A 115343-nucleotide genomic window follows, 5' to 3' on the forward strand; every position below is an offset into this window, starting at 1 on the left:
TACATTCGCTTAAAGATGTGCCAACAGTTTTACCAAAAGGCATAGTGCAAGCGGCTGTTTTAAAACGTGGTAACGTAAATGACACCCTTGTTTTTAAAGACAATGAAGAGTTTTTAGGCGCTAAAGATGCTGTAATTGCCACAGGTAGTTTACGCCGAAGAGCACAATGGTTAAACCGTTTTCCAACACATACCATTACTGATTTGCGCGGTAATGTAAATTCGCGTTTACAAAAGCTACAAGATAATGATTGGAACGGTGCTATTTTCGCCGCTGCAGGTATTGGTAGAATAGGCATTAGGCCAGAAGAAGCTATTAATCTAGATTGGATGATTCCTGCACCTGCTCAAGGTGCTATTATGATTACTGCTCTTGAGGAAGACGATTTTGTAAAAGAAGCCTGCGCAGCACTAAACCACGAAGAAACTGAAATTTGCACCACTATTGAGCGTGAATTTTTAAATAAACTAGAAGGTGGTTGCACTGCTCCTATTGGTGCTTTAGCATACATTAAAGATGAAGAGATCAACTTTAAAGGTGTTTTATTAAGTCCCGATGGAACCAAAAGAATTGATGTTACTCGAGTTAAAAAACTAGGCGAACATCATGATATGGCACAATTCTGTGCCGATTTTATTATTGAACGCGGCGGGAAACGTTTAATGGATAAGATTAAAAATTCCAGCAAAAAAAGGAATGTATTTTCTACAAAAAGTTTTACGGAAGACCAACGTTTATTATTTCATGAAAAGGTAGTTGCAGAAAGTTCAGATTTTATCAAAATAAGTTTGAATAGAATACATCCACGATTCTTAAAAAATGAAATTCAAAATGTAGTGATTACCAGTAAAAATGCTGTAGAATCATTAACTACAAACTATTCAGCAATAGAATTACAGTTTAAAAACATTTACTGCGTAGGTAGAAGAACTAAACGTTTAGTAGAAAATAAAATAGGCAAAGTAAAACACACCGAAAAGAATGCTAAAAAACTAGCAGAGTATTTGGTAGAATATATTGAAGGGACGGAAGTTACATATTTTTGTAGCGATATTAGATTAGATGCATTACCAACTATTTTAACCGAAAACAATATAAAAGTTAACGAAGTTGAAGCTTACCAAACTAAATATGATGGCTATAAAGTTGATAATTCTGTTGAAAGCGTCATGTTTTACAGTCCATCAACAGTTGAAAGTTTTGTACGTAGCAACAAAAACGAAGTGATTGCTTTTTGTATTGGAGAAACCACTGCAAAAGAAGCCAAAAAGCATTTTAAGGATGTTCGAGTTGCGAAAGTACCAACTGTAGAAAGTGTGATTGAGTTGGTGAATGAGCATTATGTGTAATACTTAACTATGAACTTTCAATTTGTACTTCCTGCGAGGTTTTTAAAACCTTGTAGGTATTAAATATTAAATAAAAAAAGACCTACAAGGTTTTAAAAACCTCGCAGGTCAAAACAAAGATATGAGCATTAAAAACGATTTATTTTTAAGAGCATTAAAAGGAGAAACCGTTAATCGTCCACCAGTATGGATGATGCGTCAAGCAGGACGTTACTTGCCAGAATTCATGGAAATTAAGGCAAAGTATGATTTCTTTACACGTTGCCAAACGCCAGAATTAGCAAGTGAAATTACAGTGCAACCTATCCGAAGATATGGTATGGATGCCGCTATTTTATTTAGTGATATTTTGGTTATTCCACAGGCCATGAATATTGAGGTACAAATGAAACCTAATTTTGGACCCTATTTACCAAACCCTGTGCGCGCTCAAAAAGATGTTGATAATGTTATTGTTCCTGATGTTACTCAAGCATTAGACTACGTTTATCAAGCCATAAAAGCAACCAAAGAAAAGCTAAACGACGAAATTCCGCTAATAGGATTCGCAGGGTCACCATGGACTATTTTATGCTATTGTGTACAAGGACAAGGCAGTAAAAACTTCGATAAAGCCAAAGAGTTTTGCTTTACAAATCCCGTTGCGGCACACCAATTATTACAAAAAATTACAGACACCACTATTGCTTATTTAAAAGAAAAAGTAAAAGCAGGTTGTAACGCAGTTCAGGTTTTCGATTCTTGGGGAGGCATGCTTTCGCCTGTAGATTATCAAGAATTCTCATGGCAATATATCCAACAAATTATTGATGCTTTAAAGGACGATGCGCCCGTTATCGCTTTCGGAAAAGGCTGCTGGTTTGCACTTGGCGAGATGGCAAAATCTGGAGCTTCAGCTTTAGGTGTAGATTGGACCTGTTCTGCTAGAAATGCCCGTTATTTAACAGGCGGCAACATCACGTTACAAGGAAATTTCGATCCCACACGCTTATTTTCTCCACCTGCCGAAATCAAGAAAATGGTACACCAAATGATTAACGAATTTGGTAAAGACAAATACATCGTAAACCTCGGCCACGGTATTTTACCAAACATTGGTTTGGATAATGCCAAGGCGTTTATCGATGCCGTTAAAGAATACGGAAATTAAAATATATGGGCGTTACCCACTTTTTTATGTAACATTAGGTTTTAAAAAACTACTTATCGTTATAAAAAAGTAGGTCGGGCTTTCGGCAGTCGCTTTTTTGTGTTGCATAGGTGCAACAACACAAAAAGAGCTTCAACAAATGCCTCAATCCCTAACGCAAAACTAGCGTCATGATTAAAAACATCATTTCAGGAATTAAAGCATACTTCGGTACTTTCAGTTTAATTTCAAAATTAAAACTCTGGAAGTATTTTGCTATTCCAATGCTAATAAGCCTCATAACAGCCATTGTCGTTTTTGGTTCAGCCTACGGGTTATCAGATAATATAGGTGGCTTTATTTCAAAAATATGGATTTGGGATTGGGGCAAAGACACCTTTTCATCCATAAGCAACTTCATTGGAGGCCTTATTGTTATAATCATCGGACTCATCCTTTTCAAACACATCATAATGGCACTTTCTGCACCTTTTATGAGCCCCGTTTCAGAAAAAATAGAAGCCCATTTTACAGGAAATCCGCCACATTCGCATAGAGACACCACCTTTATGCAACAACTCGTTCGTGGTATAAGAATTAATGGTAGAAATTTAATCATGGAATTGCTGCTTACTATTCCCATTCTACTTTTAAAATTTATTCCCGTAGTCAATATATTTTCAACCATACTACTCTTTATGGTACAAGCCTATTATGCAGGTTTTGGTAATATGGATTACACCTTAGAGCGTCATTATCAATACAAAGAAAGCCTACAATTTGTTCGTAAACATCGTGGATTAGCCATTGGTAACGGTATTGTATTTATTCTGTTTTTATTAATCCCTGTAATTGGTGTAATTTTAGTGCTTCCGTTATCGGTTACAGCAGCTTCAACAAGAACAGTAAAAGCGCTTCAACTTAAAAACAACCCTATTAATGCAGCTTAATTTTGGTTCATATCATATAACACCTATTCAACCAAAAGACGGATGGAATATCTGTAACTTTGCAGTCGCTAATGAAGACCGATTAAAACGTTATTTCCCAAAAACATTAGAGCAAAATTTAACACCAGATTTATCAAATCATTTTGTATCAAAAAAGGTTAAACAATTTGAAGCTAAAGAGGAGTTTTTATTCACCTTAAGAGAAAACGAATCCCGTAAATTAGTTGGTTTGGTGTATATCAAAGAAATTAATTGGATTAAAAAACAAGGGGAATTCGCCTATGCTATAGATTATAATGTGGAAGGCAAAGGATTAGCAACAGATGCTATAAAACATCTATCAGATTATGCTTTTGAAACATTAGGTTTAGAAACTTTGCAAATTATCGTTCATAAAAGTAATCTAGGAAGTTTAAAAGTAGCCGAAAAGAATAATTTCACTTGGATAAAAACACTTAAAAATGAGTTTACACCTCCAGGAGAAGCACCACTAAACATGGAATTATATGAATTGTATAAAGAGATTGAATAAAATTTAATGATGAGGCAACAAGACCTGTTAGGTTTTTAAAACCTGACAGGTCTTTGAAAAAATCTAAAAAAATAACTTAAATGGAAAAAATAGAAAAAGACCATTATTATCATATTTTTAATCGAGGAATTAATAGCGATATTATTTTTCAGAACGACGATAATATGTTCTATTTCTTGAATTTGGTTGAAAAACATTTAAAGAATAAAGTTGATATTATTGCGTATTGTTTGATGAATAATCACTTTCATTTAGTTGTTAAAATCATTTCGGAAGATACAGAAGCAACCCAATCATTTTCAAACCTTTTTAATGCTTACGCTAAAGCGTATAATAAGCAACAAAATAGAACGGGAACGCTTTTTGAAAGACCATATAAAAGAATAAAAATTACTGATGAAGCTTATTTAAAAAACTTAATTCTTTATATCCATAAAAATCCTGAAAACCACAATATTGTTGGTGATTTTGAAGATTATAAGTTTTCATCTTATCATTCCTATTTGGTTGAAGGGAAAAAGTATCTTTCAGTTGAAAAAAATTATATTTTAAATTTGTTTGAAGACATCAATAATTTTAAATATGCGCATAAATCAGACCTGTCAGGTTTTGAAAACCTGACAGGTCTTACAAACCAAGAAAAGCAAAAAACCATCAAAGACAAATTCTACCAATACATACAAAACCTTCAAGACCGCATTACCTCAAAACTGGAAGCCATTGATGGAAAAGCGAAATTTCAAGAAGATATTTGGAAACGACCAGAAGGTGGTGGCGGACGCACCCGAGTGATTAAAAACGGCAATGTTTTTGAAAAAGGAGGCGTCAATATTTCTGGCGTTCATGGCAAATTGCCAAAATCGATGCAGGCATATTTTAAAGTAGGTGATGTTGATTTTTTTGCCTGCGGATTAAGTTTAGTTTTACATCCTAAAAACCCGATGGCGCCAACCGTTCATGCTAATTGGCGTTATTTTGAAATGTATGACAAAGCAGGAGAAATAATTGATAGTTGGTTTGGTGGCGGACAAGATTTAACACCTTATTACCTGTTTGAAGACGATGCAAAACATTTCCATCAAACCTGTAAAACAGCTTGTGATAAACACAACTCAGAATTCTATCCAACCTATAAAAAACGTTGTGATGAATACTTTTATAACACACATAGAAACGAAGGCAGAGGTATAGGTGGTTTATTCTTCGATTATTGTAAGGCATCAGAAACCATGACTATGGAAAATTGGTATAACTTTGTAACCGAAGTTGGAGATAGTTTTCTTGACGCCTATGTACCCATAGTTGAAAAACGAAAGGATTTACCATTCACTAAAGAACAAAGAAACTGGCAAGAAATTCGAAGAGGACGCTATGTAGAATTCAATTTAGTACATGATAAAGGCACGCTTTTCGGACTAAAAACCAACGGACGTATAGAAAGTATTTTAATGAGTTTACCGCCGCATGTGCAATGGGTGTACGACCATCATCCAGAAGCTAGAAGTGATGAAGAAAAATTAATAAACATATTGAAAAACCCTGTGGATTGGGTTTAAAATAACCAAGACCTGTCAGGTTTTAAAAACCTGACAGGTCTGAATAACATAAAGCTATGTTCCCATTAAGAAGAAACCGAAGATTAAGAACCAACGAAGCCATTCGCTCCCTAGTTCGCGAAACCATAATCACACCAAACGACTTTTTAGTACCACTTTTTGTAGTAGAAGGTAAAGGCATAAAAGATGAAATTCCATCGATGCCAAACTATTTTCGTTACAGTTTAGATTTACTAGAAAACGAGGTTAAGGAACTTTGGAAACTAGATTTAAAATCAGTATTACTTTTTGTAAAAGTACCAGATAATCTAAAAGACAATAAGGGTACTGAAGCCTTAAATCCAAATGGGCTCATGCAACGCGCTATTAAAACCGTTAAAAATGCATGTCCAGATATGTTAGTGATGACCGATGTGGCATTAGACCCCTATTCGGCATACGGACACGATGGTATTATTGAAAACGGACAAATAATAAACGATGAAACAGCCGAAGTTTTAGCAGAAATGAGTATATCTCATGCCGAAGCTGGTGCAGATTTTGTCGCACCTAGCGATATGATGGACGGACGCATTTTAACCATTCGTGAAGCTTTAGAAGATGAAGGGTTTATCAATACAGGTATTATGAGTTATTCCGCAAAATATGCCTCAGCATTTTATGGCCCTTTTCGAGATGCTTTAGATTCTGCTCCTGTGGACATACAAGACATACCAAAAGACAAAAAAACATACCAAATGGATTATGGCAACCGTTTTGAGGCTATTCGTGAAACCGAAATGGATATTGATGAAGGCGCCGATATCGTTATGGTAAAACCAGGCATTTCATATCTCGATATTCTTAGAGAAATTAAAAACGAAGTCGATGTCCCTGTGGCTGTATATCAAGTGTCTGGTGAATACGCCATGATTAAAGCAGCTGCCGAAAAAGGCTGGTTAAATCACGACCAAATAATGATGGAAACTACAACAGCTTTTAAGCGCGCAGGTGCCGATATTATAGCATCTTACTTTGCTAAGGATGTTGTTAAATTGATTTCGTAAATTAGTCCAAATTAAAAACTACTAATGGCTTTACTCCTTTTCTACGGTATTATTTCAATATTTTTTTCATTTTTGTGTTCCATTTTAGAAGCTGTTCTTTTAAGTGTTACACCCACTTTTATAAACGTTAAAAAGAAAGAAAACAAAGCGTATGCTGAAGATTTAGAAGCGTTAAAAAAAGATGTTGACAGACCTTTAATAGCCATACTAACCCTTAATACAATAGCCCATACTGTTGGTGCGATTTTAGTGGGTGTACAGGCAAAAGTAGCATATGTAGAATTATACGGTTCGCAAACTACATCTATTTTAGGCGTTGAGTTTACCGAAGAATTAATGGTTGGTGTGGTATCATCAATTATGACGCTTCTTATATTAGTCGCTTCAGAAATTATTCCAAAAACCATAGGAGCTACCTATTGGAAAGGGCTTGCAAATTTCACCACGAAAGCCTTAAAAATTTTAATTTTTCCATTAAAATGGACAGGTATTTTGTGGCTATTACAGCTCACTACCAAACTCATTGGTGGGAAAGGACATCATGGTAGTGTTTTAAGTAGAGAAGATTTTCATGTTATGGCAGATATGGCTCATGAAGAAGGTGTATTTCAAGAAAACGAAAGTAAGATTATTAAAAACCTTCTTACGTTTAAAGAAGTTTTTGCAAAAGATGTAATGACGCCTAGAACAGTCATGAAAACTGAAAATGAAAAAACCACAGTTGAAGACTTTTTTAAACAAAATTTGAACCTTAGATTTTCGAGAATTCCCGTTTATGCAAACGATTCAGATAATATTACAGGACTCGTTTTAAAAGATGAGATTTATAAGCAAATGGCTCTTGATAATAACACAAAAAAATTATCAGAAATTAAGCGAGACATTATTGTTGTTGATAGAAATCTCCCTATCCCTACACTTTTTGAAAAATTAGTTGAAACTAGAAACCATATGGCTTTAGTAGTTGACGAGTATGGTTCTGTTAGTGGTTTAGTAACTATGGAAGATGTTATTGAAACACTTCTTGGTCTAGAAATTATGGATGAAAGCGATAACGTTTCGAATCTGCAACATTTAGCCAGAAAAAGTTGGGAAGCTCGTGCAAAAAAACTGGGTATTATTGAAGAAGATAAACCTTCGGAATAATGGAGGAATGTATTATCCATTCGCCGTTAGGCTTTACCAAAATTATTGGTGATGTAGATGGTATTTCATCAGTTACTGTGCTAAACTCTAAGGAAAAAATAACCGATATTATTCCTGTTGAATTAGAAGATTGTGTGATTCAACTCAGTGAATATTTTGAAGGGACTCGTAAACAATTCAACTTAAAATTAAATCCACAAGGCACCGATTTTCAAAAGAAAGTTTGGAGTTATCTTGAGCAAATCCCATACGGAAAAACAACATCTTACCTAGAGTTATCAAAACAAATTGGAGATGTAAAAGCCATTCGAGCAGTAGCGAATGCTAATGGTAAAAACCCTATTTGGATTATAGTGCCTTGTCATCGTGTTATAGGAAGTGATGGTTCGCTTACAGGATACGCAGGCGGTTTACACAGAAAACAATGGCTTCTAGAACATGAAAGTCCTTATAAGCAGCAATCTCTTTTTTAATTTCAATCATTACTTCGCTTCTTCATTTATTGCTATATTTAACTACTACTAAATATTTAATATGAAATTTTTAAAAAAAATAATTAAATGGTTTATTATTAGTATCTGTACCATTGTTATTTTACTATATATTTTTGATTACAATTATCTTATAAAAGGTTTACGCGTTGTTTACTTTACAGGACATACAACAGCCTTTATTGATGATTATCCTTATTTTGTAAACGATACTATTAAAAAAGGAGCAAGTTCTTCACCCTGGCCAAACCACAAAAATTACAATACAGTTATTGAAACTGATAAACTTACCAAGGCAAATAAAGATTGGGGAACCGTTGCTTTTGTAATAATAAAAAATGATAGTGTTTGGTTTGAGAATTATTATGATGGTGTTAATGAAAACTCCAAAACCAATTCATTTTCTATGGCAAAAAGCATTACTACGTCTCTACTCGGTAAAGCCATTATGGATGGCTACATAAAAAATTTAGACCAACCTATTAGCGATTTTTACCCAGAATATAATGAAGTAAATACAACTGTAGGAGACTTAGCATCTATGGCCTCAGGAATGGATTGGACAGAACATTATAAGAATCCATTTGGAATAACTGCAAGGCTTAATTATGGTAATAATATTGCTAAAACTATATTATCTCAAAAAATAACTAACAAATCTGGTGTAGAATTTAAATACTCAAGTGGTGATATGCAATTACTAGGTATGGTTATTGAAAAAGCCACAGGCGAAACACTATCAGACTACTTATCAAAAAGTTTTTGGCAACCAATGGGAGCTACTCATGATGCTTTGTGGCAGTTAGATGATAAAGAAAATAAATTAGCAAAATCTTATTGTTGCATTTCTAGTAATGCAAAAGACTTTGCGCGATTTGGCAAATTATATAAAGACCATGGCAAATGGAATGGCAAACAACTTTTAGATTCTGTTTTTGTGGAAAAATCTATAAAACCACGTTTTAAAGAAAGCCCGCAATATGGCTACGGATGGTGGCTTCACAAAATAGGAGGCAAAGATTTTTTTATGATGCATGGGCTTCTTGGACAATATGTAATGGTTCAACCAAACGACAATTTAATTATAGTAAGGTTAGGGCATCATAAATCCCCTGATGCCTATAACGGTGTTGGAACTAACACAACTGATCTTGTAACATATATTGAAGAGACCTATAACATGTTGAATTCAAAATACTAATATTTTGTTATTTAACAAATAATTATATTGTAAGAAAATATTTTATTCTTTTTTTGATTGAAATAGCATCAATCTATCATTATGAGAAAATCTTTTATAGCATTAAGCTTCTTTTTACTATTGCTTCAATCTTATGCTCAAAAAAATACTTCATTTGATAAAGATTCTAATATTGAAATTCAAAATATTGGTAAAACACAGATTCTAAATTTAGACTTATTAGGAAGAGTTTGGGGGTTTTTAAAATACTATCATCCAGAAATTGGAAAAGGAAATTATAATTGGGATTATGAACTATTTAAGATTCTACCAAAATATCAAGATATAAAAAATGATATTGAACGTGATAACGTGCTAATCTCATGGATAGATAATTTAGGAGAAGTAAAACCTTGTAAAAAATGTAAAAATGTAAACAAAGATGCTATTTTAAAACCTGATTTAGATTAGATAAAATCATTCAAAACATCTACTGCTCTAAGAGATAAATTACTATATATTCAAAAAAATAGACACCAAGGGAATCATTATTATATTAAAAAAACAACTCTTGGACACCCAGAGTTCAAAAATGAAAATGCCTACTCTAATATGACATATCCAGACGACGGTTTTAGATTATTATCTTTATACAGATACTGGAATATTATCAATTATTTCTTCCCCTATAAACATTTAACAGATAAGGATTGGAATACATGTTTAGCAGAATATATTCCAAAGTTAATTAAAGCAAAAGATGAATTGGAATATGAATTAGCAGTAATTCAAATAATCGGAGATGTTAAAGACACACATGCTAATCTTTGGGGAGGAACTAATAACAAAATGCAAAAACAAAGAGGTTGGAATTTCCCGCCTTTTAATTTGACTTTTATTGATAATAATTTAGTTATTAATGATTTTTTTAATCCCGATCAAAGAAAAGCAACAGGATTAGAATTAGGAGATATTATTACCCATATCAATGGGAAGTCTGTTAATAGTTTAGTAAAAATGATGTATAACTTTTATCCAGCATCCAATCAACCAACACGTTTACGAGATATAAGTTTTGATATATTACGTTCTAATGATAATACAATAGATCTTACTGTTTACAGGGATGGAAAAACTTTTGACAAAACATTAAATTTATATTATCAAAAAGATATTAAAGGCTTTTACAGATGGTACAAAATTGAAAAAAACAAACCTAGTTTCAAAAAATTTGATAATAATATTGGATACATAACGCTTAAAAACATTAAAGAAACTGATGTTAAAAGAATAAAAGAAAAACTTAATGACACTAAAGGTATTGTAGTTGATATTCGTAATTATCCATCTGCATTTATGCCCTTTAATTTAGGTTCATTTTTCACTTCTAAAGAATCACCTTTTGTCAAATTCACTCATGGAAACATAAACTATCCTGGAGAATTTAATTTTAAAAAAACTAAATCTATCCATCCTAAAAGTGAAGTTTATAGAGGAAAAGTTGTAGTTTTAGTAAACGAAATAACTCAAAGTCAAGGCGAATATACAGCCATGGCATTTAGAGCAGGTGATAATGTGACTATTATCGGAAGTACAACAGCAGGTGCTGATGGTAATACCTCAAAATTTTACCTTCCCGGTGGATTAATGACCATGATTTCAGGAATTGGCGTATATTATCCAGATGGAACAGAAACCCAACGCGTGGGTATTGTTCCTGACATTGAAGTTCTACCGACCATAAAAGGCATAAAAGAAGGCAGAGATGAAGTTTTAGAAAAAGCCATTGAAATTATAAATAAAAGTGATAATGATTAGTAAACTCAATCTTGAAAACATTTTATTTTTGGATATTGAAACCGTCCCAGAAGTCCAATATTTCTCTGATTTAGATGAAACTAAACAAGCCCTTTGGGAAGCCAAATCGCAATACCAAAGAAAGGAAGATTATACTGCTGAAGAATTTTACGATCGAGCAGGTATTTGGGCAGAATTTGGAAAAATAGTTTGTATTTCAGTAGGCTATTTTAACATTCAAGGTGATGTTAGAAAATTTAGAGTAACTTCTTTTTATGGTAATGAGGTTACAATTTTAAAGGATTTTAAAAACCTTTTAATTTCACATTTTAGTCAAACAAAACATTTGCTTTGTGCGCATAATGGTAAGGAATTTGACTTTCCCTATATTGCTAGACGGATGATAATAAATGGTATTGAATTACCATATAAATTAAATCTCTTCGGAAAAAAACCATGGGAAGTACCTCATCTAGACACTTTAGATCTCTGGAAATTTGGAGATTATAAAACATACACTTCACTTAAATTGCTTACCAATGTTTTGGGCATTCCCTCTCCAAAAGACGACATAGACGGTAGTGAGGTTTGCAAGGTTTATTATGAAGAAAAAAATATAGATCGTATTATTATTTACTGTGAAAAAGACACCATTGCAGTTGCTCAAATATTTTTGCGTTTACGTGGTGACGCTATTTTAAACGAAGATGAAATAATCCACATCTAAATGACAGAAAGCCCAATTTTAAGTATTGAAAACTTATCCATCTCCTTTGGTAATACTGAAGTAATTCATAACATTTCTTATGCCTTAAATAAAAATGAGATTTTAGGTATTGTTGGTGAATCGGGCTCTGGTAAATCGGTATCATCTTTGGCAATTTTAGGTTTATTACCAAAGAAAATTTCTGAAATTAATTCAGGGAGCATTTTATATAATGACAAAGATTTAACCACTGTTTCAAATAAAACATTTCAAAATATTAGAGGGAACAAAATCGCCATGATTTTTCAAGAACCTATGAGTTCTTTAAATCCTTCAATGTCTTGTGGTAAGCAGGTTTTAGAAATTTTAGCTCAGCATACAGATTTGTCAAAATCGGAAGCAAAAAGTGAAGTTATTTCGTTATTCGAACAAGTTAAACTTCCAAATCCATCTCGCGTATATAGTGCTTACCCACATGAAATCTCTGGTGGACAAAAGCAACGTGTAATGATTGCTATGGCTATAGCTTGCAAGCCAGATATTTTAATTGCAGACGAGCCTACCACGGCACTTGATGTTACTGTGCAAAAAGAGATTATTAGTTTGCTAAAAGAATTACAACAGCAAACAAAGATGAGCATTATTTTTATCACGCATGACTTAGCGTTAATTTCTGAAATAGCAAATCGTGTTCTAGTAATGTATAAAGGCAATATTGTTGAACAAGGCTTGGTTGAAAATATATTTAAGAATTCGCAACATAATTATACCAAAGCGTTAATAAATTCAAGACCTTCTCTCGATACACGACTAAAAGTTTTACCTACTATTCAAGATTATTTAAATGAAAGCTTTTCTGAAGAAGTGGTTACTGAAACACACCGAAAACTAAAGCATGAAAAATTATATAGCAGTACGCCTTTATTAGAAGTTATTAATGTAGAGAAAGAATATATATCAAATTCTAGTTGGCTTAAAAAGCCTAAGTTTTTTAAAGCTGTAAACAATGTTAGTTTCAAATTATTCGAAGGTGAAACTTTAGGGTTGGTTGGTGAATCTGGCTGCGGAAAATCAACTTTAGGAAATGCTATTCTTCAGTTAGATAAAGCTACTGCAGGTAAAATTTCATATAACGGAGTTGATATTACCAAATTAACGAAAACGGAAACTAGAAAACTTAGAAAAGATATTCAAATTATTTTTCAAGACCCATATTCTTCTTTAAACCCCCGTATTCCAGTTGGCGAAGCTATTATGGAGCCAATGCTGGTTCATAATCTTTATAATTCTAATAAAGAGCGAAAAGAAGCTGTTATTGATATCCTTATTAAAGTAGGCCTGTCTGAAGACTATTTTAATCGTTATCCACATGAGTTTTCTGGTGGACAAAGACAACGTATTGGTATTGCAAGAACAATTGCTTTACAACCTAAATTAATTGTTTGTGATGAGTCTGTTTCTGCATTAGATATATCGGTTCAAGCTCAAGTTTTAAATTTGCTGAATAACCTTAAAGAAACGTTTGGCTTTACATATATATTTATATCACACGACTTAGCTGTGGTAAAATATATGTCTGATCAATTATTAGTTATGAATGAAGGCAAAATAGAAGAACTGGATGATGCCGATGTTATTTACAGCAATCCGAAAAAAGACTATACAAAAAAATTAATTCATGCTATTCCAAAAGGATTATAGCATGAATACTTTTTTTGTTAAATACATTAAACTTCTTATAAATCGTAAATTCTCTTGAATAGTTTCTTTGAATTTACTTTCTTCAAAAGTAGTTTGTTCAGGTAGATTTGGTTCCATATTCGTAGGTTAAGTTTATGGTAGATTTTGGGCAAATCTGTTATTTAATTTGGTTTATTTGGGGACTGTAAATATGAAACAAATTTTCAATATATCAGTTTAAAAACAAATAAAATCGATGAAATGCATATAATTTTAACATTTTGTCGATTATTATTACGCTTTATGGTATTTACAGATTCATTTCAGGAATATCTCCATCAATAATTAAATTCCCTTCTGTAGCATTTTTTATTTCTTCAACTGTAACTCCAGGAGCGCGTTCTAAAAGTTTAAATCCGTTTGTTGTTACCTCTAATACCGCCATATTAGTTACAATTTTTTTTACGCACCCTACTCCAGTTAATGGAAGTGAACAATTCTTAAGTAATTTAGATTCGCCACGCTTATTGGTATGCATCATAGCGACTATTATATTTTCAGCACTTGCTACTAAATCCATAGCACCTCCCATACCTTTAACCATCTTTCCTGGAATTTTCCAATTTGCTATATCTCCATTTTCAGCTACTTCCATAGCGCCTAAAATGGTTAAATCTACATGTTGGCCTCGTATCATAGAAAAACTCATGGCTGAATCAAAAAAACTAGCTCCTGGCAATGTGGTAATAGTTTGTTTACCAGCATTTATTACATCGGCATCTTCTTCACCTTCAAATGGAAAAGGTCCCATTCCTAAAACCCCATTTTCACTTTGAAATTCAACCTCTATATCATTTCGTACATAGTTAGCAACTAATGTTGGTATTCCAATTCCTAAGTTTACATAGTAACCATCTTGTACTTCTTTTGCAATTCTTTTTGCAATTCCTGTTTTATCTAACATCTATATTTCCTTTTTGTTATTCCCGCGAAGGCGGAAATCTTTTTGATTGAAACTCTATTACTATTTACTATGGTTTCCTGTTTAACCTGTTGTCATAATTATTTCTAAGTTTAAACCTACGAGGTTTTTAAAACCTCACAGGTTTATAATCATTATTATACTTTTGGTCTTACAGTTCTCTGCTCAATGCGTTTCTCATACGTTTCTCCTTGAAAAATGCGTTTTACAAATATTCCTGGAATATGAATTTGATTAGGATCTAGTGTACCTAAAGGAACTAGCTCTTCTACCTCAGCTACCGTAATTTTTGCTGCTCCACACATATTTGGATTAAAGTTTCGCGCAGTTCCTTTAAAAACTAGATTTCCAGCTTCATCCCCTTTCCATGCTTTTACAAAAGCAAAATCTGCTTTAAAAGCATGTTCTAAAACATACATTTTACCATCAAATTCACGCGTTTCTTTGCCTTCGGCTACTTCTGTCCCATAACCCGCTGGCGTATAAATGGCTGGAAATCCAGCTTGAGCAGCCCGACAACGTTCGGCTAGAGTGCCTTGAGGAATAAGTTCTACGTCTAATTCTCCTGACAGCATTTGGCGTTCAAATTCATCATTTTCGCCTACATAAGACGACACCATTTTTTTTATCTGCTTTTGCTGAAGTAATAGCCCTAATCCAAAATCGTCCACACCTGCATTATTAGATATACAGGTTAGTCCAGACACACCTAGTTTTACCAATTCTGCTATCGCATTTTCAGGAATACCGCTAAGTCCAAAACCCCCAAACATGAAAGTCATATTATTAGAAACACCTTGAAGAGCTTCTTGGACGTTTGCTACTTTTTTACTTATCATTTAATTCGTAATTTTTGTTGTATAAAATTACAAATAATTGAATTATAAGATACGAATATTAAGAAATAAAAAAGAGGCTGTCTAAAAAATAACTATTATACGCCATTACGAGAAATTTTGATTTCGAAGTAATCTCCTAATCAATAACTTGAATTTGAAAAATTCCTTCACTTTGTTAGGAATGACACATTTTTAGACAACCTCCTGTAGATTTAATTGAAGTCTAGATCATCTGGAATTTCTTCATCACCAGAATCATCAATTATTTTTGTTCCTCCTTTTGAACAATCAACATTTATGGAAAGTTCTGTAGGCTCTATAAATTCATCTTTAGAAATTCCTAATTCTTCATCAGCATAACAATTCCTCATGTAAATAGCCCAAATTGGCAATGCCATTGCTGCCCCTTGCCCATAAGTAATACTAGAAAAGTGTGCCGCTCTTTCTTCAGCACCTACCCACACTCCAGTTACTAGGTTTGGAACCATACCCATAAACCATCCATCACTTTGATTCTGTGTTGTTCCTGTTTTTCCAGCAATTGGGTTTGTAAATTCATAAGGATAGCCCGTAATAATTTCGCGATAATCTGCTCTGTAAGCATCTGCTCCTTTTGTTCTTAAACGTGCTCCTGAGCCATACTGGGTAACCCCTTCTAAAAGTTTAACTGTTACATAGGCCGTTTCTTCACTTAAAACGTCTTTAGTTTCAGGTGTAAACTGATATAAAATAGTTCCGTTTTTATCTTGAATACTTGTAACCATTACTGGCTTAGTATAAACACCTTGGTTTGCAAATGTTGAATAAGCTCCAACCATTTCATAAACACTTAATTCTGGCACTCCTAATGCTATAGCTGGCACAGGTAATACCTCAGACTTTATGCCTAATTTTTGTGCTAAATCAACCACAGTTTGTGGACCAACCTTATCAATTAATCTCGCGGTCACTGTGTTTACAGAATTTGCCAACGCATTTTTAAGCGTTCTTGTGCCACCATAATCATGATTTGAATTTTTTGGGCACCATTCTTTAGGATTTCCATATTTACCGGCCTCTATACAAAATGGTGTGTCTGGATATTCGTCGCATGGCGATGCGTGTAATTGATCTATCGCAGCCGCATATACCAATGGTTTAAATGTAGAACCTACTTGACGCTTTCCTTGTTTTACCATGTCGTATTGAAAATGTCTGTAATTCATTCCACCAACCCAAGCTTTAACATGACCTGTTTGTGGGTCCATAGACATCATGCCTGTTCTTAAAAAAGACTTATAATAGCGCATCGAATCGATTGGCTTCATGATGGTATCGATTTCTGATGGTTGGCCATCTTTCCATTCAAAAACAGACATTTTAATTGGCTTATAAAATGATTCTTCTATTTCTTTATTAGGTTTCTTCAAATCATACTTCATGTGACGCCAACGTTCAGACTGTCTCATTGAACGCCACAATAATGTATCAATTGCTCCAGTTGTTAAATCTAAAAATGGTGCTGTTGGGTTTCTTTTAGGTGTGTTTTGGTGAAAAAACTCTGCTTGCAACCTAGGCATGTGTTGTTGTACAGCATCCTCGGCGTACTGTTGCATACGCGAATCTATTGTGGTATACACTTTTAGACCGTCGCTATTAATATTGTACTTAGTGCCATCTGGTTTTGGATTGTCTTTTATCCAATCTTTCATAAAAGCGCGTAAATACTCTCTAAAATAGGTGGCTATCCCTTCTCGATGAGACTCAGGTGTATAACGCAAATCTAGTTCTGTGCCTTGAAGTGAATCTTTTAATTTTTCAGAAATGTACCCGTACTTTTCCATTTGTGCAAGAACCACATTTCGTCTTTCTCTTACCAACTCTGGACGTCTTCTCGGGTTAAAAAGCGAAGAGTTTTTAAACATACCCACCAACATTGCAGATTCTTTTAATTCCAAATCAACTGGTTCTTTACCAAAATAAATTCGGGCGGCACTTCTAATGCCATCGGCATTATTTAAAAAATCGTAAATATTAAAATACTGAGTTATTATTTCTTCTTTGGTGTATTGGCGCTCTAAACGCGTGGCAATAATCCATTCTCTCACTTTTTGAAAACCACGTTCAAACTTACTATTAGAAACTTGTTTTGTAAACAATTGTTTTGCTAATTGCTGTGAAATAGTACTCGCTCCTCCTCCACTACCTAATTTAACCAAAGCTCGTAATGTACCTCTAGCATCAATGCCTGCATGACCATGAAATCTGGCATCTTCAGTAGCAATTAATGCATCTATTAAATGCTGCGGTAATTCATCATAATCAACAGGTGTTCTATTGTCATTGAAATAGAATTTTCCTAAAGTCTGTCCGTCTGAAGAAATAATTTCAGTAGCTAGATTTGTTTTTGGATTTTCTAAAACCGTATGATCTGGCATTTCCCCTAAAAAACCCAAAGATGCCAATAAAAACAGTACCGCAATTAAAATGACTCCTCCCAAAAAGGTAATCCAAAACCAACGGATGTATTTTGAAAAATCCTGAATAATTTTTGTTTTTTTCTTTGTTGCTTTTGCCATGTACTTAATCTATATAATACATCTCGATACTATTTTGCTTACGCTAAATTACTCGATGTGACATTAGTTATTATTTATTCTTTCAATTCTAAACCCAATATCTGTAACTCCTTCAAGCTCTATAACGCCATTTACTTTTCCATTTTCTCTCATAGCGTGCTGAATATTAACAGTATATTCTCCAGACTCTTTAAAGACAACTTGCTCTTTATACCATAGCTTATTTTCTTTTACATCGGTAAAACCAGATCCCAGTAATTTCCCTGTAGGATCTGCCATTCTATACTCTAAAGTATCCTTTATAGTTTTGCCATGAGGAAAAACCATTTCGACAATTAAAAATAAGTTATTGTACTTGTAAGTATTGGTGTTTCTTAAATTAACAAACAGATTGTAGGGGTTAATTGAATCTGGGGGATTAATTTTAAAACTTGTTATAGAGTCTTTATGCCACGAATCTGGCACAGATTTATATTTATCGAAAACGCGATTAGAATCGCATGAAACAGCTAGAACTAAAAATATTAGAAAAAACAGGAATACACTATTTCGAGGCATTTTTACTATTTTGAGGTTTTCTTCGGTTGTTTCTATTTTTATTAGATCTGTTCCTATTATTTTTACGTTTCTTATGACGTTTTGGACTATCAAAACGTGTTAAACTATCTTGACCTACAACGTTTTCAAATTCAGCTTTAGTGTCTTCAACTAAATCTGATGCATACTCTTCAAGGCTAGCTACTTTTTTCTTTCCTCTATTTATTTCAATAATTTCATTGGCTTGCTCTGTAGTAATCTTGTGCCAATTCATCCATTCCCCTTCATAAGCATACCACAAGTGTCCTTTAAAAATATCTGTTTTTTGACATACTGCTGTTCCTTTTTCAGTGTAGAGTTTGGTGTCGTTTTTCGGAAAACTTTTTAAAGCATCCAAATACGTATCTAACTCATAATTTAAACAGCATTTAAGTTTACCGCATTGACCTGCTAATTTTTGTGGGTTTAGCGATAGTTGTTGATAACGTGCTGCCGATGTACTTACCGAACGAAAATCTGTTAACCAAGTAGAGCAGCATAATTCCCGACCGCAAGAACCAATACCTCCTAACCTTGAAGCTTCTTGACGAAAACCAACTTGTTTCATTTCTATACGCGTTCTAAACTCTCGAGCGAATACTTTAATAAGCTCTCGGAAATCTACGCGTTCTTCGGCAGTATAATAAAAAGTTGCTTTGCTAGCATCTCCTTGAAATTCGATATCTGAAATTTTCATTTGCAATTTCAAATCAATTGCAAATTGACGCGCTCTAACTTTCATTGGCTCCTCTTTGTCGCGAGCTGCAGACCAAATATCAATATCTTTTTGACTTGCCTTACGGTATATCTTTAAAATATCTTCCCCTTCTTGAGCAATATTCTTGCGTTTCATTTGTACTCGTACCAATTCCCCAACCAAGGTAACCATACCAATATCATGTCCAGATTTAGCTTGTGTAGCAACTATATCGCCTATGCTAAGTGTTAAATTTTCAAGGTTTTTGTAGTAATGTTTTCTTCCGTTTTTAAAACGAACCTCAACCCAATCAAAAGGTTTTTCTCCATTTGGTAAGGACATATTTGCAAGCCAATCGAAAACAGTTAGTTTATTACAACTATCTGTACCGCAAGTGCCATTGTTTTTGCATCCTTTAGGTTGACCGTCTTTAGTTGAGCAACTAGCGCAAGCCATATATTATATATATTGAATTCGTCAATAATTATAAATTATTACGAATGAAGGTTAATAATTAATTGTTCCTTGCTTAAAATTAGTTACTTATAGCAAATATGCAAGACCCAACTTCTTGAGGTAAAGATAAGATTATTATACAGACTTGAAAACAAAGTTTTTTAAAGAAAATTTACAGCTATTAATTGCCTTATTCCTTCTTTAAAATATCAAAAATATTTCTCAAGTCCTTTTTATATGGCAGGTGGTCGGCACGTCCTTTTTTAAAGATGTCATTACTATTACCTTGTCCTTTACGCAATGCTTTTTGTTCTTCGTAAGGCAATTGGTGTATTTCTTTACAATTAGCTGAACAACAATTATTCATTTCTTCTTTACATGCATCACACTGAATGAATAATAAATGACAAGCATCGTTTGCACAATTTGTATGTATATCAAAAGGGGATCCACATTGATGACATTGGGCTATTACATCATCGCTTATTTTTTCAGCTCTACGCTCATCAAACACAAAATTCTTACCTAAAAATTTGTTCTCTAGATTTTTTTCTTTTATTTGACGCGTATATTCAATAATACCTCCTTCTAGTTGATATACATTTTTAAACCCTTTATGTTTAAAATAAGCACTTGCTTTTTCACAACGAATACCTCCTGTACAATACATAACTAGTTTTTTATCCTCCTTATGTTCCTTTAAATCATCTTCTATAATATCTAAAGATTCTCTAAAGGTATCTACATCTGGTGTTATGGCATTTTTAAAATGACCTATTTCGCTTTCATAGTGGTTACGCATGTCTACCAAAACGGTATTCTCGTCTTCAATAAGTTCATTAAACTTATCTGCTCCAACATGAACACCTTTATTTGTGACATCAAATGTGTTATCGTTTAAACCATCTGCTACTATTTTATTTCGAACTTTTACTTTTAATTTTAGGAAGGACATGTTATCCTGCTCGACAGCAATATTTAATCGAATGTCTTTAAGAAAATCTATAGTATCTAAATGCGATTTGAATTCATTAAATCTATCTGCAGGTAAAGACAATTGGCCATTAATACCTTCGTGAGCCACATAAATACGTCCTAAAACTTCTAAGGCATCCCAAACGATAAATAACTGATCTCTAAATTCTTGAGGATTGCCAATTTTGGCATATTGATAAAAAGAAAGTGTTAATCGTTCCTTACCGGCTTTCTCGATTAATTCTGCTCTTTCTTTTGCGCTTAGTTTATTGTACAGTTGCATGCTATACTAATTTATAAGGTTAAAGAATATTTTAAGTCGCAAAAGTACGATTTTTTTGAAAAGTAATTTTAATCATTATGCCTCAGATTAATTCATAAAAAAAAAGAGGCTGTCTAAAAAGCAAGCTCAATATGACATCGAACTTACTTTTTAGACAGCCTCTTTAATTGACTAATCCTTGGTTAATATATTTTTAAAATTTCTTAAAAACTATACCTAAGATTAGCCACCATCGGCTTTACAATTACTATTTATAAAAACGGTAATTGAAACACCTAATGTTGATATTAAAATTGTTTGTTTGAAAAATTTCATTCTTATTTCATCTTCGTGTTTTAGTAAATTACTATAAGTAAGATGTAATTGGCATAACCAGAAAATTCGGTTAAAAAGAAGCTCTGGTTATGCGCATTTCACAGCAATAATTTTCCTCTTCAATTAGTAGATGCAAATTGTGGAAAAAGGTTGCGTGATAAAATTGTATTGTGATAAAAGTTATAGTATTTTAGCAGGCATAACTTCAGAAAAAAAATATAAATGAGTGAAAAAGAAGCAAAGTTAAAAGCGCTTAAGCTTACTTTGGATAAGCTAGATAAGGCTTACGGAAAAGGTACTGTAATGAAAATGAGTGATGCCGCAATTGAAGATGTTGATGCTATTTCTTCTGGGTCTCTAGGGTTAGATATTGCATTGGGCGTTGGTGGTTATCCAAGAGGCCGTGTTATAGAAATATATGGCCCTGAATCTTCTGGAAAAACAACACTTACATTGCACGCCATTGCTGAAGCTCAAAAAGCTGGAGGTATTGCTGCATTTATTGATGCCGAACATGCTTTCGATAGATTTTATGCTGAAAAATTAGGTGTTGATATTGATAATTTAATTATCTCTCAACCAGACAATGGCGAACAAGCTCTTGAGATTACCGATAATTTAATTCGCTCTGGTGCTATTGATATTGTAGTAATAGATTCTGTCGCAGCATTAACACCTAAAAGTGAAATTGAAGGAGAGATGGGAGATTCTAAAATGGGACTTCATGCACGTTTAATGTCTCAGGCATTAAGAAAACTTACAGGTTCTATTAGTAAAACAAATTGTACAGTCATATTTATTAATCAATTACGTGAAAAAATTGGTGTTATGTTTGGAAATCCAGAAACCACTACTGGGGGTAACGCCTTAAAATTCTACGCATCTGTTAGATTAGATATTAGACGTTCTACACAAATAAAAGATAGTGGCGGATCTGTTTTAGGAAACAAAACTCGAGTTAAGGTAGTTAAAAACAAAGTGGCTCCACCATTTAAAATGGCAGAATTTGACATTATGTATGGAGAAGGCGTAAGCAAAGTTGGTGAGGTATTAGATATTGCTGTTGAACACGAAATAGTTAAAAAAAGTGGCTCCTGGTTTAGTTATCAAGACACTAAACTAGGACAAGGTAGAGATGCTGTAAAATCTATAATAAAAGATAATCCAGAGTTACTCGATGAGCTAGAGGAAAAGATAAAAGCCTCCTTAAAAGGTATTGAAGCTTAAAATAAAATCCCGTTAATTCGGGATTTTTTGTTTTTAATACGCAACCTTTAAACTGTATTAGCATCTATAAAAGCAAACATATATTTAAAAAACATAGTTTAGTTATTATGAAAAGATTATTTGTTCTTGTTTTAGCGTTAGTTTCATTTAATTCTTGTAGCGTTGGTGACGACTCTCTTGATTTCAACTTAGAATTATTACCCATAGAAAGTGTTGATATTCCTAATGAATTTGAATTAGGTGAAGTATATCCTATTACGGTTAATTATTTTAGACCGTCAACCTGCCATTCGTTTCGCGAATTTTATTATTTAAAAGAAAATAATGAAAGAACTGTTGCAGTAGTTAATTATGAGTTTATAAACAATGACTGTGAAGTTCTAGAAAACGAATTAGTAGAAGCTACGTTTAACTTTATTGTTACAAGTAATGGTTCTTATATATTTAAATTTTGGCAAGGAGAAGATGAAAATGAAGAAAACCAATATTTAACAATTGAAGTCCCAGTTATAGATTAATAGATTAAATGGTAATAATAATATGTGTTTAATTTGGGTTTAAAACAACTCATAGAAAATTGTAAAGCCAATGATACTAAAGCACAAGGAGAACTATACAAACTCTTTTCGAGTAAACTTTTCTCCCTATGCTTAAAGTATTCAAAAAACTATGCTCAAGCAGAAGATAATCTGCAAGACGCATTTCTTACAATTTTCGACAAGATTGAACAATACAAAAACAAGGGTTCTTTTGAAGGGTGGTTAAAACGCATCACTATTAATACTGCACTGCAGCGTTACAGAAAAGAAAAAGTTTTTGAAATAGTTAAGGAGAATGAGATAACCGATGTTGAGGTAGAAATTGATGATGATACTGTTTCTCTTGATTTCCTTTTAAAGATTGTTCAAGAATTACCAGACAGGTATCGATTGGTTTTTAATCTTTATGTACTGGATGGTTTTTCACATAAAGATATTGCTAAGTTGTTAGAAATAAGTGTAGGAACCTCAAAATCTAACTTGGCGAGAGCAAGACAATCTTTAAAAAAATCAATAGAAAAATATAAAATTACGCGAAGTATAAAGTCTTTGTAATGAGTGAAAAAAAGCATATAGATAGATTGTTTCAAGAAAAGTTTAAAGACTTTGAAGCTACCCCCAACGATAAAGTTTGGGACAATATTGAAGCAAAATTAAAAGAGAAAAAGAAAAGAAGACGGGTAATTCCTATTTGGTGGCGTTATGCAGGTATTGCTGCTTTATTATTATTACTAATTACCGTTGGAAGTCTGTATTTTAATGAGACAGGTAACTCACCTGTAAATAATAACCCAGAGAATCAGGTTGTAGATGAAAAAACAGATAATACTTTAGAAAAAAATACGAGAAACACCAACTCTAATAATACACCTATTGTCGAAGAAAATGAAATAAATAACGCATCCAAATCAAATATAATTATTGCCGATACAAAAGAAGAACAGAAAGATGTTGATTCTAATAATGGGGCTAATCTTATCAAATCTTCAAATAATAGTAAAACAGCATCAAAAACAGTAATTGCAAAAGTTTCAGAAGCAAACAAAGCGAACGCTTTAATTAAAGAACAAAAGCTAAACGAGGTTATCTCTAAAAATAACAATGGTATTGCAAAGAATTCTGAAATTCATACAAACCCAGAACTAGATCCTGCAAAATCTGAATCAAATAACAATGTATTAATTGATAAAGATCAAACTGATAAACTGCTCAACGACATTAAAAATGATCCAAATACTGCGATTGCTCAAGAAGAAAACTCAGATTCTGAATCTATGGTCGATTCTAAAAAAGAAAACAAAGAAATTACAATAGAAGAGGCTCTAGAAAAAACTAAAAATATTATTGAAGAGGAGAAATTAAATAGGTGGAGTGTTGCTCCAAATGCTGCACCTGTTTTTTTTAATAGCTTAGGCGAAGGTTCTTCAATAGATCCGCAATTTAATACAAACTCCAAAAGTGGCGAACTCAATATGAGCTATGGTATTAAAGGAAGTTATGCTGTTAATAACAGGCTTAGCATTCGCTCTGGTGTTAATAAAGTAACTCTTGGTTATAGTACAAATAATGTTATTGCCTTTCAATCTATTGGTTTTAATTCAGAGGCTAATTCATTACAAAATATTAGCGCAGATAAGAGTATAAGTACTTCTAACAATATTTCACTTATAAGTGGAGCAAATATTAATGCCAAAAGTAGCGGTTCTACTTTATTAAGTTCGGCAACAAATACTTCAATAAATCAAGAATTTGGTTATATAGAGATTCCATTAGAAATTCAATATGCTATTTCAAACAAAAAATTGGGCATAAATGTTATTGGTGGTTTTAGTTCGTTTTTTTTGAATGAGAACAAAATATATTCTGAATCTAGCGGTTCAAAAACATTAATAGGAGAAGCAAATAACATTAACAAAATAAGCTATAGTGCCAATTTTGGATTGGGAATTAATTATGAAGTTTCAAAAAAATTAGATTTGAATTTAGAGCCTATCTTTAAATATCAAATAAACACATTTAGTAATACCTCAGGAGATTTTACACCTTATTTTATTGGAGTTTACACTGGTATTGCTATTAAATTTTAGGTTTTTGGTTAGATCTGGATATTGATTCTAATACACTCAGGAATTAATATCGAATAAAAACTGCTCTCCCCAGAGCAGTTTTTTTATTTAAAATGGTTTTATCTCATTATAAATAAGGAGGTTTTAATTAAAATCTTGTAATTGCTCCAAAATAACAGTTCTTGCCTTCTCATTTAAAGCTTTTGTATCTTCAATGGTTAAGTTATTTGTAGCTATAAATTCATGAATTTTAACACGCATTTTTCCAGGTCCACCACTAAAAAATGTATACGAAAAACGTTTTTTGTTATCAGCAAATGTTATGGGAACAACTGGAATTTTATGATTTATAGCTAACCTAAATGCACCATCTTTAAAATAGTCAAGTATAATGTGTTCTTGGGGTACACCTCCTTCGGGGAAAATACAAATACTCAATCCTTGTTTTAAACGTCTTTGAGCTCTTAAAAAAACAGCTTTTCTGCTCTTTTCCGAACTTCTATCTACCAAAATACAAGTGCGTTTATAGAAAAAACCAAATAAAGGGATTTTGGTCAATTCCTTTTTTCCAACAAAAACAAATGGATTTTTAACCGAAACTAACATAAGCATAATATCTGCCATAGAGGTGTGGTTGGCAATAAACATATAGCTTTTGTTCTTTTCTGGGTGTTCTTCCCTTTCAATTCTGTAAACAAAACCCATCCCTATCAAAATAAATTTAGCCCATATACGAGCAATTTTAAAAAAGAACGGATACCAGGTTTCCTTTAAAATAGAAATGAATAGAATAGGAAGCAAAATAAGTATTGGTAAGGCAACTAATATATAAAACCAGATACGATATAAAGTCCAGAAAAGGTGTTTTACAATTTTCATCAATCCCAAAAATAGTATTATAATTTGATTATCTTTAGGTCATATTAATTTTAAACAATTTAAATTATGGGTTTACTTTATTCACTTTTAATTGGCGCTGTAGCTGGTTGGTTGGCAGGAAAACTTATGAAAGGTGGTGGTTTTGGACTGCTTTTCAACATTATTATTGGTATAATTGGGGGTATAGTTGGTAATTGGCTTTTCTCTCAATTAAGTATTTCGTTAATGGACGGTGTTATTGGCGATATACTAACTGGAGCCATTGGTGCATCTGTGATTCTTTTAATCGCAGGTTTATTTAAGAAATAAATCTTATTTAGCTATTAAACCCTAACTAAAATATTATAAAAAAGTGGCAATAGCCACTTTTTTTTTTGCATAACTTATCTTTACATTTGCGGTTAACAACAAATTTATGGCACGCATACTTACTGGAATACAAAGTACAGGAACTCCACATTTAGGAAATATTTTAGGCGCTATTATACCAGCAATTAAAATGGCTGAAAAACCTGAGAATGATTCTTATTTATTTATAGCCAATTTACATTCGCTTACGCAAATAAAAGACGCAGAAACACTTAAAATGAACACCTATTCTACTGCTGCAACTTGGTTAGCATTTGGGCTAGATATTGAGAATAGTGTATTTTACAGACAAAGTGATGTGCCTCAAGTTACTGAACTAACTTGGTACTTAAGTTGTTTTTTTCCATATCAACGTTTAACATTAGCACATAGTTTTAAGGACAAAGCAGATAGATTAGAAGATGTAAACTCAGGCTTGTTTACTTACCCGATGTTAATGGCTGCAGATATTTTGCTATATGATGCTGAAATTATTCCTGTTGGAAAAGACCAAGAGCAGCATATTGAAATGACGCGTGATGTTGCATCTCGCTTTCATGCCAAAGTAGGAGAAACATTTGTGCTACCAAAAGCAGACATACAAAAAGATACGATGCTAATTCCTGGTACTGATGGTGAGAAAATGAGCAAAAGCAAAGGGAACACAATTAATATATTTTTGGATGATAAAAAATTGCGAAAGCAAATTATGACCATTCAAACAGACAGTACGCCTCTTGACGAGCCTAAAGACTGGGCTAATTGTAACTGCTTTGCAATTTATAGTTTATTAGCCGATGATGTTCAGATTAAAACTATGAAAGCAAATTATGAAAATGGTGGTTATGGCTATGGGCATGCAAAACAGGCTTTGTTTGAATTAATTGTCGAAAAGTTTGCTTCAGAGCGTGAAAAATATAACTATTACATGAATAACCTCAACGAGGTTGACAAGGCGCTTTCTTTAGGTGCTAACAAAGCAAAATTAGTAGCAGACAAGGTTTTACATAGAGTTAGAGAAAAGGTTGGGTATTAATAAACTTTCTTTAAACAATTTCAAATAGCTTGCCTGGTAATGGTCTTACAACACCTTTTAATTCCATTGTTAGCAAAATACTGGCTGCTTTAAAAATTGGCAAACTGCAATTAATTGCAATCACATCCAATTGTTGTTTTTCGTTTTCTTTTAAATAATTATAAATTACTTTTTCGGTCGCATCAAGTTCAACAAATAATTGTTTTTGAACTGGTTTTTTTTCTTGCTCTTCCAACTGCCAATTCAACATATAAGGAATATCCAAAGGCGTAGTAAGCATATGTGCTTTTTGGTATTTTAATAAATTATTACAACCTATACTTTGACTATCTGTTATACGACCTGGTAGAGCGAAAACATCTCGATTGTATGAATTTGCTATATCTGCAGTTACTAAGCTCCCACCTTTTTCGGCAGATTCAATTACAATAGTAGCCTCACTTAAACCCGCTATAATTCTATTTCTTTTTAAAAAATTATTTCTATCAAAGTTATCGCTACTCCAAAAATCGGTTAAAAAGCCACCGTTTTTCTCAACATCAATCATATACTTTTTATGAGTTTTAGGATAAATCTGGTTTAACCCGTGTGCTAAACAACCTATAGTTTGTAAGTTGTTTTTAATAGCTGCTTTATGCGCTGTAATATCTGTTCCGTAAGCAAAACCAGAAACAATTACTGGGTTGTATGGCGCCAAAATTTCTATTAAACGCTCACAGTTTGCTATACCATGAGTTGTTATTTTCCTTGTGCCAACAATACTAATGATATGCCTGCTTTTTAAATCAATATTTCCGGCCTCAAATAATAAAATAGGCGCATCTATGCAGTGCTTTAATTTGTTTGGATAATTAGCGTCTTGAAAATAAGAAACCTTGATATTATTGTTTAAAATGTAATTTATTTCCTTTTCAGCTTCCTTTAAATGATTTGCATTTAGTAAATCTTTTAAAATAACACTACCAATCCCATCAATTTTAACTAAAGCTTGTTTCTTTTCTTTAAAAACGGCTTCTGCCGAACCACAATGCGCAATAAGTCTTTTTGCTAGAATATCTCCAACATTTGGAACATGCTGTAATGCTAAAATGTATAGTAAATTAGTTTCCGTCATTTATCTTTGATTTTCACTTACAAGAAAAGAATTTTTAGACTGTTAATAAATACTTCTATCTAAATTTTATTCGCATGTATATTTTTTTAACTTTGTTTTCATGCAACTAGAGACCTACATTAGCGATTTACTTTTCAGATACGAATGCGTTACTATTCCTAACTTTGGAGCCTTTTTAACAAGACGTGTTTCTGCTACAATTGAAGAATCATCAAATGCGTTTTATCCGCCAAAAAAAATGATTTCATTCAATGAGCAAATTCAAAAAAATGATGGGTTATTAGCTCATTATATTGCTGATATTGAAAAAATTCCTTTTGAGATTGCAAACAAGAAAATAGAAAAGCGTGTTAAAATTTTAAAAGCGTATTTAACACAAGGAGAGACGCTTACATTTAAAAATATTGGAGACATTGTTTTTAATGAAGATGGCAAGATTTTATTCGACCCTTCGCATCATCTTAATTACTTAACCGATTCTTTCGGTTTATCTAAATTTGAGTCTCCAGTTGTTACAAGAGAAGTTTATAAAGAAACGGCTGAAGCAATTGAGAAAGTTATTCCTATAACCGTTACTCCAGAAAAACGAAAGGCAAGACCTTATTTAAAATACGCAGCTGTTGCTTTAATTGCATTAACCCTAGGTGGTTTTGGAGCTTCTAATTACTATGTTAATCAGATTGAAAATCATAATCGATTAGCTCAAGAACAAGCAAATCAGCAACTTGAAACCAAAATACAGGAAGCTACATTTAGTTTAAACCCAATACCTGCCATTACGTTAAATGTTACCAAACAGACTGGAAATTATCATATAGTGGCTGGTGCTTTTAGAGTTGAAGAAAACTGTGATAAAAAAATTAACCAACTAAAAGCAGATGGCTATATGGCAAGAAAAATTGGCATTAATAAATATGGATTACATCAAGTAGTTTATGCCAGTTACGAAAACCGTATTGATGCATTTAAAGCACTTAGGAAAATTAAAAAAACTCATAATCAAGATGCTTGGTTAATGGTACAAGATTTAAATAAAGCTAAACTAAATAATAACCTTAATAAAACGGCAACACATAAAACAGAGGAGTTTTCAAGCAGTAATATAGTTTCCAATCCAGGAAAAGAGAGTTTAATGAATGAAGGAGATTTTGCTAATACATACAACCCAAATATTATTCCAATAATAAAAGATGTAGATAACTTGGAAAGCGGTTTTTATTCAATAGTTGGTACTTTTTCAAATGTTGCTGAAAGAGACATCTTCTTAAACAAGTTAGCTTCAAAAGAGCATTCTAAAATCGATTTTTTCTTTGACAAACACAGCCAAAAATATTTCGTATATAACGAGAAATTTTCAACCTTAGAGCAAGCTAAGGAGGCATTCTCTTTAAAAAGAAATTCAAAAATTACAGATAATATTTCTCTGGTAAAGGTTGAAAAATAATAATTTCTCGTTTTAATTTTTCAATATTATTTTACTTCTTAAATCCTTAAAAGGGTAGTACCTTTGTGCCATCTCTAAAAAAGAAAGCATGCAAGCAAAAACGCCATCTCAATCAAAAACCATAATGACCGATATGGTTTTACCAAGCGAAACCAATCCTATTAACAACTTATTTGGTGGAGAATTACTTGCACGTATGGATCGTGCTGCAAGTATTGCCGCAAGACGCCATAGTAGACGTATTGTTGTTACTGCCTCTGTAAACCACGTAGCATTTAATAGAGCAGTACCACTAGGAAGTGTTGTAACTGTTGAAGCTAAGGTATCTCGTGCTTTTAAAACGTCTATGGAAATATTTATTGATGTATGGATGGAAGATCGAGAATCTGGAGCGAAAACAAAAGCTAATGAAGCCATTTACACTTTTGTTGCTGTAGATGAAACTGGACGTCCTATAGCTGTTCCTGAAGTACTTCCCGAATCTGATTTGGAAAAAGAGCGTTACGATGCTGCTTTAAGAAGAAAACAACTAAGCTTACTTTTAGCTGGAAAAATAAAACCCAACGAAGCCGTTGAATTGAAAGCGTTATTCGACTAATTAAACTTTTTTATAAAATTTGGGTCTTATAGTAAACCCCTAAATTTTATGCTATGAGAACTTGTTTAATTTTATTTTCTGCAATTTTCCTTATTAGTCTTTCGTCTTGTGCTAACTATGTATCGCCAAGCCCAACAAATCTAGCTGTTATAAAAACAGCCCCTAAACACTACAAAATAGTAAAAGTTAAAGGCAAAAAATACTATTTCTGGAATGGTAAACACTACAAAAAAACACGAAGAGGTTATTTTGTGGTAAGAGTTTAACTAAAATTATTAAATAGTCGTCCTGAAACAATTTCAGGACGACATTTTATATTACATTTTATAAATCCAAGACGAAGGATTTTGGGTGATGCTTTCTTTTGACACCAAAAAACTCAATATAGTTTCTCCATTATAGTTATTAGTGTAAACTTCTCCAATAATTTGCTTTGTGGATACTTTATCTCCTTTTTTAACATAGACCTTCGCAAGGTTTTTATACGTAGTTATATAATTTCCATGTCTAATTAAAACCCAAGGTCTAACATTTTTTGCTTTAGCAATTTCCAATACCTCGCCGTTAAATACGGCCCTTACTTTAGCACCTTTTTCAGTTGCAATACGCACGCCATTACTTGTAATTATCAACGATTTATTTATTGGTGAAGGTTGTTTCCCATAACGCACTTTAACATAACCTTTTTCAACTGGCCAAGGCAGCTTTCCTTTATTCGCTATAAAATTAGAGGCTAGTATTTTCTCTTCAGCAGTTAATGCAAAACTTGTAGATGTTGCAGATTTTCCAGCCTTTTTATTAGAACGCACTATAGCTGCTTTAATTATTTTTTCAATCTCTCTGTCAATTTTATTAGCTTCACGTTGTTTTGACCTTATTTGAGCAGTATATTTGTTTATATTAGACTTAATGGATTTCATTAAGTCTTGGTGCTGCTCCCTAGCTGATTCTAGTGATTTTTGAGTTATTCTATTATCGGCAATAAGTTTCTTTTTATCATCCTTCTGCTTTAATAGACTTGTATTTATCTCTTGAAGCTCTAAAGTTTTATTTTTTATTGATTCGCCTTGTTGTTTCTGGTGATTTGTGTATTGTTTTATGTATTGAAGTCTTTTATAAGCTTGTTTAAAATCGTTTGAAGACAACAAAAACATAACACGACTTTGTGTGTTCTTACTTTTATAAGATTTCACAATCATTGCTGCATAATCTGCCTTAAGTTGCTTTAATTCTTCACGAAGTGAACTGATTTTTTTTTGATTGGAATTAATCTCTCTCGTTAAATGATTCGCTTGCTGATTCGTTACTTTTATAAGATTATTAAGAACGCTTATCTTGTAATTAAAGTCTTCAATTAAAGATAGTTGCGATTTCTCTTTCGATTTATTTTCGGCTTGCAATTCATTTATCTTCTGAATTTCTCTGCGTAATTCTTGTCGCCGATTTTCTAATTGTTGTTGCTTATTATTTTGCGAAAACAATAAGGCTGTAAACAGTAAGAAAGTAAATAGAGGAAGTTTAAATATGTGCTTATGTTTCGTCATTAAAGCTTTATTTCATCATATCCAGAAGGTATTTTAAACGGAAATCTTAATTTTTCGTTTAATGATACACTCTTGAATTCTAAGTCTAAAATCATTTCATCGTTCGCCTCAACTGCAATTACTTTTATACGCTCTGGCAACACTTGTTTATCTATTTCTTGATGTGCTAAATAATCTATTTGCAAATGTCTAAATTCATTTGGTTGCGATATTTGTTGCGATTTAATTTTGAAATGAGAAGGGTTTAATAAGTAGAATATTTCAAATAATTCTAATTGGTTTTTTGGTTGAAGCGCATATGCTTCTTCATGGATAGAAACTTTATAAGGTTCTTCTTTTAAATTGAACAAAGCTTCGCCAATTAATAAATTTTGAACTTTTTTAAAATCTAATTCGGTTCCTAACAACTCGCTTAAATAAGCATAATCTCCCTCAAAAAAAGTGTTATCTAGTTTATTATAAAAACTTACTTTTTCTGGAGTAATAAGTGCTTTAACAACTGAAATTGGTGTAGACATTAATAATATTTTCTTGTCTTTCTCTAACCTCATGTTAACGGTATATCCTTTAACTTTTTCTCCTTCGACAATATCAATCTTTACGCGGGATGCTAACGTATTGAATTCTGGGGCTTTCTTTGCATTCTCTCTAATTACTTGTTTTGCCGACAAATCATAATTGGCTTTACCAGAGCCAATTGTTTTAGACGATTTACAGCCAACCAAAAGTAGACTCGATACGATTAATATAAATAAATAGTTTTTCAAAAAAATAATTTTAATTAGATGTCTGCAACTGTTTAGCTTTATCACTAAACGCTTTTGCTTTGTTTGTATTGTTTAATAAGGTATACGTCTTACTTAGTTGGGTGTAAAAATCGGTTTCCATTTTAATGTCATCAATAATATAATCTAGACCTTCTTCAAGAATTTCTGAAGCTTCTTTTGGGCTGTTCAATTCATTTAAAGCAACGCCATTTATTAAATAAAATAATGGTTGTGATGGGTATTTTAAAAGCGCATTGGAACTCTGTACTTTAGCAGATTCAAAATCTTTTAAATCTATTTTTAATAATAGTATACTTCTTAAAACTTGAAAGTTGTCTGGCTCTAAACTATATACTTCTTCAAAATAAGTAAGCGCTTTCGCTTTATTCCCTTTTGCTAAATAATATTGTCCTAATTCCACCAAAGACTTTTTATCGTTTCCATTAGAAACTAATGCTGTTGCTTCTACTAAATCTGGCTCAAACTGAGGATTTTCTTTTACAAATTTTACAAAATCTGATAGTACTTTAAGTTTAGCGTCTGGTTTTATTTTTGTGCTTTTCAAAACTATCTTCATAGACTCTATTGCCTTTTCTGGAACACTATCGTCTAGATAAAATTTATAGAGTGCTAGATGAACCAATTGGGAATTTGGATTTATCTCAAGTAATTCTTTTGCTACTTTAAACGCTTTCTCTTTCTGATTGTTTTCACTATATCTAAAAATAAGAGCTAAATAATTAGATTCTTTATTTGGGTTAGTATCTACCCTTTTTTCTAAATTCTTTATTTGATCTTTTTTACGCCCAGTTGCTTCATAAATTCTATTTCGCATCGCATCGCGTGATAGAGAAACACCTAATTTTGTGTCTAATTCATCTAATAACTCAAGTGCATCATCATACTTTTTAATTCTAATGTAAAGTGATGCTAAATCTTCCTTATAGTCGGAATGATATTGAACTAGCTGCTTAACCGTCTTTATTGCTTTATCATATTCGTTCTGTTCTGCATAAAAGCCATAAAGCTCGTCTAAAAACCATTCGTTATCTGGCTCTTTATTAACTGCTTTTTTTAGAGCATCTTCAGCTGCTCCAAAATTTTTAAGTTTATTATAATTTTTTCCTAACTCGAAGTACAAAACAGCAGGGGAATCGTCTAAATCGATGCATTTTAATAACGCTTCAACCGAACGATCAAAGTTTTCAATTCCCTTTTGTTTCAACGCTTCATAAAAATATTCTTGAAATTTGTCTTCAACAACACCCAAATCATCGTCAGGTATTTTATTGAAATCTACTTGCGCATAATTCACTTTTGGGAATATAACTAGCCCAATAAGAAAAATAAATATGTACAGCTCTTTCTTAATCATGTAATTTATTAACGAGTAAATCTTCAACAACATCAAACTTATTAATTACTTCTATTTTGTCGCATGCCAGTCGCATTAAATCTCTATGTTTATTAGCTTCTTGAGGTAATTCTCCTGCAGAAGCAACTTCGAATGTAGCTTTATTTGGCCATTGCGCATAGGCAATATATTCGAATGATGATTTTTTATGCAGTCTAGAACCTAGACTTCCATGGTGCTTATATATTAAACTTGTTAGCCCTTTCCAAGAATCAATAAATTGTTTTTCATGATGTTTCTTTACAACAAAAAGATACATTACAATATGCATATTGGCCAATAATTTAATTTATATGATACCCCATGATGTTTCTCACAATATGTTTTCAAATATTATTCCAAAATTGAGTAATCACCAATACTTACTGAAGTATAATTACCATCATACTTTACGTGATTACCAATCATAGCTTGGTCTAAATTAGCATTTTTAATAGTAGTATAACTTTGTATTAAGCTATTTTTAACGATTGAACCTTCAATTATTGTATTATTCCCTATGGATACATAAGGTCCAACAGTTGTGTTTTTTAAAGTAACGTTTTCTCCTAGAAAACACGGTTCAATTATGTTAGCATTGTCAAGCTTTACAGAAGATGCTACCAATTGTTCTTCTCCATCGTCCTTTAAAAAACCTAACATTCTTTGATTGGTTTCAATGGTAATTGCTTTATTCCCACAATCCATCCACTCATCAACTGTACCTGTTTTAAACATCTTCCCTTCTGCCATCATACGTTTAATACCATCGTTAATTTGGTATTCGCCTCCATTCATAACGTTTTCATCAAGAATTTCTTGTAGTTTGTCTTTTAATACTGCAACATCTTTAAAGTAATAAATACCTATCACAGCTTGGTCGCTTACAAAGGTTTCTGGTTTTTCCACAAGTTCTACAATTTCACCATTTGTATTTAATTTAACCACACCATAAGCTTCTGGGTTGTCGACTTGTTTTGTCCAAATCACACTATCTGCTACAGGGTCTAAATCGAACTCAGCGCGAATTAACGTATCTGCATAGGCTACTACAGCTGGACCTGATAATGATGGTTTCGCACACATTATTGCATGCCCAGTGCCTAGTGGTTTGTCTTGACGATAAATAGATGCTTTTGCTCCTAAACCTGTAGCTAATTTTTCTAGACTAGAAACAACATCATCACCAAACCATGCTGGATCACCTAATACAAATGCAATTTCTTTAATGGGTTGTTTTAACACTTTGGCTATATCTTTTACAAGTCTATGAACAATAGGTTGACCAGCTACTGGAATCAATGGTTTTGGTACTGTTAAGCTATGTGGACGCAAACGAGAGCCTCGTCCTGCCATTGGCACTATTATTTTCATTTTTATAAACTTTTTTCTCATTCCCTCGATGGAGGAAATCTATTCAATATTTATTTCGACTTATATCCCTTCAAGGTTTTTAAAACCTCTCAGGTGTTTATTTGGTACCTGTACTACCAAAACCACCCGCACCACGATTAGTATTTGATAGTATCTCGACTTCTTCCCATTTTGCACGTTCATGTTTTGCAATTACTAATTGTGCAATACGCTCACCGTTACTAATTGTAAAATCTTCATTTGAAAGATTTACAAGAATAACACCTATCTCTCCTCTATAATCTGCATCAATAGTTCCTGGCGCATTAAGGACTGTGATGCCTTTTTTTGCAGCCAAACCACTTCTAGGTCGTACTTGGGCTTCTATACCAACAGGAAGTTCTATAAAGAGCCCTGTGCCTACAATACTACGCTCTAATGGTTTTAAAACTCTCGATTCTGAGATATTTGCACGTAAATCCATTCCTGCTGAAGCTATGGTTTCATAATGGGGTAAATCATGATTAGATTTGTTTATTATTTTAATCTGCATTTTTTTTAATTAAAAGTTGTTTTATTGCTTTCTGCTCAAGAAAATATACTAGACCCAAAAATACAACTAACAAAAATATCCCGATAATATTTTCTTCCCTAAATCTGTAAAATGATACTACTGAAAATGACACTGATACTAGTAAATAAAGTCCTATTTTTTTTAGATTATAAGGTATTGGGTAATATTTTCTTCCGAAGTAGTATGACAGCCCCATCATAATTGCATAGGCAACTAAGGTCGCTACAGCTGATGCTTTATAACTATACTCGTTAATGAACATAATATTAATTACCAAAGTAACTATTGCTCCTACTATTGAAATATACATGCCGTATTTAGTTCGATCGGTAATTTTATACCACACCGAAAGGTTGTGATAAATACCTAAACAAAAATTAGCAATAAGAATTATAGGAACCACCCACATAGCTTCCCAATAGGCTTCACTTCTTACAATAATTGGTTTTAAAACATCTGCAAAAACGACTACAGCTAATAAAATAACGGAGCCAAAGGCTACAAAAAATTCCAATATCCTAGCATAATTTTTTTGTGGGTTATCACTTTTAGCATGACTAAAAAAATAAGGTTCAATACCTAATCGATATGCCGTTGCGAACAAGGTCATAAATAAAGCTATTTTATAACATGCTGAATACATACCAATATCTGTTTCGGCCACATCTGCTGGTAATAATTCTTTTAAAAGAATTCTATCGAAGGTTTCATTTATTGAAAAAGCAATACCCGCAATTAAAACTGGAAATGCGTAGCGAAACATACTTTTCCATAACATTTTGCTAAATACATACCTAACTTTAGTATAAAACGGAAACATTAATAGCAACGTTACAGCGCTTGCAATTAGATTGGAAATAAATATATAGCTGATTTGAAAGTTAGGTTTGTATATAGAATCGAAAAAAGAATTCCCCATTGCTAAATCTTTTAATGCAAGAAGAAAAAATAAGTTTAACCCTAAATTAATGACAACATTACATATTTTAATTATAGCATAACGCATTGGTTTTTGAGTCGCTCTTAACCATGCAAATGGAATAATAACTAGTGCATCTAAAATTAAAATCCAAATAACTAAATTGATGTATTTAACATCTATATCAATATAATTAGCAATTTGATTTTGAAATATTAAAGCAATTATAAAAAATCCTAATGAAGATATTATTAATGAAATTGTAGATGTCCCGATAACACCATCTTTATTTTCTTCTTTATTGAAGAATCTAAAAAAAGCTGTTTCCATTCCATAAGCTAAGACGACATTAAATAAAACAAAATATGAAAATATGACTGAAACCTCACCATATTCTGCTACAGACGACAAAACCCCTTTAGTAGTATACAGTGGCACTAACAAAAAGCTTAACATTCTAGGAAGTACAGTAGCTAAACCATAAATAAATGTTTGCTTAAAAAGATTTTTGAATGCGCTCAAGTAAGGGTATTTTATCCAGCTAAAAATACGTTATTAGCCAACGTAAACCAAACAACCTAAGGCAGATTTGAATATTCTATAAATTAGTTTCTTGGTGGAGCCTTTGGGTAAAACTGCGCTTCTTTTTTTAGAATGCCTGAAATTTTATAATATTTTATCTTTTTTCCGTCTTTAAAGCTTACAACACATTCATCCTCTCTTAGTTCAAATGGAATCTTTTTAGGAATTTCTGGAATTGGATTATTAACTTCTGCCAGACGATTGCTACTCATTACAATATCATTTTTTTGATTTGTAATTTTTTTAAAACGCCCAACAAAAAGTGATTTATTCTTTTGTTCTAATTTAACCTGTTTCCCTTGAAAATAAACACTGTCTAATACAACATTATTAGAATTAGAAACAATTGGAATAAATAAATTAACTCCTGCGCCACCACCTTGAATACCAGCTACCCAACTTTGATAGTTTACTTGTCCAATTTCTAAAGGAGCTTCATTTTGAAGCTTTTTGGTGCTTGCGCACTGAGAAAAACTCATCATAAATACCGGTATAAATAATAACCCAAACACATTTTTTAACCAGTTCATATTACTTCTTTTAGATTTATAAATATACTTTATCCAAAATTAATGCCATAAAAAAACCTCACTAAAAAGTGAGGCTTGTATTCATTATGAGATTCATCGCTTTAGCCCTGAATGATAAGTATTACTTGTTCAAAGCTTCTACACCATTTTAATAATTTGGCTTCGCTAATTATTAAGTGCCTCTGCACCACCAACGATTTCAAGTATTTCATTGGTAATAGCTGCTTGACGTGCTTTATTATATGTTAATTTAAGCTGATCTCTCAATTCAGTTGCGTTATCTGTTGCTTTATGCATTGCAGTCATACGTGCTCCATGTTCACTAGCAAAAGAATCTCTAACTCCTTTATACAATTGTGTTTTTAAAGACTTAGGAATTAATTGCTCAACTATTTCAACTTTTGATGGCTCAAATATATAATCAGCATTATTATTTGCTTTATCTTCCATAGGAACAATTGGTAAAAATTGCTCTGTCATTACTATTTGAGTTGCCGCATTCTTAAACTTGTTGTAAACTATTTCAATTTTATCAAATTCGCCAGCAACAAATTTTTCCATTAACATTTCAGCAATTTCAGCCACATTTTCAAAAGTTAAATCATCAAAAACTTGACTTTTATTAGCAATTACAATGTTTTGCTTTGAAAATGCATCATTAGATTTCTTGCCTATTGCAACAATAGAAACCTTTTTGTCTGCATACACATTACTAATTAAGTTTTGTGTTTGTTTAATAATGTTTGAATTAAACGCACCACACAAACCTCTATTAGAAGTAATAGGAACAATTAAAACATTCTTTACTTCTCTTTGTGTAGAAAATTTACTTCCTGAATCTGCATCTAAAGTTGCGCTTAAACTTTGTAAAAGCTCTGTTAACTTATCTGCATAGGGACGCATGGCAGTAATAGCATCTTGTGCCTTCTTTAACTTTGCAGCCGATACCATTTTCATGGCACTGGTAATCTGCATGGTAGAAGATACCGATGATATTCTGTTACGTATTTCTTTAAGATTTGCCATAAAACAAGTTATAAGTTATGAGTGTAGAGTTATGAGTTATGAGTTGGCTATAATTCAACAATCATCTAAATTCAAGTTTTTTAATACAGAGTTATGAGTTTTTGATTATTGCTACCAAAATTCTAATTAACTCCTCACATTTATTCTTCATTGCTTTTGGTACTTCCCTTCCAGTTGCTTCAAGAATTTCTAACCAATACTTAGTCTCGTCAGCTTCTTTTAGTGCTATACCAAATTTATTTTTAAAATCCTTAGTGCTAACTCCTCTTTGTGCTTCTCGGGTATTCGCTCCAATACTAGTTCCACTTCTTAATAATTGAGAGGCTAGCTCAAAATCTTTTTGTGATTTTAATTTATCACAATACTTAACTACTTCACAGGCAAATTCGAAACTCTTAATTCTTATAGGACTTTCGTATAAACCCATTTTTAATTATCTATTTTGAGTATACGCTTTGAGCTAGTAACTCTTAACTCAAAACTTATAACTCTTAACTTTTAAGCTCTATATTTTCCTGATAAATCTTTTGCTACAGTCGTTAAAGTGTCTGTAACTTCATCAGTTAATTTTCCTGCTTTCAATGTAGAAAGTACCCCTGCATGTTTCGCTTTCAAGAATTCTAAATAGTCTCTTTCAAATTCTTTTACTTTTTCAACAGGAACATCTCTTAATAAGTTTTTAGATCCAGCATATATAATTGCAACCTGATCTTCTACTGTAAACGGATCGTTTTGAGCTTGTTTTAAAATTTCAACGTTACGTTTTCCTTTTTCAATTACATTTAAAGTAACCGCATCTAAATCAGATCCAAACTTCGCGAAAGCTTCTAACTCACGGAACTGTGCTTGATCTAATTTTAATGTTCCTGCTACCTTTTTCATGGATTTAATTTGTGCATTACCCCCAACACGAGATACCGAAATACCTACGTTAATTGCTGGACGTACACCAGAGTTAAATAAATCTCCATCTAAGAAAATTTGACCATCTGTAATAGAAATTACGTTGGTTGGTATATATGCAGATACGTCTCCCGCTTGTGTTTCAATAATTGGTAATGCTGTTAAAGAACCGCCACCTTTCACTAATGGTTTTAGTGAATCTGGTAAATCGTTCATGTCCTTAGCAATCTCATCATCATTAATAACTTTTGCAGAACGCTCTAATAAACGAGAGTGTAAGTAGAAAACATCACCTGGATACGCTTCACGTCCTGGTGGTCTTCTTAATAATAAAGACACCTCACGATAAGCAACCGCTTGTTTAGATAAATCATCATAAATAATTAATGCTGGACGACCAGTATCTCTAAAATACTCACCAATTGCAGCACCCGCCATTGGCGCGTAAACTTGCATTGGAGCAGGATCGGATGCATTTGCAGCTACAATAGTCGTGTAAGCTAACGCTCCTCTTTCTTCTAGTACTTTAGCAATGTTTGCTACAGTAGATGCTTTTTGACCTACAGCAACATATATACAATATACAGGTTCTCCTGCATCGTAAAATTCTTTTTGATTTAAGATGGTATCTATACAAACTGTAGTTTTACCCGTTTGACGATCACCAATAACCAACTCACGTTGTCCACGACCTACAGGAATCATGGCATCAATAGATTTGATACCTGTTTGTAATGGCTCTGTTACAGGTTCACGGAAAATAACCCCAGGTGCTTTACGCTCTAAAGGCATTTCGTAAGTTTTACCAGAAATTGGCCCTTTACCATCTATTGGATTCCCTAAAGTATCAACCACACGACCAACAATACCTTCACCAACATTAATAGAAGCAATACGTCCTGTTCGTTTTACAGTAGATCCTTCTTTAACACCTACCGAAGCTCCTAGTAATACAATACCAACATTATCTTCTTCAAGGTTAAGTACAATACCTTCCAATCCACCTTCGAATTCTACTAACTCGCCATATTGCGCATTAGCTAATCCGTAAGCACGTACAATACCATCACCTACAGTTAATACAGTTCCTACCTCATCTAATGAAGCACTTGCTTCAAAACCTGAAAGTTGTTTTTTTAAGATTGCTGATATCTCAGCTGGTTTTACTTCTGCCATCTTGTTATTATTTAGATCCTTCGACTACGCTCAGGACAAGTATTAGACGTTAGGCTTTAGATGTTAGACACCTTTCCCTAACTATTTTTAATTTAATGTAAATTCTCTTTTTAGTTTACTTAGTTGATTTACAACACTTGCGTTGTATTGTACATCTCCTATACGTAAAATGAAACCACCTAAAATGCTTTCATCTATAATATTTTCTACTTCAACATTTTTTCCTGTAAGCTCTTTAGCTTTTGCTAAAACTTTCTTCTTTAAATCTGCTGTTAATGCTATTGCAGTTGTAACAGTAGCTATCTCAATTCCTTTTGATTGATCGAATAACTGATTGTATTTTGAAGCAACATTGCCTAAAATATCTATTCTATTATTACTAATCAATATATTAATTAAACTTAAAGTTGTTTTATTTGAACTTTTAAATACATCTAATAAAACCGCTTTTTTAGCTGAAGAAGGTATTACAGGACTTTGAAGCATGTTGCTTAAATCTTGGTTTTCTGCAATTGTTTTAGCAATAGACTTCATATCATTATTTACAACATCTGTTGATTTTTGATCTGATGCCAAACTTAATATTGCTTTTGCGTAACGTATTGCTGCTCTTGCTCCTGCCATTATATAACTAGTTTAATGATTTTTCATCTAACATTGTTTCAACCAATTGTAATTGCTTGTCTTTGTTAGATAATTCGGTACGCACAACTTTTTCGGCAATCTCTAAAGATAAACCAGCTACATGATTTTTAAGTTCTGTCATAGCTGCTTTCTTTTCACTTTCAATAGCTGCTTGTGCTTGTGTAATCATTTTATTTGCTTGTTCTTGAGCTTCGCCTTTTGCATCTTCGATCATTTTATTTTTGATTTCACGTGCTTCTTTTAACATAGTCTCACGTTCTGCTCTTGCTTCCTTAAGTAATTTTTGATTATCGGCCTGAAGGTTTTCCATTTCTAACTTTGCTTTTTCAGCAGAGTCTAATGCATTTTTTATACCTTCTTCTCTATCGTTAACAGAATCCAAAATTGGTTTCCAAGCAAACTTTTTTAATAAAAGAATTAAAGCAATAAAAAGTACTGCCTGCCAAAAAAATAATCCTAATGAAAAGTCTTCAAATAATTTTCCCATAATAATTTATATTTCTAAAAACTTATGTTTAATTTAAAAGAACAGCTATAACCAACCGTTATAGCTGTTTCTTAATCTGTTTTAGTTTACAGCAAATAAAGCTGCGAAACCAATACCTTCAATTAAGGCTGCTGCAATAAGCATAGCCGTTTGAATTTTTCCTGTAGCTTCAGGTTGACGAGCGATTGCCTCCATAGCAGAACCACCGATTCTACCAATACCAATACCTGCTCCAATTACTACTAAACCTGCACCTACGATAGCTGGAATTTCCATAAAATATATATTAATTAATTAAACATTCAATTTAATAACACATTACCTTAATGGTGTTCGTGTTCTTCAACAGCCATACCAAAGTATAATGCTGAAAGTACTGTAAAAATATAGGCTTGTAAAGCCGCTACTAACAACTCTAATATTGCTAACACAAACCCTAAAAACAATGACAATGGAGTTCCTAACCAGTTTTTTGCTAAAAACGCCAAACCAATAATACTCATTAATACCACGTGACCCGCTGTAATATTTGCATACAAACGAATCATTAATGCAAATGGTTTAATGATGGTCCCTAATAATTCAATTGGAGCTAATATTATTTTCATTGGAACAGGAACCCCTGGCATCCAAAAAATGTGCTTCCAATAATTTTTATTTCCTGAAAAAGTTGTAATAACGTAAGTTATAAGAGCTAAACATAATGTAACGGCAATATTATTTGTTACATTCATCCCTATTGGAACTAAACCAAATAAGTTAACAATCCAAACAAAGAAAAACACCGTTAATAAATAACTCATGTAACGCTTGTAGTGCTTCTCACCTATGTTTGGTATAGCAATCTCATCACGCACATAAAGCACAATAGGTTCTAAGAAACGCCCCATACCTTTTGGCATACCGTTGTTCTTTTTGTATGATTTAGCCATTTTGCTAAACATAAAGAACATAATAACAAATACTAGGATAATTAAAAAAACATTCTTAGTTATTGAAAAATCTAAAGGCTTTTCGTTAGTGGCGTGGTGATGGTCGTCTTCAATAATCTCTCCATTTGGTCCATCTACTTTATATATTTTCCCGTGATGATTTTTATAAAAACTTCCGTCTACCTCAGCAACTGTTTCTCCATGATGAAATTTAGAAGACGAAAATACTTTTAATCCATTATCCCAAAGAATTACTGGCAATGGAAAGCCAACATGTTTTTCTTTGCCTTCATCTGTAGTGTACGAAAACAATCCAAAATCGTAAGAATCTTTTAAATGGTGTTGGATGTATTCATTTACAGCTTCCTTTGCAGTTTTTTCGGTTTCTTTTTCACCGTGTCCCTCTTGCTCTTTTCCATAAGAAACAAAGGTTAATAAAAGCAATAATAATGTAATTGGTTTTAAAGATATTTTTCTTCGCATATCACTCTATATAATAGTGGCTTAAAAATCGGTGCAAAGGTATGTTTTTATCTCAAAAACAAAAATTATTTTATCTTTTATTTAATTATGAAATAGTTATTGGTTTTTTCATTGAAAAATACACTATTAAAACGGGTTTTTATTGCGCTATAAATCTTATTGTCAATACAATTATAAAGAATTCATAAATAGAATTATGATAATTTGTTTAACCATTTACTTAGACTCAGTGTTTCTAGAATTAATCCCAAAACGTAGGGCACAAAAAAAGCGGCAAACTCAAGCTTAGTTATTTCACCATCTTGCTTATAAAAAGGGTAAAAAACAATGAAAAAAACTGCAAACTTTAGAAAACTTCCAATTAAGAATAAAAAACCCAATTGGCTTGTGTATTTGTCTTTCAATAAATAAAGCGCTCCAAAAACAACAATAACTAGCGTTAAATTAACAAGATAGGACACTAGTATTCTATTTTCGAATAAAGGAAGATTTAAGAATTTTAAAATGCCTAGGTGAATACCAAATCCGACAACTAAAAGCAACATTACTTTTATACTAAAACTAATAAAGGGGTTACTCATTTAATATTTTATTCGATTGACCTGTTTTAGAACAGCATAAAGCGAAATACCAACGCCAAGAAGCGTCATAATTATAATAAATAGTTTATCGCCTTCATTAAACTTATTATCTAGCCACTTACCCAAAAGAACAAACAGATAAATTGTTACACCCATTTGTATTCCTATACCAGATAAAATAGCGACGTTTTTAAGCTGTTTTTTCTGATTCTGCTTTTTGTTGTCTTTGCTGTGAGCCATTATTCATTTCTTTTACAGCTCCCTTCATCATACATGTTACATTAAAGGTTGCTCCAGGCTCTACTGCTAATTTACCAACAACCACTTCGCCTTCAATGTGTGCTGCCGATTTTAAAGTTAATGTACCTGAAAGTGCCAATTTTCCAGAAAATTTGCCTTCAAAGTAGGCGTCAGTACCTTGTAAAGTTCCTTTTATATAACCATGTTTACCAACTACTACTTTTCCAGAGGTTTTTATATTACCTTCAACAATGCCATCGATTCTAAAATCACCTTCACTATTAAGGTCTCCTACAATCTTAGTGCCTTGAGCAATAAGATTTTGATTAGATGTTCCTTCTACCATGTTTTTGTCTTTTTTATTATCAGAGAACATAATATTGTTTGCTAATTGTTATTTGTGCTTAAATACGAATCTAAATTCTTGTGAATTTGAATAATTTGATAATTTGAAGAAGACATCGCAAAATATGGTTTTGCTATTTTGCGCCAATCTTCTTTAGTTAACAATTGATCAAACGTTTTTGCGATCTGTTCATTTGTTAAGCCATGAACGAGCACAAATGTTGTTTGAGGGTCATAGACATCTATAGATGCCTTTAATTTATAGTATTTAACGTCCTTTAAAAATCCGCTAAGGGTGTCTTTAAAAGTATTAATTTCTGAAACTTCGGTGTTATCGAACTTAAAGACTACTTTATAATTCTGAGCGATACTATCATTAGATTGAACAAATTCTAAATTTGCTAATTGTGGGATAATTTTTGATTCAATCTCTTGCGCCTTCATCCCTTCAGGTGTATTCGCATAAGTTACGGCTAAATAATTAATGGCTTCGCTGTAAGGCTTGTATCCATATAATCGCCCTGTAGCAGTTGCTTTTAAAAGTTCGAACTTTGCCACAATAGATTCGCCATCGAAGGCTGTTATATACTCTTCACACTTAGAAATCACCTCAGCATATTCCTGATTTTCATGCCTCTCATAAAGTTTTTCGTATAAACTTTCTGGACTATTATCATCTGTTAATGATGCCAATTCTGGATTATTTAATAAGGTGGCATATCTTGAATCTGGATAATTAGATACAATATCATTTTTTGCAATGGAGACCTCATCACTTTTTCCTAATAATTCATAGATTTTGTACAGATTATACTTTGATGGTAAAATTAATCGTTCTTCAGGGTTGCTCTTTAACAAATTTTGAAATTTGCTTTTCGCTAGGTCATATTCCTTAAACTTCTCTTTATAGATTAATCCCAGTTGGTAGTAGGCAAAGTTTCTTTCTTTAGAAATACTGTCAATCTCTTCTTCTTCGGAAGGAATTTTAGCTATATAAAACTGTGGATTGTATAATTCTTCTTCTGTTGCCGTTGCCAAAACATCACCCCTTAAAGGATTTCTAGAACCGCTTGAACTACTTTTATTAGACCACCTCCAATCGTCCTCTAAAGCTCTGTTACCCCAAATTTTAGCAAATTCATTCTTACCATATGCTACTGTAGTTGGGTTGTAAAAATAAAATGCCGTAGCCGCTTGCCCTGGTAGACCTGCTCCTGCATTTGGTAATTGACCTCCAATGTTATTATTAACCGTAATCATTCCTTTGTTACGTTCTGCAGCTTCTCGTTTTTCCTTAGCCTCTTCGGTAGCAGTTTTTAAATCGTCTGTAAACTTTTGAAAAAACGCTAACCTTTCTGCTTCTGGCATATTTACCAAATGTAAAATACTGTCGTTTACTTGAGCAACATCTTCATAATAGATAACATCTTCAAGATTATCTCTTTTTTTCTTAATAATTCGATATGGTTTAGAGTCGACCACAAGGTTTATCATGGTACTGTCGTAATAAGCGCCTGCTTCTCTATAAACTGAAGCATCAAAATTCATATTACCAAGCGTTTCATAATTTTTCGCTTTGAGTAAATTATCTTGTGTATTGGTTCGGAGTGATTTATTATAGTATGTAATCGCTAAAGAATCTGATTGATTATTTAAATGATATTCGGCTATTTGATGATAAATTTTATCTAGGAACGGTCTGTTTTCTCTATTTTCTTCAAGCTCGGTAAGCTGCTCTAATAGTACTTGTTTATTTCCGCTGTTATAGTCGAAGTTTTTTATTTTTTCTATATGAGCGCTTATCATATAGATTCGAGGCGTTTTCCTGTTGAGTTCAATAACTTTATCGAACGCAATATTGGCACTATCCTTATAGCCTAATTGGTTATATAGCTGACCTTGAATAAATTTATATCTGCCGCGTTCATCACCACTTTTGGTCGCATTAGATGCAATCTCTAACTGAACAATAGCACTATCTACTAATTTTGTATTTAAATAGGCTTGCGCTAACATAGAAGAAGCATCTGCCAAGTCTTGGCCTTCGAGTTCTTCTTGGTCTAATAAGCGTCTAAGGTTATTAATAGCAAGTTCATCATTTTCTAAACGAATGTTAGTTTTTTCTCTCCAAATTTTTGCTTGGTTTATTTTATCACTCGCTGGATATTTATAGAGGATAAAGTTAAATGCTTCTAATGCAGGAACAAATCGCTGATCAAAGTAACGCGATTTACCAAGTAATAAATATGCTTCGTCGATTTGAGGATTTTTCTCTTTGCCTCCAATGTTCATAGAATGCTTCTGAATAGCTTTTACGGCTTTTTCTTCTGCTATACTAAAACTTTCGTTTTTAGATTGTCCTGGCAATACAATCTCATCGAACACTTCCATGCGTTCTATTGGCAAAACTTCCCAGTAATTATCGCGATAATCTTCATTTAGGTCATTTCTACCTTCTTCAAGAGCCAAATAGCCATTATATAGCGCATTAAATTCTGTTGCAACAGCGTGAAAGTTTCTGCTTATAAAATTGTCTTTTTTTCTAGAACAACTTGCGAGTATAAATATGAAGCATACTAAAGCTAGTATGGCTTTTATAGATGTTTTCAATACCTGATTATTTGGTTAATACCAATTTTAGTTGCAAAAATAACATATTCAAACTTGTTCATTTTTTATCCTATTTCCTTATTCATGATTTACATAACAAATAGTATGAAAATCAATCATAGCGTTATAGAATAAAAAAGCAACGTCGTTTTCTGTATGTCTTTTTGCAATCAAATCGGTATGATAAATAACTACAAACACTTACATATATTATGCAAGTAGGTAAAAATAAGCATCTTTTTCGATTAACCTATAAAATACAGTGGATTTTGAAGAAAATCCTAGTTAGTAAAATGGTCTTCAAGCTCTTTTAAAGTAGCTTCGCTGGTAACCAAATCTTTAACTAATTCTCCTTTTTCAAGTACAACAATACGCTCGCATACATCTGTAACATGTAGTAAATCGTGACTCGAAATTAGCACCGTTACATCTCTGTTTTCAGTTAGTCCTTTTATTATTTCTTTTAAACGAATTTGTGTAGTGGGATCTAAATTTGCAAAGGGTTCATCTAGTATAATAACTTCTGGGTTGCCAATTAATGCAGCCACAATACCTGCTTTCTTTTGGTTTCCTTTACTTAAATCGCGTAAATATTTTTTCTGACCTAATATTTCACCGTGAAAAAAATCTTCAAACTGGCTAACTAGTTTGTCGACATCGGCTCTATTTTGACCTCGTAATTCTCCTATGAAATAGAAATACTCTTCAGCAGTTAAATAACCAATTAAAAAACTCTCATCTATAAATGCAGATGTAAATGGCTTCCAATCTTCACTTTGGTTTACTTGAATATCATTACTTTTTATAAAACCCGTTGTTGGTTGAATTAAATCTAGAAGCAAACTAAAATATGTTGTTTTTCCAGCACCATTATTTCCAACTAAACCAAAACTTTGCCCTCTTGGAATTTCTAATGACTCTATATTTAAAACTTGATTTCCAGCGTATTTTTTTGATAAATTAGATGTTGTTATCATAATTGTATATTATTAGTTGTTTTGATCGAATGCACCAATCATTTTATATTTTGACTCTAAATATTTTGCAGTAATAGCCTTCATAAACCTTTGATGGAAAATAATGCCTACAATTCCCATTATAGCGAGTATTAAACAGGCTATTTCAAAACCAATTAAAAAATAGAAAAGCGCAAACAGACCCATTGGAAGCAATAACAAAGGAATACCTATAAGCCATTGTACAGCTCCTGTACCTTGATAATTAAAGGCCGCTTTCTGACTTAAATCTATCTTTTTTCTGTTAAATGACCCACCATAAAGAATAACATGTGTGTTAACACCAATATTATAAATAGCTGCTGCGAAATGAGCTAGTAAAATTTTCCAACCAAAGAAAACATAAGGAATCCCTAGTATAAATAATATAGCTACACTTACTGCCATTAAAGTGAATTTAGATTTTAAATATTGCTCGTACTTAATATTTTGGCTCATTAATAATTTGTAATAGCCACTATCCCATGCGGGAATAAATTGACCAAAATTTATTAAGAAAATTCCGGTAGAGAATACTCCAATAAAAACAAAAAACCATGGCATATCTTGGTATGTTGGCTGAGGATAAAAAAACAAACCATACAATAACCCTAAAGCGAGCATCCAAACTGAAGACTTTGTGCGCTTATTTCTCCAAATAAGTTTTAAATCTAACTGCATAAATGGTGCAATATCTCCAAAATTCTTTGTCCATTCTAAGTTAGAAGTATTCACCTCTTTTATTTTAGTTTTTAAGCCACTATCTAAAAATAGTTTTTGCCTCAATAATTTAAAATTATAAGCATAAAGCCCTATAAGAATTAATATTGGGATGAATAATAAAATAGGGGTTTGAGAAATTGCTGTTATTGCATTTGAAAGCGCTTGAGCAATATTTATTATTTCGAAATAATTTAACGCAAAAAGACCTCCAACCAATAGAATAATTGGTAAATATGACAACTCGGTCTCTGCAGATAAGCTTTCAATAATAAAATTGAGAAAGTTGTTAATTAAGGTTAATAGTATCATTACTATTAGCCAAACTAAAACTGTAGAGGCATCATACCCACCATATATTAGCTTAATACTAAAAGGAATGACCGCAAATAAAGGTAAAAAATTTATAAACGATGTTACCGATTTACCCAATACGTAATTGACAATTGTTTTTCTTTTAATTGGTAGTTTAAGTAATGGTTTAACACTCATTACTGGTAGTTTCTGAAAGAAGAACCTAACTAAAATATCGCCTAATATCCAAAAGAATATCAAGCCATTAAAAGCTATAAGTGGATCTAAATCTGGATACACTTCTTTTAAAATTTTATCCATAAAAAAGCCTATGAATAAAAATATTCCCATAAAATAAAGCGCTATAAAGCCCATAAATATTTTAATACCTAAGCTTTTTCCAAAGCTGGCAGATCTAAAAAAAGATTTCCACTCTAAACTTAAAAACCGTTTTATCATTTTTGGCTAGTTTGAATTAATAAAAATTGAATTCTATGTGTTAGTGATGTTTTTAATAGAATTGTTACAATCAAAGTTAAAATTTACAAAGCAACTTTAGTATTTTTGCTAAAAATTAATCCATGTCATCATTTCACACACTATCCGTTAAAACAATAAAAAGAGAAACGGAAAAAGCTATAAGCATTTCATTTAATTTGCCAGAAAACTTAAAAGACATCTTTTCTTTTAAGGCAGGTCAATATATAACTTTAAAAACAGAAGTTGATGGCAACGAAGTACGTCGCGATTACTCACTATGCGTTTCTCCTAAAAGCGGTGAATTGAAAGTTGCAGTAAAAGAAGTTAAAAATGGAACTTTTTCGGCTTTTGCAAATAACACATTAAAAGTTGGTGACAATTTAGAAGTGGCTCCACCAAAAGGTCGATTTATTTTTCAACCTAACGACTCTAAAACTAAAAACATAGCACTGTTTGCTGCTGGTAGTGGTATCACACCTGTTTTAAGTATTATAAAATGTGCTTTAGAAGAAGAGGTTTATAGCAAAGTAATACTAGTTTATGGTAATAAGTCTACTCAAGACACTATGTTTTTGAATGAACTTCTTGAGTTACAACATAGCTATAAGGAACGTTTTTCTATTCAGTTTGTTTTTAGTCAAAAGGATGAAGAAAATTCGATTTTTGGTCGTATTGAAAAAAGTACCGTTAATTATGTGATGAAAAACAAGCACAAGCATGTTGACGTTGATGCCTTTTATTTATGTGGGCCAGAAGCGATGATTCATACCGTAAAAGATGTACTAACCGAACATGGCATTAAAGAAGAACGTATCCATTTCGAACTATTTAAAGCTGCAAAACCAGCGAAAATTAAAGAAGAATCGTCTAGTATAACATCTGGAAAATCAAAAATAACTGTTATTGTTGATGACGAAGAAGCAACTTTCGAAATGTCTGCAAAACAAACTATTCTTGAAGCAGCATTAGATGAAGATTTAGATGCACCATATTCATGCCAAGGTGGTATTTGTAGTAGTTGTTTAGCCCGCATTAAGGAAGGTGAAGCGACTATGCGACAAAACAATATATTAACAGAAAGCGAAGTTGCTGAAGGGTTAATTTTAACTTGTCAAGCACACCCAACCACCCCTACTATTATTGTAGATTATGATGATGTTTAAAACTGTCATTCCTGCGAAGGCAGTAATCCACTTGGCAGTAATATAGATTCATTTCATAAGATTACTGCCTTCGCAGGAATGACAAACCTTAAATTATAGACTTAATTTTATTAACTATTGTTTCGGGTTTAATGCTTCCTGAGGCATGCTCGTAACCTTCTGGGTACTTATTCCCATAAATAGAAGTTGGTATTTTAGGGAATTTATTTCGATTTGCTAATAAAGCATAATCTTTTGGTTGATTAAAGGGTGCAAAACCAGCAAATGGATGCGTAACACCCCAAATAGTTACCACTTTCACTCCTAACATAGCGGCTAAATGCCCATTTCCAGAATCCATTGATAGCATTACATCTAGGTTCGAAATTATATCTAATTCTTCGTCTAAAGCTAGTTTGTTTGCAACGCTTACAACATTATTATATTTATTTTCAATATCATTTAAAATTTGGGCTTCTTTGACACCACCACCAAATAAAACAACTTTATAATTTTTAGAAAGCGTTTTAATTACTTCTTTCATTAAATTTAAAGGATACATTTTACCTTCATGAGCGGCAAATGGTGCAATTCCGATTAGATTTTTATGATTAGATTCAATTAAATACTTTGTTTTTTCATTTAGAACTGCTTTTTCCGGAAAAGTTGGTTTACTAAGGTCTATTGGATACCCCAATTCATTAAAAACGTCGGTATATCTCTGATGTGTTGTTTTTAATTGAGTAAATACGTTTCCATCTGTTAAAAAACGTTTCTCTTTTCTGCCTTTATTAATGCTAATAAAGTGTTTGTATCTTAGAAAAAATTTTAAAATTTTACTTCTTAAAACACAATGCAAGTCTGCAATTGCATAAAACTGATTGTCTTTATTTAGTTCTCTAGCTAATTTATACAATCCATAAACACCTTTATGTTTCCCTTTCAGGTCTGCTGAAAAGACTGTTACATTATTCAAACCTCTAAAAAAAGGTTTAAAAAAGGCACGTGTTAAAACGGTTATCTTTAATTCTGGATATTGATGAGTTAGTGCTCTTAAAACAGGAACCGTCATCGCAACATCTCCCATAGCTGAGAGACGTATAACTAGAATGTTTTTTTGTTTTGGCATCTTAAAGAAGATGAAGAAATCCAGAAACAGCACTTCGACTGCGCTCAGTGTGACACCTCAGGATAACAAATAGTTATTTTTGAGAACGAAGAACAGGGTTCAATTCATCATCATTATACATTTTCATCTGCTTATATACTTTCATGTATTTATCGCCATTCTCAATATCGTTTAAAAGTGTATCGATTGCTGTTGATAAATCAACACGTTGTTCTAATAAAATATCTAATTTTTTCAGACAAGCTGCTTTGTGTTCCGCGGAAGCGTCATTACGAGTTGCTTCCTCATTCATATGGTACACTTTTAAAGCTAAAATAGATAATCTATCTACGCCCCAAGCTGGACTTTCAGTATTAATGGTTGCACCGTCCTTAACAGAAACATTTTTATATTTTTCTAAAAAATAACTGTCTATATACTCAACCATATCTGTTCTGTCTTGATTGGAAGCATCAATTTGACGTTTTAAAGTTAATGCTGCAACAGGGTCAATTTGTGGATCCCTGATAATATCTTCATAATGCCATTGTACAGTATCTATCCAACATTTTCTATATAACAAATGTTCTAGCAAATCACTTTCAGGATACTCATTTTCGAAAGGTTGATCTACTGTATTAACAATGTGATATTTGGCAATAACATCTTGAAATATTTTATTAGCTTTTTCTGTAAACATGTTCTATAAATTTTGAAGTACAAAATTACATAAATTATACAAGAATCTATATTAAAAGGCTAGTTGCAATTCTTAATTAAGATTCATCTATACATTTTAACCTTTGGTTTTACTAACTTTACTATTTAAATTTAGTTTCAAGACATGATTATTCACAATTTATCTGACCAAAATTCAATTTTAAATAATTTTATTTCAGAAATAAGAAGCACTAATATTCAAAAAGATAGCATGCGCTTTAGACGAAATATAGAACGTATTGGAGAAATTTTAGGTTATGAATTAAGCAAAACATTAAATTTTAAATCCTCTGAAGTTATAACTCCTCTAGAAAATTGTTCTATTAATTTAATTGAAGACAATATTGTTTTATGCTCTATTTTAAGAGCTGGTATACCGTTACACAATGGATTATTAAACTACTTTGATGCTGCCGAAAATGCTTTTATTTCAGCATACAGACATCATAAAAACAATCCAGAAAGTTTTGAAATTATTGTCGAATATTTAGCCTGTCCAAGCTTAGAAGGTAAAACACTTGTTTTAGCAGATCCAATGTTGGCCACAGGACAATCAATTGTAGCTACTTACAACGCTCTAAAGCCTTTTGGCAAACCCAAAGAAGTGCATTTAGTAAGTGTTATTGGAGCACAGGAAGGTGTTGATTTTGTTAACAACTCATTTACAGAAAACACTCATTTATGGATTGCTGCTATTGATAAAACCCTTAACGAAAAAGGATATATTGTACCAGGTTTAGGAGATGCTGGAGATTTGGCTTTTGGCGAAAAACTACAACACTAAAATCACAAACGGTACTAGTATAAGGAGTAACAAAAACACTTCTTTAAACCACTTTTCTTGAATAACCTCAATATAATTAGTAATTATAATTGCCAATGGCGCAAACATAAATAAGAATTCGCTTCCATCTTTCTCGGGAGCAAAAATCACAACTATAAATGCAACTAACATAGCTATTAAAACAACATTAAAAGAAGGCCTAAAAGCTTTCTTTTTTTGCTTTATTGTTTTAATAAAAAATATGGTAGACCATATTCCAAAAGAAAATAACATGGTAATAGCAATTATGAATGCTGTTGAATTATAGCTACTAAAATCATAGCTAACTTTGGGTAAAGTATTAAATGCACTAAAAAAATCGTCGTACCTTATAATAGAAACGCAAACTGTTATAAGAAAAACTGTAAGGACTCCAGAAAAAGGAATTATCCAATGGTTAAGTTTATTATCTGTATACAGAATTAAAGAGACTATAATTACTATAAAAAACAAAATTGCCCAAAAATAAAATAATGATGCAATTGCTATCCAAAAAGCAGCATCAAATAGCTTTTTTTTTACATTTTTTTGCGATCGAATACTAAGAACTCTTCTAAGCCCAAGTAACACAAAAAAATTAGCAAACAACATATTAATATTTGTAGTTGTTTGTACTATTGCTAATAAAAATAGGCTATAGAGTAAAATTTCATAGTTATTATTCTTAGTTAGTTTATTCTTACTCACAATAAAATTAAGAACTAAAATCGATATATAGCATATTGAAAATAATACGACTTGTTTTAAAACAAAGTCTATAGTTATAGGCTCATTTATTAGTTTAAAATAAGTGACTGTAAAAGCCAAAAGTGTGATAAAAAAAACAATGATGAAATTTATTGGCTTAGATTTACTAAAAATGCTTGTAATCATTAACTGTTTTTGTATTTTTGCCTTGTAAATATACTAACTATAATGTGGTTAGAAAACAATAAGTACCTATGAAAGACTTCTTTTACGCAATACAAGATTTATTTGTAGATGTATTATTTGCTCCTTATGATGCATTAAGATCTTTAGAGTTAGAAAATTGGTTTGCTGCTAATTCTATTTCTTGGATTTTCCTTATAATAGGTTTTGTTGCCATGCTTTATTGGATGAAGCAGCTCAAAATATTTAATGACAATAACGAAGAAGACAAAAGTATTTCTTCGCATTCGTTTTTATAAATCGAAACCAATATCTTTACGATAATACATCTTATCAAAATATAGTTTTTCTATACTTTGGTAAGATTTTTTTATGGCTTCTTGGTAAGTATCTCCATACGAGGTAATTGCCATAACACGCCCACCCGAAGTCACAATTTTTCCATCTACTAGCTGAGCTCCAGCATGAAAAGGAATAGAGTCTACAATATTATTTACACCTGTAATCTCCTTACCTTTTTCGTACGCTTCAGGATAACCTCCAGATACGGTCATAATTGTTGTAGCTGCCCTGTCATCAATATCAATATTAATTTTATCTAAAGTCCCTTTAGCCATAGCTTGCAGAATTTCAACAAAATCATTCTTTAATCTTGGTAAAACAACTTCTGTTTCAGGATCTCCCATTCTTACATTATACTCTATAACTTTTGGGTCGTCACCTACTTTTATTAGTCCAATAAACACAAAACCAATATAAGGTAGATTATCTTTTTTGAAGCCATCAATAGTAGGTTTTACTATACGCTCTTCAATTTTACTTAAAAACTCCTCGGTTGCAAATGGTACTGGAGAAACGGCTCCCATTCCACCAGTATTCAATCCTGTATCGCCTTCACCTATACGCTTATAATCTTTTGCTGTTGGTAGGATTTTATAATTATTACCATCGGTTAAAACAAAACAACTTAATTCTATACCATCTAAAAACTCTTCAATAACTACTTTAGTGCTTGCTTCACCAAATTTAGCATCAACTAACATACTTTTTAGTTCCGCTTTGGCTTCAATTAAATCCTTTAAAATAACAACCCCTTTCCCTGCGGCTAGTCCGTCTGCTTTTAAAACATAAGGAGCATTTAACGTTTCTAGAAAAGCATATCCTTTTTCAACAGTTTCTTTAGTAAAACTCTCATAAGCTGCTGTTGGAATATTATGTCTATACAAAAACTCTTTAGCAAATTCTTTGCTGCCCTCTAATTCTGCCGCTACTTTTTGAGGGCCAATAACCGAAATGTGTTTTATGGCATTATCATTTAAAAAATAATCATGAATTCCCTGTACTAATGGATCTTCAGGTCCCACAACTACCAAATCTATTTCCTTCTCTATAGCAAGTTCTTTTATGGAGTCAAAATCTGTAACACTAATGTTCACATTAGTTGCCACTTGAGCTGTCCCAGAATTACCTGGTGCTACAAATAAGTTATTACATAATGGGCTTTGTGCTATTTTCCAAGCAAATGTATGTTCTCTCCCTCCAGAGCCAATGACTAAAATATTCATATCATAAATTTTTATTTTCCCGTTTTATTCATTGACTTTGATTTCATTTTAATGAATTCATGAATCTATGATTTCACGGGAATGACAATGTATTGTTTTTAATACTATGTATTAAAAGCAATTTTGTAGTTCGCAAAAATAAAACTAATGCTACGAATACACGAATATTTTTTATTTACTTTACAAAATATATGTTTCTTAACTTGAATTTATTTAATATCTCTCTACAACTTTCTGGTTTTCCTATTGCTAAAGCAAAAGGTCTATTAAAGAATGTTCAAAATAAAAATACCGATGAGTTTAACTTATATGTAAAATCACAAAAACAGGCTATTGTTAGTTACCATTTAAAAAACAATTCTTTTTATAAAAATTTTGCTAAAAATGTTAATCATGAAGATTGGAATAGTATCCCAGTCATGACAAAAAATGATTTACAGCAACCTTTAGAAACTCTTTTATCTGATGGTTTTACAAAAAATAATACTTATATAGATAAAACATCTGGAGCATCAGGACATCCTTTTATTTTTTCTAAAGACAAGTTTACACATGCTTTAACATGGAGTGTTATTATGGATCGATTTTCTTGGTTTGATCTTAATTTTAACACTACCAAGCAAGCTCGGTTTTATGGTATTCCATTGGATAAAAAAGGTTATTATACTGAAAAGCTAAAAGACTTCATAAGTAATCGTTTTCGATTCAATGTCTTTGATTTAAGTGATGTCGCTCTTGAAAACTGGTTAATCACTTTTAAAAAAAAGCCTTTTGTATATATGAATGGCTATACAAGCCCAATTGCACAGTTTGCAAAATTTCTTCATCGTAAAAATATAATACTTAAAAAAATTTGTCCTACTTTAAAAGCTTGTGTTGTAACATCTGAAATGCTTTTTGAAGATGATAAACGCCTTATGGAAAACCAATTTGGCGTTCCTGTTGTTAATGAATATGGTGCCTCAGAATTAGATCTATTAGCTTTTGAAAACAGAAATAACGAATGGATTGTTAATAGTGAAACGCTTTTTGTAGAAATCTTAGATGATGATAATAAAGAACTGCCATATGGAGAAGAAGGCCGTTTAGTAATTACATCTTTATACAATAAATCACAGCCATTTATTCGATATGATATTGGAGATATTGGGATACTCTCAAAAAAAAGCACACCGAAAAAACCAATATTAGAAAAACTAATAGGCAGAACCAATGATATTGCTGTTTTGCCTAGCGGAAAAAAAGCAGCGGGATTAACTTTTTACTATGTTACCAAAAGTATTATTGAAAAAGATACTAAGGTTAAAGAGTTTGTAATTGAACAATTAAAACTCGACACTTTCAAAATATATTACGTAAGTACTGAAGATCTTTCTATTAATAAAGCAAACGTTATTAAAATAGAAATGGAAAACTACCTAGAAAAAGGCTTGACTATTCTTTTTGAAAGAAGAGAAAAATTAATTCGTTCAAAAAGTGGTAAATTGAAACAGTTTTCGTCCTACTTAAATCAAAATACATGAATATTACCATAGTAGCTGGTGCTAGACCCAACTTCATGAAAATAGCTCCAATTATTGAAGCTATTAAAGAGAAAAAAGAAGCCGGTTTTGACATAAGCTATAGACTCCTGCATACTGGCCAACACTACGACAAAAATTTAAGTGGTACTTTTTTCGAAGAATTAAATATACCCTTACCAGATAGTAATTTAGAGGTAAAAAGTGGTTCGCAAGCAGAACAAACTGCTGCCATAATGATTGGTTTTGAATTAGAGTTGAAACAAAACCCTTGTGATTTAGTTATGGTTGTAGGCGATGTTACCTCCACCATGGCGTGTACCATTGTTGCTAAAAAAGCAGCAATAAAAGTAGCGCATGTTGAAGCAGGAATTCGATCTGGCGATATGCGAATGCCTGAAGAAATAAATCGAATTGTTACAGATAGTTTAACAGATTATTTTTTTACAACCTCAACTCATGCCAATCAAAATTTAAAGCAATTAGGCGTTTCAGAATCTAACATCTCTTTTGTCGGCAATGTAATGATTGACACATTACTTAAAAATGAAAATAGATTAAGAAAACCTAAATTGTGGGATGAGTTAAAATTAACAAATAAAAAATATTTAGTCATAACACTTCATAGACCAAGTAACGTAGATGAAGAAAAAAGTTTAAAAACACTTATTAATCAAATTGTAACTTTAGGGAAAGATTACCCAATTATTTTTCCTGTACATCCAAGAACTCAAAAACTTTTAAGTGAACTTAATTTAAATTTTAAAAACCTACATTATGTAGAACCTTTAGGATATTTAGAATTTAATTATTTGGTTAAAAATGCTCTGGCAGTATTAACAGATTCTGGTGGAATTACTGAAGAAGCAACAGTAATGAATGTCCCTTGTATTACTTTAAGAGATTCTACCGAAAGACCAGAAACATGTAATATTGGTACTAACATTTTAGTAGGAAATGATGTTGATAAAATTAGAAATGCATTTAGCATTCTACTTTCAGGGCATTGGAAACAAGGACAAATTCCAGAATTATGGGATGGCCTTGCTGCAAAACGAATTGTTAATCATTTAATTGAAATTTATCAATTATAGTGAAAGATATTTTAATTATAACCAACTACTTTCCTCCAGAAACTGGCGCAGCTTCAAACCGTATTCTTCATCTAGCTGAAGGCTTGCAGCAACATGAATTTAAAGTATCGGTTGTCACTCCATTACCTAACTATCCAACAGGAAGGATTTTTGAAAATTATAAAGGCTATTTTAAAATCGATTCAATTGAAAACGGTATAAAAATCCATCGCCTGTGGATTTATGCAAGTAATTCAAAGAATAAATTCTTACGTTTATTTGCTATGCTTTCCTATAGCTTTAGTTTGCTGTGGTTTTTCGTTACTAATAAAATTCCCAAAACAGTTATTGTACAATCACCACCTTTATTAGTGGCTTTTACTGCAATGATTTTTTTACGATCAAAAAAACGAAAGCTCATTTTAAACGTAAGCGATTTATGGCCTCTAGCAGGGTTAGAATTAGGAGCACTAAAAAAAGATGGGAGTTATAAGTTACTTGAACGTATAGAATCATTTAATTATAAAAATGCTAATCTAATTCTTGGTCAAAGTGAAGAAATATTAGCACATGTAAAGTCAAAGTTTCCAGATAAAGAAACGTTTTTATATCGCAACTATCCTAGTTTTAACCCACCAACTCTTCTTAAAAAAGATGTTTCGCATGGAGAGCATGGAAAACTTCAAATTGTTTATGCTGGTTTGTTAGGCGTCGCACAAGGAGTTTATAAGCTATGTCAAGAATTGGATTACTCTAATGTGCAATTACATATTTATGGTGCTGGTGCAGAACAAAAAAAAATCGAAAATCTTATTGAAAGTAATGCCGCTTTAGATGTGGTTTATCATGGTGAAGTTTCAAGAAAAGAAATACACAGAGAATTAACTAAATACGATATAACTATAATTCCCTTGCTTAACAGAATTTATGGGTCTGTACCCTCAAAAATATTTGAATACGCTTATTTAGGTATCCATATGCTTTATTTTGGTGGTGGTGAAGGCGAAAAAATTATTAAAAACCATCATTTAGGGTGGGTTGCTAAGGCTGGGAGTTATAATGATTTGAATAAAGTTATTTCTGAAATTAAGAAAGTAGAAATTGGGTATAAAAGTAAACTTAAAATTCAATCAAAAGCTATTGAGAATTTTAATTTTATAAATCAACTAGAGGAATTTGTAATTAAACTTTAATAGGCCTTTTCTTCTCCTTTTAAGGCATTCATTAATGTTTGAAAAATAATCTTTAAATCTAATAATAAGGACCAATTTTCAATATAAAAAATATCATATTTAACACGACCAATAATGTCCTTATCTGTTTCGACCTCTCCTCTAAAACCACTAGTTTGTGCTAAACCAGTAATTCCAGGCTTTACAAAATGCCTTACCATAAATTTATCAATTCTTTGCGCATACATATTTGTGTGACTAACCATATGTGGTCTTGGTCCAACCACAGACATATCTCCAAAAAGAACATTAAAAAATTGGGGGAGTTCATCAATACTAGTTTTTCGAATAAAGGTTCCTATTTTAGTGACTCTTGAATCCCCTTTAGTAGCTTGATTTAAATGGGCGCTTTTATTTGGAGTCATTGATCTAAATTTATAACAATCAAACTCTTGGTAATTGAATCCATTTCTCGATTGTTTGAAGAAAACAGGCCCTTTAGATTCTAATTTTATTAAAATTGCTAAAATTGGTGTTAGCCAAGAAAGTATAAAAAAGATAATTCCTAACGAAAATAAAATATCAAACACACGTTTAAAATACTTATTAACGGGCTCCTGTAATGGAATTGTACGAAAAGACAACACAGGTATATAATCATAATATTCGTACTTAAGCTTTTTTGAATAAATATCCTTGTTATCTGGTATGAATTTTAATTCTCTTAAGTTATTATCTGCAAAATCAACTAATTTATTAATTTGCTTATTGGACAACTCTGCAACTGAAAAATATATTTCATCTATATTATTCTTAATAACATAATTAAAACATTGCTTTAGTGAGTCAGTATCACTAATACTAAACTGATGCTTAAAATTATACCCAAAATCTAATCGTTTCTTAAAGGTATTTATTAATTGTCTTGTTTTTTCATTTTTACCTATAACTATCACTCTCCTTATGTTTCCTCCTAATATTGCGCGGTACTTTTTTAACAGAAAGAATGCAAAAAATTTAAAAACAATGATTAGCAGTAGAACAAACAATAAGTAATTTATAAGTGCTAACCTGCTAATAATTGGTTGTTTGAAAAATCCAATATATGCGTAAAGTGTAATAGTGAAAAATAAAAATTGTTTTAATAACAAAGGAATAATTTGTATTATTCTTGTATGTCTCTCTACTTCATAAAAGTGATTCTTAATAGAAATTAGAATCCAAGACACCGAAATATAAAGACAAAATAAATTAATATCAGTCAAACTTATTTCAGATTTAATAATACTTAAATTAAGTATTATTAAATCAATTATTATGAATGATGGTTTAATTAGACTTGAATATCTATTTTGTTTATAGCTCAAATTACTTCTTTATATGATTTTTAAAGTCTTTATGTTCACTTTTGTATAATTCTTCTTCAGAAAAACCTTTAAAATACTCAAAAGTTTTTTTCATCCCTTCATCTCTATCAATTATTGGTTCCCAATTTAATATTTTTTTTGCTAATGTAATATCTGGTTGTCTCTGCATGGGATCATTTACTGGTAAATCATAATAAATTATTTTTTGAGAAGTCCCCGTTAATTTAATAATTTCCTCAGCGAAATCTTTTATAGTTATTTCATGTGGATTCCCAATATTAACAGGCTCCACATAATCACTTAACAGAAGTCTATATATTCCCTCAACTTGATCATCAACATAGCAAAATGATCGTGTTTGTGAACCATCCCCAAAAACCGTCAAGTCTTCTCCTCTAAGTGCTTGCCCAATAAAAGCAGGAATAACTCTACCATCGTTAAGCCTCATACGTGGCCCATAAGTATTAAATATGCGAACAATTCTAGTTTCTATGCCATGAAACCTATGATATGCCATGGTTATGGACTCTTGGAAGCGTTTGGCTTCATCATAAACACCTCGAGGCCCAATAGTATTTACATTTCCATAATAATCTTCAGTTTGGGGATGCACCAATGGGTCTCCATAAACTTCAGAGGTAGAGGCTATTAACATTCTTGCCTTTTTTGCTTTTGCCAAACCTAATAGATTATGAGTACCTAATGAACCAACCTTTAATGTCTGAATGGGTATTTTTAGATAATCAATTGGGCTAGCTGGAGATGCAAAATGAAGGATATAATCTAAGTCCTCATCTATTTTGATATACTTCGTAACATCATGGTTAATAAACTTAAAATTAGAATTGGCTTCTAAATGCAAAAGATTCTTAAAATCCCCAGTAATAAAGTTATCCATCCCAATAACAGAATATCCCTCTAAAATAAATTTATCACATAAATGCGAGCCTAAAAATCCAGCTGCTCCAGTTATTAAAACTTTTCCCAATTTATTGATTTATAATTTGTCGTCCAATTGAGCTATAATAAAACCCTTCTTTTTCTATATCTTCAATATCGAATAAATTTCTCCCATCAAAAATAACATGATTATTAAGACATGCTTTTAATGTTTTAAAATCTGGCGTCCTAAAGATACTCCATTCAGTACATATAATTAAAGCGTCGGCATTTTTTGCAGCCTCATATTTATTATCAGCAAAATACAATTGATTTCCATACCGTAATTTTACGTTTTTCATTGCTTCAGGATCAAAAACTTGTAGCTTAGCCCCTTTTTTCAATAAATCTTCTATTATATATAATGCGGGAGCTTCTCTAATATCGTCTGTTTCTGGCTTAAATGACAAGCCCCAAATAGCAAATGTTTTTCCTTTAATGTTATTATTGAAATAATTTTCAATACGAGGGATTAAGATCTTTTTCTGAATATCGTTTGCTTTTATTACCGCATCTAAAATATCAAAATTATAGTCAACTTCTTTGCCAGAGTTGTAAAGAGCCTTTACATCTTTTGGGAAACAAGAACCTCCATACCCTATGCCAGGAAACAGAAAACGTTTACCAATGCGAGAATCTGTACCCATACCAACTCTTACATTGTCTACATCTGCTCCAACCTTTTCACAAAAATTAGCAATTTCGTTCATAAAAGTAATTTTAGTTGCTAAAAAGGAATTTGCAGCATATTTTGTTAATTCTGCAGATTTCTCGTCCATGATTAGTATCGGATTTCCTGATCTAACGAAGGGTTTATAAAGTCTTTGCATAGACTTAATGGCCTTTTTTGAACTAGAACCAATAACAATTCGTTCAGGCTTTAAAAAATCATCAACGGCAAAACCTTCCCTTAAAAATTCTGGATTAGACACAACATCAAAATTAACATCGGTTTCATTGGCAATAACTTGTCTAACTTTATCTGCTGTTCCAACAGGTACTGTACTTTTACCAACAATTATTTTATAATCTTTTATAAGTTTTCCAATATCCTTTGCAGCTCCCAAAACATAAGATAAATCTGCTGCTCCATCACCATTTTCTGGTGTTGGTAAGGCTAAAAAAATAATATCTCCATGAGTAACAGCTTCTTCTAAAGATGTGGAGAATTTAAGTCTGCCAGCTTTTATATTTCTATCAAAAAGTATGTCTAAATGCGGTTCGTAAATTGTAACAACCCCTTCATTTAATTGTTTTATTTTACTATCATTTATATCAATACAGAGTACTTGATTTCCTGTTTCAGATAAACAAGTTCCTGTAACCAAACCCACATAACCTGTTCCTATTACTGATATTTTCATAATTACAATTTAATCAGAAACAAAAATAGAAAATAAAAACGGTAGCGTAGTAATTTATTTAAAAGAGCTTTATTTCTTTAGCTCAAGAATAAAGTTGTCTAAGATATTATCTTTAGAGTAATTTTTCTCAACAAAACGCTGAGCATTCTTACCCAATTGGTTACACAAATTCTTGTCTTTTTTTAATGCTTTCACACATTCTATTATTGAGTTAACTGAGTTATCACTAAAATAATAACCCCCTTGAGATTTTTTGTAAACCTTAGCGACTTCAGACTTTTTATTACCTGTAACTATTGAAGGTTTTGAGCTCGCCATCATACCTAGCAATTTTGAAGGCATAACTGTATCAATAACACTGTTTTTTTGAAAAAGAATATGTACATCGGCACTTGATAAAAGTAGTGGAAGCTCTTGATAAGGCACTAAATTAAAATGCTTAACAAAATCATATTGTTGTATCCTGTCTATTACATAATCCTTTTCAGCTCCTTCACCAACAATAACAACCTCAATCCCTGTAATGGTTTTTAGCTCATCAAGTACTTTAAAGAAAAAACACCAATCTTGTTTGGCTCCTATATTGCCAGAATATAAAATTTTAAATTTGTCTGAACTTAAATTACAGTGTGTTTCTGAAAATTTTATATTAAACTTTTTTACGTCTATCCAATTTGTTAGGTAATATGTTTTAGTCTCTGTTTTTGACTTTAACTTATTAAGCATTCCAAAACTTATAGTAGAAACAATGTCAGCATTTTTTAAAACGAATCTCTCAATGCCTTGTAGTATTTTTATAATGACCTTTTTATTTCCATTAAGGAGACCAGAATCAATTGCAGCATCAAACTCAAAGTCTTGAACATGAATCCAATGTTTAATTTTATATCTTTTTTTTAGTAACCATCCTAATAAAGCTGAAGTTGTAAATGGAATTATAGATATTACTATATCTGGTTTTTCGATTTTGAAAAGATTAATAAAATTACCAAAGGTAAAGCTAATTAAATGAATAATTCTTTTTATAAATGTCGGATCTTGAGGAACATATTGCTTACTTCTGTAAACTTTTACACCATTAATAACTTCTTTAACTAGATACCTTTTCGATTTATAATCTTGCCTAATTTTCCATTGCGGATAATAAGGAAAGCCAGTTATTACTGATACTTCAAATCCTTTTGAAACTAAATACTCAGCTTTTTCAGTTGTATATAGCCCAATTGCAGTATCTTCAGGGTAGTAATTAATCCCAATTATTGTAATTTTTTTCAATTATCTCTTTTTTACTGGAACTGCAGGATTTCCATAACACACATAGCCCTCAGGCATACTTTTCATAACACTACTTCTAGCACCTATTACACATCCTCTCCCAATTGTTACTCCTGGAGCTATATACACATCATTTGTTATCCATGATTGGTCTTCTATAACTACTGGTTTTGCTCCTATATCAAAAGTTTCACTAGTGTAATCATGAAGACCAGTGTTAAAATATACGCCATGTGCAATTGCTACATGACTTCCTATTGTAATATTCCCCAAACTATATAATATACAATCCTCACCTACCCATGTATAATCATCAATGCTAACCTTCCATGGGTAAGTTACCTTAACTGTTGATCTTAATAAAACACCTTTTCCTATTTTAGCCCCAAACAATCTTAAAAGAAATCGTCTCCAACCATATAGAAACTGTGGGGACCAAGCAAACAATGTTTTTTCAATTAACCACCAGAGTTGAACAATAACCTTCGATTTTCCTCTAAAGCCTTTTGGTACAGTAAAAATTTTTAAATTTTGATACATTATTTATGTGCTTTATACCAATTATAAGTAATAGTAGTTGCTTCTTCGAGATCATATGGTAATTCACCAACAATATTTTCAACTTCAAATGTATCATAATCCATAGTTGTTATGATATTATTTAGCCTAAATGATGTAATAGGTGGGGAGTTATATCCTAACGCCTTTAAAATATCGCCTGCTTTAGCCAAGAATTTTAAAATTAGAATTGGAACCGACTTTACACCTTTTCCGTGAAATTTTTGAGAAATAATGTCTGCCCAATTCTTTACTTCTAATGTTTTAAAATCAGATAAGTAAATTGTTTTTCCATTTAATTTTTTGTCATAAATCAATTTATCCATGATATATACGCAATTTTGCACATAACCAAATTTTTTACGAATCTCTAGCCCTTTTGGATGAACATATACTTTCTTGTTTATTGAATCAAAAAAACTTCTGTAAGGTATATCAAACCAAGGCCCCCATAATGATGTTGGTCTAACAATAACCCAATCAGTAATAAGGTCTTTAGATTCCCTTACAATTTTTTCTCCAATAATTTTACTTTCTCCATAAACTGTAGAAGGTCTGTAATCGAACTCATCCTTTGGATTATAACCAATTTCACAAACTAGTCTACTTGAAGCAAATATTACTTTCTCTAAAGAATTAGAGTAAGTTAAGGCTTTTATTATATTCTTTACCCCTTGGATATTTGCATCGTAGTCTTCTAATGTTTTACCATCTAAATCTGTTCTTGCGGCCATATGAAAAACATAATGTGGCTGAAAATCTTTAAAAATAGAAGTTATTGTCTTTTCGTCTAAAATGTCTATGTTTTTCCAAAAATCAATATGATCTTTATTTCTAGGGCTACAACAATCAATATTAAGAACCTCAAAATTATCTTTATAAAATTCAATGATATTTGTGCCAATAAATCCTGAACCACCAGTAATTATTATTTTTTTCATTTATTTTTTTTAATATAGACTTTAATGAAAATCATGAAACAAAAATACCTTTAATGCAATTAATTACACTAATTGATTCTAATATTTTTTTTAGATTGAGAAAACAAGCAAACAAAAAAATAAAATAGCATAATTCCATTTTGTCTCTCTAATATATTTTCTGTCATCATATTAAGAGAATAAAACAACAATATATAAATATAAGTCTCATCTTTAAGTTTTAGTGATTTTCTGTAATTGAAAAATAAAAAAAATAAAAAAAACATTAACCCAATTACACCTGTGGCAATAAAGACACTTAAATATTGATTATGTATATTAAAATTGTTATCAACTAAATAATATGAAAAACCTTCATAACAACTATTTAGCTCTTCTTGAACATCACCAACTCCAGTTCCAATAGCTATGTTTTTATCTATTACCTGTATACCGCATTTATAAATAGCAACTCTGATACTAGTAGATTTGCTTCTATCAAATTTCTCATAAGTTTCTTTGTTAAAAAGTTCATTAAAACGATATTTCAAAGGAGAAAACTTCAAAGACAAGAAAATTAGTATTAGAATTGAGGCAATAACCTTAATTTTTATAGATTTGCTGTATGTCTTACTTTTTAATAAATAAACAAAACCAGTAAGTAAGAGTGATATTATAACCATTTTACTACTTAATAATAATAACGTAATAACAAAAACTAAAAAAAATAAGAACTCAATTTTTTTACTTTTTTTATTTAAAAACTTAAATGGTTTTAAAAAAATAATTGCTATTCCTAAATAAATAGAACTATAAATGGGGTGATTCCCTATAACAGGAATGTCAATCATAGTATTTCTGGTAAAAACAAAAGTTGGTAAAATTGAGACAGAATTAAAAGAACTCTGCTGATAAATCAACAGAAATAAATAAAAAATGAAACAATATAATAAACAAGAAATTATATATATGCGCTTCACCTTTCGAATGACTTGATTATTTAGGATATCTTTTCTATTAGAAATAAATAAAAAGATAAGTGGAAAAATAATACTAGATATTCTTGTTTCAAAAACAAACTTAAATCCTCTAGATATATTATTAGTATACACTAGAGAGATAGCTAATACAAAAAACAAACTTGAATTAATTAAAAAAGTTTGATAATTAATTTTTTTAAACTTAGTATTAATTGCTAGAATCATACTAAAAACAACTAAGTAACCTGTTAGAATAACTTTGAGCCTATCCGGTAACAATGGAAAAGTGCCAAAAGATATAATTCCATAAACAAGTAAATTATTAACATTAAGTTTTAAAATATTCATAAAATAAATTGCTTATTTTAATGATTTAAATTGTTATATAATTCAACCCATTTGTTTTTATTTTTCTCCCAACTATAATTTTCAAAAGTAAATTTATATAACGCTTCTCCCCTACTATCTCTCTCTTTTTTAGACCAAGCAAAAACATTTATTAATGCTTTTTCTAGTTCTTCTCTTACTGGGTTAATTAAAAGACCTCCTTCTTGATTCCATTTTGGCAACAAACCAGTTGAATATGTAGTTAATACTGGTGTTTTGGCAATGGCAGCTTCTAAATTAACCATCCCTATTACCTCAGAAAAAGAGGGCGTTATCAAAGCCTTAGCGTTCTTTAAAAGATTTAATTTTTCTTCGCCTTGAACAAACCCTAAGAATTCTATTTCTTTTTGTGTGTCTAATTTACTAGTTAATTCTATTAATTCTAATTTATATATGTTATCAGGTCCAGCAATTTTAAGCTTAGGCTTTTTTCCTTTAATTTTGGAATAAACCTCTATCAACATTTTTATCCCTTTTTTTGGATCAATTCGCCCTAAAAAAAGTATATATTCATCATCATCAGTATTAATTTCATTAATAGGCTTGAATTCTTTAAAAGAAATTAAATTAGGAATAACCTCTATCCTTGTTTTGTTTTTAAAAATTTTTTTAAACTGATTTGCCTCATCATTAGTTATTGCATGTAAAACATTTGCTTTAGAAAAATTATTCTTAACTAAAAATTCAAAATATACTTTTTTTTTAATATATCCCTCTTGCCACAACCAAGGTTCATACATACCATGTATTGTTAAAACAAATGCTATTTTGTTTTTTATAGCAGTTTTAGCAGCTATATACTGCGGATACATCCAAGCTCCATGTATATGATATATTGAATCTCTATTTGAAGAAATAGTTTTTAAATGGTTTTTAAATGGTTTTGAGAATTTCCAACCATTATCAGAATTAAAGCTTTTTAAATAGTCGAAATTGTCTTCTAAATCTTTTTTTGTAGTTATAACTTCTTTGTCAAAAGGTAAATGATGAATTAAATCATTTACTACAGTTCTTACACCTCCACTTCTTTTTGAATAATCTTCTAAAATGTGATAAACTTTCATTATAAAATATAAATTATTTTAAACTACTTTTTAAATCTTTAATGTAAAATATAAAAATAAACAGGAAAAAATAAAATTCTGGGGGGAAGTAATGACCTTGCCTCAATAGTTTTAATAAGAAGTAAACGGTTATCCCATAAACTATTGTTAAATCCTTATTTTTATTCTTAATTACTTGAAAAAACTTATAAGAGCAATAAATTAAAATTATTAGTCCAAAAATCCCTAAATCTGATAGTATTCTTAAAAAAAGAGAGTTTGCATCAGCTTTATTAATATCTTGACTATTATTTGCTGAAATATTATAAGGTAAAATTAAATCAGATAAATATTTGTCATGCATGGTCTCAAAAGCACCTAAACCTGTTCCTAGAAAATGATCTTTAAACGAACTGTAAGAGACATATGTGTTACTAATTAATGCATAAGAGCTTAAATTTACAGTTCTATCAAATTTTTGAGTAGAAAAAACACTTAGAGAAGACATCGTTTCATTATATCTTATTTGAAAATGTTCATTCTTTGATATAAAAAAAATTAAAATGATAAAAATCGGTATATATTTTAATGATTTTTTAATGAGCCCTAGATTAGGAATAATGATAAGTAAAAGTAATCCAATTAAACCAATAGATGATTGAGATAAAATAATTGAAAATAATATGACAGAAAACTTTAGGTATGATTTATTCTTTATAAAATAATATAATGATGGTAATAGAATTATTGCAAAACGAGACGGCTCGCTTAAAATACTGTGTAATCGATATGGATCCCATAAAGTAATATTACAATAAAACATTAAAAGACCTAAAACCGCTACCACAAAAGAAAATTCACTGTAATACATAAAAATCTTAATGGCACCAACATATCTAACAGCATTATAATAATAAAAAGAGCATATTGAAATTCCTATTATTTGAGAAATTAAACTTGTAAAAGGATACCCAATTATAAACACAGCAATTACTCCGTGAATAAATAAAAACATAATTAATAGTAAATGATATTTGTTGATTTTAAATTCATTAACTATAGTGAGTAAAATTGAGTTTATTATAACTATTAAATAAAAAAGTTTTAAGTCAATTATCCAATGATAATTAATCGATTCAGAAAAAATTGCAACTATAGTTGAATATGTCAAATATTTCTTAAACAAATTTTAATATTTTTTTTATTTTAATCTTTAAAAATGCTATAACAAAATCCATATTCGCAATTATTATATTAACTTTTCCTGATTTATTTTTAGCCAATCTAGTTTCTAACATAACTTGCTTCACTAGACTGTTACTTAACCCTCCTGCTTCCATTTCTGCAGTAAACTCGTCCATGAACAAGTATTTTAAAGAGTCTTGAGATCTTAATAACATTTCATAATCTCCAGCTATTTTGTATTTAGTGTTATAAATACCATACTTCTTATAATAATTAGCTGAATGTAAAGAACCAACATGTGCAACATTCATATAATGCTTGAAAATTTTCCATTGCCATTTTCCTGAAATTATTCTCAATAATTTACCTTTATTTACAAGTCTAACTTTTGAGCTTACATAATCAATATTTGGATGGGACTTTAATATATTTTCATATTTTTCTAAAGCATCTGGATAATAAACATCATCAGACCCTAAAAACCCGATCCAATTTCCTTTAGCATAACTAATTCCTTTATTCCAAGCATCGTAAATTCCCTTATCTGGTTCGCTTACCCATTTAAATCTTATACCTTTTTTAATAAAGTCTTTTTCGTGTTTTTCTATAATTGATAATGTGTTGTCTTTTGAATTCCCATCAATTATTATGTATTCAAAATTACTTGATGATTGGTTTAAAATTGAATTTATTGTCTTTCCTATTGTTTTTTCGCTATTATAAGAAGCTGTAATTATTGAAATCAACATTTATTATTACTTATAAATATAAATCCATCTCGCCTGTTAATAATGGGCGAGAAACAAAATATGGCGAAAATGCATTGTCTTTAACTTGGAAATTAAACTCTCCTAAATTTAATCCATATTTTATAAATTTATTTGGTGAAAAATATTTTGAAAATGTTGAATCTTTAACCAAAAAAGAATCTCCTTTATACTTTAGCTCAATAGATTTTATAATAACTTGTTTTTCATTTCGGTTAGAAAAATGTAGTCTTAAACGGCTTGGAAATATTTTAGGGTCTTTTATTTTAAATTCTATATCCTGGAAAACATCCGTACCTTGTACTTTCTTAAAGAGTCTGTTTTTTTCATTAAACTTATCATTAGGATTTTCTTCATAATATAAAGATAGTTTATGATCTAAACTTAACTTTGCGCTTAATATTAAAGTAAAATTACTATCGCCTTGAATTTTATTAGTTTCTTTTGACGGATTTTTAAACTCTTCTTGAACCTTTTCTTTTTTATTACTATTACATGATATTAATATCAAAACAATAACTATTAAAACTTTTTTCATTTTATTACTATTTAAATTAAACTTTTTACTTCCAAATTTTGAGATCAATGTTCAATAATTCCTCCAGTTTTAAAATTTCTTTATTAAATACCTCTTTTAGATATTTTTGACTCTCATTGCACATTTTTGGTTTTGAATCGTTTTTAAAAAAAACCCTTTCTTTTATACTATTTCTTAAAGATATCGGCACCAAATTTTTAAAACTTCCAGCTTTGTTTATTATTTGCAACATTGTTCTGCTTAAATCAGATTTATGAGCTAAAAACTGGTTGTGTTTTCTGTTAAAATCCACCTCTTCTATTTTTGACTCGTCAATCTGTAAAAATTGAAACACATCCAACAATCCTTTTTTTGCGTTTTCAACAAAATCTTCAAAAATAATTACCTTGATATTCTCCTTTTTAAATACCTTATAATACCTTTCAATCTGTGTATAGTAAAATCCTAAATCTTCGTATAAAAAAGCTCCTTTACCCCAAAATTTTGGTTCTCTTTTTTTATCTGTTTTAAGTGCTTCATAAAAGTCAGTCTCTTTTTCTTGACCAGATTTTCGCAACATTAAATAATGAGAAAATGCTCTTTTTATAGGATTTCTAAGCATTATTATAATTTTAGCTTCTGGAAAATCATTATGAATATTTAGGGCTGCATCTTTATCCCACAAATAGGATGTGCTTGACTCCCCTACAATTTTATGGATTTTGGATTCGTCAAATAATGAAAAATAAATTTCTGGAGACCTGATAATTTTATACTGATAAAATTTTTGGGGTCTTGGCTTAATATAATGTTCCTTAATTCTGGATTCAACACTTGAATAATAATTTGGTTCCTTTACTTGTGGAAAGAAAACCTCCTGATGCTGAGCTAAATAATTGTAAAGGGATGTGGTGCCGCATTTTGCTGCACCAACTATAAAAAGGTTAATGTTTGCTTTCTTCATGTTCAATTGGTTACAAAAAAATTAGTTTACTAAAATCTATAGTAAAAAACCATGATTCTTAATATTCATTTTATGGCTTAAACTAAATATTCACTTTTATATTTAATTCATTGTCTAATTCTGTCCAATTTTTAAAGTTGTTTTTAATTAACAACATTTCTTCATTATCTAAAATTTCTATCCATTTACCATTTTTTCCTAAATCTTTTGAGATATGATTTAAATGAAGTAATGAATCTTTATCGTGTGGAAATAATTTAAACTTTATTTTATTAACTAAATTTCTTCCAAGAACAAATAAAAATACAATTTTAATATTTTTATTCAATGACAACATTCCTTCTAACAAGGAATCTTTTATTCTTTTTAAAAATTGATTTTTGTTTTGAATCTTTATAATATTTTCAGCGGAATTATTTTTAACAATTGACTCAATTATTTTTTGGTCTCCATCTAAATCTAGAAATGTGTAAATTTCTTTAATACAGACTTCTAAAGAATCTAATAATTTATCATAATCCTGCACCAATAGTGTTTTCGATGTAACTATTTTCTTGTATTCGTTCATGCCTTTTTCTAAACCAATTAGCAATTCTTCATTTTTTCTTCCAAATTTTCTTTTTAAAGAGCCAGCAATATCCATAAGATTTCTATGTGAGTATATTATAAAAGTATTTGGTAATTCATTTAATTTACTAAACTCATGCGACTTAATAAGATAGATTATCTCGTCACTTTTGGAGTACTTGGTTAAGGAGTCTATATCATTTTCAATTGCTTCTAAATTAAAAAAACCTAAAGTTTTAAAATTGACATTTTCATGCCTGAATATATCCTTTACAATATTGTATTGTAAAGTGGATCCTGAGCGAATCATACCATTACATATTACTAACATATACTTTTAATTAATTTGTTTATAACAAGTTTTTGTTCCCTAAAATTTAAAAATTGTTGATATTTTTGTCTTTCTTTTTGACAGAACAACTTTAGATATATTTGAAGATGTAACAACTATTGCTGTAGCAATTGCGGCTCCTATCATTCCAAAATAGTTTATTAAAAGATAATTTAATATAACATTTAATATAACAGTAAAAATCGAAATATAAGCATGCTCTCTCTCATATCCACACATAATTAACAGGTATCCTGAACATCCTGTGCCTATATTAAAAAACTGTCCTATGCTCAAAATTACTAAAACCCAATAACCTTCCATAAATTCCTCACCCCAAAACTCTAATAAAAATCTACCAAAAGAGAAAAAAAACAGTGTAGATGTTATTCCAATAATAATCAATACCAATGTTACCCTTTGGGTCATTTTATTAATGTCCTCTATTTTATTTTCAGCAAACATGGATGCCAGTTTAGGAGAAATAGCAGAATTTGTAATTTGTAAAAAAAAACTAGTTAAAAAAGCCAATCTTGATGCTACAGCGTACAGACCAACACTTCGAATGTCTGTTAACAAACCCAACATCAATAAATCAACATTTGACGAAATGACACCAGTTGCATTAACTAGAAAAAAAGGTGAGGCTTTTTTTAACAAATTAGGTATTTTCTCCTTTTTATCGGTAACCTTAAAAGCTAATTTGTTCCAATATAATCCACTGGTTAAAAAAGCTATTATGCGCGACACCATGTAACATAGGGCAACGTTAATTATTGTAATATTTACATTTAATAGTGCTAATGTTAATACTCCTAAAGTAGTAAGCACAATACTCAACACCTCATTAGTCAAATTACTTTGCCAAATTTTTTTTAATCCTACTAACGAAAAGGAAAATAGGTTAGTAAAAGCTTGTGGTATTAAGGCAATTAAAAAAATTATGAAGGGAATTTTTAATTTAGATTCATTGAAAATATTTTCAGATAAATGTGGTGCCAATGTGAAAAACAATATAAATAGAATAACAGATGCCTTACCTACTAACCAGTAAGAGGAATGCGTGTAATTCGAAATTGCCTTCCAATCATTTTTTTGATAGGCAATTGCAACCTTTTTAAGCAATAATTGAGAAACTCCTAATAAAGAGACAATTAACAACACTTGAACAATTTGATTGGATAAATTTATAATACCCAACCCTTCGGCGCCTAATTTTCTTCCTAAAAAAACACTAAGTAAAAAAGAAAAAACCATTCCAAGCAATTTAACAATCATAGAGGCTCCAGATTTTTGAAACACCTCTAAAGTATGCTTGTCTAGAAGTTTTAGTTTTTCAAACACAAAAAAAGAATTAAAATTATATTTTAAACAATCATCCCAGCTGCAACAGTTTCGTTAGTTGCATCATCTACTAAAATTATACTTCCTGTTATTCTGTTTTCTCTATAAGAGTCTATCATTAAGGGTTTTGTGGTTCTGATTTTAACTTTAGAAATATCATTCATCTTAAGATCTTTATCATTACTGTTGCGTTCTAAAGTATTAATATCGTATTTATAAACCACTTCCTTTATCATTGCTTTTTGCTCATTGGAAGTGTGTCTAATGCTATACTTTGCTCTAGGTTTCGCAGAGTCATTATGCAACCAACATAGCATGACCTCTATATCTTGTGACGCTTCTGGTTTATTGTTAGAACGCACAATCATATCTCCACGACTAATATCTATATCATCTTCTAACGTTATTGAAACAGACATTGGTGCATAAGCTTCTTCTAGTTCTTTATCTAGCGTGTCAATACTTTTAATTTTAGATGTAAATCCTGATGGCATAACTGTTACTTCATCTCCTTTTCTAAAAATACCACTTGCAACACGTCCTGCGTAGCCTCTATAATCAATGAAGCCTTCTCTCTGAGGTCTTAATACCGTTTGCACAGGAAAGCGAGCATCAACCTTATTGATATCGCTACTAATATGCATGGTTTCTAAGGTATGTAACATTGGTGCTCCTTGATACCAAGGCATATTCTCTGATTTATTTACTACATTATCACCATTTAATGCACTCATAGGTATAAAACGAACATCTGTTACCAACATTTTTGAAGAAATATCTTCAAATTGCCTTATAATGTCATTGTAAACGTCTTCAGAATAATCTACCAAATCCATTTTGTTTATACAAACAATAATATGAGGTATTTGCAATAAAGAAGCAATAAATGCATGTCTTTTAGTTTGCTCAATAACCCCATGTCTTGCATCAATTAATATCGTTGCAACGTTTGCTGTCGATGCACCAGTTATCATATTTCTAGTATATTGTATATGGCCTGGAGTATCTGCAATTATAAACTTACGCTTAGGTGTTGTAAAATAACGATATGCTACATCTATTGTTATTCCTTGCTCGCGTTCGTCTTTTAAACCATCTGTAAATAAAGCCAAATCTACCCCATCATGACCTTTTTTCTTACTAGTATTCTCTATAGCTGCTAATTGATCTTCAAATATAGACTTTGAATCATACAGTAATCTTCCAATAAGTGTACTTTTTCCATCATCTACACTTCCTGCTGTTGTGAATCTTAACAATTGGTTATTATCTAACATCTTTTTATTTGTATATTTTTGAAATTGATATTTTTATCCTAAAAATATCCTTGTCTTTTTCTGTCTTCCATGGCAGATTCAGAACGCTTATCATCACTTCTGTTCCCTCGTTCTGTATTACGCATTCCTGCAACTTCAGCAGCAATTTTTTCTAGCGTATCTGCATCTGATTCATCTCCTCCTGTTATAGTAATATCCCCTAAGGTTCTAAATCGTATTTTTTTAGTAACTACTTCTTCATGTTCTTCTAAAATTAAAAACTCAGAATTAGGAATCCATGTCCCATCTCTACGTACAACTTCTCTTTCATGCGCAAAATATAAGGATGGTATAGCTATATTTTCTCTTTTTATGTAATTCCAAACATCCATTTCTGTCCAATTACTAATTGGAAATGCTCTAAAATGTTCGCCTTGAAAATGTTTCCCGTTAAGTATATTCCATAATTCAGGTCTTTGGTTTTTGGGATCCCATTGTCCAAAATCGTCTCTATGCGAAAAAAAACGTTCTTTTGCTCTTGCTTTTTCTTCGTCTCGTCTTCCTCCTCCAATAGCACAATCTACTTTGTTAGTTTCAATAGCATCTAAAAGTGTTGTAATTTGTAAGGCATTACGTGTAGCGTTTTTGCCTTTTTCTTCAGCAACTCGACCATCATCTATAGATTCTTGAACAGAACCAACAATTAATTGAGCATCTAAATCCTTTATAATATTGTCTCTAAACTGAATGGTTTCTGGGAAATTATGCCCCGTATCAACATGCATAAACGGGAATGGGATTTTAGCAGGATAAAAGGCTTTTTTTGCTAAATGAGCGACTAGAATTGAATCTTTACCACCAGAAAATAAAATAACTGGATTTTGAAACTGTGCCCAAACTTCTCGTAATATATAAATAGCTTCGCTTTCTAACTCATCCAAATAATTTAAATAATATTTACTCATCTTGTAGGCTTAATTTTCGTGTTATATAATCTAAAACTCTGTTAACTGCAACCTCAATAGCTTCTTGCTCAGTCCTAATTTCTATATTAGCATTCTCAGGAGCTTCATAAGGAGCTGATATCCCTGTAAAATTCTTAATCTCTCCTTTACGTGCCTTTTTATAAAGCCCTTTTACGTCTCTTCGTTCACATTCTTCTACACTTGTATTAACAAATACCTCTATAAAATTGTTTTCACCAACAATACTTTTAATATTAGCTCTGTCTTCTGCATATGGTGATACAAAAGCAGCAACCACAACCAAGCCTGCGTCGATCATTAGCTTTCCAATTTCTGCTACACGACGTATGTTTTCTGTTCTGTCTTCTGGTGAAAATGTTAGATTACAATTTATCCCATTTCTTACATTATCTCCATCAAGCAAATATGTTCTTACTCCTAATTTGTGTAATTCCTGCTCAACAAGATTAGAAATCGTTGACTTCCCTGAACCAGATAGCCCTGTAAACCACAATAAAAAAGAATTGTGCTTATTTAGTTTTCTACGATCTTTAACTGAAACAATGTGTTCGTGAGGGATAATATTTTCTTTCATGTGTTTTTTATTGTCTTGAAAAATATCGTCTTATTTTTCCTAAAGGTAATTTTAACCATAATTTCTCATGTAAATAATAAAGCGCAAATTTAGTTACTAATTCTGAAATAGCAATAAATAAGGCTAATTCGTCAAAGGATTCTAAAATTATTCCAGAAATAATGAATGTAGTTATAGTTGCTACAAATCTCCATGATATTGATTTAGATATTATTTCTTTGTTTGTTGTGGCTTGTTTTTTTAATATATTTAACCAAATCCTTTCGTGTATATAATAAATTGCCAATTTTATCAAAAACTCGGCAACTCCTATTTTTATAGCACTTTCAATACTTGGCTTTCCTAAAACAAAATATGTAATCAAATAGACAATAAATACCGTGTCCACGGTTGCTATAATACGCCATGACATCCCTTTTAGAACACTTCTTATATGAGATGATGTTTTTAATGCTCTCATTTAGTCTTAGCTACTAAAAACCATGGATTTAATAAGTCTTTCTTATTATAAAGTAAAGGTTGATTAGTCTTTTGTGAAATCACCTCTATTCCTACAGCATTACAAATTGCTTGACCTGCCGCCGTATCCCATTCCATAGTTGGGGCAAAACGTGGATAAATATCGGCTTTACCTTCCGCTACTAGACAAAATTTTAAAGAGCTCCCTTTTGAAACTATTTCTACTTGATTTCCTTCTTCTCTCAAAATGTCACAATACTTTAAAGTTTCTTGACTCATATGTGAGCGACTACCCACAACTTGCACAATGTTTGTTGAGTGTTTTTTCGGTTCTAATTTTTTTGCTAAGCTAAGTACTTCATCTATAGTGGTGCTATGAGATTTTAGTTTGGCTTTAAAACCTGTATTACTGTTAACATCTGCAAAATAAATAATTTTTGCTGCTGGAACATAAATGACTCCGAGTTCTGGTTTTCCATTAGTAATAAAAGCTATATTAACTGTAAACTCTCCATTACGCTTAATGAATTCTTTGGTGCCGTCAACTGGATCTACAATCCAACAAGATTTCCATTTTTTTCTTATCGAATACTCAATTTGTTTGTTCTCCTCACTTATGATTGGAATATCTGTTTTCTTTAAATATGAATTAATTATGTTATTTGCTTTTTTATCTGCTTCGGTTAAAGGGGATTTGTCATCTTTAATTTCTACATTAAATGGTGAATTATAAACATCCATAATAACCTTTCCTGCATCAAGTGCGGCCTTTATTATAAGTTCTAGATGTTTACTTATTTCTAACATACCAATTATACATTTTTATTATCCCTTCTTCTAATTCAACTGTGTATTTCCATCCTAATTGATTTAACTTCGAAACATCTGTTAATTTTCGCATAGTTCCATCTGGCTTATCCATATTAAACACCAGACTACCATTAAATCCAATTACTCTTTGTATTGTTTTCGCCAATTCTTTTATTGAAACATCTTTTCCAGTGCCAATATTAATATGCGTATTTCTAATTTCATTTTGTTCTTTTGAAAAAGTGTCTTTAAAATCTCTTTGTTCCATTATAAAAACACAGGCATCTGCCATATCTCGACTCCACAAAAATTCGCGTTTTGGTTTTCCAGAACCCCATATTTCTACACTACTCTTAGTAACACCAAATGAATTTAAATAGGTTATAGCCTCTTCAATAGTTTGAACCCCTAAATCTTTTAGAACTTCATCATGTTTTTTTTCTGATAATAATTTAGCTAAATGAATCTTCCTTATTAATGCAGGCAACACATGTGATTTTTCTAAATCGAAATTATCATTAGGTCCATACAAATTTGTGGGCATTACCGAAATAAAGTTAGTTTCATACTGCAAATTATAGCTTTCACACATTTTTATCCCAGCTATTTTGGCTATGGCGTAAGGCTCGTTTGTATATTCTAGAGTATCAGTTAACAAACTGTCCTCTTTCATTGGTTGAGGTGTGTTTTTTGGATAAATACAGGTGCTTCCCAAAAACAATAGTTTCTTTACTTTATTTACATAACTTTGATGAATTACATTGTTTTGAATCATAATGTTTTCATAAATAAAATCTGCTCGATACGTATTGTTAGCAACAATACCACCTACTTTAGCTGCAGCTAAAAAAACATACTCTGGTTTTTCAATACTAAAAAACTTAGCGACATCTAGTTGATTTGCTAAATCTAGTTCTTTATGTGTTCGAGTAATTATATTAGAATAGCCTTTACTTTTTAGGTTATCTAAAATGGCGCTACCTACTAAGCCTCTATGCCCTGCAATATAAATTTTGGAATTCTTATTCATGAAATTTATTCGAAGTAATTCATGATTTTATAGCCTCCTTCTTTCAAGAAACTATCCTTCTCCATCAATTTAATATCACTTGACATCATATCATGCACTAAGGCTTGTAAATCGTATTTTGGCACCCACCCTAACTTTTCCTTAGCCTTGGTTGCATCGCCTATAAGTAATTCTACTTCGGTTGGTCTGAAGTATTTAGGATCAACAGCAACAACTTCTTTTCCGATTTCTAATTGATATTTAGCGTTGTTACAACTTTTTATATAGCCTTTTTCTTCTTCGCCAGATCCCTTAAACTCTAATTCTACGCCAACATGTTCAAAACACATTTTTACAAAATCTCTTACTGTAGTTGTTTTGTTGGTTGCTATTACCCAATCTTCAGGCTCATCTGCTTGAAGAATCATCCACATCATTCTTACATAATCCTTGGCATGCCCCCAATCTCTTTGTGCGTCAAGATTTCCTAAATATATTTTCTCTTGCAAACCCATTGCAATTTTTGATGTTGCTCTTGTAATTTTTCGAGTTACAAAAGTTTCTCCACGAATAGGTGATTCGTGGTTAAACAATATGCCGTTACAAGCAAACATGCCGTAAGCTTCTCTATAATTTACAGTAATCCAATAGGCATACATTTTTGCTACAGCGTAAGGACTTCTGGGATAAAAAGGTGTAGTTTCTGTTTGTGGTACTTCTTGAACCTTACCATATAATTCTGAGGTAGATGCTTGATATATTCGCGTTTTCTTTTCTAAACCAAGTAATCTTAATGCTTCCAGCAACCTTAACGTTCCTATTCCATCTGCATTTGCCGTATATTCTGGCATTTCAAAAGATACATGGACATGACTCATAGCTGCTAAATTATAAATTTCGTCTGGTTGAACCTCTTGTATAATTCTTGTTAAGTTGGTACTATCTGTTAAATCGCCATAATGCAAAAAGAAGTTTTGATTATCAACATGAGGGTCTTGATATAAATGATCTATTCTATCTGTATTAAATAATGATGAACGCCTTTTAACACCATGAACTTCATACCCTTTTTTTAATAAAAATTCACTTAGATAAGCTCCATCTTGACCAGTTACACCAGTAATTAATGCTATTTTTTTTTGCATTTTAAGTTTAAATATATTTGTAATTTGCTAAAAAGCTACTTTTTTTGTGGTTACAAAAGTAAGGTTTTTATAGTATTTAACAAGTCAAAGTTTTATTCTTTGTTAACATCATTATTTCTGGTTTCTAATTAATGATTTTAAGCTATCAACTGTCTCCCAATCATTATTATCTCCAGAATTATAACTAAAACCTTCTTTTACTTTTTTTGCATCAAAAACCTTAATATAATTTTCTAAATTCCACATAGGTGTAGGAGGAAGTATTGTGAAGTGTGTGCCTAAATCATAAGTATAGAAAGAGTTAGATGATGAAATCATTTCCTCATGAATTTTTTCACCTGGTCGAATTCCAATAATAGGTTTATCGCATTCAGGTCCAATTGCATTTGCAACATCCATAATTTTATACGATGCTAATTTTGGTATCAAAATCTCGCCTCCCCATGCATATTCCAATGCGTGTAAAACCATTTTAACGCCATCTTCCAAAGAAATATTAAAGCGTGTCATACTAGAATCTGTAATGGGTAAAATTCTATCTTCTTCTTTCTTTTTTAAAAAGAAAGGAATTACAGAGCCACTCGACCCCATCATGTTTCCATAGCGTACAACAGAAAACCTTATGGGTTCCTCTTTTTTAATATTATTCGCAGCAATAAAAAGTTTGTCTGAGGCCAACTTTGTTGCACCATATAAACTAATAGGAGCGCAAGCTTTATCTGTAGATAAGGCAACAACACGTTGCACATTATTTTGCAAACAAGCTTCAATAATATTTTGAGCACCACCAATGTTAGTTTTTATACATTCATCAGGATTATTTTCGGCTGTATGAACATCTTTCATAGCGGCTGTATGAATAACATAATCAACACCATTAAAAACTCTAATCAATCTTTCTAGATCACGCACATCGCCAATGACAAATTTAATTTGAGGGAATTTTGTCTTGGGAAACTCTTGAGACATAAGCGCGTGCTTGCGTTCATCTCTTGAGTATATATATAAACATTTAATCTCAGGATACTTTTTTAGGATATAGCTAGCGAGTGCTTTCCCTAAAGAGCCTGTTCCTCCGGTAATTAATATGTTTTTCCCTTTATATTCCAAAATGTGAGTCTCTTTTAATGTCCAAAACTAAGCATCTAAATAGTTTAAAACAACTTTTGCAATGGTGTCTTTATTTTCTGTTGTTAGATTAGAACCAGATGGTAAACATAAACCTGTATTAAAAATAGTTTCCGCAATATTGTTGTCTCCATAAAACTCATTCTCTTTAAATATTGGCTGTAAATGTAAAGGTTTCCAGATAAATTTTGATTCTATATTATGTGCTTTTAAATGATTGAATAACCCTAGAGGATTTCTTTTGCTTTTTGAATTAAACAGGATACAAGACAACCAATGATTCGATTTTATTTTTGAGTTATATTCTGAAAATATTTTTACACTTTCAATTGGCTTGAACAATTTTTCATAAAATTGATGTATTTCCACACGCCTTCTAACGTGAGCATGTAAGGTCTCCATTTGACCTCTACCAATGCCTGCTAATATATTACTCATTCTATAATTGTACCCTATATTACTATGTTCATACCAAAGTTCATCATCCTTAGATTGGGTTGCTAAAAAAATTGCTTTTTCTTTTAATGCCTGTTTTTTAGTTACTAATGCTCCTCCTCCAGAGGTTGTGATAATTTTGTTCCCGTTAAATGAAAGTACACCAAAATCACCTAGTGTACCACATTTTTTTCCCTTATACTCTGAACCTAAAGCTTCGGCTGCATCTTCAATTATTGGGATTTCATATTTCTTCGCTAAAGAAACTATTTTATCCATCTTTGCGGGCATTCCAAAAATATGAACCAAAATAATTGCTTTTGGTTTTTTCCCTTTAGAGATTCTATCTATTATTGCTTCTTCAAGGCATTTTGGACAGATATTCCAAGTGTCTTTTTCACTGTCAACAAATATAGGTGTAGCGCCTTGATACATTATTGGAAATGCTGAAGCGGCAAATGTTAAACTTTGACAAATTACTTCATCATTTTTTTTTACGCCTGCTAAAATTAAAGCTAAGTGAATTGCTGCCGTCCCAGACGACAAAGCAGTTACTTTTAAGTTTTGACCTAAATATTCTTCTAAATTATTCTCAAAATAAGTTATATTTTCTCCAGCTGGAGCTACCCAATTGGTTTCTAAAGCCTCCTGAATATACTTTAACTCTCCACCCCCCATATGTGGCGTAGATAATTTAATTTTTGAGCTCATATTCTAAAAATGGTTTTTAGAATTAATTTAATATCTTTTACAAAACTATATTCATTGATATAGTCTTTATTTAATGCTATCTTCTTAGGCCAAATAACATTTAAGTTATAGTTTTCTGGATTCTCTATATTTTTGAGAAGCAATTCTTCATCTCTGAAATAAATTGTGGCAACACCCGTAATTCCAGGTTTTATGCTTAGTATAATTCTATCGTCACCTATTAATTTATCTGCAAATCCTTCAATATCAGGACGAGGCCCAACAAAACTCATGTCCCCTATTAATACATTAAAGAGTTGTGGTAATTCATCTAGTTTAGATTTTCTTAAAAATTTACCAACCGAAGTAATTATTTGTATTCCATTCATGTCTTCTTTAATAGTTCTTAACTTATAAATATTAAACAAAAAACCATGTTGGCCTACTCTTTTTTGTTTAAAAATACCGCTTTGACCTGTATCCATTCTAGCAATAATTATAAGGAGTAAAATAAATAAGCCTAGCTCTAAAAGTGTAATTAGTGACAAGGTTACATCGAAAATCCGTTTGATTATAGCGTCCTTTTTCTTCAATTTAAAGTTCATTTAGAATGAAATAAAGAGTCTATTTATTTCCTTATTTAATTGGTAGCTCTACACTTATTAATATAGAAAACCATCTACTTATAATCTCTAAGATTCTATCCTAACACACTATATTTAGGACGTTTAGCAACTGTTCTATAATTACTAGTAGCCTTAAGATCGATTTTGCCTAACAACTTGTTTTCTTTCAATATTAGCTTCGCAAAATCGTACCAAGTCATAGGTTCAGAATTACAAAAGTGATAAATTCCATAATTGGTGTTTTTATCTGCTATTAACTCAACTAAATATTTAGACAAATCTTCGGCATCGGTTGGGCAACCTATTTGATCTGTTGTTATTGATAAGTCAATACCATTTTTTGCGTTTTTTACGATAAATTTATAAAAATTATTGCCGTATTTTTTACTGTAAAGCCAAGAAGTTCTTATAATAAAATATTTACTTAAACTGCTCTGGATAAATTGTTCTCCTGCTAACTTAGATTTACCATATTCGTTTATGGGATTGGTTTTGTCTAATACTGTATAAGGTTTTGTTTTCTCCCCATCGAAAACATAATCTGTTGAAATATGAATTAAGATAATATCATTTTCATTACACAATATAGCTAAATTTTGAACGCCTTGTGCGTTAACCTTGTAGGCTAGGTCTGGTGTTTTTTCAGATTGCTCTACATTAGTATAAGCTGAACAATTAATACAATAACTAAAATTGTTTAAGTTAAAATAACGTTTTAATTCAACCTTATTAGTAATGTCTAACTCCTCCTTTACCGCAAAGATAAATTCAAGCCCTAAATTGTTAGTAGAAAATAATTCACGTATTGTTTCTCCCAACTGCCCATTAGCACCAGTTACCAAAACCTTAGATTTCATTAAGAAGTGTTTTTAACGACGGTAAGGCCAAATCTTTTTCAGAAATAATTAATTTCTCCTCAGGAAAATTCCAGTCAATATTCAATGTGTCATCATTATATAAAATCCCTGACTCAGATTCTTTATTATAAAAATTATCGCATTTATATGAGAAAATAGTATCGTCTTCTAACACCAAAAACCCATGTGCGAAACCTCGTGGGACATAAAACTGTTTATGTTGTTTATCATCTAATATAATAGAAAAATGTTCTCCGAATGTATCGGAATTTTTTCTTAAATCTACACAAACATCTAATACTTTCCCTTTTATTACTCGAACCAGTTTTGCTTGAGAATGATTGCTTTTTTGAAAATGTAATCCACGTAAAACACCCATAGATGATTTTGATTGATTGTCTTGAACAAACTTTACCGACAATCCCGTTTGGCTTTTAAAGACGTTTTCATTAAAAGTCTCAAAAAAATACCCTCGCTCATCTTCAAAAACCTTAGGAGATAAAATATAACAACCTTTTAAGTGTGTTTCTTCAATTATCATATTTAGCTAAATTTTGAAGGTACTCACCATAACCGCTTTTAAGTAAAGGTTCAGCTAATTTACGTAGTTGGTCTTTATTAATATAGCCCATTTTATAGGCTATTTCTTCTATACATCCTATTTTTTGTCCTTGACGCTCTTCTATTACTTGTACAAACTGACTTGCCTGCATAAGGGACGTAAAAGTCCCTGTGTCTAACCATGCAGTACCTTTATCTAAAATTTGAACATTAAGCTTACCAGCGTTTAAATAGACTTTGTTTACATCTGTAATTTCTAATTCACCTCTATCGCTTGGTTTGATATTCTTTGCAATTTCAACAACCTGATTATCATAAAAATATATCCCGGGAACAGCAAAATTAGATTTCGGATTTGTTGGTTTTTCTTCAATTGAAATTGCTTTGTTATCCTTGTCAAACTCAACGACCCCATAACGTTGAGGATCGTGAACATGATAAGCATAAATAATTCCTCCATCAGGATTATTGTTTGATTTTAATATTTGTTGTAGTCCTGATCCATAAAAAATATTATCTCCTAGTATAAGAGCCACTTTATCATCTCCAATAAAACGTTCGCCGATTATAAATGCCTCTGCAAGCCCATTTGGATTTTCTTGAATAGCATATTCAAATTTACATCCATAATTACCACCACTTCCTAAAAGATCTTTAAATAATGGCGTGTCTTTTGAGGTTGAAATAATTAGTATCTCTCTTATTCCTGCAGACATCAAAGTAGTTAAAGGATAGTATATCATGGGTTTATCATAAACAGGCATAAGTTGTTTACTTACAACTTTAGTAAGCGGATGTAATCTCGTTCCAGAACCTCCTGCCAATATAATTCCTTTCATTTAACTATATTGTTTTTTATAGTATAGTTGATAATTCCCATTAGTAACATTTTCTAACCAAACTGTATTGTTTAAATACCAATCTATGGTTTTAGATAAGCCTTCTTCAAATTTTAAGGAGGGTTTCCACCCTAGTTTATTGTTTATTTTTGAAGCATCTATCGCATATCTCTTGTCATGCCCTGGTCTATCTTTTACATAGGTAATCAGTTTTTTTGAAGATCCCATAGGACGACCTAATTTTATATCCATTTGCTTACAAAGTAATTTAACCAAATCAATGTTCTTCCATTCATTGAAGCCTCCAATGTTATATGTTTCTCTATTATCGCCCATATGAAAAACTAAGTCTATCGCCTTAGCATGGTCTTCGACGTACAACCAATCTCTCGTATAATTTCCATCTCCATAAACTGGCAACGGTTTATTATTTATAATATTATTTATAAACAATGGGATAAGTTTTTCAGGAAATTGATTAGGCCCATAATTATTAGAGCAATTTGTTATAACATATGGCAAATTGAATGTTTCTCCATAAGCTCTAACAAAATGATCTGAACTTGCCTTTGAAGCAGAATATGGTGAATTAGGGTCGTAAGAAGTAGTTTCTGTAAATAGCCCTGATTCACCTAAACTTCCATAAACCTCGTCGGTACTTATATGATAAAACAACTTGTTTTTAAAATTAGATTTATGACATTCTTTAAACGCATTAAGGAGGTTTAAAGTACCAATAACATTTGTTTTTACAAAAGCAACAGGGTCTTTTATGGATCTATCGACATGAGATTCGGCTGCTAGATGAATAATCTTATCAAACTTATATTCTTTAAAAAGAGCGTTAATAGTTAGAGCATCTGTAATATCTTCTTTAATAAAAGTATAATTAGTTGCGTTTTCTAAATCTTTTAAATTTTCTAAATTACCTGCATAAGTTAAACAATCTAGATTATAAATCATATAATCTGGATATTTGTTCACAAATAAGCGTACAACATGAGAGCCAATAAACCCTGCGCCTCCTGTTATTAGAATATTCATTTATCTATACTTTTTCTTTAAAGCGTTCTAAAAACTTCAAAAAGTCTATTGCTAATAATAAAACAAAGATTAATATTGACAATAGACATGCATATACTATTGGCCTACTTAACTCCAATCCAAAAACATCAGTAGTATCTTGTACTACACCTCGCTCTTTTTTTACAGATACAATTTCTATAATGTTTTCTATTTCTTCTTTAGTACGTTCAATTTCAACTAACTCTCTTCTTAAAACCAAGTCACTTTGATATAATTCATATTCTTTGGTAATGCTTTTATCTTCAGTATTGTCTATAGTAATACTTGTTTGTCCAGCATTTTCAGGGTCGGTAGTTTTCAATAAAACCTCTTGATAAACCGCTTGTAAAGAATCTGATTTCTGTAATGTTTGTTTTAGCGCAATTTCACGTCCTCTCAGTTCATTTAAATCTCTCATTTGTGCATTAAGGAAATAAGGAGATGTTTTAACCTTATTCACTACTTCTATAATGACGTCCTCAAAAGATTCATTAGTATAAGAATGTAAATCTATTTTTTGAAAAGGTACGTCAAACTCTTTTGAAAATTCTAGGTAATTATCGTATGTGATTGTAGACGCCACAACAGAATCTAAGCTTTTGATATAAGTGTCATAGCTCTTAATTCTATTGTTATCGTTTGTAACCGCCACTATAGAAAAACCTTTAATGGATGATGCTTTTGAAGAATTTATATTCAAATCATTGGCTAAAGTAATGGTGTCTACTTCAGCAACAAGTTTGTTATAGTACTCAACAGCCTCATAAAGCACTTCTCCAGTATTATAATTTTGCTTAATTATAGCCGAAGAACTATAATATGGGTCTGATGTTTTTTCATTTATAAATCCTAAAGCAAAACCTATTACCCCTGCTAAGATGATTTTTATAAGATGCTTTTTTATAAAAAATATCATCCAAACAAATACTAAAAAGAGCTTGTTAAAAATGCTTCCTATAAACTTAAAAAATCGATCAAAAGTGTTTCCTAATAATTTAAACAATTGTCCTAAATCTACTTCTTCAGATTGCTGTGGCTTCGGCAAATCTTTGCTCATAATCCTAAATTATTAATTAAATATTTGTTCTAATATCTTTCTTGTTATTACATATGTGGGTCTAACACCAGATGTTCCTAACCCACCAGAAGCTAATGTGCTTCCTGTTTCTAATGGATTATCACTTGCATAATAAGCGTATCTCACTTTTACATCGGGGTTTATGCTACCTCTAACTTTTGCAGCTGCCTGAATTGCTTTTTGATAATGCGCACCCTCCATTTCTAATCCAATTACATTCCAAGTTGAGTTATAAAAGAACTTCAAAATATCCTTATTCTGTAAGGATGTACCAAGCACTGTAATCATGGTTCCTTCATAGACACCAACACCTTGACATTCTAAATCTTCTTTAGTCAATTCATTTTTAAAGGGGTAATTATCTGCTGTCCCTTCAAAAATATGCGCCGATGGAATCATTATATCTCCTTTACCCCCTTCTAAAATCCCAGCTTTTCCCATAATTGATAAAGATTTAACATCTAAATGAACCTTCTTGCCTTTTATTTTATAAGGCTTCAATAATTCATCAATCGTCTCGTAGGCTTGCTCTCCAAAAGCGTAATCCATGACTAATATAAGCGGTTTTTTCGACTTTAACACAGATTCATTTATATTAATATCTGTTTTTGAGTCGCCTAATAGTTGAGTATCAAAAACTTGAACATCTATGTTTGCTCCAGAAGTATCTTTAATATAAATCATCCCCTTTTGCAACGCTTCTTTTGTAACTTTATTTCGAAGATCATTGTTTTCTTTATTGCTCAAAGCTTCATATACTTCAAAAATATCTTTTTTCGAAAGCAAAGTTTGTAATGCATTTGGGGCAAAAAGCGTATTCATAACACTATGCATGTTGGCGCTAATAATATGAATTTCCCTATCTAAAAGTGCTTTTTTATTAAGAATTTCTTTAATATTATTTGCCCATACTTCTCCATGTATATGGTGACCTATGCGTTCTCTTAACACAGGACTAAATGTTACTGTCCGCTTATTATCATTTATTTGCTCTTCAATTGCTAACTTTCCTAACCAATACACTATGTGTAATAAACGTTCAGGCTTTGTTGGTGTTGAAAATTCGTTGTAAATATTTCTTAACTCGTTAAAAGTTCTACCAAGAATATACGCTGCATGTGTAATTGCAACTTCTCTTTCTTCTTGAGTGAGTTTCTTTTTTGATAAAACAGCTTTTTCCAATTTTATCCAATCTCTAGTAGTCGCACCGTCTTCATTAATCACTACGCGATTACTAATTTTGTGAGATTCTACAAAAAGAAAAGTAAGATGTGTTAAAATATCATAGATTTCAGAACGTCCTCTGGTAATCTCAATATTCATTTGTTCATCATCAATTCTATAGCAATTACGTCTTCTCTTTTCAGGAATAATTGGTTTAAAATGAGAATTGGCATAACCTTCGTCACTAGTTAAATTAATAAATCGACACTCTTCAATACCAATTGGAAGCCTATCCATGACATATAATAGACCTTCCAATTCTGCTTTTTCTTCGCCTATAGAACCATAGATTTCTGGTTTTAAAAGCAATAAAGCTTGCCTTAGTGTTTCTCCAGAAACCCCCATAGGTTTATAAAACCCTCTATTAAACAAATGACGCATAGTTATATACATCCGCTCAATAGCGTTCGAGCTTTCTTGAGCACGAGTTCTCTCATGATGTTTTTTACTGCGCATAGTCTAGTTTGGTTGCACCAAAGATACTATTATTTGTGTTAATTTTTATACAAAAAACTATCAACAATTTTTCTGTCATTCGATAGTCTAGGAAGCTTATTTTGCCCCCCTAATTTACCAATGGATTTCATATAGTCTTGAAAACCGCCTTGCTTCACTTTAGTTATTTTAAGTGGTTGTAGCACTTTACCTTGAATCAAATCAAAATAATAGGTGTTTTGTTTTTGAAGCGATTCGTCTATTTTTTTTGCTAAAGCGGAAAGATCTTTTGGTTCATTTTCAAATTCAATAAACCATTCATGATATGGCAACCCTTCTTTGGGATTTATTTGAGGGGCTACGGTAAATTCTGAAACTCTAATAGTAGAGTTTTCAGTGGCTTCTTGTATGGCCTGTTCTACTTCTTTGCCTATAACATGCTCACCAAAAGCAGAAATAAAATGTTTTATTCTTCCTGATACTATAACTCGATAAGGTTTTGTTGAAGTAAACTGAACGGTATCTCCAATATTATATGCCCACAATCCAGCATTTGTTGAAATTATCATCACATAATTTACACCAACCTCAACAGATCCAATAGTTATTCGTTTTGGGTTTTCATCAAAAAATTCATCAGCTTTAATAAACTCATAAAAAATACCTGAATTTAATTGAAGTAACATTCCTTTTTCATCTTGTTTATCTTGAAAAGCAAAAAAGCCTTCACTTGCAGGGTATAACTCTATACTATCTACTTTTCTGCCAATAAGATTTTCAAATTTTGCTCGGTAAGGCTCGTAATTAACCCCTCCAAAAATGAATAGATTAAAATTTTTAAATATATCACCTACTTTCTTTCCTGTTCTCTCTTGAAGCTTTTCAAAATACATTTGAACCCAAGAGGGAATTCCAGAAATAATAGTCATGTTTTCAGGCAAAGTTTCTTCAACTATAGCATCTACTTTAGTTTCCCAATCTTCAATACAATTGGTTTCCCAAGAAGGTAACCTGTTTTTTTGTAAATATTTAGGAACATAATGCGCGACAATCCCTGATAATCGTCCAAGTTGCACCCCGTTTTGTTCCTTTAAAATGGGGCTCCCTTGTAAAAAAATCATTTTACCATCTACAAATTTTGCATTCCCTGTTTCATAAATATACATTAGAATAGCATTTCTAGCCGCTTCAACGTGACTAGGCATACTCTCTTTTGTAATTGGAATATATTTTGAACCTGAAGTAGTTCCTGATGTTTTTGCAAAATAAATAGGCTTACCTTTCCAAAGGATATCTTCTTCACCGGCTACTACTTTTTCAACATAAGGCTTTAACTCTTCATAGTCTCGAATAGGGACACGTTTTATAAAATCTGCATAATTATTTATACTCACAAAATCATGATCTTTTCCAAATACAGTGCTAGTAGCTTCAGAAATTAATTCTTGAAAGATTTTGTTTTGAGTTTCAATGGGGCTATTAGCCCATTTCTGAATTTTTTTATAAATACGTTTTGCAAAAGGTTTTGCTAAAGCAGATTTTAGTGATAGCATACGTTTTATTATTCTGTATTCTTTTTAAGATTCTATAATACGTGATGTTCAATTGAAAAAATTGCTATCTAAAACTTTAATTACATTTAGTAACTCTTTACAAATAATATTAATTGCCTAAATAAAAAGCCAATACATAACAATACAAATGTTAAAGCAGGAAGAATCAAACTGTATCTTTCCCAAAGTTCTTTATCAATAAACCCTATTTCTTGAAAGCTTGAAATAGTATCAAAATATTCATTCTCTTCTATTTGCTCAGAAGCAAGAGCAGTTAACTCTTTTCTTAAATCAAGCTCTTTTGTTAACAACTCATATTCCTTTGTTTGAACGCGTTCTTGAACAAGTGACATCCCATCTTTTAATGTAAGAGGTCCATTATTGCTGTTAGATTCAGACTGCATGACATTAATATAAACCCGTTTTAATGAATCTACTTGATTCAAAGAATTTTGAATTCTTTCTTTTTCAATTAATATAATAGAGTCTCGTTTCTTCATTTTTTTCATAGAATACTCATTTGAAAATGTAGAATTTAAACCTTTTTCTAAAAATTTAAAAATATCCTTTTTTGAAGACTTCACTTTAATTTCAAATAAATCTCCAGAATAAATACTTCTATTTTCCACAAAATCTTTAAAACTAAAATCTTCTCTTCTTATACTATCAATTCCTTTAAGAAAGTTTTCGTACTGAAGTGCCCTTTCATTTTCCGTTTCAGGTCCTGGATTCATTTCAAATTCTATTAAACCCTTCAATGCCTCTTCATCAATATTAAAAGCACTATTTAAACGTTTATAATCCTTATCCTTAATCAAGGCATTATAATAGTCAATATTTGTAACTAATTGATATTTAGAGTCAAAATAAGGCTTAACAATCATTTGTGCTGTATAAACATCCTTACTCATTTTTTCTAGAGCAAACCCTAAAACACCAGCCACAATAATGGAAAGTATAATAAGTTTATAATTATTTAATAAGGCTTTAACAAGAAAAACAAATACGTTTAAAATGGATTTGAAAATGGATTTGAAAAAATTAAAAAATCTTTCAAATGCACTTCCAATAAGTTTAAATAATTGACCTAAATCTACTTCTTCTTGATCGGGTTTTGGGGAATAATTATTTGCCATATTTTAGTTTTCTATTAATTAAATTTTATTGAATTATTCTTATTTAAAATCTATAAAGTTTGTTGGGTTAATTGGATAGCCGTCGTTCCATAATTCGAAATGCAAATGTGGACCCGTAGAAAGCTCTCCCGAGTTACCTGCAGTTGCAATTACTTCTCCTGCTTTAACCAGATCGCCTTGAGATTTAATTAGAGCTGCATTATGCTTATATGCAGAAATTAATCCGTAACTATGTTCTATAATTATCACATTTCCAGTGCTTGCAGTCCATTCGGAAAAAATTACAGTACCATCAGCAGTTGCTTTAATAGGCGTGTCTTTTGTTACTGCAATATCAACAGCATAATGTTTTTCTTTTAAATTATATGGTTCACTAATGGTGCCACTAACTGGTGGAAACAACACAAAATTAGTTGAAGATATCGCCGATTCAAACAAATTATATTTATCTTCTTTATCAACTTTCTCTCTAAGTAGCGAATCTTCAATAATAGGTTTTAAATCCACTTCACTTGCTTCAAGTTTAGTAGCTTCAATAATGGAATCTTTATTAATGTTAGAGGCGCTAACATCTCCTTGTAACACTTTCTTTATAGATGTATAGTAACGTTCATTCAATGCTAATACCCGCTGAAGAGAATCTGTTTTATAACTTAAAGCTGTAGCCTGTTTTTTTAAAGCTGTAGACGAATAACCTGGAATATACTCTCTAAGAGAAGTGAAAGCAATGATGAAATAGGTAATCATAATTAACAATATAATTCCAGCAAAACCAAAAACAAATACGTTTAACCTATTTAATTTAAAGGCTATACGTTCCTCAAACGTGTTTTCATTAAGTATCACTAATCGATACTTATCGAGTAATTTATTCTTAATTTTACTTGATCCTTTTTTCTTTTCACTCATAACAAAAAACAAAAATAAACAAATTATTGTCAAGCTCTTTCTATTAATACTAAAGTTAGGCTATAAACGCTAATATTAAACTTTAATTATTAACTTTGTAATCAAATTAAATTAATTATGAGTTTATATATATTACCATTAGCAATTGGTCCATGGCAAATAGCTTTAATCGTTGTTGTTGTATTACTTTTATTTGGAGGAAAGAAAATTCCTGAATTAATGCGTGGCCTAGGTAGTGGAATAAAAGAGTTTAAAGATGCTAGTAAAGAAGAAGACACTAGTAAAGATGATAAAAAGGAATAAGTATCGTTCCTAAACTAAAAAAACCAGCACAATGTGCTGGTTTTTTTATTGAAATTATTCAAGTTTTATCGACTTAATAATAGACTCAAGCTCAAACATATAATTTCGTTTTTCTACTGAAGGCGCAAAGGCAAACCCTTCTGCAATAACCCATCTATTATTAATTTTATCTTCTATAGCGTAATTAATAAATGGGCCAGCCATAAAAGCATTTTTAACATCCCACATACCCTTTGTTTCTAGAGTAGGCTTGTTATCTAAAATTGTTTCAATATGAAAAGGCGTATAAGCCATTTCTGTTATCATATAAGATCCTTCTACTGGTCCTTCAATATGTGATTTGCCAATGGAGTCTCTAATAGCTATAATTTGATTTATAATACTATCATTTCTCTTAATAGCATCTATGGGTAATTCGTAAATCAATAAATTTAAGGTACCTGTATTAACATCTTTTCTTAACCAAAAGAAATTATTATCGTCCTTAGCAACCCTGTATGCTGTTGGGAATCTAATATTTAGTCCCATTTTTTCTTTTAAAAATGACGCATTATATAATGACTTTTTGATTAAACGCTGCTTTTCATAAATTTCGATATTTCTAAACGTTTCTATTATTCTTGATGCATTCTCCTTAAGTTGATTTATTACATCTTGTTTTGTTTCTCCTAAAACAAGAACCACCTTCTGTGGCTTTGCATATATGTTACTATGAAATTCGGTAGCAGTTTTTTTTCCCATTTCTACCTTTAAAATAGTACGATTTTTAGTAATAAACCCCGAAAACACATTCGTTGGAATTTGGTTTATTGAAAACACGGGCTCGTCTTGAGGCAATCCATAAACTGGTGATGCTAAAACATCCCTTATTGCTTCACCAACACTTCCCTTCCAAGATTCATTATCGATTACTACAGATACTTCATTAATGTTTCCAGTAGAGTCTAAAAGTATTTTTTCATCTGCTTTTCCCTCTCCACAAGACATAACAAGTAATAACAAGACTAAAAATAAAATTGATTTTTGCATAATTTATATGGTTTTTTAGTGCTTAACTTTTAGATATTTTAAGCGTCATTCCAGGTTTTAATTTATTACTGCTAATATCGTTCCAATCTTTAATGTTTTGAACAGAAACTCCTGGGAATTTTTGAGATATACTCCAAAGTGAATCACCACTCCTAACAGTATAGGTAGTTATATTTCCAGCTAATGGTTTTGAACTTGATTGTTTTTTGCTGGTTTTAGAAGCCTGAGCATAAGGCTTTCTTGGGTAAATAGTTAGCCGTTGTCCAATTTTTAAGTCGTTACTTCTTAAACCATTCCATCGCTTTATATCACTTACTCTTACGGCGTATCTTCTTGCAATTCTACCTAGGTAATCGCCAGACCTTACAGTGTATCGTACTCGATCGTTAGCGTTAAAAAACTTAGGCAAGGGTTTTTCTCTTTTGGCAAATTCTTCTTTAACAAAAGCATAAATAGCTTCTTCATTGTTCACAAAACTACCTACAACATCTCTTGGTAATCTTAACACATAATTCTCATCTTTTATAAATGGTATAATGTCTAATTTATATGAAGGATTTAAAAATTGAAGCTCTTCAACAGGCGTTCCTGTAACTTCTGAAACTTGATCCAAAGTAATCATGCTTTTTACTCTTATTGTATCTGTTTCAACCAATGTTAGTTCTGGCTTTAATTTTTTAAAACCATGCGCTTCCGCATATTCAAAAATATACATATTAGCTAAAAAAGCAGGTAAATAACCAGCTGTTTCACGTGGTAAATTGTGTCTAATATTCCAATAATTTTTATAACCTCCAGAACGTCTAATAGCTTTAGAAACATTACCTGGGCCAGAATTATAGGCAGCTAAAGCTAAATCCCAATCGCCAAAAATTTCATATAGTTTTGCTAAATATTTTGATGCTGCTTCAGTGGATTTTATGGGGTCGCTACGCTCATCAACATAGCTACTTACATCTAACCCGTACATTTTTCCAGTAGCAAACATAAACTGCCATAAGCCTGTTGCTCCAACTCGCGACTTCGCTCTTGGTTTTAATGCAGATTCAACAATCGCTAAATACTTTATTTCGAGCGGTATATTATGGTTATCTAATTCGCGCTCAAACATAGGGAAATAGAACGCACTCAAGGTTATTAACTTTTGAATAGACTTTCTTCTGTTTTTAAGGTAAGATTTAATAACACTTTCTAATGCTGGATTGTACTCTACATTAAAAGGTGTTCTTGCGTCTAATTCTTGTAATCTTGCCTTAAGTATGTCGGTAGATAACTCAGGATAATCAACTTCTTCGAATGTTAATTCTGTAACCGATTTATAAATGGTATCAAACAAATTGTTGCTATACAATTCTTCATACCATGCCTCATCAAATTGTGCTGCTAATTTGTTATCCTCTAAAATTTTCTGAGAAGTACTATCTTTTAAAGCTTCAACAACTTTAACTATTTGTGATGCCCCATCTACTATAGTGTCTTTAATAGGGGTATTTTGTACAGAAATAGTGTCTTGAACCTGTGAAAAACAAATTCCTATATTGAAAAGCAATAATATTTTAAAAAAACGAATAGCCATAAAATCTGTTCGGTAGTTATTGAACGATAGTATGGCTAAAATCGTATTTTTTAAGCTAATTAGAAAACTTAATTATGTTTATTCTAAAATTGCTGCAATTCCTGGCAACGTTTTTCCTTCTAAACTTTCTAGCATTGCACCTCCACCTGTACTTACATAACTCACTTTGTGTTCAAAACCAAACTGTTTTACTGCAGCTACTGAATCGCCTCCTCCAACTAATGAAAATGCGCCATTTTTTGTTGCTTCTGCAATAGAATTACCAAGTTCTATTGTTCCATTAGCGAAACTTTCCATTTCAAAAACTCCAAGAGGACCATTCCAAAGAATTGTTTTAGATTCGTTTACAACCTTATCGAATATCTCAATAGATTTTGGTCCTGCATCAACACCTTCCCACCCATTAGGGATTTGGTTAATATCAACTATTTGTGTATTAGCATCGTTACTAAAAGCATCTGCCGCTACTACATCTACAGGAATATGAACTTGAACATTTTTAGCTTTAGCTTGATTTAAAATTTCTAATGCTAATTCCATTTTATCATCTTCACAAATTGAATTTCCTATTTTTCCTCCTTGAGCTTTCACAAATGTAAAAGACATTCCGCCACCAATTATTAAGTGGTCTACTTTATCTAAAATATTTTCAATTATTGTAATCTTCGAAGATACTTTGGCCCCTCCTAGAACTGCTAGAACAGGTTTTTCTCCTGTTTCCATAACTTTTTTAATACTCTCAATTTCTTGTGCTAAAAGATTTCCAAAACATTTTTTGTCTGGGAAAAATTGCGCTACAATGGTTGTTGAGGCATGTGCTCTATGCGCTGTACCAAAAGCATCATTAACATATATATCTCCTAACTTAGATAACTGCTCTGCAAAGTCTTGATCGCCAGCAGTTTCTTCTTTATGAAAACGCAGGTTCTCTAACAGTAAAATTTCTCCTGGTTCAAGATTAGCTGCAGCTTCTATTGCTTTTTCTCCTACGCATTGGTCTACAAATTTTACACCCACACCTAATATATCCTCTACTTTTGCAGCAATATGTTTTAATGAAAACTCCTCCTGCACACCTTTAGGGCGTCCTAAATGGGACATTAAAATACAACTTCCCCCATCTTCTAAAATTTTAATAATTGTTGGTTTAGCTGAAACAATTCTTGTTGCATCAGTAACCTCAAAATTTTCATTTAAAGGCACATTAAAATCTACGCGAATTAGTGCTTTTTTGTTTTCGAAATTAAAATCGTTTATGGTTTTCATTAGTATGTGTTTTTATATTTTAAGTAATTGATACACAAATGTAACTAATAAAGAAGAGCTAAAAAATGTGTTTTTTAACGAAAACGTTTGAAGTGATAAAGATTTTCAAGAAATCTTAAATTTTGTTGCTTAGTTTGGGTAAAAAATAGAAAAAATAAAATCCGAGTAGCTTTTAATAAAGTACTCGGATTAATAAATCAATATATATGTTCGGATTATTTCTTTATTATTTTTAATGTTTGTGTAATGCTTCCAGACTGTACTTTTGCTAAATAAATGCCACTGGAAAGGTTTGAAAGATTCATAGACACCTCTTTAGTATTTACTCTTTTCGTCATAACTTCCTTCCCTAATACATTGTAAAAGGAAATTTTGTCTAGTACAACATTTGCTTTAAAATTAATGCTTCCTCTAGTTGGATTTGGTCCAAATGAAAACCCTTCGATTAAATTGTTTTTATTTGATAACGTTGCTGTTTGAAGTTCAAAATTATCAAAACCTAAATATTCATTTCCGTTTTGATAAACTATCAAACGCATTCTTACAAAGTTATGTCCTGATGGAATGCTATATGCAACTTCGTCCCAACCTACAGAATTAAAGTTACCGTTTTGAGATGTTTTAAACACATCATAACTATAATCAGCTGTATTCCAGTCTGTAGCGTTATCGTATCGTAATTGAAATTTAATATAATCGCCTTTATCTAAACCAATATATTGAACTCTAAAAGATAAATTCGCCTGTACTCCACCAATATTAAGTGTTTCAAAAGTAAGTATATGCTCTGGAGTATCTGTCTGTAAAACTTGCTCGGAATACGCATTGTCTAAATCGCGCCCAGCTAAAAAATCTGATCCAGAAAAAGGTCCTGGAATACGGCCATTGGCATTAGACCTCCTGCCCCAAATATCTGTATTGTTACTTTGTGAATAGAATAGAATATTAGATGTATAAGCCCAATTATCTTCGGCTTTATTATCAAAGCCTTGCTTTGCAGATTGTGCGCTTAAATAAAACACACTTAAAAACAGTGATGTAAGAATTAAAGTAGTTTTATTCATAATTTTAATTTTAAACAATTAAAAACTAATAGATTATAGAGGGACTCAAATCTATAATAAAAAATAGTAGATGCTATAAAAACTCGATAAGCAACCTTTTATTTAGCCTTATTGCAATTACAATGCCAATTCTACTATATTTGCTGCATGTTATTTGCCGATATTTTAGGTCAGAATCATATAAAAACTCATTTAGCAAAGAGTGTCGATAATGGTAGAATACCTCATGCTCAGCTATTTGTAGGGAAAGAGGGGTGTGGCACGTTACCAACTGCCATTGCTTATGCACAGTATATATTGTGCAACAATATTAGTGCTGAAAACAATAATGGTAATGAGGCTTGTAATCTAAAATTCAAAAATTTTTCTCATCCAGATTTACATTTTGCTTTTCCTGTTATTACGAGCAGTAAAGCTAAGAGTCACCCTATCTCCAAACATTATTTAGAAGAATGGCGTCAACTTTTAAAAGAACAACCTTACGGGAATTTATTCGATTGGTACAAACTACTAGGAGTAGACAACAAACAAGGTCAAATAGGTGTTGATGAAGCCTTAGATATAGTAAAATCATTAAGTTTAAAATCTTATGAAGGCGGTTATAAAGTAATGATTATATGGATGGCGGAAAAAATGAATACTGCCTGTGCTAACAAATTACTTAAGCTTATTGAAGAACCCCCTAATAAAACTATTTTCATTCTCATTGCCGAAGATGAAGAACAAATAATTAACACAATAAGATCACGCTGTCAAATACTACATTTTCCTCCTTTAGCAGAAGATGTAATAAAAAGCGCTCTAATTAAAGATTATAATTTAGACGCAACCGTAGCTGCAAAAATTGCACATCAAGCAAATGGTAACTATAACAAAGCTTGTGATTTAGTGTACCAAGATTCTGAAGATTTACAGTTTGAAGAATGGTTTGTTTTCTGGATACGAAGTGCTTTTAAAGCAAAAGGAAACAAAAAGGCGATTCACGATTTAATTTCTTGGAGTGAAGATATTGCGAAAACAGGAAGAGAAACACAAAAACAATTTTTACACTTTTGTATAAACTTTATAAGGCAAGCCTTGTTATTAAATTATGGAGCTAAAGATCTTGTTTTCTTAGAACCTAAATCTAAAAACTTTAAACTTGAAAATTTTGCGCCTTTTATACATAATAATAACATTTTGGAAATTAGTGAAGAGCTTCAAAATGCCATTTATCATATTGAGCGTAATGGGAATTCGAAAATTATATTAACAGACTTATCTATTAAGCTTACTCGATTACTTCACAAAAAATCTGCTTGACCAAAAGAGTGTGGCTATTTTAGAATTCCAGTCTAAAAACTACGTTTGGTGTTATTCCTAAAGAGGATCTATTTACCTCTCGTAACACTTCTCCAGTTTCAGTAGTGCTTTGCCTTTTTTCATAAGTTCTACTCAATATATTCTCTTTATTATATAAATTCAAAAGAGAAACACCTAATTTTCCTTTCCATTTTTCATTTGTAGAAACATTAAACTTATACGTAGCAGAAATATCTACTCTATCATAATTAGGTAACCTGGCGCCATTTGTCTCTTTAAAATCAATAACGGTTCCATCTGGAGTATCTATTAAACCTGCAGCTTTGGTGTAAGGAATGCCTGTTCTTATATTCCACCCTAATGAAACATTAAAACGATTCCATTCATAGGTGTGAGACCATGTTAAATGATGCGTGATATCTGTATTACCCGAAAAACTTTCCCCATTATTAATATTGTCAAATGTAAAATCATTATTCATAATAGAATAACTTAACCACGTTCTGTAGTTTTGTATTTTCTTTTTTATGAGCACATCTAAACCAAATACATTACTTTTTCCTTTTGAGAAAAAATCGTCAATATTATCAAACCCTAGTGTGAAAGATGTTAAGCCTTGAATGTTTCTATAATATCCCTCGATATCAACATTCCAACCGCTATAATCTAATATAAACCCAGCTGTTAATTGTGCGCTTTCTAAAACTGGTATATTGACTCCATCTGAAAGTGCCCAAATTTGATTTTCCAATCCAAATTCTTGTGTGTTAAATTCCACAATCTGACTAACAGCCTGATGCAGGCTTTCTCCTGATATTTTAAACCTTAAACTTGAACTTAATGCTCTTTCTATTTGCACGCGTGGTTCAACAAAGAGTTGATCGGATACCGAAAAATAATTAGTTCTTATTCCAGCATTTATAAACCATTTGTTTTTTGTTTTATATCGATATTCTAAATAAAGAGCCTGCGTGTTATTTGTGTCAATATTAGATTCGTCAAAATTTTCTTCTGGTGCTTCACTATCAATGAAATTTAAACCGTAAGCGACTTTATTTGATGAAAATTGATAGCCCAAGCCTAAAGACTTTGTTGAATTAAGTTTCCAATCTGTATCAAATGAAAAACCCAAATCTTGAATTTTGTTTTGTTTGTTAAGCGCATCACTAAACTCATCTGTTATGCTATTGCTTCCAATATAGTCTAACTCAAAATCGGAAATGTATACATTAAGCTCATGCGAAAATGACTCACTAGATTCATGATTCCAATTAAAACTTGTTCCTTGATTAATTATTTCTAATTTGTCCTGAGACGCTTCTTCAAACTCTTCAATTAAGAAACCATAATCAAGTTTGTTTTTAGTGTAAAGGCTACTTATTGTGAATTGGTTTTTTGCATTTGGTTTTAACATTGCTTTTACAGTAAAATCTGTAAAATAAAATATGTCCTTAGTTGTTAAAAATTCATCATCCTCAAAAATCTTGTTCCCGTCAGAAATTTTTGTTTCCTGAAATACTCTTTGAGATAAATTACGAAAGGTTTCGGTATCAAAAGCATCTGTAATGGATCTTCTTGCTGAAACCATTACAGCAGATTTATTATCAAGAGGAGCTTTTAAATACGCATCTGCATGGGTCATATTAAAACCAAAACCGCCATTAATTTCTTTAGGTATTTCGCTGTCTGATGTAATATCTATAACGCCCGAAATTCTATTACCATAACGTGCTTTAGTCCCGTTTTTATATACTTTTATTTCATCGGTTATATATGGGTTAAAGGCTGAAATTGTTCCGAAAAAATGCCCAGAATGGTACATTTTAATTCCATCCCAAAGAATTAGGTTTTGATCTGGAGTACCCCCTCTAATATATAACCCCGCTGCCGTTTCGGTGGGACTTTGTACGCCTGGAATCAATTGAATACTTTGTAAAACATCTGGTTCGGTTAAACCTGGAAGAATTCCTAATTTTTGTGGAGAAAGGGAAATAGAAGCATCATCATTTTTTTTGCTAATACCCGTGGTTAAATATTCTTCTATTAAAACTTCATCTAACTCTTGTGTATCAGTTAAACGGAGTCGCCTGCTCTTAACTGTGTAATAACGTTCGGATTCTTTTTTAATTCTAATAGCTGCTTTTTCTTCTAAAAAAAACAAAATATCTTCAAGTAGGGCTTCTTTTAATTGAAGGGTTATAAACCTGTCATTTACTAATTCAGAATTATACGAAAACTTGATATTAAATTTTTCTTCTAATTCCGAAAAAACAACACTTATTGGTTCGTTTAAATAGTTTAAGGTTGCCCTGTTTTGAGCTGTTACATATAACGAAAAGAAAAAAAAGAAAATCGCTATGTTAAATTTCATTTACTATTCTTAAATTAATTCAAGTAGTACCCAAATTTAGGGTAATATAACTAAATAAAATAAAATTTAGTTATTGTTATTTGAATTAAGAAGAATAATACCTGTTTCTTTATCAACAGAATACGATAACCCCATTGGCACAGAGATAGTTTTTAAGGCTAATTTTAAATCTTTATGTGTGAAAGCTCCTGTAAAACGTTTATTACTATCTATGTTAGATTTATCAAGCGTAATATTGAATTGATTTTCTAAAGACATTAATACCTGATTTATAGGTGTATTTTTAAACGTGCTTTCTCCTAAAGTCCAGTTTGATTCGGTTAAGGCAAAATCCCATTCTTCCAAACTGTTATTTACTACACGAACAGCGTCTCCAGGTAAAAGAATAACATTTTTCTTTAAAACGGTACTTGTTACTCTTACTTTACCTTCCATACACTGTACTTCAAAATAAGAATCACGAGAAATTACATTAAATTCTGTACCTAGTACTTCTACCATTCCAACATCTGTAAAAACTTTAAAAGACTCTCCTTTTTCAACATCGAAAAAAGCTTCTCCATCTAATTGTAAAGCACGATTAGATTTCCATCCTAATGTTTTATAATCTAGATGACTATTTGCATTAAGCTTTACTTCAGAATTATCTGGAAGCACAACAGCCAATTGCTCACTAAATCCTGTTTCAAAATGCGATTTCATTGTCATTACATAAAATAAACCAAATGCAATAACTACTGCAGCGGCAGCATATGCCCAATTGGGTATAAGTTTAACAACTTTCCCTTTAGGTCTTGTTGATTGTAAATTATTTAGTTCTTGTAATTTGTTTAATAGTGCTTGATCGTTAAAAGTAGGTGCTTTTAGATTTTGGGACGCATCATTAATTCTTTTAAGAACGGGATAATCATCAGATTTTTGAAACTTTTCTAGCTCTTGCGGAGATAAATCTCCCGCAATCCAACGTGCTAAAAAAGCATTGTCTTTAATATATTTCTCCATTATTTGTATGTTCTTATAATATATAAACAGTTGGAGTTCATTTTACCCTACTTTAAATGTTACCTAATTTTTCTCTTAATGTAATTAAAGCCAAACTCATACGTTTTTCAACTGCTTTAACTGAAACACCTACTATTTCAGAAATTTCAGAATATTTCTTTTTATCAATTCTACTCAATAAGAATACTTCTCGTTGCTTTTCAGGCAAATCGGCAATTACTTTTTTTAGCTTTATCATAAACTCTTGCTCCTCCATTAAAAATTCTGGAGATTCATTTGTTCTATCATTAAAAGATAACGATTGATGTTGAAGCACTATTTTTTTATGAGCTACTTCATTTAAAAAAAGATTTCGGGCTACGGTATATAAATAGGACTTTGCTTTATCAAATATTACTTTAGAGCAATTGTACCAAAGTTTAACAAATGTGTCTTGAACAATATCTTCTGCCTGCTGTCTATCGCCACATTTGTAATACACAAAATTAAAAAGCGATTTAGAGTGAGTTCTAAATAGATGCTCGTAGTTTATTTCCTCACAGACAGATTTGGTTTCCTTATTCATATATGCATAAAAGTACGTAGGTCTTATTGTTCAAAATTAAAAAAATTAAACTAATAAGTAGGGTGTTTTCTTTTTTAACTGTTATACATATAAACGAAGTTGTTTAGCCCCAAATAACAAACGAGATTTTTTTAGCCCCAAGCTAAGCCCTTATTTACTTTTAACTTACCTACATTTTATGGATTTTCGCAATTCCATGTCTTAAAATAATATTTGAGATTTGGTTTAAATAGTAATGAAGAATTACATGGTATTGCATTCAGGTTTAATTACCTGAAAAGGTTGAGTTAGCTAATTTGCGCCAAAGCATGTCCCCAATCAATAAGACTTTGTCGCAAATTTGCAACTTAAATGAAAAAGAATGTTGAACCGATAGACAAAGTTGCTATGACTTTATTAACGTCTTATTTTGTGAGTAAGCAAGAAAAATTAAAAGATACAAATGACGCCTTTTTAAGTTTGTCTAAAGGTAAATGTCAAAATAATTGCCCCGTTTACGATTTGTGGATTTTTGAAAACGGTCAAGTTATTTATAAAGGCATTGAGAATGTAATAAAATTAGGTGTTCACACAACCACTATATCGACAGATATTGTTAGACAAATGAACGATTTTATTTTAAACTCTAATTCAAGAGATATTGGTGATGCTAAGGGTAGAGACAACCCTTTAACTATAATAAAATTTAATAATAAAAAGATTGTGTTTCAATCGCAAAGAGCAAAAGGGAATTTATTAGAATTAAATAATCTGCTCGAGCATATTGCAAATATGATAAACGAAGACAACAATTAAAATATAAAAAAACAAATAAAAGAGAATGAGGGTTCAAGCTTTTATTGTGTACCTCCGCTAAACCTTACTAGCGGAGGTTTTTTATTTAAAATCTTATCTACTTAAAAAATAAAAAAGCCTGCTCAATTATTTAAGCAGACTATTTAATGTTTTGTTTATTAGGTTGTTACGTGTTACTTCAACTCGTAATTAGCATTCAAAGCATCCAATATGGTTTGTGTTAAATCGTTCTCTTCAGCACCGTAAAGTACAGAAGCAGCTGCATCACTAGTCCCCAAGATATAGGTGTAATTATTTGTTTTACCGTAATCTTTTACAAAATCTTTCACTTTAATAATTAATGAATCGATTTCTGTTTGAAATGCTTGTCCTAGTTGTTGCTGTTCAAATTGCATTTGTTGTTGCAATACTTGTTGCTTTTGTTGTAAACCAGACATTAATTCCTGAGCCTTTTTTTGACTAGAATTTCTAGCAGTAATTTGTGTTTGCTGAACTTCTAATTGAAATGCTTGACTAATACTGTCTGCTTTTTTCTTCCAAACTTCTTCTTTAGCTTGAAACTTTGCTTCTACATCTTTCTTTTCTTGATACTCATTAATAACTGTTCCATTATCTACATAACCAATCTTTTTTTCTTTTTGGCAAGAAGTTATTATAACTGCAACTAATAGTAAGTAAATTATATTCTTCATTTCTAAACATTTAATATTCCGACAAAAGTAACAAAGTAGGTCTTATTTTAAAATGGTTTTGCTTGGATTTTAACACATAAGAATTATTTATACTAAAACAACTTAAAATAGTTAATATTTATAAAAATTGAATCGATTTAAGGCGCTTTAAGAGGTTTTTAAAAATAACCTAGGGTTGTTTATGTGTGTTCAATAAAAATTAAAATAAAGATTGTTATATTGAGTTTTAGCTGTTTCTAACTAAATAAATTAATGATGAGGCTTCTCTAGTTTTAATTGCTTTTATATTTGAAAGCAACCCAATCCAAAATCCATTAATAGGATTTATTTTACCTGACCTATATTTTTCTGAAAGCATACATACATAAAAAGCATCAAACCACATGGGTTTTGTTTTAGTCACTTTCATGAGTTGCTTCAAAACTAATTTAGAAAGAGATTCTTTATTAAAATGCCAAAGGTGTCTTGGCACATCGTAAGCCGCCCAAAATTGTTTATAATGTTTAGCATCATAACTTTTATAATTTGGAACAGCTATTATTAAAGTTCCTTTTGGCTTTAAAAGCTTTTTAAATATTGAAATGTGTTCTTCTAAATTTGGCAAATGCTCTAGGACATGCCAAAGGGTAATCACATCAAAACTATTAGCTTCAAACTTTGAAAGCTGATCTACTTTGAAAACCGAATTATTTGTTTTTTTATTGGCTATTTTTCTGGCCTGATCATTTGGTTCTATGCCAAAAATATTCCAATTATTTTGTAACGCTATTTGTAAAAAATCTCCTGTGCCACATCCAACATCTAGAAGATTCTTTTCCTTTGATGAAAAAGAATTAATTAAGTTTAGTTTCTTTTTTAAAGAAATTATTCTAACTAAATGATATACTTTTTCGAATAGATTTCTTTTTGAATCTGTATGCGAAATATAGTCTTCACTTTTATAATATTCAGGCAATTTATCTGAAGATGGTTGTGGTGTGGTTTCCAAAAAACCGTGTTCTGAATTTCGGATTAATTCGAATTCTTCTCCTGAAACCGAGTGGTCTTTTACTTTTAAATGAGTATGATTTGAGTTTTGTTTTACCACTAATTCACTAATATTTTTCTAAGACCCAACAGGTTTTTGAAACCTATCAGGTCTTATTAAAAGAAACTTATTTTAGACGTTCCACGTGGAACATATTAAATTATAAATATTGGTTATCGACTTATCTTCCCATATAAACCAACAAAACCGAAATATCGTTTGGTGAAACCCCACTAATTCTAGATGCTTGGGATACCGTTGTTGGTTGAATATTTTTTAGCTTTTCACGTGCTTCAAAACTCATAGATTTGATTTGCGAATAATCAAAATTCTCTGGGATTTTCACATATTCTAAGCGCGTTAGTTTATCAGCATTATTCTTTTCCTTGGCAATATATCCTGCATACTTAACTTGAATTTCGGCTTGCTCAATAACTTCCCTATCCAAATTATTATCTTGAATATATGCCTCAACACTTTCTACTAGTCTAACATCATTCATCTCAATATTTGGTCTAGCAAATACTTTAAATAACTTTCCTGATTGCTTTACTGGAGATGAATTTTTACGCTCTAAAATGGGGTTTATAACTTCGGGTTTTACACTTTGGGTTTCAAAAAAGTTAACAAATTTTTCGGCAGCTTCATGTTTTTCTTCCATACGTTTTAAACGTTTTTCAGAAGCCAACCCTAATTCAAATCCCTTAGGTGTTAATCTTAAATCGGCATTATCCTGACGCAATAGCGTTCTATATTCTGCTCTTGATGTAAACATTCTATAAGGCTCTTCTGTACCTTTAGTAATTAAATCATCAATTAAAACACCAATATAAGCTTCATCCCTTTTTAAAGTAAACGCATCCTTTTCTTGAACTTTTAAACTCGCATTTATACCAGCCATTAATCCTTGAGACGCTGCTTCTTCATAACCCGTAGTACCATTAATCTGTCCTGCAAAATACAAGCCTTCAACAAGCTTAGTTTCTAAAGTATGCTTTAACTGCGTTGGCGGAAAATAATCATATTCTATAGCATAACCTGGTCTGAAGAATTTTACGTTTTCAAAACCAACAACAGAACGTAGGGCTTTAAATTGAACATCTTCAGGTAAAGATGTAGAAAATCCATTTACATAAACTTCACACGTATTCCAACCTTCAGGCTCAATGAATAATTGATGTCTATCTTTATCAGCAAAACGATTAATTTTATCCTCTATTGATGGGCAATATCTCGGGCCTAAACTTTTAATTCTACCATTAAACATAGGCGACCTATCAAAACCTTCACGAAGTAAATCATGCACCTCAAGACTAGTGTAAGTCATATAACAAGAACGTTGATTTGCTAATGGCTTTGTAATATCCAAATAAGAAAACTTTTCAGGATCTTGATCTCCTGGTTGCTCTATCATTTTAGAATAATCTAAACTTCTTCCATCAACTCTAGGTGGTGTTCCCGTTTTCATTCTACCAGAATCAAAACCTAAACCCACAAGCTGTTCTGTAATTCCAGTTGCCGCTCTCTCACCTGCTCTTCCGCCACCAAAATTTTTATCCCCTATATGAATTAAGCCATTTAAAAAAGTACCGTTTGTAAGGACAACAGACTTTGCCTTTATTTCAATTCCTAAAGAAGTTTTTACACCAACAACTTTATGATTTTCTATGATGAGACCAGAAACCATTTCTTGATAAAAATCAAGATTTGGAGTCCCCTCTAAAAGCAATCTCCAATCTTCTGCAAAACGCATTCTATCACTCTGCACTCTTGGGCTCCACATTGCAGGCCCTTTAGATTTATTTAGCATTTTAAACTGAATAGCTGATGTATCAGATACTATGCCGCTGTAACCCCCTAGTGCATCAATTTCTCGAACAATTTGGCCTTTAGCAATGCCTCCCATAGCGGGGTTACACGACATTTGAGCAATGTTTTGTAAGTTCATGGTAACAAGCAATGTTTTGCTTCCCATATTTGCAGCAGCAGCAGCAGCTTCACTACCAGCGTGACCTGCTCCAACTACTATAACATCATAAACCTCGTTAAACATCATTGTTCTTTTTAATTAAGCATGTTCCACGTGGAACATTTAAATAATTAAGTTTGCAAATATACGTTGAAATCTTTAATTCTTCTGAAGTATTGACAAGTAGTGATTTTCCTTTGCTCTCATGACTTCTGCATCTGAACTTGTTTTGTCTTTATAGCCACAATAATGCAACACACCATGAATGATAACACGGTTTAATTCTTCATCAAAAGAAACACCAAAATCTTTAGCATTATCTCTAACCCTTTCTACAGAAATAAAAATATCGCCTTGTATTAATTTTCCCATAGAATAATCAAAGCTAATAATATCTGTAAGTGTGTCATGATTTAAGAACTCAACGTTCAATTTATGCAAATATTCGTCATTGCAAAACACATAACTAATTTCTTCTAACTTAAATCCTTCAGAGGAAATAGCATTAGAAATCCATTTAGAAATCTCATCTTCTGTTTCTAACTTAAATGTTGTTTCGTAATTGAAATTAATCATTCGTTGTTTTAAAATACTCTTGTACTTTCTTTTTGTAAATCTGTTGCAAAGGTAATGCTTGCTTGTTCAATATTTCGGTAGTTTTAAAATATTGTTTTGCTGTTGGAATTTGATTATTAGAATTATTTTTAAATTGGTTTGTATTCGTTTCAGACTCTCGTTTATTGTCATCTCCTTGCTGGAATGTTGCATTCTCTAGTTTTAGTAATTGATGCTGTAACTCCATCATTTTTTGTAATGTTTGATTGGTAAAACCCTTGTTAAGCAAATCTAACTCTACATCTTCCATTTTTTTAAGCAATTTATCTCCTTCTCCACCAATTCCATTTTTTTCGCGTTTGTCTAATGCATCTTTTAAAGCTTGACGCAATTGTTGTTGTTTCTGGTAAATCTCATACAACGCTCCATTTAATCCTTCTCCATTAGAATTACCATTATCGCCTTCACCAGTATTTTCACCTTCCTTACCTTCCTTACCGTTTTTACCTTTATCTCCATCCTTTTCTCCTTTACCTTCTTTCTCTCCTTCTCCTTCTTTTGGATCTCCCTTTTTTCCATTTTTCAAACCTTCTTCCATCATTTTATTTAACTCTTCTTGACTCATAATTATATCGGGTAATTGCATATCTCCTTGGCCTTTTCCTGGTGACATACTCAAACTCTCTTGCATATTATCAAGAATGTTACTCAAAATATCTGCAAGATTATTTGCAGCAGTAATAGCAAATTGTTGGTTTGAAACTCCTTGATATAATTGATTTTCTGCAAGTAAATCCAGAGCTTTTTCAATATTAAAATAAACCTCTGTTATTTCTTTATTTACCCTTTCGGAAAGTTTAGGTTGTCTTAATGATAAGGCAAACAAACTATCATCTATATGTTCGAAATGTTCTCTTAAGTTATTCTGGTTTCTAAGATAATTAGCATATTTATTATTATTTACCCCAATGGATCTAAATTTGTTCATTAACGCCTCCTCATCAAATGAAAAAAGCACCAAATTGTCTAATATTTGCCTAAGCATTTCCATGTCTTCTTGCATTTGCTCTCCGCCTCCACCTTGCATAGAGCTTTGCATTTTCTGACTCATATTCATCATTTTTTGAGCAGCCTTTTTTTGACTTTTTTGGGCATTTTTTAAATTTTGATTCTGCTCATCTTTAGGTTTTGTTTTTTCTTCATCAGATACTTGTTCTTCATCCTTTTTGCCTAATTCTTCCGATGCATTCTGTTGTTCTTTTTCAATTTCTAATTCCTCTAACTCATCTTGTGGAATATCCAATGGCTTTTTTAATCCTTTATTATCTTGTTTAAGGTTGTCTAATTCTTGAGTAAACTTATCAAACTTTTTATTAAGCTCGTCTTGTTTGTCTCTCGTGTTGTTCTCTTCAGAATCATTTGATAACTTCTCTTGATCTATAGCTAGCTTCATTAAGTCCTCCTTAAGTTTTTCTAACTTCTTCTCAACATAATATCGTTTTGTTAATTCCAACAATTGCTGAAGGCTTCTTTTTTTATTTTTATTTTGTTTAGCTAACTCTTCTAGTTTTTTAACAAGCTCTTCTTTATTTATTTTTTCTTGTAGCTTTTTTAATTCTTCAAGAAGTTTTTCGTCTCTTTCTAATTGCTCTTCATTCTCCTTTAATCGTTCTTTTAAATCCTCTTTAAAAACATCTTTTTCTGGGTTTTCTTTTTGAAAATCTTCTAAATTATCTTTTAGTTTCTTATTGAAGTTTTTCATCATTTCGTCCTGCTGTTTTTGGCGTTTTAAAAATGATTCTAGTTTCTTTTTATCATTAAAATTAAGATCTGATTTTTCCTTTTGAGTTCTGGTTAATTCTTCCAACTGCTTTTCTTGCTCATCATATTTTTTTAAAGACTTATTGAGATCTTTAATAGTTTCGCCTTGCTCTTGCAGCTTCTTTTGAGTTTCTTCTTCTTGTGTTCGTTTTCTATAAACAAATACATTGCTTTTAACGCTTTTATACTTGTTAACTACATCATTATCAAATACTTGAAAATACATTTCATAAGGTACTCCTTCAGCAACATCTAAATCATTGGGAAAAGCTGTTACAAAATCTGCAATATTTGATTTAGAAATTGGAATATTTTTATATTCTTTAAAATCATTACTTTCAACTGGGTAATAAACTAGTTGTAGTTTTGTTAAACCATAGTCATCGCTCAATTGCCCATAAAAATAAAGTGACTGTAAATCCAAACTATCTTTTTGAACTTTAATGTTTATTTCTGGGTATTCGTCCTTAACAACATCAATCTTAAAAGATAGATTCTCATAATCTTTTAAATTAACATTACTCGTGCTTAAACTATAATCTAAATCATTATAAAGGCGTTTAGAAGCGCTAAAACTATTTGGTTCTTCGGAAGAAAAAAGAAGTGTGTCTTTTGAAAAAAGTTTAACATTTTCTGTAGACTTTGTTTTAAGTAACCAAGTAATATTAGTTCCCTCTGGCACTATGGCGTTTCCTGTTCCCTTTAGTGTTTCATCTTTTTTCCTTGTGTGATTTGGATAGTCTAAAACCATGTCGAAACTAACAAGTGATGGTACTTGTAAAGTGCTTAAAGTATAAGGCTTAGAAATAACATTATTTGCTAATAATCGAAATTCCACATCTGTTTTTAACTTCGAAAAAACAAACTCAAATTCTCCCGAAGCTGTATTCTGTAAAAAATAAGTCTCGTTGTTATATTCAATTTCTGCATTTTCTGGCACAACATTGCCTACTGTCTTAACAATGAGCTTGAAATCTTCATTTTCAATAGCATTTAAGGTGTTATTTACAACAAAAAACCGAAATGGTGCTGGCGGCTCATAAGCTGTTTTATAATTAACTACGCGCGTGTAACTATCACTAAACCAATTAGAGTTTCCAGATAAAAAAGTTAATAAAAGAATAGCTACAGGAATAGCCGCATATTTTAGATACTTAATGTTTTTACTGAAGTTAATGGCAAGTTTAAAAGGAATGGGGTTTAGCTCGGTAGATTTTTGTTCAATACTTGCCAAAAGCAACTCTGATTGTTTTTCGCTTTGATTAAGCTGTAAAACATTAAGCAATTTATCGTTTACCTCTGAAAAATGTTGTCCAATAATTTTTGAAGCTTCTACATAATCAATACCTTTTTGAAGTTTAAATAGCTTCAATAATGGCAAAGCGATAAATTTGGCGAATAAAACACTTTCTACAGCAATAAAAACCCAAAACAACACCGTTCTAGCTGATGAGGAGAGCCAAAGGATATACTCAACAAACAACGTAAACAACAAATACAAGAACCCTATTGCAAAAAACAAGATTGTGCCTTTTATTAGTTCATTAGTGTAGTATTTTCTAATGAATTGCTCTAATTTACCTAATACATTATTAAAATTTTCTTGCATTTCTTAATAGAATCTCTTCTTTTATAAGTTTCCCTTTCTTAAATGATTAAGCTATATTCAATTATAGCTGTGTAATTTAACTTACTAAACTACAATTTTATTTTTTACAAGGTTTATAATTAAGTGTTAATTGTATCTTTGCCCCAATTCTTGAAACAACTTTTCGATTACGCTCAATGTGACATTCGGAGTTATATTGTTGAAGGAATCAAAACATAAATTTTAATTACTAACATGACCAAAAAAGTTAGGGTGCGATTTGCGCCAAGCCCAACAGGACCTTTACATATTGGAGGCGTACGTACTGCCTTATTCAATTATTTATTTGCAAAAAAGCATCACGGTACTTTTGTTTTAAGAATTGAAGATACCGATCAAAACAGGTATGTTGGTGGTGCAGAAAAATATATTATTGATGCTTTAAATTGGTGCGGAATGCCTTATGATGAAGGCCCAGGAAAGAATGAAAAATTTGGTCCTTATAAGCAAAGTGAACGTAAGCATCTTTATAAACAATACGCAGATCAATTAATAGCTTCTGGTCAAGCTTACTATGCTTTTGATACTTATGAACAACTAGACTTTCATAGAAAAGACCATGAATCTAAAGGAAAAACTTTTATTTACAATTGGCACAATAGAGAAAAGGGGCGTTTAGTAAATTCTCTAGTGCTTTCAGAAAAAGAAACACAAGCAAAAATTAATTCTGGTGAAGATTATGTAATTCGTTTTAAGTCACCACAAGACGAAACTCTAAATCTAAAAGATATCATCCGTGGCGATATAAAAATTGACACAAATATATTAGATGATAAAGTACTCTTTAAAAGCGATGGCATGCCGACTTATCATTTAGCTAATATTGTAGACGACCACTTAATGGAAATTTCTCATGTAATACGTGGCGAAGAGTGGCTCCCTTCTTTAGCATTGCACTATCAGTTATATAATGCTTTTGGTTGGGAAGCGCCTGAATTTGCACATTTGCCACTAATTTTAAAGCCAACAGGAAAAGGTAAACTAAGTAAGCGAGATGGTGATAAATTAGGCTTTCCAGTTTTTCCTTTACAATGGGAAGACCCAAAAACTCATGATGTTTCAAGAGGATATAAAGAAGATGGTTATTTTCCAGAAGCTATGGTTAACTTTCTAGCCTTTCTTGGTTGGAACCCTGGTACCGAACAAGAAATTTTCTCATTAGACGCTTTAATAGATGCTTTTGATTTGAAAAAAGTAAATAAATCTGGAGCCCGATTCGACCCAGATAAAACTAAATGGTTTAACCATCATTATATGCAAGAACAAAGCAATGAAGTGCTTGCAGAAATGTTCAAGTCGTCGCATAAAGCATTAGCCGATATTGATGTGAATTACATAGCATTAGTTATTGGTTTAGTGAAGGAACGGGCTACTTTTGTAAGCGATTTTTGGGATTTGACTTACTACTTTTTTCAAGCACCTAAAATGTATGATGAAAAAGCTTCCAAAAAAGCCTTTAAAGAGGATACTCCCGAGATAATGACCCAAGTAATCTCTTTAATTAAAGATATTGATGACTTTTCTGTTGAAAACCTTCAGAAGAATATTAAAGGCTGGATAACAGGTAATGAAATAGGTTTTGGGAAGGTTATGATGCCATTGCGCTTATCTCTTGTAGGCGCTTTACAAGGTCCAGATGTTTTTGATATTATGTATATGATTGGGCAAACCGAAAGCGTTAAACGCATTCAGGCTATGGTAAACACGTTGAAGTAGTTTAAGTTTACTGTTGAATCTTAAACCTCAAAAAAATTCAGGAGTGGTGCCAAAAGGCGTCAAAAAGAAATCATAGCTCCAAAAACTAACATGGATTGATTTCCTTCAAATCGTTCGTCTCCGCCTGCTGTATCTAGTGTTTGATCCTCTAATTTTCTCAATATATTGGTGAAACCATAAATATGTTGTGCTTTTAATCGGAAGAACTTATAGCCAACCGACGCTCCAATTAACCCATTAAAATTAAACCTAGAAATCTCTAAAATATCATTGGCTTGTAAATTGGTGTAGTTATTTATATAATACCCCTCTTGGTTGTTGTTTTCTAATTCAAACTTCCCGTTATATTGCAGCATAGGGCCAACATCTATAGTTAAATAGCTTCCTATAAGCTTCACATGACCCAATAAAGCCAATTGTGCAGCGAACATTTTATACTCAATATATTCTTCTTGTGTACTAACCATATCTGGTCTTCCAGAAATGTTAATATAATTCTCCGATAATTGCATACCATAACTCATATTGTACCATCTATGAGGCAAATCTACCGTTGCAGACATTCCGAATAAAAAACCATCTCCTTGCTCGGTTATAAAATTATCTGTTTCAATATCCAATTTGGTAATGCCGCCAAAAATTCCAATACCATTAGTGATGTCATAATTTCTGGGTTGTGCAAAACTTGTTGTAACAAAACATACAGTAATTGCTACTAATAAAAAGAGGCTATTAATTTTCATAGTTAAGGTTATATGCTACCAAATATAATATAAATTTTGTATCTTAATTTTTCTAACATTTTTAAACAAAAACCATGAGCTACTTATTATTTCCCTTTATTTTCATTGGATTAATTATTTTAATCTCCTCATTCTTTATCGTAAAGCAACAGACTGCTGCTATTATTGAGCGTTTTGGTAGGTTTCAAAGTATTCGTCACTCAGGCTTGCAATTAAAAATTCCTTTGGTTGATAGAGTTGCAGGCAGATTAAGTTTAAAGATTCAACAACTAGATGTTATTATCGAAACAAAGACATTGGATGATGTGTTTGTTCGCCTTAAAGTGTCTGTGCAATATAAAGTGATTCGCGACAAAGTATATGATGCTTTTTATAAACTAGACTATCCGCATGATCAAATTACCTCATATGTATTCGATGTTGTTCGTGCCGAGGTACCAAAAATGAAGCTAGATGATGTATTTGTTAAAAAAGATGATATTGCTTTAGCGGTAAAAGCAGAACTTAATGATGCGATGTCAGACTATGGGTTTGATATTATTAAAACACT

The 115343-nt window shown here is 31.5% G+C and carries 112 protein-coding genes and 1 pseudogene (2 of these 113 cut by a window edge); 34 read left to right on the forward strand and 79 right to left on the reverse strand.

The features are described from left to right. The 14 genes and pseudogenes from hemC to Q0739_RS02590 form a co-directional block, all read left to right on the forward strand. Positions 1 to 1349, forward strand: the 3' portion of a protein-coding gene (hemC, locus tag Q0739_RS02525; RefSeq protein ID WP_298237124.1) for a hydroxymethylbilane synthase. 226 nt of this gene lie to the left of the window's left edge; only the last 1349 of its 1575 coding nucleotides appear in the window; its start codon lies off the left edge, out of view; its stop codon occupies positions 1347 to 1349. Positions 1350 to 1470: 121 nt separating this feature from the next. Then, positions 1471 to 2499: a uroporphyrinogen decarboxylase gene (gene hemE / locus Q0739_RS02530; protein WP_298237125.1), complete on the forward strand. Its 1029-nt coding sequence runs from the start codon at positions 1471 to 1473 to the stop codon at positions 2497 to 2499. 170 nt (positions 2500 to 2669) lie between these two features. Beyond that, on the forward strand, positions 2670 to 3428 hold the full coding sequence (locus Q0739_RS02535) for an EI24 domain-containing protein (protein ID WP_298237126.1): 759 nt from the start codon (positions 2670 to 2672) through the stop codon (positions 3426 to 3428). After that, positions 3418 to 3960: a GNAT family N-acetyltransferase gene (locus Q0739_RS02540; RefSeq protein WP_298237127.1), complete on the forward strand. Its 543-nt coding sequence runs from the start codon at positions 3418 to 3420 to the stop codon at positions 3958 to 3960. The genes Q0739_RS02535 and Q0739_RS02540 overlap by 11 nt, the downstream gene beginning before the upstream one ends. Positions 3961 to 4040: 80 nt before the next feature. Further along, a pseudogene (locus Q0739_RS02545) lies at positions 4041 to 4388 on the forward strand (transposase); the annotation flags it as partial. 225 nt (positions 4389 to 4613) lie between these two features. Then, on the forward strand, positions 4614 to 5516 hold the full coding sequence (hemF, locus tag Q0739_RS02550; protein WP_298237408.1) for an oxygen-dependent coproporphyrinogen oxidase: 903 nt from the start codon (positions 4614 to 4616) through the stop codon (positions 5514 to 5516). A 56-nt stretch (positions 5517 to 5572) separates the two neighbouring features. Continuing rightward, entirely contained in the window at positions 5573 to 6562 is a 990-nt protein-coding gene (gene hemB, locus Q0739_RS02555) for a porphobilinogen synthase (RefSeq protein ID WP_298237128.1), read from the forward strand. Between the two features lie 24 nt (positions 6563 to 6586). After that, positions 6587 to 7708: a hemolysin family protein gene (locus Q0739_RS02560; RefSeq protein WP_298237129.1), complete on the forward strand. Its 1122-nt coding sequence runs from the start codon at positions 6587 to 6589 to the stop codon at positions 7706 to 7708. After that, on the forward strand, positions 7708 to 8181 hold the full coding sequence (locus Q0739_RS02565; protein WP_298237130.1) for a methylated-DNA--[protein]-cysteine S-methyltransferase: 474 nt from the start codon (positions 7708 to 7710) through the stop codon (positions 8179 to 8181). Before Q0739_RS02560 ends, Q0739_RS02565 begins: the two co-directional genes overlap by 1 nt. 61 nt (positions 8182 to 8242) lie before the next feature. After that, positions 8243 to 9400, forward strand: a complete 1158-nt coding sequence (locus tag Q0739_RS02570; RefSeq protein ID WP_298237131.1) for a serine hydrolase — start codon at positions 8243 to 8245, stop codon at positions 9398 to 9400. Between the two features lie 81 nt (positions 9401 to 9481). Next, positions 9482 to 9850 (forward strand): hypothetical protein, encoded by a 369-nt coding sequence (locus Q0739_RS02575; protein WP_298237132.1) that lies wholly within the window; start codon positions 9482 to 9484, stop codon positions 9848 to 9850. 141 nt (positions 9851 to 9991) lie between these two features. Continuing rightward, entirely contained in the window at positions 9992 to 11197 is a 1206-nt protein-coding gene (locus Q0739_RS02580; protein ID WP_298237133.1) for a S41 family peptidase, read from the forward strand. After that, positions 11190 to 11903 carry a 3'-5' exonuclease gene (locus tag Q0739_RS02585; RefSeq protein ID WP_298237134.1) on the forward strand — a complete coding sequence of 238 codons (714 nt, stop codon included), beginning with the start codon at positions 11190 to 11192 and terminating at the stop codon, positions 11901 to 11903. Before Q0739_RS02580 ends, Q0739_RS02585 begins: the two co-directional genes overlap by 8 nt. Continuing rightward, positions 11904 to 13583, forward strand: a complete 1680-nt coding sequence (locus Q0739_RS02590; RefSeq protein WP_298237135.1) for an ABC transporter ATP-binding protein — start codon at positions 11904 to 11906, stop codon at positions 13581 to 13583. On the opposite strand, the gene Q0739_RS02595 is transcribed toward Q0739_RS02590, so the two are convergent. The 7 genes from Q0739_RS02595 to Q0739_RS02625 all read right to left on the reverse strand — a co-directional run bounded on the left by Q0739_RS02595 (position 13578) and on the right by Q0739_RS02625 (position 20928). Continuing rightward, complete coding sequence (locus Q0739_RS02595; protein ID WP_262709975.1) at positions 13578 to 13700, reverse strand: hypothetical protein; 123 nt, start codon at positions 13698 to 13700, stop codon at positions 13578 to 13580. The two genes, Q0739_RS02590 and Q0739_RS02595, sit on opposite strands and share 6 nt — an antisense overlap. Before the next feature lie 172 nt (positions 13701 to 13872). Next, on the reverse strand, positions 13873 to 14526 hold the full coding sequence (locus Q0739_RS02600; RefSeq protein WP_298237136.1) for a 3-oxoacid CoA-transferase subunit B: 654 nt from the start codon (positions 14524 to 14526) through the stop codon (positions 13873 to 13875). Between the two features lie 155 nt (positions 14527 to 14681). Then, complete coding sequence (locus Q0739_RS02605) at positions 14682 to 15383, reverse strand: CoA transferase subunit A (RefSeq protein WP_298237137.1); 702 nt, start codon at positions 15381 to 15383, stop codon at positions 14682 to 14684. A 212-nt stretch (positions 15384 to 15595) separates the two neighbouring features. Next, a complete protein-coding gene (locus Q0739_RS02610; protein WP_298237138.1) occupies positions 15596 to 17941 on the reverse strand; it encodes a transglycosylase domain-containing protein in 2346 nt (781 codons plus the stop codon). Positions 17942 to 18004: 63 nt separating this feature from the next. After that, positions 18005 to 18499, reverse strand: coding sequence for a gliding motility lipoprotein GldH (locus Q0739_RS02615; RefSeq protein WP_298237139.1), 495 nt, complete (start codon positions 18497 to 18499; stop codon positions 18005 to 18007). Further along, complete coding sequence (gene ricT, locus Q0739_RS02620) at positions 18486 to 19670, reverse strand: regulatory iron-sulfur-containing complex subunit RicT (protein ID WP_298237140.1); 1185 nt, start codon at positions 19668 to 19670, stop codon at positions 18486 to 18488. The genes Q0739_RS02615 and ricT overlap by 14 nt, the downstream gene beginning before the upstream one ends. 190 nt (positions 19671 to 19860) lie before the next feature. Then, positions 19861 to 20928 (reverse strand): rhodanese-related sulfurtransferase, encoded by a 1068-nt coding sequence (locus tag Q0739_RS02625; protein WP_298237141.1) that lies wholly within the window; start codon positions 20926 to 20928, stop codon positions 19861 to 19863. Positions 20929 to 21465: 537 nt separating this feature from the next. Here Q0739_RS02625 and recA point away from each other — a divergent pair. The 4 genes from recA to Q0739_RS02645 all read left to right on the forward strand — a co-directional run bounded on the left by recA (position 21466) and on the right by Q0739_RS02645 (position 25096). Beyond that, positions 21466 to 22470, forward strand: coding sequence for a recombinase RecA (gene recA, locus Q0739_RS02630; protein WP_298237142.1), 1005 nt, complete (start codon positions 21466 to 21468; stop codon positions 22468 to 22470). A gap of 107 nt (positions 22471 to 22577) precedes the next feature. After that, complete coding sequence (locus Q0739_RS02635; protein WP_298237143.1) at positions 22578 to 22988, forward strand: hypothetical protein; 411 nt, start codon at positions 22578 to 22580, stop codon at positions 22986 to 22988. 33 nt (positions 22989 to 23021) lie between these two features. Continuing rightward, positions 23022 to 23564 (forward strand): RNA polymerase sigma factor, encoded by a 543-nt coding sequence (locus Q0739_RS02640; protein WP_298237144.1) that lies wholly within the window; start codon positions 23022 to 23024, stop codon positions 23562 to 23564. Beyond that, positions 23564 to 25096: an outer membrane beta-barrel protein gene (locus Q0739_RS02645; RefSeq protein ID WP_298237145.1), complete on the forward strand. Its 1533-nt coding sequence runs from the start codon at positions 23564 to 23566 to the stop codon at positions 25094 to 25096. The genes Q0739_RS02640 and Q0739_RS02645 overlap by 1 nt, the downstream gene beginning before the upstream one ends. A gap of 123 nt (positions 25097 to 25219) precedes the next feature. On the opposite strand, the gene Q0739_RS02650 is transcribed toward Q0739_RS02645, so the two are convergent. After that, entirely contained in the window at positions 25220 to 25954 is a 735-nt protein-coding gene (locus Q0739_RS02650) for a lysophospholipid acyltransferase family protein (protein ID WP_298237146.1), read from the reverse strand. A 66-nt stretch (positions 25955 to 26020) separates the two neighbouring features. Here Q0739_RS02650 and Q0739_RS02655 point away from each other — a divergent pair, with 66 nt between their 5' ends. Continuing rightward, positions 26021 to 26263, forward strand: a complete 243-nt coding sequence (locus tag Q0739_RS02655) for a GlsB/YeaQ/YmgE family stress response membrane protein (RefSeq protein WP_298237147.1) — start codon at positions 26021 to 26023, stop codon at positions 26261 to 26263. A gap of 106 nt (positions 26264 to 26369) precedes the next feature. Next, positions 26370 to 27338 carry a tryptophan--tRNA ligase gene (gene trpS, locus Q0739_RS02660; RefSeq protein ID WP_298237148.1) on the forward strand — a complete coding sequence of 323 codons (969 nt, stop codon included), beginning with the start codon at positions 26370 to 26372 and terminating at the stop codon, positions 27336 to 27338. A gap of 10 nt (positions 27339 to 27348) precedes the next feature. Here the strand turns inward: trpS and dprA are convergent, their stop codons facing one another. Further along, entirely contained in the window at positions 27349 to 28452 is a 1104-nt protein-coding gene (dprA, locus tag Q0739_RS02665) for a DNA-processing protein DprA (protein WP_298237149.1), read from the reverse strand. Between the two features lie 100 nt (positions 28453 to 28552). Here dprA and Q0739_RS02670 point away from each other — a divergent pair, with 100 nt between their 5' ends. From Q0739_RS02670 to Q0739_RS02680, 3 genes are all read left to right on the forward strand, one after another. Next, the gene (locus tag Q0739_RS02670; protein ID WP_366140759.1) at positions 28553 to 29896 is read left to right on the forward strand and encodes an SPOR domain-containing protein; all 1344 of its coding nucleotides are present in this window, start codon (positions 28553 to 28555) and stop codon (positions 29894 to 29896) included. 88 nt (positions 29897 to 29984) lie between these two features. Then, positions 29985 to 30494 (forward strand): acyl-CoA thioesterase, encoded by a 510-nt coding sequence (locus Q0739_RS02675; RefSeq protein ID WP_298237150.1) that lies wholly within the window; start codon positions 29985 to 29987, stop codon positions 30492 to 30494. Between the two features lie 53 nt (positions 30495 to 30547). Beyond that, a complete protein-coding gene (locus Q0739_RS02680; protein ID WP_298237151.1) occupies positions 30548 to 30760 on the forward strand; it encodes a DUF6515 family protein in 213 nt (70 codons plus the stop codon). A 51-nt stretch (positions 30761 to 30811) separates the two neighbouring features. Here the strand turns inward: Q0739_RS02680 and Q0739_RS02685 are convergent, their stop codons facing one another. The 20 genes from Q0739_RS02685 to Q0739_RS02780 form a co-directional block, all read right to left on the reverse strand. After that, positions 30812 to 32038, reverse strand: coding sequence for a peptidoglycan DD-metalloendopeptidase family protein (locus Q0739_RS02685; RefSeq protein WP_298237152.1), 1227 nt, complete (start codon positions 32036 to 32038; stop codon positions 30812 to 30814). Then, positions 32038 to 32805 carry a DUF4292 domain-containing protein gene (locus Q0739_RS02690; RefSeq protein WP_298237153.1) on the reverse strand — a complete coding sequence of 256 codons (768 nt, stop codon included), beginning with the start codon at positions 32803 to 32805 and terminating at the stop codon, positions 32038 to 32040. Before Q0739_RS02690 ends, Q0739_RS02685 begins: the two co-directional genes overlap by 1 nt. Before the next feature lie 10 nt (positions 32806 to 32815). After that, complete coding sequence (locus Q0739_RS02695) at positions 32816 to 34180, reverse strand: tetratricopeptide repeat protein (RefSeq protein WP_298237154.1); 1365 nt, start codon at positions 34178 to 34180, stop codon at positions 32816 to 32818. After that, a complete protein-coding gene (locus Q0739_RS02700; protein ID WP_298237155.1) occupies positions 34173 to 34490 on the reverse strand; it encodes an antibiotic biosynthesis monooxygenase in 318 nt (105 codons plus the stop codon). The genes Q0739_RS02695 and Q0739_RS02700 overlap by 8 nt, the downstream gene beginning before the upstream one ends. Positions 34491 to 34552: 62 nt before the next feature. Next, positions 34553 to 35572 (reverse strand): sugar phosphate nucleotidyltransferase, encoded by a 1020-nt coding sequence (locus Q0739_RS02705; protein ID WP_298237156.1) that lies wholly within the window; start codon positions 35570 to 35572, stop codon positions 34553 to 34555. Between the two features lie 97 nt (positions 35573 to 35669). Then, entirely contained in the window at positions 35670 to 36104 is a 435-nt protein-coding gene (gene dut, locus Q0739_RS02710) for a dUTP diphosphatase (RefSeq protein WP_298237157.1), read from the reverse strand. Continuing rightward, entirely contained in the window at positions 36094 to 37566 is a 1473-nt protein-coding gene (locus Q0739_RS02715) for an oligosaccharide flippase family protein (RefSeq protein WP_298237158.1), read from the reverse strand. Before Q0739_RS02715 ends, dut begins: the two co-directional genes overlap by 11 nt. Positions 37567 to 37649: 83 nt before the next feature. After that, entirely contained in the window at positions 37650 to 38156 is a 507-nt protein-coding gene (locus Q0739_RS02720; RefSeq protein WP_298237159.1) for a hypothetical protein, read from the reverse strand. A 165-nt stretch (positions 38157 to 38321) separates the two neighbouring features. Then, entirely contained in the window at positions 38322 to 39182 is an 861-nt protein-coding gene (atpG, locus tag Q0739_RS02725; protein WP_298237160.1) for an ATP synthase F1 subunit gamma, read from the reverse strand. Positions 39183 to 39273: 91 nt separating this feature from the next. Continuing rightward, entirely contained in the window at positions 39274 to 39609 is a 336-nt protein-coding gene (locus tag Q0739_RS02730) for a four helix bundle protein (RefSeq protein ID WP_298237161.1), read from the reverse strand. 71 nt (positions 39610 to 39680) lie between these two features. After that, on the reverse strand, positions 39681 to 41261 hold the full coding sequence (atpA, locus tag Q0739_RS02735) for a F0F1 ATP synthase subunit alpha (RefSeq protein WP_298237162.1): 1581 nt from the start codon (positions 41259 to 41261) through the stop codon (positions 39681 to 39683). 87 nt (positions 41262 to 41348) lie between these two features. Next, positions 41349 to 41885: an ATP synthase F1 subunit delta gene (gene atpH, locus Q0739_RS02740; RefSeq protein WP_298237163.1), complete on the reverse strand. Its 537-nt coding sequence runs from the start codon at positions 41883 to 41885 to the stop codon at positions 41349 to 41351. Between the two features lie 7 nt (positions 41886 to 41892). Then, positions 41893 to 42393 (reverse strand): F0F1 ATP synthase subunit B, encoded by a 501-nt coding sequence (locus Q0739_RS02745; protein WP_298237164.1) that lies wholly within the window; start codon positions 42391 to 42393, stop codon positions 41893 to 41895. Positions 42394 to 42474: 81 nt separating this feature from the next. After that, entirely contained in the window at positions 42475 to 42669 is a 195-nt protein-coding gene (gene atpE, locus Q0739_RS02750; protein WP_104735064.1) for an ATP synthase F0 subunit C, read from the reverse strand. 47 nt (positions 42670 to 42716) lie between these two features. Further along, entirely contained in the window at positions 42717 to 43808 is a 1092-nt protein-coding gene (atpB, locus tag Q0739_RS02755) for a F0F1 ATP synthase subunit A (RefSeq protein ID WP_298237165.1), read from the reverse strand. Between the two features lie 581 nt (positions 43809 to 44389). After that, on the reverse strand, positions 44390 to 44629 hold the full coding sequence (locus Q0739_RS02760) for an AtpZ/AtpI family protein (RefSeq protein ID WP_298237166.1): 240 nt from the start codon (positions 44627 to 44629) through the stop codon (positions 44390 to 44392). After that, positions 44580 to 45005, reverse strand: a complete 426-nt coding sequence (locus tag Q0739_RS02765; RefSeq protein ID WP_298237167.1) for a polymer-forming cytoskeletal protein — start codon at positions 45003 to 45005, stop codon at positions 44580 to 44582. The genes Q0739_RS02760 and Q0739_RS02765 overlap by 50 nt, the downstream gene beginning before the upstream one ends. Before the next feature lie 11 nt (positions 45006 to 45016). After that, positions 45017 to 47584, reverse strand: coding sequence for a hypothetical protein (locus Q0739_RS02770; protein WP_298237168.1), 2568 nt, complete (start codon positions 47582 to 47584; stop codon positions 45017 to 45019). Positions 47585 to 47865: 281 nt separating this feature from the next. Then, complete coding sequence (locus Q0739_RS02775; protein ID WP_298237169.1) at positions 47866 to 48561, reverse strand: ABC transporter ATP-binding protein; 696 nt, start codon at positions 48559 to 48561, stop codon at positions 47866 to 47868. A 12-nt stretch (positions 48562 to 48573) separates the two neighbouring features. Further along, a complete protein-coding gene (locus Q0739_RS02780) occupies positions 48574 to 50052 on the reverse strand; it encodes a DUF5687 family protein (RefSeq protein WP_298237170.1) in 1479 nt (492 codons plus the stop codon). A gap of 122 nt (positions 50053 to 50174) precedes the next feature. Here Q0739_RS02780 and Q0739_RS02785 point away from each other — a divergent pair, with 122 nt between their 5' ends. Then, positions 50175 to 51236, forward strand: coding sequence for a ferredoxin--NADP reductase (locus tag Q0739_RS02785; RefSeq protein WP_298237171.1), 1062 nt, complete (start codon positions 50175 to 50177; stop codon positions 51234 to 51236). A gap of 88 nt (positions 51237 to 51324) precedes the next feature. Here Q0739_RS02785 and Q0739_RS02790 read toward each other — a convergent pair whose 3' ends face one another. Together Q0739_RS02790 and Q0739_RS02795 are read right to left on the reverse strand one after the other, a co-directional pair. Further along, the gene (locus tag Q0739_RS02790; RefSeq protein ID WP_298237172.1) at positions 51325 to 52344 is read right to left on the reverse strand and encodes a glycosyltransferase family 9 protein; all 1020 of its coding nucleotides are present in this window, start codon (positions 52342 to 52344) and stop codon (positions 51325 to 51327) included. Positions 52345 to 52417: 73 nt separating this feature from the next. Next, positions 52418 to 53023 carry a DUF4254 domain-containing protein gene (locus Q0739_RS02795; RefSeq protein WP_298237173.1) on the reverse strand — a complete coding sequence of 202 codons (606 nt, stop codon included), beginning with the start codon at positions 53021 to 53023 and terminating at the stop codon, positions 52418 to 52420. Positions 53024 to 53167: 144 nt separating this feature from the next. Between Q0739_RS02795 and upp the strand changes: the two genes are divergently transcribed. Beyond that, the gene (gene upp, locus Q0739_RS02800; RefSeq protein WP_298237174.1) at positions 53168 to 53827 is read left to right on the forward strand and encodes a uracil phosphoribosyltransferase; all 660 of its coding nucleotides are present in this window, start codon (positions 53168 to 53170) and stop codon (positions 53825 to 53827) included. Here upp and Q0739_RS02805 read toward each other — a convergent pair. Beyond that, positions 53816 to 54739: a DUF6427 family protein gene (locus tag Q0739_RS02805; protein ID WP_298237175.1), complete on the reverse strand. Its 924-nt coding sequence runs from the start codon at positions 54737 to 54739 to the stop codon at positions 53816 to 53818. The two genes, upp and Q0739_RS02805, sit on opposite strands and share 12 nt — an antisense overlap. A 68-nt stretch (positions 54740 to 54807) precedes the next feature. Between Q0739_RS02805 and Q0739_RS02810 the strand changes: the two genes are divergently transcribed. Beyond that, positions 54808 to 55035 (forward strand): uracil phosphoribosyltransferase, encoded by a 228-nt coding sequence (locus Q0739_RS02810; protein WP_298237176.1) that lies wholly within the window; start codon positions 54808 to 54810, stop codon positions 55033 to 55035. Here the strand turns inward: Q0739_RS02810 and purD are convergent. After that, positions 55030 to 56301: a phosphoribosylamine--glycine ligase gene (gene purD, locus Q0739_RS02815; RefSeq protein WP_298237177.1), complete on the reverse strand. Its 1272-nt coding sequence runs from the start codon at positions 56299 to 56301 to the stop codon at positions 55030 to 55032. The two genes, Q0739_RS02810 and purD, sit on opposite strands and share 6 nt — an antisense overlap. A gap of 203 nt (positions 56302 to 56504) precedes the next feature. Here purD and Q0739_RS02820 point away from each other — a divergent pair, with 203 nt between their 5' ends. Genes Q0739_RS02820 through Q0739_RS02830 form a run of 3 tightly spaced genes read left to right on the forward strand, consistent with a single transcriptional unit; the run spans position 56505 to position 60087 of the window. Then, positions 56505 to 57824 (forward strand): phenylacetate--CoA ligase family protein, encoded by a 1320-nt coding sequence (locus Q0739_RS02820; RefSeq protein ID WP_298237178.1) that lies wholly within the window; start codon positions 56505 to 56507, stop codon positions 57822 to 57824. Then, positions 57821 to 58915: a UDP-N-acetylglucosamine 2-epimerase (non-hydrolyzing) gene (gene wecB / locus Q0739_RS02825; protein ID WP_298237179.1), complete on the forward strand. Its 1095-nt coding sequence runs from the start codon at positions 57821 to 57823 to the stop codon at positions 58913 to 58915. Before Q0739_RS02820 ends, wecB begins: the two co-directional genes overlap by 4 nt. Beyond that, positions 58915 to 60087 carry a glycosyltransferase family 4 protein gene (locus Q0739_RS02830; RefSeq protein ID WP_298237180.1) on the forward strand — a complete coding sequence of 391 codons (1173 nt, stop codon included), beginning with the start codon at positions 58915 to 58917 and terminating at the stop codon, positions 60085 to 60087. The genes wecB and Q0739_RS02830 overlap by 1 nt, the downstream gene beginning before the upstream one ends. Here Q0739_RS02830 and Q0739_RS02835 read toward each other — a convergent pair. From Q0739_RS02835 to Q0739_RS02995, 33 genes are all read right to left on the reverse strand, one after another. Continuing rightward, on the reverse strand, positions 60084 to 61433 hold the full coding sequence (locus tag Q0739_RS02835; protein WP_298237181.1) for an exopolysaccharide biosynthesis polyprenyl glycosylphosphotransferase: 1350 nt from the start codon (positions 61431 to 61433) through the stop codon (positions 60084 to 60086). The genes Q0739_RS02830 and Q0739_RS02835 overlap by 4 nt on opposite strands. Before the next feature lies 1 nt (position 61434). Continuing rightward, positions 61435 to 62421 (reverse strand): UDP-glucuronic acid decarboxylase family protein, encoded by a 987-nt coding sequence (locus Q0739_RS02840; protein ID WP_298237182.1) that lies wholly within the window; start codon positions 62419 to 62421, stop codon positions 61435 to 61437. A 1-nt stretch (position 62422) separates the two neighbouring features. Then, positions 62423 to 63736, reverse strand: coding sequence for a UDP-glucose/GDP-mannose dehydrogenase family protein (locus tag Q0739_RS02845; RefSeq protein ID WP_298237183.1), 1314 nt, complete (start codon positions 63734 to 63736; stop codon positions 62423 to 62425). Positions 63737 to 63805: 69 nt separating this feature from the next. Then, positions 63806 to 65011 (reverse strand): WcaI family glycosyltransferase, encoded by a 1206-nt coding sequence (locus Q0739_RS02850; RefSeq protein ID WP_298237184.1) that lies wholly within the window; start codon positions 65009 to 65011, stop codon positions 63806 to 63808. Next, positions 65012 to 65551 (reverse strand): WcaF family extracellular polysaccharide biosynthesis acetyltransferase, encoded by a 540-nt coding sequence (locus Q0739_RS02855; protein WP_298237185.1) that lies wholly within the window; start codon positions 65549 to 65551, stop codon positions 65012 to 65014. Further along, positions 65551 to 66510, reverse strand: coding sequence for an NAD(P)-dependent oxidoreductase (locus tag Q0739_RS02860; RefSeq protein WP_298237186.1), 960 nt, complete (start codon positions 66508 to 66510; stop codon positions 65551 to 65553). Before Q0739_RS02860 ends, Q0739_RS02855 begins: the two co-directional genes overlap by 1 nt. Before the next feature lie 68 nt (positions 66511 to 66578). Then, positions 66579 to 67817, reverse strand: a complete 1239-nt coding sequence (locus Q0739_RS02865; RefSeq protein ID WP_298237187.1) for an O-antigen ligase family protein — start codon at positions 67815 to 67817, stop codon at positions 66579 to 66581. A 17-nt stretch (positions 67818 to 67834) separates the two neighbouring features. Beyond that, the gene (locus Q0739_RS02870) at positions 67835 to 68920 is read right to left on the reverse strand and encodes a glycosyltransferase (protein ID WP_298237188.1); all 1086 of its coding nucleotides are present in this window, start codon (positions 68918 to 68920) and stop codon (positions 67835 to 67837) included. Between the two features lie 13 nt (positions 68921 to 68933). Further along, positions 68934 to 69914, reverse strand: a complete 981-nt coding sequence (locus Q0739_RS02875; protein WP_298237189.1) for an O-antigen ligase family protein — start codon at positions 69912 to 69914, stop codon at positions 68934 to 68936. A 163-nt stretch (positions 69915 to 70077) separates the two neighbouring features. Continuing rightward, positions 70078 to 70833: a glycosyltransferase family 2 protein gene (locus tag Q0739_RS02880; RefSeq protein ID WP_298237190.1), complete on the reverse strand. Its 756-nt coding sequence runs from the start codon at positions 70831 to 70833 to the stop codon at positions 70078 to 70080. Positions 70834 to 70843: 10 nt separating this feature from the next. Then, positions 70844 to 71389, reverse strand: a complete 546-nt coding sequence (locus tag Q0739_RS02885; RefSeq protein WP_298237191.1) for a hypothetical protein — start codon at positions 71387 to 71389, stop codon at positions 70844 to 70846. Positions 71390 to 71414: 25 nt separating this feature from the next. Further along, positions 71415 to 72332 (reverse strand): sulfotransferase, encoded by a 918-nt coding sequence (locus Q0739_RS02890; RefSeq protein WP_298237192.1) that lies wholly within the window; start codon positions 72330 to 72332, stop codon positions 71415 to 71417. An 82-nt stretch (positions 72333 to 72414) separates the two neighbouring features. Then, on the reverse strand, positions 72415 to 73230 hold the full coding sequence (locus Q0739_RS02895; protein WP_298237193.1) for a hypothetical protein: 816 nt from the start codon (positions 73228 to 73230) through the stop codon (positions 72415 to 72417). A gap of 39 nt (positions 73231 to 73269) precedes the next feature. Next, a complete protein-coding gene (locus Q0739_RS02900) occupies positions 73270 to 74574 on the reverse strand; it encodes a flippase (RefSeq protein WP_298237194.1) in 1305 nt (434 codons plus the stop codon). Between the two features lie 23 nt (positions 74575 to 74597). Continuing rightward, positions 74598 to 75851, reverse strand: a complete 1254-nt coding sequence (gene cysN, locus Q0739_RS02905) for a sulfate adenylyltransferase subunit CysN (RefSeq protein ID WP_298237195.1) — start codon at positions 75849 to 75851, stop codon at positions 74598 to 74600. 38 nt (positions 75852 to 75889) lie between these two features. After that, on the reverse strand, positions 75890 to 76795 hold the full coding sequence (gene cysD / locus Q0739_RS02910) for a sulfate adenylyltransferase subunit CysD (RefSeq protein WP_298237196.1): 906 nt from the start codon (positions 76793 to 76795) through the stop codon (positions 75890 to 75892). Beyond that, a complete protein-coding gene (gene cysC, locus Q0739_RS02915; RefSeq protein WP_298237197.1) occupies positions 76788 to 77390 on the reverse strand; it encodes an adenylyl-sulfate kinase in 603 nt (200 codons plus the stop codon). Before cysC ends, cysD begins: the two co-directional genes overlap by 8 nt. A gap of 7 nt (positions 77391 to 77397) precedes the next feature. Next, positions 77398 to 77850: a DUF2061 domain-containing protein gene (locus Q0739_RS02920; protein WP_298237198.1), complete on the reverse strand. Its 453-nt coding sequence runs from the start codon at positions 77848 to 77850 to the stop codon at positions 77398 to 77400. Continuing rightward, on the reverse strand, positions 77847 to 78656 hold the full coding sequence (gene cysQ, locus Q0739_RS02925) for a 3'(2'),5'-bisphosphate nucleotidase CysQ (protein WP_298237199.1): 810 nt from the start codon (positions 78654 to 78656) through the stop codon (positions 77847 to 77849). The genes Q0739_RS02920 and cysQ overlap by 4 nt, the downstream gene beginning before the upstream one ends. After that, positions 78640 to 79689, reverse strand: coding sequence for a GDP-L-fucose synthase (locus tag Q0739_RS02930; RefSeq protein ID WP_298237200.1), 1050 nt, complete (start codon positions 79687 to 79689; stop codon positions 78640 to 78642). The genes cysQ and Q0739_RS02930 overlap by 17 nt, the downstream gene beginning before the upstream one ends. 5 nt (positions 79690 to 79694) lie before the next feature. Then, positions 79695 to 80813, reverse strand: coding sequence for a GDP-mannose 4,6-dehydratase (gene gmd, locus Q0739_RS02935; RefSeq protein ID WP_298237201.1), 1119 nt, complete (start codon positions 80811 to 80813; stop codon positions 79695 to 79697). A gap of 111 nt (positions 80814 to 80924) precedes the next feature. Continuing rightward, a complete protein-coding gene (gene pseB, locus Q0739_RS02940) occupies positions 80925 to 81923 on the reverse strand; it encodes a UDP-N-acetylglucosamine 4,6-dehydratase (inverting) (protein ID WP_366140760.1) in 999 nt (332 codons plus the stop codon). A gap of 27 nt (positions 81924 to 81950) precedes the next feature. Beyond that, entirely contained in the window at positions 81951 to 83087 is a 1137-nt protein-coding gene (locus Q0739_RS02945; protein WP_298237202.1) for a DegT/DnrJ/EryC1/StrS family aminotransferase, read from the reverse strand. After that, positions 83084 to 83659, reverse strand: a complete 576-nt coding sequence (locus Q0739_RS02950; protein WP_298237203.1) for a sugar transferase — start codon at positions 83657 to 83659, stop codon at positions 83084 to 83086. The genes Q0739_RS02945 and Q0739_RS02950 overlap by 4 nt, the downstream gene beginning before the upstream one ends. A gap of 107 nt (positions 83660 to 83766) precedes the next feature. Beyond that, positions 83767 to 84549: a dTDP-4-dehydrorhamnose reductase gene (gene rfbD, locus Q0739_RS02955; protein ID WP_298237204.1), complete on the reverse strand. Its 783-nt coding sequence runs from the start codon at positions 84547 to 84549 to the stop codon at positions 83767 to 83769. Further along, complete coding sequence (rfbC, locus tag Q0739_RS02960) at positions 84539 to 85090, reverse strand: dTDP-4-dehydrorhamnose 3,5-epimerase (protein WP_298237205.1); 552 nt, start codon at positions 85088 to 85090, stop codon at positions 84539 to 84541. Before rfbC ends, rfbD begins: the two co-directional genes overlap by 11 nt. Continuing rightward, positions 85080 to 85949 (reverse strand): glucose-1-phosphate thymidylyltransferase RfbA, encoded by an 870-nt coding sequence (gene rfbA / locus Q0739_RS02965; RefSeq protein ID WP_298237206.1) that lies wholly within the window; start codon positions 85947 to 85949, stop codon positions 85080 to 85082. The genes rfbC and rfbA overlap by 11 nt, the downstream gene beginning before the upstream one ends. Then, complete coding sequence (gene rfbB / locus Q0739_RS02970; protein ID WP_298237207.1) at positions 85950 to 86993, reverse strand: dTDP-glucose 4,6-dehydratase; 1044 nt, start codon at positions 86991 to 86993, stop codon at positions 85950 to 85952. It abuts the gene before it with no gap. 4 nt (positions 86994 to 86997) lie between these two features. After that, positions 86998 to 88071: a hypothetical protein gene (locus Q0739_RS02975; protein ID WP_298237208.1), complete on the reverse strand. Its 1074-nt coding sequence runs from the start codon at positions 88069 to 88071 to the stop codon at positions 86998 to 87000. A 12-nt stretch (positions 88072 to 88083) separates the two neighbouring features. Beyond that, positions 88084 to 89772, reverse strand: coding sequence for a hypothetical protein (locus tag Q0739_RS02980; RefSeq protein ID WP_298237209.1), 1689 nt, complete (start codon positions 89770 to 89772; stop codon positions 88084 to 88086). Positions 89773 to 89810: 38 nt separating this feature from the next. Beyond that, complete coding sequence (locus Q0739_RS02985) at positions 89811 to 91304, reverse strand: GH3 auxin-responsive promoter family protein (RefSeq protein ID WP_298237210.1); 1494 nt, start codon at positions 91302 to 91304, stop codon at positions 89811 to 89813. Between the two features lie 86 nt (positions 91305 to 91390). Next, a complete protein-coding gene (locus Q0739_RS02990; protein ID WP_298237211.1) occupies positions 91391 to 92440 on the reverse strand; it encodes a Wzz/FepE/Etk N-terminal domain-containing protein in 1050 nt (349 codons plus the stop codon). Between the two features lie 39 nt (positions 92441 to 92479). Continuing rightward, a complete protein-coding gene (locus Q0739_RS02995) occupies positions 92480 to 93349 on the reverse strand; it encodes a M23 family metallopeptidase (protein WP_298237212.1) in 870 nt (289 codons plus the stop codon). Positions 93350 to 93466: 117 nt separating this feature from the next. Between Q0739_RS02995 and tatA the strand changes: the two genes are divergently transcribed. Further along, entirely contained in the window at positions 93467 to 93652 is a 186-nt protein-coding gene (gene tatA / locus Q0739_RS03000; RefSeq protein ID WP_298237213.1) for a twin-arginine translocase TatA/TatE family subunit, read from the forward strand. A gap of 54 nt (positions 93653 to 93706) precedes the next feature. On the opposite strand, the gene Q0739_RS03005 is transcribed toward tatA, so the two are convergent. The 4 genes from Q0739_RS03005 to Q0739_RS03020 all read right to left on the reverse strand — a co-directional run bounded on the left by Q0739_RS03005 (position 93707) and on the right by Q0739_RS03020 (position 98587). After that, on the reverse strand, positions 93707 to 94681 hold the full coding sequence (locus tag Q0739_RS03005; RefSeq protein WP_298237214.1) for a DUF4837 family protein: 975 nt from the start codon (positions 94679 to 94681) through the stop codon (positions 93707 to 93709). A 22-nt stretch (positions 94682 to 94703) separates the two neighbouring features. After that, positions 94704 to 96257: a LysM peptidoglycan-binding domain-containing protein gene (locus Q0739_RS03010; protein ID WP_298237215.1), complete on the reverse strand. Its 1554-nt coding sequence runs from the start codon at positions 96255 to 96257 to the stop codon at positions 94704 to 94706. Between the two features lie 78 nt (positions 96258 to 96335). Beyond that, positions 96336 to 97523 (reverse strand): phosphoglycerate kinase, encoded by a 1188-nt coding sequence (locus Q0739_RS03015; protein WP_298237216.1) that lies wholly within the window; start codon positions 97521 to 97523, stop codon positions 96336 to 96338. A gap of 215 nt (positions 97524 to 97738) precedes the next feature. Further along, complete coding sequence (locus Q0739_RS03020; protein ID WP_298237217.1) at positions 97739 to 98587, reverse strand: T9SS type A sorting domain-containing protein; 849 nt, start codon at positions 98585 to 98587, stop codon at positions 97739 to 97741. A 147-nt stretch (positions 98588 to 98734) separates the two neighbouring features. Here Q0739_RS03020 and Q0739_RS03025 point away from each other — a divergent pair, with 147 nt between their 5' ends. Further along, positions 98735 to 99889: a DNA polymerase III subunit delta' gene (locus tag Q0739_RS03025; RefSeq protein WP_298237218.1), complete on the forward strand. Its 1155-nt coding sequence runs from the start codon at positions 98735 to 98737 to the stop codon at positions 99887 to 99889. A 19-nt stretch (positions 99890 to 99908) separates the two neighbouring features. Here the strand turns inward: Q0739_RS03025 and Q0739_RS03030 are convergent, their stop codons facing one another. The 3 genes from Q0739_RS03030 to Q0739_RS03040 all read right to left on the reverse strand — a co-directional run bounded on the left by Q0739_RS03030 (position 99909) and on the right by Q0739_RS03040 (position 103827). After that, complete coding sequence (locus tag Q0739_RS03030) at positions 99909 to 102260, reverse strand: TonB-dependent receptor (protein WP_298237219.1); 2352 nt, start codon at positions 102258 to 102260, stop codon at positions 99909 to 99911. A 66-nt stretch (positions 102261 to 102326) separates the two neighbouring features. Then, positions 102327 to 103262, reverse strand: coding sequence for a FecR family protein (locus Q0739_RS03035; RefSeq protein WP_298237220.1), 936 nt, complete (start codon positions 103260 to 103262; stop codon positions 102327 to 102329). 52 nt (positions 103263 to 103314) lie between these two features. After that, positions 103315 to 103827, reverse strand: a complete 513-nt coding sequence (locus Q0739_RS03040) for a sigma-70 family RNA polymerase sigma factor (RefSeq protein ID WP_298237221.1) — start codon at positions 103825 to 103827, stop codon at positions 103315 to 103317. Positions 103828 to 104178: 351 nt separating this feature from the next. Here Q0739_RS03040 and Q0739_RS03045 point away from each other — a divergent pair, with 351 nt between their 5' ends. Then, entirely contained in the window at positions 104179 to 104622 is a 444-nt protein-coding gene (locus Q0739_RS03045) for a DUF6438 domain-containing protein (protein ID WP_298237222.1), read from the forward strand. Between the two features lie 173 nt (positions 104623 to 104795). On the opposite strand, the gene Q0739_RS03050 is transcribed toward Q0739_RS03045, so the two are convergent. The 5 genes from Q0739_RS03050 to Q0739_RS03070 all read right to left on the reverse strand — a co-directional run bounded on the left by Q0739_RS03050 (position 104796) and on the right by Q0739_RS03070 (position 112295). Next, on the reverse strand, positions 104796 to 105314 hold the full coding sequence (locus Q0739_RS03050) for an OmpH family outer membrane protein (protein WP_298237223.1): 519 nt from the start codon (positions 105312 to 105314) through the stop codon (positions 104796 to 104798). 226 nt (positions 105315 to 105540) lie between these two features. Then, positions 105541 to 106401, reverse strand: a complete 861-nt coding sequence (locus Q0739_RS03055) for a class I SAM-dependent methyltransferase (RefSeq protein WP_298237224.1) — start codon at positions 106399 to 106401, stop codon at positions 105541 to 105543. A 121-nt stretch (positions 106402 to 106522) separates the two neighbouring features. Continuing rightward, positions 106523 to 108394, reverse strand: a complete 1872-nt coding sequence (gene mnmG, locus Q0739_RS03060; RefSeq protein ID WP_298237410.1) for a tRNA uridine-5-carboxymethylaminomethyl(34) synthesis enzyme MnmG — start codon at positions 108392 to 108394, stop codon at positions 106523 to 106525. Between the two features lie 75 nt (positions 108395 to 108469). Continuing rightward, positions 108470 to 108886 (reverse strand): rRNA maturation RNase YbeY, encoded by a 417-nt coding sequence (ybeY, locus tag Q0739_RS03065; RefSeq protein WP_298237225.1) that lies wholly within the window; start codon positions 108884 to 108886, stop codon positions 108470 to 108472. After that, a complete protein-coding gene (locus Q0739_RS03070) occupies positions 108879 to 112295 on the reverse strand; it encodes a DUF4175 family protein (protein ID WP_298237226.1) in 3417 nt (1138 codons plus the stop codon). The genes ybeY and Q0739_RS03070 overlap by 8 nt, the downstream gene beginning before the upstream one ends. Positions 112296 to 112529: 234 nt before the next feature. On the opposite strand from Q0739_RS03070, the gene gltX reads away from it, so the two are divergent. Continuing rightward, complete coding sequence (gene gltX, locus Q0739_RS03075; RefSeq protein ID WP_298237227.1) at positions 112530 to 114050, forward strand: glutamate--tRNA ligase; 1521 nt, start codon at positions 112530 to 112532, stop codon at positions 114048 to 114050. A 59-nt stretch (positions 114051 to 114109) separates the two neighbouring features. On the opposite strand, the gene Q0739_RS03080 is transcribed toward gltX, so the two are convergent. Beyond that, positions 114110 to 114793: a hypothetical protein gene (locus Q0739_RS03080; protein WP_298237228.1), complete on the reverse strand. Its 684-nt coding sequence runs from the start codon at positions 114791 to 114793 to the stop codon at positions 114110 to 114112. A gap of 74 nt (positions 114794 to 114867) precedes the next feature. On the opposite strand from Q0739_RS03080, the gene Q0739_RS03085 reads away from it, so the two are divergent. Then, on the forward strand, positions 114868 to 115343 hold the 5' portion of the coding sequence (locus Q0739_RS03085) for an SPFH domain-containing protein (RefSeq protein ID WP_298237229.1). It continues 445 nt past the right edge of the window; 476 of the gene's 921 nt are visible here — the first part of the coding sequence; the start codon lies at positions 114868 to 114870; its stop codon lies off the right edge, out of view.

The organism is uncultured Algibacter sp. (assembly GCF_947487605.1).
Lineage (GTDB): Bacteria > Bacteroidota > Bacteroidia > Flavobacteriales > Flavobacteriaceae > Algibacter_D.

Coding starts and splice junctions, on each gene's coding strand:
- hemE (WP_298237125.1), top strand. CDS start 1,471: ATGAGCATTAAAAACGATTTATTTTTAAGAGCATTAAAAGGAGAAACC.
- Q0739_RS02535 (WP_298237126.1), top strand. CDS start 2,670: ATGATTAAAAACATCATTTCAGGAATTAAAGCATACTTCGGTACTTTC.
- Q0739_RS02540 (WP_298237127.1), top strand. CDS start 3,418: ATGCAGCTTAATTTTGGTTCATATCATATAACACCTATTCAACCAAAA.
- hemB (WP_298237128.1), top strand. CDS start 5,573: ATGTTCCCATTAAGAAGAAACCGAAGATTAAGAACCAACGAAGCCATT.
- Q0739_RS02560 (WP_298237129.1), top strand. CDS start 6,587: ATGGCTTTACTCCTTTTCTACGGTATTATTTCAATATTTTTTTCATTT.
- Q0739_RS02565 (WP_298237130.1), top strand. CDS start 7,708: ATGGAGGAATGTATTATCCATTCGCCGTTAGGCTTTACCAAAATTATT.
- Q0739_RS02570 (WP_298237131.1), top strand. CDS start 8,243: ATGAAATTTTTAAAAAAAATAATTAAATGGTTTATTATTAGTATCTGT.
- Q0739_RS02575 (WP_298237132.1), top strand. CDS start 9,482: ATGAGAAAATCTTTTATAGCATTAAGCTTCTTTTTACTATTGCTTCAA.
- Q0739_RS02580 (WP_298237133.1), top strand. CDS start 9,992: ATGACATATCCAGACGACGGTTTTAGATTATTATCTTTATACAGATAC.
- Q0739_RS02585 (WP_298237134.1), top strand. CDS start 11,190: ATGATTAGTAAACTCAATCTTGAAAACATTTTATTTTTGGATATTGAA.
- Q0739_RS02590 (WP_298237135.1), top strand. CDS start 11,904: ATGACAGAAAGCCCAATTTTAAGTATTGAAAACTTATCCATCTCCTTT.
- Q0739_RS02595 (WP_262709975.1), bottom strand. CDS start 13,700: ATGGAACCAAATCTACCTGAACAAACTACTTTTGAAGAAAGTAAATTC.
- Q0739_RS02600 (WP_298237136.1), bottom strand. CDS start 14,526: ATGTTAGATAAAACAGGAATTGCAAAAAGAATTGCAAAAGAAGTACAA.
- Q0739_RS02605 (WP_298237137.1), bottom strand. CDS start 15,383: ATGATAAGTAAAAAAGTAGCAAACGTCCAAGAAGCTCTTCAAGGTGTT.
- Q0739_RS02610 (WP_298237138.1), bottom strand. CDS start 17,941: ATGGCAAAAGCAACAAAGAAAAAAACAAAAATTATTCAGGATTTTTCA.
- Q0739_RS02615 (WP_298237139.1), bottom strand. CDS start 18,499: ATGCCTCGAAATAGTGTATTCCTGTTTTTTCTAATATTTTTAGTTCTA.
- ricT (WP_298237140.1), bottom strand. CDS start 19,670: ATGGCTTGCGCTAGTTGCTCAACTAAAGACGGTCAACCTAAAGGATGC.
- Q0739_RS02625 (WP_298237141.1), bottom strand. CDS start 20,928: ATGCAACTGTACAATAAACTAAGCGCAAAAGAAAGAGCAGAATTAATC.
- recA (WP_298237142.1), top strand. CDS start 21,466: ATGAGTGAAAAAGAAGCAAAGTTAAAAGCGCTTAAGCTTACTTTGGAT.
- Q0739_RS02635 (WP_298237143.1), top strand. CDS start 22,578: ATGAAAAGATTATTTGTTCTTGTTTTAGCGTTAGTTTCATTTAATTCT.
- Q0739_RS02645 (WP_298237145.1), top strand. CDS start 23,564: ATGAGTGAAAAAAAGCATATAGATAGATTGTTTCAAGAAAAGTTTAAA.
- Q0739_RS02650 (WP_298237146.1), bottom strand. CDS start 25,954: ATGAAAATTGTAAAACACCTTTTCTGGACTTTATATCGTATCTGGTTT.
- Q0739_RS02655 (WP_298237147.1), top strand. CDS start 26,021: ATGGGTTTACTTTATTCACTTTTAATTGGCGCTGTAGCTGGTTGGTTG.
- trpS (WP_298237148.1), top strand. CDS start 26,370: ATGGCACGCATACTTACTGGAATACAAAGTACAGGAACTCCACATTTA.
- dprA (WP_298237149.1), bottom strand. CDS start 28,452: ATGACGGAAACTAATTTACTATACATTTTAGCATTACAGCATGTTCCA.
- Q0739_RS02670 (WP_366140759.1), top strand. CDS start 28,553: ATGCAACTAGAGACCTACATTAGCGATTTACTTTTCAGATACGAATGC.
- Q0739_RS02675 (WP_298237150.1), top strand. CDS start 29,985: ATGCAAGCAAAAACGCCATCTCAATCAAAAACCATAATGACCGATATG.
- Q0739_RS02680 (WP_298237151.1), top strand. CDS start 30,548: ATGAGAACTTGTTTAATTTTATTTTCTGCAATTTTCCTTATTAGTCTT.
- Q0739_RS02685 (WP_298237152.1), bottom strand. CDS start 32,038: ATGACGAAACATAAGCACATATTTAAACTTCCTCTATTTACTTTCTTA.
- Q0739_RS02695 (WP_298237154.1), bottom strand. CDS start 34,180: ATGATTAAGAAAGAGCTGTACATATTTATTTTTCTTATTGGGCTAGTT.
- Q0739_RS02700 (WP_298237155.1), bottom strand. CDS start 34,490: ATGCATATTGTAATGTATCTTTTTGTTGTAAAGAAACATCATGAAAAA.
- Q0739_RS02705 (WP_298237156.1), bottom strand. CDS start 35,572: ATGAAAATAATAGTGCCAATGGCAGGACGAGGCTCTCGTTTGCGTCCA.
- dut (WP_298237157.1), bottom strand. CDS start 36,104: ATGCAGATTAAAATAATAAACAAATCTAATCATGATTTACCCCATTAT.
- Q0739_RS02720 (WP_298237159.1), bottom strand. CDS start 38,156: ATGAACTGGTTAAAAAATGTGTTTGGGTTATTATTTATACCGGTATTT.
- atpG (WP_298237160.1), bottom strand. CDS start 39,182: ATGGCAAATCTTAAAGAAATACGTAACAGAATATCATCGGTATCTTCT.
- Q0739_RS02730 (WP_298237161.1), bottom strand. CDS start 39,609: ATGGGTTTATACGAAAGTCCTATAAGAATTAAGAGTTTCGAATTTGCC.
- atpA (WP_298237162.1), bottom strand. CDS start 41,261: ATGGCAGAAGTAAAACCAGCTGAGATATCAGCAATCTTAAAAAAACAA.
- atpH (WP_298237163.1), bottom strand. CDS start 41,885: ATGGCAGGAGCAAGAGCAGCAATACGTTACGCAAAAGCAATATTAAGT.
- Q0739_RS02745 (WP_298237164.1), bottom strand. CDS start 42,393: ATGGGAAAATTATTTGAAGACTTTTCATTAGGATTATTTTTTTGGCAG.
- atpE (WP_104735064.1), bottom strand. CDS start 42,669: ATGGAAATTCCAGCTATCGTAGGTGCAGGTTTAGTAGTAATTGGAGCA.
- atpB (WP_298237165.1), bottom strand. CDS start 43,808: ATGCGAAGAAAAATATCTTTAAAACCAATTACATTATTATTGCTTTTA.
- Q0739_RS02760 (WP_298237166.1), bottom strand. CDS start 44,629: ATGGCTCACAGCAAAGACAACAAAAAGCAGAATCAGAAAAAACAGCTT.
- Q0739_RS02765 (WP_298237167.1), bottom strand. CDS start 45,005: ATGTTCTCTGATAATAAAAAAGACAAAAACATGGTAGAAGGAACATCT.
- Q0739_RS02775 (WP_298237169.1), bottom strand. CDS start 48,561: ATGATAACAACATCTAATTTATCAAAAAAATACGCTGGAAATCAAGTT.
- Q0739_RS02780 (WP_298237170.1), bottom strand. CDS start 50,052: ATGATAAAACGGTTTTTAAGTTTAGAGTGGAAATCTTTTTTTAGATCT.
- Q0739_RS02785 (WP_298237171.1), top strand. CDS start 50,175: ATGTCATCATTTCACACACTATCCGTTAAAACAATAAAAAGAGAAACG.
- Q0739_RS02790 (WP_298237172.1), bottom strand. CDS start 52,344: ATGCCAAAACAAAAAAACATTCTAGTTATACGTCTCTCAGCTATGGGA.
- Q0739_RS02795 (WP_298237173.1), bottom strand. CDS start 53,023: ATGTTTACAGAAAAAGCTAATAAAATATTTCAAGATGTTATTGCCAAA.
- upp (WP_298237174.1), top strand. CDS start 53,168: ATGATTATTCACAATTTATCTGACCAAAATTCAATTTTAAATAATTTT.
- Q0739_RS02805 (WP_298237175.1), bottom strand. CDS start 54,739: ATGATTACAAGCATTTTTAGTAAATCTAAGCCAATAAATTTCATCATT.
- Q0739_RS02810 (WP_298237176.1), top strand. CDS start 54,808: ATGAAAGACTTCTTTTACGCAATACAAGATTTATTTGTAGATGTATTA.
- purD (WP_298237177.1), bottom strand. CDS start 56,301: ATGAATATTTTAGTCATTGGCTCTGGAGGGAGAGAACATACATTTGCT.
- wecB (WP_298237179.1), top strand. CDS start 57,821: ATGAATATTACCATAGTAGCTGGTGCTAGACCCAACTTCATGAAAATA.
- Q0739_RS02845 (WP_298237183.1), bottom strand. CDS start 63,736: ATGAAAATATCAGTAATAGGAACAGGTTATGTGGGTTTGGTTACAGGA.
- Q0739_RS02855 (WP_298237185.1), bottom strand. CDS start 65,551: ATGTATCAAAATTTAAAAATTTTTACTGTACCAAAAGGCTTTAGAGGA.
- Q0739_RS02860 (WP_298237186.1), bottom strand. CDS start 66,510: ATGAAAAAAATAATAATTACTGGTGGTTCAGGATTTATTGGCACAAAT.
- Q0739_RS02865 (WP_298237187.1), bottom strand. CDS start 67,817: ATGAATATTTTAAAACTTAATGTTAATAATTTACTTGTTTATGGAATT.
- Q0739_RS02870 (WP_298237188.1), bottom strand. CDS start 68,920: ATGAAAGTTTATCACATTTTAGAAGATTATTCAAAAAGAAGTGGAGGT.
- Q0739_RS02875 (WP_298237189.1), bottom strand. CDS start 69,914: ATGTTTTTATTTATTCACGGAGTAATTGCTGTGTTTATAATTGGGTAT.
- Q0739_RS02880 (WP_298237190.1), bottom strand. CDS start 70,833: ATGTTGATTTCAATAATTACAGCTTCTTATAATAGCGAAAAAACAATA.
- Q0739_RS02885 (WP_298237191.1), bottom strand. CDS start 71,389: ATGAAAAAAGTTTTAATAGTTATTGTTTTGATATTAATATCATGTAAT.
- Q0739_RS02890 (WP_298237192.1), bottom strand. CDS start 72,332: ATGAAGAAAGCAAACATTAACCTTTTTATAGTTGGTGCAGCAAAATGC.
- Q0739_RS02895 (WP_298237193.1), bottom strand. CDS start 73,230: ATGTTAGTAATATGTAATGGTATGATTCGCTCAGGATCCACTTTACAA.
- cysN (WP_298237195.1), bottom strand. CDS start 75,851: ATGTTAGATAATAACCAATTGTTAAGATTCACAACAGCAGGAAGTGTA.
- cysD (WP_298237196.1), bottom strand. CDS start 76,795: ATGAGTAAATATTATTTAAATTATTTGGATGAGTTAGAAAGCGAAGCT.
- cysC (WP_298237197.1), bottom strand. CDS start 77,390: ATGAAAGAAAATATTATCCCTCACGAACACATTGTTTCAGTTAAAGAT.
- Q0739_RS02920 (WP_298237198.1), bottom strand. CDS start 77,850: ATGAGAGCATTAAAAACATCATCTCATATAAGAAGTGTTCTAAAAGGG.
- cysQ (WP_298237199.1), bottom strand. CDS start 78,656: ATGTTAGAAATAAGTAAACATCTAGAACTTATAATAAAGGCCGCACTT.
- Q0739_RS02930 (WP_298237200.1), bottom strand. CDS start 79,689: ATGAATAAGAATTCCAAAATTTATATTGCAGGGCATAGAGGCTTAGTA.
- gmd (WP_298237201.1), bottom strand. CDS start 80,813: ATGCAAAAAAAAATAGCATTAATTACTGGTGTAACTGGTCAAGATGGA.
- Q0739_RS02945 (WP_298237202.1), bottom strand. CDS start 83,087: ATGAGCTCAAAAATTAAATTATCTACGCCACATATGGGGGGTGGAGAG.
- rfbD (WP_298237204.1), bottom strand. CDS start 84,549: ATGAAATCTAAGGTTTTGGTAACTGGTGCTAATGGGCAGTTGGGAGAA.
- rfbC (WP_298237205.1), bottom strand. CDS start 85,090: ATGATAATTGAAGAAACACACTTAAAAGGTTGTTATATTTTATCTCCT.
- rfbA (WP_298237206.1), bottom strand. CDS start 85,949: ATGAAAGGAATTATATTGGCAGGAGGTTCTGGAACGAGATTACATCCG.
- rfbB (WP_298237207.1), bottom strand. CDS start 86,993: ATGAATATTCTAATAACAGGAGGCGCAGGGTTTATTGGCTCTCATGTT.
- Q0739_RS02975 (WP_298237208.1), bottom strand. CDS start 88,071: ATGAGCAAAGATTTGCCGAAGCCACAGCAATCTGAAGAAGTAGATTTA.
- Q0739_RS02980 (WP_298237209.1), bottom strand. CDS start 89,772: ATGCGCAGTAAAAAACATCATGAGAGAACTCGTGCTCAAGAAAGCTCG.
- Q0739_RS02985 (WP_298237210.1), bottom strand. CDS start 91,304: ATGCTATCACTAAAATCTGCTTTAGCAAAACCTTTTGCAAAACGTATT.
- Q0739_RS02990 (WP_298237211.1), bottom strand. CDS start 92,440: ATGGCAAATAATTATTCCCCAAAACCCGATCAAGAAGAAGTAGATTTA.
- Q0739_RS02995 (WP_298237212.1), bottom strand. CDS start 93,349: ATGAGTGAAAAGAAAAAAGGATCAAGTAAAATTAAGAATAAATTACTC.
- tatA (WP_298237213.1), top strand. CDS start 93,467: ATGAGTTTATATATATTACCATTAGCAATTGGTCCATGGCAAATAGCT.
- Q0739_RS03005 (WP_298237214.1), bottom strand. CDS start 94,681: ATGCAAAAATCAATTTTATTTTTAGTCTTGTTATTACTTGTTATGTCT.
- Q0739_RS03010 (WP_298237215.1), bottom strand. CDS start 96,257: ATGGCTATTCGTTTTTTTAAAATATTATTGCTTTTCAATATAGGAATT.
- Q0739_RS03015 (WP_298237216.1), bottom strand. CDS start 97,523: ATGAAAACCATAAACGATTTTAATTTCGAAAACAAAAAAGCACTAATT.
- Q0739_RS03020 (WP_298237217.1), bottom strand. CDS start 98,587: ATGAATAAAACTACTTTAATTCTTACATCACTGTTTTTAAGTGTGTTT.
- Q0739_RS03025 (WP_298237218.1), top strand. CDS start 98,735: ATGTTATTTGCCGATATTTTAGGTCAGAATCATATAAAAACTCATTTA.
- Q0739_RS03030 (WP_298237219.1), bottom strand. CDS start 102,260: ATGAAATTTAACATAGCGATTTTCTTTTTTTTCTTTTCGTTATATGTA.
- Q0739_RS03035 (WP_298237220.1), bottom strand. CDS start 103,262: ATGGAGAAATATATTAAAGACAATGCTTTTTTAGCACGTTGGATTGCG.
- Q0739_RS03040 (WP_298237221.1), bottom strand. CDS start 103,827: ATGAATAAGGAAACCAAATCTGTCTGTGAGGAAATAAACTACGAGCAT.
- Q0739_RS03045 (WP_298237222.1), top strand. CDS start 104,179: ATGAAAAAGAATGTTGAACCGATAGACAAAGTTGCTATGACTTTATTA.
- Q0739_RS03050 (WP_298237223.1), bottom strand. CDS start 105,314: ATGAAGAATATAATTTACTTACTATTAGTTGCAGTTATAATAACTTCT.
- mnmG (WP_298237410.1), bottom strand. CDS start 108,394: ATGTTTAACGAGGTTTATGATGTTATAGTAGTTGGAGCAGGTCACGCT.
- ybeY (WP_298237225.1), bottom strand. CDS start 108,886: ATGATTAATTTCAATTACGAAACAACATTTAAGTTAGAAACAGAAGAT.
- Q0739_RS03070 (WP_298237226.1), bottom strand. CDS start 112,295: ATGCAAGAAAATTTTAATAATGTATTAGGTAAATTAGAGCAATTCATT.
- gltX (WP_298237227.1), top strand. CDS start 112,530: ATGACCAAAAAAGTTAGGGTGCGATTTGCGCCAAGCCCAACAGGACCT.
- Q0739_RS03080 (WP_298237228.1), bottom strand. CDS start 114,793: ATGAAAATTAATAGCCTCTTTTTATTAGTAGCAATTACTGTATGTTTT.